The following is a 97,951-nucleotide window of genomic DNA, read 5'->3' as shown; positions in this document are numbered from 1 at the left end:
CGGTCCGATATCCGCTCACTCGCAGGCGCCTTGACCTGCCCCACCCTCGCCACACCACAACCAACGAGACACCGACCACAAAGTCACCGGCATTGCGCCTAGGGCCTGTCCGGCGGATCAGGCGCGAGCGTGGTCCGCCGAATGCCCAGAGCGACTCAGGCCTGCGAGAACTGAGCGACGTACTCAGCGAACGCCGGGATGCCGACTTCTGCACGGCGCTCGTCCATGTGCTCGGGATCCTCGCAGGGCCACGGGATCGGCGAGCCGTCCTTCACGCCGGCGATCTGCGTGCCGTAGATCTGCTTCTGCCCTTCGTTCACAAGCGTGCGATCACGCAGGAAGGCGAGATCGCGCGGGCTGGCAGCACCGCTGGCCACCGCCTGCTCCATCAGCCCCAGCGCGCGCCGCTGAATGTCGAGCTGACGGTCGGCGTGCTGCGCGATCAGCCACGCAGCCCGAGCGGCGTCCTCGCCGACCAGCTCCGCGGTCGGCCACCCGTGCGCGTCCATGATCTCGCCGAGACGATCCGCGTGCTGCGCGGTCAAGCGGCGCCACGCCAACTGCTCCGCCGGGTCATCGCTGTTCGCCTGGCGCGCGGCCTGGTGATCTGCCGCAACCATGGCAGTGAGCTCTGCGGCCACTGCGGCGATGTCGGATGCCATCCCTACTCCACGTCAGATCGAGGTTTTCGCTGGTCATCCGCAACCTTAGGTGCGCAAATCACGACAAAATCTCCTCCCGGAGGACGGTGACAGACGCGTCCGAATGTTGGGATACTTGATCTATCCGCGGATCCGGAGCCGGATCGACGCAACACCGACAGTCCCGTGAAAGACGTAGGCGCGCTTCTCATAGCGCGCCGCGACGGCGCGGAAGTGCTTCAGTCGATCCACTGGCCCGGCGTGATCAGTAGGGCCAGCGGCCGGCAGCCGCCTTCCCCCGCCAGGTGGACTTTGCCCAGGTCGTCTGCGGACCAGCGCCGATGCCGCTCGTAAACGGTCTTCCAGCTCCCGAAACGCTCGGGCAGATCACGCCAGGGCACTCCCGTTCGGACGTGGTCGTGGCGGTTGGATGTGCGGTGACGTCCCTTCGACCGCTGGAGGCACGGTGGCTGGGTCTGTCATCAAACCCAGGCACTGCACCGCTACCTGCGCCGGCGCAACGCCAACGCCCGCCACCCCGACGTACTCGCCGCCCACCGCAAGGAACGCGCCCGCATCCGCGGCGAGAAGGGCATCCGCTGGGGCGGACGCCCCCTCGACGCCGCAGCCTGACCGACCGCGAACTGCGGCCCCGGAGTGCCGAAAGGGACAGGTTCACGAGAAGGACAGCGGCAGAAGGACGGCTCAGGAGGCGGACGGCTCGATCTCCCCCGCGAAGACGATGACCTGGTCGATGAGGCTCCGCCGCAGATGGACGACGTCCGTTCCCGCCAGGCGGGGGCCCCCATCCGGCGTGGTGAAGACCCACTGGTACCGGGCCCACTCGCCAGGCATGTCCACCGCTGAGCAGCGCGCCATCGTGCCGGCCCCCGCCGGGTGGCGCCGGATGTCCAGCACGAACTGCTCGACCGCCGCGATTCCTTCGCTGCGCCCCAACGGCCCCCAGAAGACCACGTCTGAGGTCAGGGCCTGGGAGAGCAGGGCAGTCACATAGCTGTCGTCCGAGGCGTTGAACGCGGAGATGAACGTGTCGATCGCGGAGCGTGCCGTCTCTTCCTGCATGCCCCAGTAATACCAGCCGTTGCGCGTGCGCTCGCCCCGCGAGCCGCCTTCCGATCACGTCGGACCATCCCGGTCACAGCACTGGACACACCACAGCGCAGGAAGTCGGCCAGCCCGACTTCCTGCGCCGAACAACCAACGGAGCCCCAGATGACCGGCACCAACTGGCAAAAGTCCAGCTACAGCGCCGCGAACAACGAGTGCGTGGAGATCCGCACCGCCGACGGTCTGGTCGAACTCCGCGAGTCCGACCAGGGCCACCTCACCCTCCCCACCACCCCCGCCCACTTCGCCGCCTTCCTCCAGGCCGCCAAAGCCGGCGAGTTCGACCACCACGTCTAGATGAATGAGTCCAAGGGATCCGGGTTGGCCGCAACGAGGCTGACTGCGCCTGCTCAGTCCAGGCGCCGCCGGTAGTAGGAGATCGTGACGACCGCGAGCAGCGGCCCCCACAGCAGCAGTGGGGCGTAACAGGCGTCCATCACGACGAGCGCCGCCCCGGTCGGGGCTCCCTGTGCGCCTCCGAAGCCGCCCGCCCGGGGGATCGTCAACAGCATCAGAACGGCCGCGCCGAGCAACGCCGGAATCACCGCCGCCAGCGGCGCGACACGCTTCCCTCCGATCAGCGGGATCCAGCCCGGCACCACCTCGCCCCAGGGCTTGACCAGCCCAAGGGTGAGCAATGTGAGCCCTTCGGTACCCAAGCTCATCGCGATGCACATGGCGCTGAACCAGCCGGGGATGTCCAATCCCGTGGTGTTGAATCCCACCGGCATGCCGACCCCCATCGCGATCCGCCAGATCCCGGACGGCACCGCGGTGAGTGCCGCAATGTGCGCGACTCGGACCACCCAACGGGCAGGAGACTGACTCTCGGAGGCCGCAGCGGCTGTCGGTGTCCCAAACGTGACCATGGCCCCATGCTGTCCCGCGGTCCGCCCCGCCGAATCATGCGCAAGGTCCAACTCAAATCCCCCGCAGGGGGGATGGAGAACCTCGGCTTCGACCGGACAGTCGCCGACACCCGACTGACCGCACGCCAACCGAGTCCAAGGGATCGTCTGCGGAGATGGCGCGAGGGCGTCCAATGTAGGTGTGCGAAGGCAGAATTGGACACCCTCGCAACGGCGCTCCACGTAAGGATCGACGACCAGCTGAAGGCTTCGCCGGACTTCCGCCGCCTGTTCCCGCACCTGCCCCAGCAGTCCGGGTACAACAAGCGGCTCCGCAACGCATCCGAGCTGATCAAGCACATGATCTGGGCGGACTGCCGGTCCTGTTCGCACTCACCCGCGCGAAGTCCGACGAACGCGAGTCCCTGCACGGCATGCTCGATGCCGCACCCGACGTCGTCGCCGCCCATCCGAGGCAGACGATCATCGGCGACAAGAACTACTACGGCCACGACTTCGAGCACGACCTCACCGAGCGTCACCTGGCGTGTGTCCTGGCGCTCACCGCCGCGATCTGGTTCAACGACAAGACCGGCCAACCCGTCAAGCGATCCCTGATCGCCTTCGATCACGCAGGAAGTCGGCCAGCCCGACTTCCTGCGCCGAACAACCAACGGAGCCCCGGATGGCGCGGGCGAGGCGGCCTCACCCCGGCGGGTGAGGCCGCCGTGCGCATCACCAGGGCACTACGCCGGCGTCCTCGAAGAACTGGCCGGTCGGGCCGTCGTCGGGCAGGGTCGCGAGCTTGATCGCGATCGCCGCGCCCTGTTCGGGGGTGCGCACGCCGCGGAAGCCGTTGAGGTCGGTCGCGACGTAGCCGGGGCAGCCGGCGTTGATCAGGATGTTCGTGCCGCTCAACTCCCGGGCGTACTGGAGGGTGACGGCGTTCAGGAACGTCTTCGACGGCGCGTACGCCACGGCCACCGGACCCGCCGTCTGCTCGGCAGCGGCTCCTGACTGGCGGGTGAGGGAGCCGACGCTGCTGGACATGTTCACGATCCGCGGTGAGGCGGAGCGGCGCAGCAGCGGCATCATCGCGTTGGTGACGCGGATGACGCCGATCACGTTGGTCTCCACGACCGTCCGGATGGTGGCGGGGTCGACCCGGGTGGGCTCCTGCGGCATGCCGCCGGTGATGGCGGCGTTGTTGACGAGCACGTCGAGGCGCCCGGCCCGTTCCTCGATCAGCCGGGCGGCGGCGGTCGCGCTCGCGTCGTCGGTCACGTCCAGCGGTACGCCGAACGCGTCGACGCCGGCGGCGCGCAGCCTCTCCACCGCGGCCTCACGGCGCTGGTCGTCGCGGGCGCCGACGCCGACGCTCCAGCCGAGGGCGCCCAGGCCCGCGGCGATCTCGTAGCCGATTCCCTTGTTCGCGCCGGTGACCAGCGCAGTCGTTCGTTCGCTCATGGGGCCATGCTGCCGCCGGCCCCCGGTCGGGGTCCAAGACCGATCGGGTGGGAATCGATACCGTCTGGGTATTGATCCGGAGTACCGTGGCCGGATGGAGACCCGGGAACTGCGCTACTTCGTCGCCGTCGCTGAAGAGCTGCACTTCGGGCGCGCCGCGCAGCGCCTCGGGATCGCGCAACCGCCGCTGTCGCGGGCGATCCAGCAGCTCGAACGACGGCTCGGGGCAGCGCTGCTGGATCGGACCAGCCGCACCGTCACGCTGACGGAGGCCGGCTCGGTCCTGCTGGTCGAGGGCCGGGCTGCCCTGGAGGCGGTCGACGCCGCCGAGCGTCGGACCCGCCGCGCCGCCGCTTCCCCCACCGGCCGCCCCGGCCTGGTCCTGGTCACGAAAGCCAGCGCGTCCAGCGAACTGCTGGCGGAACTCCTCGGCGCGTACGCCGCCGAACCCGGCGCGGTCCCCGTCGACGTCATCCTGTGCGGCCCGGCCGAGCAGGCACGATTTCTGCTCGAAGGCCGGGCCGACGTGGCGCTGCTGCACCGGCCGTTCGACTCGACGGCCAGGCTCCACACCGAAGAACTCGGCACGGAGGGCCAGGTGGTGGTCCTGCCGGCCGGGCATCCGCTCACCGTCCGGGCCCATGTGCACATGGCCGACATCACCGGGCTGCCGGGCCTGCCCCTGCCACGCTGGCCCAACCCCGACGGCACCTACCCACCCGGCCCCGGCCCCCAGGTCCGCGACCACGCGCAGCTGTTGCAGCTCGTCGCGCTCGGCCGGGCTTGCGCGGTCTCACCGGAGTCGTGCCGAGCCCGACTGCACGGTGACCTCGCGGCCGTGCCCGTGCTGGACGCGCCGAAGGTCACCACCGTGATCGCCTGGCCACCTCACAGCCGGTCCAGGGCCGTCGCCGACTTCGTCCGGACGGCGACACGTCTCCGGTAGTTCCGACCTGCCCGGCCGGGTTCCACCTGTCGTGGCCCGGCTCGACCGTCACCGGACATCGCCGTCACGACCAGCGGAAGTCCCAGCCGGTGGAACTCCCGTGCGACCGTGGGCGATCGCCGAGGACCAGGGGTGAAGGCAGCCGCCTCCGCGACGCCTGTCGAAGTTGCGTTTTCCCCGGCCCAAGTGGCCTCTTGCACCGGCCATTGCGGGGGCCCCGAACAGGTGACGGATCGCGAGACGCCCCACGCGCAGGAAGTCGGCCGGCCCGACTTCCTGCGCCGAACAACCAACGGGGAACAACCCACCACCCGCCGCCAAGCAGCCGAAGCCGGCGAGTTCGACCACCGCTCCCCAGTGCCGCTCACGCGCCGCCCGCCGCGGGATCAGGCGCTGCCCGCCTTCTCCTCGACCAGGACGGCGCCGGAAGCCGCTCCGGTCTTGCGCAGCGGAAGTTTGGACCAGCGGAACGGAGCCAGCAGCAGGCCGAGGTAGGAGTCCGGCAGCCGGACCTGGTCGGCCAGGCCGATGTCCTCGGGCGGCATCCGGTCAGCGGGCAGGTAGAAGGTCCCGAACAGCAGATCCCACAGGACGACCTTGCCGCCGAAGTTCTTGTTGGCTTCGCGCAGGTCCCTGGAGTGGTGCCAACGGTGCCCTTCCGGTCCGGGCACCAGGTAGTTCAGCGGGCCCAGACGGACGTCCATGTTGGAGTGCATGGTGACGCCGTGGCAGTTGTAGAAGGTGAGGAGGATGATCAGGCCGGAGAGGCTGTGCAGCGTCCACCCGGTCAGGGCCAGCGGGAAGACGATCGCCACGTCGTCGAGGAAGAAGTCGATGGGGTGGAACCGGGCGGAGTTGAGCCAGTAGAGCCGCTCCGAGCTGTGGTGCACCGCGTGGAAGCGCCAGAAGACCCGCGAACCGTGAATCCAGCGATGCATCCAGTAGTAGAAGAACTCTCCCACCAGGAGCGCCAGCGCGGCCTGGGCGACGGGAGGCCAACTCGTCGGCCACAACGTGCTGTCCAGCTCTTCGGAAAGCAGGACGGATCCGGCGAACAGGACCGAGAGGAACAGCGGCTCGATCAGCCGGGCGACCACCAGCAGGGCCACCAGACTGGAGGTGGCGTCCGAGACGACGTCCTTGCGCGAGCGGTTCCAGCCCTCGTAGAACGGCTGGACCCGCTCCAGGACGGCCACGTACACCGAGGCGAACAGGGTGACCATCGGCACGATGGCCCACTGCGGGAACGAGGTGTCGACCAGGGTGATGGATGCCCCGAGTGTCAGCACCATGAGGATCGGATAGCTGAGATAGCGGATGGTGAAACGCAGGGTTCTCCGCGCGCCGCCGAGTTCTGTTTCCGTCGTTGATTTCATTCCTGATCTCCCCGTGGACTTCTTCGGACTTCTTCTGCACCCCTCCGCGCGGGACGGGCAGGTATCTACTGGCTTCCGGGGATCTGCTGCCATATCCGGACCGGCCCCAACGGCGAGAATCCGTTTGCCTCGGCAGCCGCCAGCTCCGCGTCCCGCTCGTACCCGACCAGGTCGATTCCCGGTGCCTCTTCGTGAGCACAGGAGATGAGACCGGCCCATGTCCGGGAAGATTCCCCCGAGGGTCCGAAGACGTTCGACACCCCCGCCACACCATGGCTCAGGTGGAGCACGGCTCCCGCCACCAGGCCGTCGCCCGAGAATCCCCCGAGGAAGATCACGCCGTCATCGAGCAGAAGGGTTTCGGGGAACGTGTTCACCGACGTGTCGCCGCCCGCCCATGCCCGCTCCCACGTCCGCAGCTCATCGGTGCCGGTGATACGCCGCCACCGCTGGTCGGCGCCGTCCCGTGACGCCACCTGCGCCGGGGCCGCGGCTGCGGCCGGCCGGTGGATCCACTCCGCCTCGATGAGAATGCGATAGTTCCCCGGGAGGAGGTCGGCGTTGGCGAAACTGTCCTTGACGAAAAGCGGCCCCAGCGGCGCCTCCCGCAGTACGTCGAGAACCTCCGAGCCGGACATCGACGGGCTCAGGATCACCAGGTTCGGGTAGTACGTGAGACTCTTCTTCAGATTCACCCACGCGACGTCGGAGATCTCTCCGGAGAACCCGTGCGCCCGACACATCGCCTCGCACCAGGACGAGTTGTTCCGGGCGGCGGCAAGCAGCATCGGCGCCACCGGAGGGGCGGCGGCCGGAGCCCGGCCATGGCCGAACCATCTCACCGGGAAGGCCGCGACCGAGCGAACGGATCGGCACCAACGGACCCACAACCTCGTAACGTCCACCAACTCCCTTTCGTCAAGGCCGACTCCGCAGCCGGCCGGCTTCCGCACCGCCGACCCTTCGAAAGGGATGGGCCCTGTCCGGGAAATCCCCTGACGACCCAGGCCGAGCGCCTTCAACGACCTTCTTGCACATCGGCGTTGCGCGGCGCTCCGCTATGATCACCCCTGCTCATGACCACGTCAAGATCCTTCCCGAGGGCACCTGCGACACCCGCACACGCCCGCCGGCGTCGACGCGTCCGTGGACCGGAAGCGCGGTCGGGCCGACAATTCCCGCGCGCACTCGCGGTTTCGTGCACCAGAATGCCCGCATGGAAACGGACACCGTGGCGGAACTGGTCACGCGGGCACTGTCGGCAATGCGCGCCATCACCGCCTCGGACGATCCGGACGACCACGACGGCTGGAACGAGTACTCACCGCTGCTGTGGCGGGCGGCCGCCGACGAGGCGGCGCTGCCGCTCGGCCTGGAGCTGATCGGTTCGACCGATCCGATCGAGCGCACAGCGGGCTGCGACCTGCTGCGCGACACCAGCTATCACCACGAGGCAACCCGCGCCGGGACGGCCACCGCACTGGTCGCCCTCGCGCAGCGGGAGACCGACGACCACGTGCTGCGGGCCCTGGCGCGCGCGATCGAGCAGACGCACGACCCGCGCGCCGTCCCCGTCCTCGTCGCCCTCGCCGGGCATCCTGACGCCGAGGTCCGCGAGGGGGTGGCCCGCTCGTTCGCGGAGGTCCTCACCGGCCTGCCGGACGGGCCGGACATCCACACCCTCATCAGGCTGACCCAGGACCAGAACCCGCACGTCCGCGACTGGGCGACGTTCACCCTCGGCGTCCAGTCCGCGGCGGACAGCCCCGCGATCCGGGCCGCGCTCTGGGCGCGGACGGCCGACGAGCACGACGAGACCCGCATGGAAGCGATCCACGGACTGGCCAGTCGGCACGACCCCCGCGTCGTCCCGCTCCTCGCCGAACTGATCGGCAGCCCCGAGGGCGCACACGCCCTCACGTTCAGCGCGGAGCCGATCACGGACGACCCCGAACTCCTGCCGCCCCTCCCGGAGTACGAGCCCGGAGACGACTGGACCACCGACGCCGTGAACGCCTGCAACCCGGTCCGGCGGGCCCGCCTCGACGCCTTCGCCTGGGAACTGGTCTGCACGCTCCACCGGCTCCGCCCCGACCTGGACGCCGCCGTCTCGATGGAACGCTGCGGCTGGGGCCGCTCCCTCGACATCCACGCCGCCTCGGAGCCGACGGGCTACGACATCGAGGCGCTGCTCACCCGCGCGGACGGCGACCCCGCGCGCGCTGCCGAACTGGTCTCGACCGACCTGCCGAGAATCCAGCCCGACTGACACCTCGCCCCTTTCGGGAGCCGAGACTTCGGGTCTAGCCCTTGGTGCCCCTGCCGCTCAGGAGGTCCGCGATGCGCGCGTCGACCTGCTCACGGTCGTAGCCCCGCCGCACGATCTCGAACGCCGGCGGGGGTGGCGGCGAACCGGCTTCGGACAGGGCCCTGAGATAGAGGTCGACCTGCTGGCGTTCGTAACCACGCCGCACCAAGTCGAAGCCACGGAACTCTGGCGATGCTGACACTTCGCGGGTCCTCCAACCTTCGGTATCCACGTTCGTCGTCATGACACGGGCTACAGCAACCCCGCTGCGGCCACCGGTGATCACCGGCGTGGCCGCGGCTCCCACCCTAGACTCTGCCCACCGACAGGTGGCGCCCGATGTCCTGATGCCCCGAACTCCACCTCCGCCACCGGAAGCCGGTTGACGGGTCATCCGGCATTCGGGTTCATCCGAAAACCCACCGGCCGGGGTGGCGTAAAAAGGCGTCAAGACTCTCGATCTCGCCATATGGATTCCGTATGGAGTCGCGGGGCGGAGGATTCCGATGTCTACGATCCATCTTTGCCGAGTAGAAAGATGGATCTGACATGAAACCCCTGTCCCGCCTCAAACGCGCTCTGGCCTGCGGAATCGCCGCAGTCGCCGGGGTCGCCGGCCTGACCGTGCAGGCCCAGGCCGCGGAGTCACCCCTCCACGCGGACAAGACCTGCGGAACCCCGGCCTCGGTGGGCGGCGGCAACTGCATGACCGCGCTGATCGGCTCCGCCTTCGACACGATCAGGCTCATGCGCAACGCCGCCAACCTCAACAAGCTGGACAACGCGGAGTTCACCCAGAGCACCGCGTCGAAGTTGAGCGCGAAGTTTCCCGGGTTCAACGTCATGGTGTTCAAGACCGTGGGCACCGACCTGTATGACACCGAGTGGTTCAAGAACGAGTACAAGTCCGACATGAAGGGGGTGTTGATCGACACCACCTACAAGCTCAACCATTTCATGGACAAGGAGAAGAAGGAGCCCTCCGGCTACGACATATTCCGGATCTGGGTCTTCCAGGGGGACTCGACCATCCGCAACCGCGGCGACGGCGGTTACATGAACTGGGCGTTCATCGGCAATGACGGCGACACCGTCAAGAAGGAGCCGTGGACCTGCCGGGCGGGCACCGCACGGCCCTACAAGTGCGACGGCGACGTGCGCACCATCCACTTCCCCGCGCGGTCCGGCTACGGCACCAGGACCGGCAGCCTGACCCCCGACTCCAGCCCCGGCTACCACGCCTGCCTGGACGTCAACGGCAACGGCAACGCGAACGGCACCCCCGTGCAGATGTGGGAGTGCAACGGCAGCGACGCCCAGAAGTGGACCTACAACGGGTACAAGCTCCAGGCCGCCAACGGCAAGTGCCTCGACCTGGAGGCCAACAAGACCGCGAACGGGACCAAGCTCCAGGTCTGGGACTGCCTGGAGATCCCCGGTCAGCGCTGGAACATGTCGGCCAGCGGCGGTTTCCGGCACATGGCGGACATGGACGACCGGTCCAAGGACGTCTGCATCGACGACTTCAACGGCCAGACCGCCAACGGCAGCACCGTGGCGGCCTGGGCCTGCGGCTCCGAGGACAAGCGGGACGCGCCCAACCAGAACTGGGCCTGGGGCGGCACCCCGCCGACCACCAACCCGCCCACGCCCGGCGGAGGCGGCGGCAGCAACGGCGCCGACGTGACCCTGAAGCTCGACAACGGCCTGGGTGCCGTCCCGGTCAACGGCTCCGCCGGCGCGTCGGTCGTCGCCGGGATCCGGGGTGGCAACGAGTCCAAGTGGAAGCTCACCCCGGTCGGCGGCGGTCGCTACCGGATCACCAGCTCGTACGGGCTGGAACTCACCGAGAACAGCAACTACATGGCCGAACTCCAGCCGTGGAGCAACTCCTCGAAGCAGAAGTGGGAGCTCGTCGGAGTCGGCAACGGCAAGTACCAGATCCGGATCTCCGACGACGACTGCCTCGCCCACGACGCCGACTTCAAGCAGCTCGGCGTGTGGACGTGCAAGTCGGGCTGGCAGCAGGCGTGGGTTCTGGAGTCCGCGTCCGGCGGCGTGATCACCCCGACCGATCCGACCAACCCGACGAAGCCGGACCCGAAGCCCAAGCCGGACCCCAAGCCGAAGCCGGACCCGAAGCCGGACACCAAGCCGACCGTCCCGACCGAGCGGCCGCTGTTCCTGAAGCTCTCCAACGGCCTGGGCGCCTCGGCCCCCACCGAGACCTCGACCTGGGGCGCCCCGATCGTGGGCGGGATCCTGGGGTACAAGGGGTCCACCTGGACGATCAAGCCGCTGGGCGGGGACCGCTACCGGATCGTCAACGACCTCGGGTACAACCTCACCGAGAACCCCGAGACCTACGTCGCCGAGCAGCAGGCGTGGGGCAACACCTCCAACCAGAAGTGGGAGTTCGTCGGCCTCGGCAACGGCAAGTACCGGATCCAGATCGGCGACGACGACTGCCTCACCCACGACTCCGACTTCAAGCAGCTCGGGGTGTGGAGCTGTGAGGGCGGCTGGAAGCAGGAGTGGTCCTTCCAACTCCTCTGACCGACCAGGCCAGGCCGGCCCGTATCAGGCCAGGCCGGAGTCACGGCGAAGGGCGCCGGCCGCACGGCCGGCGCCCTTCGCCGTTCTCAGCGGGCGCCCCGCCCGGAGGCGGCGTGGTAGCGCAGGCCGTCCATCAGGAGGTCGAGGAGGCGTTCCATCCGGGTGTGGTGCTCGGGGGTGGTCGCGGCCATGGACAGGCCGCTGAGGCTGAACAGCACGTCCTCCGGTTCGACGTCGGCGCGCAGCGCGCCCGACTCGGCCCCGGCCCGCAGGAGTTGGGTGATCGCGGCGGTCAGCATCGCGCGGCTGTGCGAGAAGGGGTCGCTGCCGGAGGCTATGAGCGCGCGCAGCGCGTCGGACATCCCGCGCTTGGTGGTCATGTAGCGGACGAAGCCGTCCATCCAGGCGCGCAGCGCGGCGTCGGGCCCCCTGCCGTCCAGCAGTTCCGCGGCGGAGTCGCACAGCTTGGCGAGTTCGCTGCGGTAGACCGCCTCGACGAGTTCCTCGCGGGTGGCGAAGTGCCGGTAGAGGGTGCCGATGCCCACGCCGGCCTCCTTGGCGATCGCCCCGAGCGTCGCGTCCGGCCCGTCCTGGGCGAAGGCCCGCGCGGCCACTTCGATCAGTCGGTCGCGGTTGCGGCGCGCGTCGGCGCGCAGCGGCCGGGGGTCGGCGGTGGTCACGGCTGGTCCTCCTCGGGTTGCAAACGGAGGATGCTCCGCTTAGCCTGGAGACATGCGGAGGGCCCTCCGGTTTCCACTCTACCGGCCGCCCCCTCCCGCGCACCCCCAGCTCCGGTCACCCAGCCAGACGGGAAGATCATGAACGCCAACACCCCGCGCCTCACCACCCCCTTCGGCGCCGAGTCCACCGCCGCCGAGGTCGTCTCCGGCACCGACCTGACCGGCCGCCGCGCCGTCGTCACCGGCGGCGCCTCCGGCATCGGCGTCGAGACCGCACGCGCCCTCGCCTCGGCGGGCGCGCAGGTCACCCTCGCGGTCCGCAACCTCGACGCCGGCGCCCGCACCGCCGAGGACATCACCGCGACCACCGGCAACAAGGACGTCCGGGTCGCGCCGCTGGACCTCGCCGACCAGGCCTCCGTCGCCGCGTTCGTCGCCGCCTGGGACGGGCCCCTGCACATCCTGGTCAACAACGCCGGCGTGATGGCCTCGCCCGAGCTCCGCACGCCGGAGGGCTGGGAGCTCCAGTTCGCCACCAACCACCTCGGGCACTTCGCGCTGGCCACCGGCCTGCACGCGGCCCTGGCCCGGGACGGCGGCGCCCGCGTGGTGTCCGTCAGCTCCAGCGCCCACCACCGCTCCCCGGTCGTCTTCGAGGACATCCACTTCCGCGAGCGCGCCTACGAGCCCTGGTCCGCCTACGGCCAGTCCAAGACCGCCAACGTCCTGTTCGCGGTCGAGGCCGCCAAGCGCTGGGCGGCGGACGGCATCACCGTCAACGCCCTGATGCCCGGCGGCATCCGGACCGCCCTCCAGCGCCACGTCTCCGAGGAGGAGCTCGACCGGCTGCGCGCCCAGGCCGCCAACGGCGCGGAGCTGCTGTGGAAGACCACCGAGCAGGGCGCGGCGACCTCCGTCCTGCTCGCGGCCTCACCGCTGCTGGCGGGCGTCAGCGGCCGCTACTTCGAGGACTGCAACGAAGCCGTCCGCGGCGAACTCAGCGCCCGCAGCGGCGTCGCCGACTACGCCCTCGACCCCGAGGCGGCCGCCCTGCTCTGGCAGGTCTCGCACGACACCCTGGGCAGCCGCGACTGACGGTCCGCGGCAGAACGCCCCGCGCTCCGCTCCCCCGACTCGCCGAGGGGAAGCGGAGCGCGGGGCGGGCCCGTTACCTGCGCGGTCCCGCCAGGGCGTAGGCCCCGGCGCCGGTCACCAGCAAGGCCACCGCGGCCCAGGTGGACGCCTCCGTGCCGGCCGGGTAGACCATCCAGCCGAGCGACTTCCCCACGACGTTGGGCGGCATCGGCGGGACGAGGACGGTGATCGCGAGCCAGCCGGTCGGCAGGGTCCAGGCGAGGTGCGCCCCGCACAGCACCACCCCGAGCCCGGCCAGGCCGACCAGGCCCGCGCTGTCCCGGACGACGACCTCGGTGGGGGCGAACTTCGGCCCCGCCGCCTGGACCGCCAGCAGCGCCGCACCGGCGACCGCGCCGATCAGCAGCGCGTGCGCCGCCCGGCGGGGCGCCCACCGGATCGCGGCCGTCCTGTCCAGTGCGGGGTCCTGCCCGCCGAGCCCGACGGAGCCGGCCGCCACGCCCGCGGCGAGCACGAAGTACGCGACCGGGTTGATCGAGTCCGCCGCATCCGCCGCACCCGTACCGCCGCCCCGGTTGAAGGCCCACACCACCAGCGCGATGAACGTGACCGCGGCGGCCGACGTGGGCACCTGCCGTGAACGCGCGTACAGCATCAGCCACCTCACTGCGACGCCTCCCCGGCCAGCTTCTGCATCTGCTTGTACCCCGCGCAGGAGAGGGCGGCGGCGTGCAGCTCGACGATCTGCGAGCGCTGCTCGGCCGGTGGCAGCGCCATCAGCTTCTGCCACGCGGCGTCGGCCTCCGCCCAGAGCTTGATCGCGTACGCGTCGGTGCCCTTCTCCTTCAGCGGTTGGAGCTGGGGGTCGTGGAGGGCCCAGCTCACGGCGAGGCTCTGGCCGAGGACGTCGTAGCTCCCCCCGCCCTCCCGGTCGTTGTCCGGGTAGCAGCTCGGTGCCAGGCCCCTGCCGATCAGCGCGCGGGTCAGCTTCTCACCTGTCGCGTCGGCGAGCATCCGATCGTTGAAGTCGACCAGCAGCACGTCTGCGGAGAGTTCGCGCGCCTCGGCGAGCTCGTGCAGCGCGGTGTCCTCGCGCACCGAGGTCGGCGCCTTGTCGCCCAGGACGTCGTGCAGCACGCGCATCGCGTCCTTGCTGCGCAACGCGAGCTCGGCCAGGCGCGAACGGCTCGCCTGCGTCACGCACACCGGCCCGTCGCACACCAGCGTCGCGGCGGCCTTGTCGACGACGTAGGTGTCGCGCGCAGCGGCCGGGATGACCAGCAGGGCCAGGGCCAGGCCGGCCAGGACGGGAGTCACCGCGAGCAGCCGGGCCCGGCGGGTCACGGCCACCAGCAGCGCGAAGCCGGTGGCGAGCAGGCCGAGCAGCCAGAGCGTCTGGCCGAGGTGGACGGAGCCGGCCAGGGTCAGCAGCATCTGCCGCGGCTCCGCGGTCGCCGGGTTCAGCTGGGCGAAGCGGTTCGACACCCTGCCCGTCGGTACCGCCCCTTCACTGTTCACGCGCAGGAGCAGGCCCGTCGCCACGAGGACGACCACCACCAGCGCCGGCGGGGTGAGGACGGAGGGCAGCGCCCGCGCGACACCCATGCCGAACACGGCGCCCGCGACCAGGGCCAGTACCGCCACCAGTGAGATCGGCAGCCACCCGAGGGGGGTGTAGGTGGTCGGACCGAGCGCCACCTGGATTCCGCCCGCCAGGACGAGCAGGCCGAAGCCCGCCGCCAGCGCGAGCGCGATCGCACCGGTCGGCAGCGCCGCACGGCGCCAGGCCGGCAGCGGCGTGGTCGACAACAGCTCGGTCATCCCCGAGCGGGGTTCGCGCAGCCCGTACACCGCCCCGATGCCGACCACGAACGGCCACCAGAAGGACAGCAGGGACCGGGTCCACATGGCCATGGTGGTCCACTGGGCCGTCCACCCCGCGGTGCCGTGCCACCAGAACGCGTCGAACGGGAAGAAGACCGCCAGGCTGCCGCCCAGGACGACGACTCCGGCCCACGGGGCGGCGGAGCGCTTCAGTTCGGTTCGCAGCACACGTCCGTTCACCAGGCGCTCCCCTGCTGCCCGGAGTTGCGGAGCAGCGCCGAGTAGCCGCGCTCCAGGGGGCTGTCGCCCGGGTGGTCGGGGCTGCCTGCCGCACCCAACTCGTCCGGCGTGCCCTGGAAGACGAGGCGGCCGTCGGCGAACAGCACCACGTCGGAGCAGGCGGCCGCGACGTCCTCGACCAGGTGGGTGGAGACGACCACGCAGGTGTCGCGGCCCAGGTCCTGCAACAGCTCGCGGAAGCGCAGCCGCTGCGCCGGGTCCAGGCCGGCCGTCGGCTCGTCCAGCAGCAGCACCGCGGGGGAGTTGACGATGGCCTGGGCGATGCCGGCCCGCCGCACCATGCCGCCGGACAGGGTCTTCATCCGGTGGTCGGCGCGGTCCGCCAGGCCCACCCGTTCCACGGCCCGTTGCACGGCCCCGGGGATGTCCGCCTTCGGCACCTCCTTCAGCCAGGCCATGTACTCGACGAACTCGCGCACCGTGAAGCGCTTGTAGTAGCCGAAGTCCTGCGGCAGGTAGCCGATCTGGCGGCGCAGGGCCCGGTGGTCGCCCACCCTGCCCCCCAGGGAGGTGCCGAGCATCTCCAGTTCGCCCTCGGTGGGGCGCAGCACGGTGGCCAGCGTCCGGATCAGGGTGGTCTTGCCCGCCCCGTTGGGCCCGAGGAGCCCGTGGGCGCCGATGCCCAGGGACAGGTCGAGCCCGTCGACGGCCATCTTGCTCCGTCCGACGCGCACCCTCAGGCTGCTGGCCCGGATCTCCCAGGCGTAGGTCTTCGGCGCGGTGTCGGCCGCGCTCGCCGTATACGTCATGCGATGGTCCCTTTCCAGGGTGGACATGGGTTTCACAGCGTTGAGTACGCGTCCCTGCGGGTGATCACGGCGCAGATGCCGAGCGCGAGGAGCAGCCCCCACGCGGGCAACTGGTCGCGGTGCAGGGCGAGTTCGAGGACGGCGGGGATGCGGCCGGTGACGAACGCGGGCACCACGACGGCGGCGCCCCACCCGGCCACCAGCCCCACGGCGGCGCGGGTCACGCCGACCACGCTGCCCAGCGCCAGGGCGGTGGAGGTGAAGGCCAGGGAGGGCAGCAGCCACTGCGCGACCGTCGTGTTCCCGGTCAGCCATCCCCCCAGCAGGAGCCCGGGCACGACCACCACGAGGACCGCGGTGGTGCGCCTGAGCAGCAGGGCCAGGCCGGCCCGGGCGGTCGAGGCGGTCAGTTCGTGCGCCGGGTCCAGACCGCGCGACCACGACGCGGCGACACCGCACAGCGGCAGCACGGGCGCGATCAGCGCCACCATCGAGGCGCCGCCGAAGACCTTCGCCGGCGCGGCCACGTCCAGCAGCAGCGCCACCAGGGTGACGACGGCGGTCATCGCCAGCCACGGGGTCATGGCCGGTGTCAGCCAGGCCGACACCCACGTCGGGCGGTGCCGCCGTCGGGGCGCCCCGACGGCCACGCCCAACTGCGCGTCCAGACCGGCCCGGACGGTGTCGACGAGCGCGGCGACGCCGGGCGCCTCGGTGGCCACGGAGGCCGCCAGCAGGCTCCGGCACGGCGCGCACGTCTCCAGGTGGGCCTCCAGCGCCCACACCGTGTCCGCGGCCATCGCCGTGTCACCACGCGCGTAGTCGTCGATCAGCCGCCTCGACGCGTGTTCCGCGTTCATGCCAGCGCCTCCCGCATCGCGATCCGGGCCCGGCGGGCACGGGTCTTGACCGTGCCTTCGGGCAGTCTGAGCAGGACGGCGGTCTCCCGGACGGAGAGCCCGTCGAGCACCGTCGCCTGTAGTACGTCTCGGAGTTCCGGCGCCAGCCGCCGCAGGGCGTCGCCCACGTCGCCGCCGACGGTCCCGGCGAGCGCCTCCTCCTCCGCCGCGGGCACCACGGCCCGCTCGGCGGCGGCGGCCGGCGGTTCGGCGTGGTGGGCACGACGGCGGAAGGCGTCGACGAGGCGGCGCGCCGCGATCGTCCACAGCCACCCGACGGCCGTCCCGCCGACGGCGCTCCCGGCGAACGCGCCGGCCGCGCGCCACACCGCCAGATAGGTCTCCTGCATGACCTCGGCGACGATCTGCTCGTCCGCGCAGCGACGGCGCAACCGCACCGCCAGCCACGGCGACGTGCGCCGGTACAGCTCGTCGAACGCCGCGCGGTCACTTCTGGCGATCAGCCGGACGAGGCGTTCCTCGTCCAGCTCGTCCAGTGCTCTCCTGCGTGATCTCACACCAGCCAGACGCCCGCGACCGCGCGCAGGTTCTGCGTTCGACGTGACCTGCGTCACATGAGAGCAGCGCAGGAAGTCGACCTACCCGACTTCCCGCGCTGCGGCCACCTCGACACCCTTCAGTCGGGCAGGTTCCCGTCGCCCCCCAGGTTGGCGACCATCCGACGCAGGACGTCGATCGTGGTCGCGAACTCGGCCGCGCCGATGCCCTCGTGCGTCTGCCGGTGCACCCGCAGATTGCGCTCCCGCGCCCGGAGGCGGCCGGCCTCCCCCGCCTCGGTCAGCGTCATGGCCCCCGCCTCCTCCGTCAGCCACCCCCGGGCGACGAGGTCGTCGAAGACGCCGCCGAAGTCGATCCCGAGGTCCTCGTACCTCGCCAGCCGCTCGACCAACGCCGCCCGGGTCCACCGGCCCGGATCTCCGGCCACGTGGTTGAGCGTCCACCAGTGCGGCTGCGTGAGGTCCTCCACCGCCAACTGCGCACGGAGGGCCCCGACCACCCGCCGGCACGCCTCACCGCTCCACGCGCCGATGGGCTGGGCGGCCAGCTCCTCCTGCGAGTACTCCCGGACTGCCATGTCCATTCGCCCCCTTCGAGCGATCACCGGAACACGGCCACCGTAGAACCTCAACCGCCCTTGAGATCAAGGCTGGTTCAGAAGGCGGCCGCCCGGATCAGGCACCTGTGGCGGCAGGCACCCCGGCGCCCTACCGGTCCTCGGCCGTCCGCGCCAGCAGCGCGATCTCGGCCGCCACCGCCTCCGGTTCGGCCGCGACGCTGACGTGGGCGACGCCGTCCAGCCCGGAATGCGTGCCGACCCGCACCGCCCGCTCGGCGTTGCGCAACAGGTCGAAGTCGTTGATGTCGTTGCCGAAGGCCGCGTACGCGCCGATGCCCATCGACGTCAGGGCCTCCCACTTCGTCGTGGAACCGGGCGCGAAGTCGATGATCGCCTCGTCGAGGTGGTGGTTCACCATCAGCCCGAGCCCCCGGCCGGCCTCGGCGAGTTCCGCCATGTCCGACGCCTCGACGACCAGGAACTTCACCACCTCGGGCAGCTCGGCCAGCTCCACCCGGCTCGCCAGGCCGCCCTGGTCGACGCGGCCCCGGATCGGGTGGTCCACCGGCCCGGTGTACGCGTAGTCCCAGGGCCCGTCCGCGAGATAGCCCGCCTCGTAGCGCGCGACCGCCGCCATCAGCCCGCCCAGCACCGCCGGTTCGAACACGGCCCGGGCCCGCACCTGCCCGTCGACCGACACCAGGCTCCCGTTCCCGCCGATCAGCATCGCGGCCGGGAAGGCGCCGTCGAGCACCGGCAGCATGTCCCGAACCGGCCTGGCCGACGCGAAGACCACCCGGTACCCGGCCCGCTCGCACTCCCCGATCGCCGTCAGGATCCGACCGTCGATCGTCCGCCCGTCGAAGCAGAGCGTGCCGTCGAGATCGAAAACCACCGTGCGGGTGCGAAGGTTGACCATTCCCGGATGATATCCGTCCGTTCGGAGCCCGCGATGTGATCCCCACGACGCCGCCCCCGACACCCGTTCGACCGCGATCGCCACCGGTGCTCCAACCTCCCGAAAGCCGCTTGCCGGGCGGGCGACGGCCCCCGTACCGTCGCCCGACATGACCCCGACCCTGCGTACCGAGCGCCTGCTGCTCGACCCCTACGTCCTCGCGGACGAAGAGGACTTCGTGGCGCTGTTCCAGAACCGGCAGGTGTCCCGGTGGATGGGCGACGGCCCGCAGTCCGAGGCCGAGGACCGGGCCCTGTTCGGCCGCGTCTTCACCCAGGTCTACGCCTCGAACCGGTTCGACGTCTGGGCCGTGCGGCACGACGGCCGCCTCGTCGGGCACGCCGAGATCAAGCCCACCACCGTGGTCGAGGGCTTCGAGATCGTCTACGCGCTGGCCCCGGAGGCGTGGGGCCGCGGCCTGGGCACCGAATTGGCGGCCGCGATCGTCGACTACGGCTTCACCGCCCTGGGGCTGGCCGAGGTGCACGCGACGGTCGCCGACGCCAACCTCGCTTCGCTGGCGTTGCTGGGCAGGATCGGCTTCCGGCACGTCCGCGACATCACGGAGGACGACGGCAGCACGACCCGCCTGCTCACCCGGGGCCGCGCCGATGCCTCCGGGGCCGCCTCGCCGTAGCTTTCCCGCCGGAGCAGAAACGCCGAGGCCGGAAGGACTGAGGCCGGAAGGACTGAGGCCGGAAAGCCGGAACGAACGCTCCCCCGATCGGGGGAGGCCCCCCATGAGCTGCGCCGCAATACTGGTGATCATGATCAGGGGAATCCGGCCGCTGCTGCGCGGCTCCACGTACTCAGGCGTACTGTTCGCCTTCCTCGGCGCGCTGGCGAGCCTGCCGCTGCTGCCGTTCGCGATGCTGCCGATGATGGCCTGGCCGTCCGGCCCCTACCTCGCACGGGCGGTGCTCACCCTGCTGGCCTGGGCGGCGCTGCTCGCCGTGGTCGGGCTGGCCCGCACCACCCGGCGGGTGCTGATCGGCGGCGCCCGCCGGCTGCTGCGGGTGCCGCTGCCGGATCCGGTGTCCGACACCCGGGCGGCGGACACCCCCGGCACCGACCGCTGGCGCACCCCGCTGTGGCTGCTGCTGCACGTGGCGCTGGGCTGGGTGGGGGGCCTGGTGAGCCTCGTCCTGCTCGGCGCGGCCGTGGCCCTGCCGGGCGGCTGGGTCTCCGGTGATGCCCGGCTGAGCTGGCCCGGCCGGTCGGTGCAGGTGACGGGCGTCTGGAGCTGGGTGGTGGCGGCGGCCTGCCTGCTGCTGGCGCCGGTGGTGTGCGCGGCGGTGGCGAGCGCCCTGCGCGGTCTGGCCCCGCAGCTGCTGGGGCCGTCGGCGGCCGAGCGGCTGGCGATGGCGGCGGAGCGGGAGCGCCGGCTGGCCGAACGCAACCGGCTGGCGCACGAGTTGCACGACTCGATCGGGCACACCCTGACGGCGGCCACGATCCAGGCGGCGGTGGCGGGCGAGGTGCTCTCCGCCGACCCGGTGGCGGCGCGGGCCGCCATGCGCAGCATCGAGGAGTCGACCCGGGCCGCCCTGGAGGACCTGGACTACGTGCTGGGTGCGCTGCGCGAGGAGGAGTCGGGGGCGGCCCCGGCCCGGACCTTGGCCGACCTGCCCGAGCTGCTGGACCGGTTGCGGCACGCCGGCGCGGTGGTGGAGCCGGAGCTGTCCGGCGAGCTGGCGCAGGTGCAGGGGACGCTCTCCCGAGCGGCGTACCGGATCCTCCAGGAGGGGCTGACGAACGCGCTGCGGCACGGAGCCGGCGGCCCGATCGAGGTCCGGGTGGCGGCCGGGCCGGACACCCTGGAGCTCAGCGTGGTCAACCGGACCGGGACGGGTCCGCGCCAGGGCGCCTTCCCGACGTCCGGCCACGGCCTGCCGGGCCTGGCCGAGCGGGTCCGGCTGCTGCACGGCGAGATCGAGGCCGGGCCGGACGGGCCCCAGGCCTGGCGGCTGGCCGTGCAGTTGCCCGTGCGGTTGTCGGCATGACCGGCCCGGACCCCACCGACGCCCCGGGCAACGCCCCCGTCACCCTCCTGATCGCGGACGACGACGAGGTGACCCGCAGCGGCCTGCGCACCCTGCTCGCGGTGCAGCCGGGGATCACGGTGGTCGGGGAGGCGTCCGACGGCGTCGACGCGGTCGACCAGGCGCAGCGGCTGCGGCCGGACGTGGTCCTGATGGACGTACGGATGCCGCGCCGCAACGGGATCGAGGCCACCCGGCAGCTGCTGGCCGAGTCGGCCGCGCCGCCGAAGGTCGTGGTGATCACCACCTTCGAGAACGACGGCTACGTCACCGCCGCGCTCAGCGCGGGGGCGAGCGGGTTCGTGCTGAAGCGGCTTCCGGTACGGCAGATCGCGGAGGCGGTGCGGGTGGCGGCGGCCGGGGAGGCGATCCTCTTCCCGGCGGCGCTGCGCCGGATGGTCTCCGCCCGCCCGCTGGACTCCGCCGAGGCGCTGCCCCGGGCGGCGTTGACGGTGCGGGAGGAGGAGGTGCTGCGGTCGATGGCCACGGGCCAGTCCAACCCGGAGATCGCGGAGTCGCTCAGGGTGAGCCTGGAGACGGTGAAGACGCACGTCGGGAACGTGCTGACCAAGCTCGGCGCGCAGAACCGGACCCACGCCGTGGTGATCGCGTACGAGTCCGGCCTGGTGGTGCCGGGGCTCGCCGGCTGACCGGCCGCCCCGACGACCCCCTCACCTCCCGGTCAGGAATCCAGCTCGCCGAGGAAGTCCAGCGCGATGGCCCAGGCCCGCTCCGCCGCCTCGGCGTCGTAGTCGGCCAGCTCGGTGTCGGTGAACAGGTGCCCGGCGCCCCGGTAGCGGTGAACCTCGACGTCGGCCCCGGCCCGCCGCATCCCCAGGTACCAGGCGTTCAGCCAGTCCTCGGTCTCGAACGGGTCCGGCTCGGCGACGTGCAGTTGCACCGGGATCTCGGTGGCCGCGTCCTCGCGCAGGTCGGAGGTGCCGTGCAGGAGCAGCAGGCCGCGGGCCTTGTCGTCGGCGAGGGCGAGGTTCTGCGCGAGCGAGCCGCCGAGCGAGAAGCCCGCGTAGACCAGGCCGCCGTCCGACAGCGGAGCGGCGGCGGTGACGGCCCGGCGCAGCAGTTCCTCGCTGCCGCCGACCTCCTCCTGGTACGCCAGTCCGGCCTCGATGTCGTCGAAGGTCCGCCCGTCGTACAGGTCCGGGGTGTGCACGGTGTGCCCGGCGGCGCGCAGCCGGTCGGCGGCGGCGTGGACGGCGGGGCGCAGCCCGAGGGCGGAGTGGAAGAGGACGATCTGGGCCACGGTCGGGGTCCTTCGGCAGCTGAGGGCGGGTACTCCCCCATGATCCCGCATGATCCGGCGACCCGACTTCCCCGGCCGGCCCGCCCCGACTTCCCCGGCCCGCCCGCGCCGAACCGCAGCCCCTTTCCCCTCCACGACGGGTCGTCAGGTCACCTGATTTACCTACGCTTTACTAGCGGGTAACCTTCCGGACGTGAACGATCTTGTCCATGACATGACCCCCGCCCACCCGCGCCGCCGCCAGGTCCTGAAGGCCGGCGCGCTGGCCGCCGGCGCGACCGCCGCCCTCCCGATCGCCCTCCCCACCCCCGCCGAAGCCGCCGAGCCGGCCCAGGCCGCCGGAGCCGCCCAGGCCCCCGGAACCCCCGAAGCCGCCCCCCGCTTCCTGCACGGCATAGCCTCCGGCGACCCCCTCCCCGACGGCGTCCTGCTCTGGACCAGGGTGACGCCCCGCCCCGAGGCCGTCCCCGGCTCGGGCCTCGGCCCCGACACCGAGGTCCGCTGGGAGCTGGCCGCCGACCAGGCCTTCACCCGCGTCGTCGCGAGCGGCACGGTGACCGCCACCGCCGTCGCCGACCACACCGTCAAGGCCGACGTCCGCGGCCTGACCCCGGACACCCCCTACTGGTACCGCTTCACCGCCACCGCCACCGCCGGTACCGGCACCGCCGCCTCCCCCACCGGCCGCACCCGCACCACCCCCGCCACCGACGCCGCCCTCTCCCGGCTGCGGTTCGGCGTCGCCTCCTGCGCCAACTGGGAGGGCGGCTACTTCTCCGCCTACCGCCACCTCGCCGCCCGCGGCGACCTGGACGCCTTCCTCTTCCTCGGCGACTACATCTACGAGTACAAGACCGGCGAGTTCTGCGCCCGCGGCACGGTCGTGCGCCCGCACGCCCCCACCCACGAGATCCTCACCCTCGCCGACTACCGCACCAGGCACGGCCAGTACAAGACCGACGACGACCTCCAGGCCCTGCACGCCAAGCTCCCGACCATCGCGATCTGGGACGACCACGAGTTCGCCAACGACGCCTGGTCCGGCGGCGCCGAGAACCACACCCCGGGCACCGAGGGCGCCTGGGCCGACCGGATGGCCGCCGCCAAGCAGGCCTACTTCGAGTGGATGCCGGTCCGGCCCTCGATCGCCGGCACCACCTACCGCCGCCTGCGCTACGGCAAGCTCGCCGACCTGCACCTGATGGACCAGCGCTCGTTCCGCTCCCAGCAGGCGAAGACGGGCAGCGGTGCCGTCGACTCGGCCGACCGCACCCTCACCGGCCGCGCCCAACTGGACTGGCTCAAGGCCGGGTTGTCCGCCTCCGACACCACCTGGCGGCTGATCGGCAACGAGGTGATGATCTCCCCGGTCGCCTTCCTCTCGCTGCCCGACTACCTGCTGCGCCCGCTGGCCAAGCTGCTCGGCCTGCCAGGCGAGGGCGTGGCGGTCAACCCCGACCAGTGGGACGGCTACACCCACGACCGCCGCGAGCTGCTCGGCCACCTCAAGGCGAACGGCATCACCAACACCGTCTTCCTGACCGGCGACATCCACTCCGCCTGGGCCGCCGACGTCCCGAACGAGGCCGCCACCTACCCGCTGTCCGGCAGTGTCGCCACCGAGTTCGTGGTCACCTCGGTGACCTCCGACAACGTCGACGACCTCCTGAAGGTCGCCCCGCAGACCGTCTCACTGGCGGCCGGCACCGCGATCAGGACGGCCAACCCGCACGTCAAGTGGGTCGACCTGGACTCGCACGGCTACGGAGTCCTGGACATCACGCCCGAGCAGACCCAGATGGACTACTACGTCCTCTCCGACCGCACCCGCAAGGACGCGACCAGCAGTTGGACCCGCTCCTACCGCACCCGCACCGGCACCCAGCGGATCGAGCGCGCGAACGCCCCGATCGCCTGACCCCACCCCGGGCCCCCACGCCGGGCCCCACGTCTGTCACCCGGGCCCGCCGCACCCACGCGGCGGGCCCGCAGCACGACGGCCCTACGACACCACGTCCTTGCGCGCGAACCCCCGGAACGCCAGCGCGAGCAGCACCGCCGCGTACGACAGCGACAGCGAGACGCCCTGCACCATGCCGCCCCACTCCAACTGCGGCTGCAGGGCGTCCGCCCAGGCGTACTGCCAGTGCGCGGGCAGCCACTCCCGCAGGCCCCCCAGCGCCGTGACGGCGTCCAGCACCCCGGTGATGATCGACGCGAACACCGCCCCGCCGACGGCGCCCAGCGGCGCGTCCGTCGCCGTGGAGAGCCAGAACGCCAGCGCGGCGATCACGATCTCGGCGAGGAACACGTAGGCCGCCGCGACGGCCAGCCGGGGCAGCGCCTCCCCGGCCGAAAGGCTGGCCCCGGTGGGCAGCTTGAGGTCCCCCCAGCCGTACGCGGCGGTGCCGACGACCAACCCGATCAGCGGCAGCATCACCACCGCCACCGCCGAGAACGCCAGCCCGACCGCGAACTTGCGGGCCAGCAGCCGGGCCCGGGGCACCGGCGCGGCCAGCAGGTAGCGCAGCGAGGACCAGCTCGCCTCGGAGGCGACCGTGTCGCCGCAGAACAGCGCCACCGGGATGACCAGCAGGAAGCCGGTGCCCACGAACAGCATGGTGGCGGCGAAGTTGGGCCCGGACGCGGTGGCCAGGTCGATGAAGGTGGTCCGGTCGGGGCGGCTCGGGGTGCCGCCGATCTGGAACGCGGCCAGCATCACGAACGGCAGGGCGGCCAGCACCGCGCCGATCACCAGGGTGCGGCGGCGCCGCAGTTGGCGCATCGCCTCCACCCGCAGCGGCAGCGTCCGGCCCGCCCGGTACCCCTCGGCGTGGTCCGCCGACACGACGCCGCTCGCGCCACTGCTCACATCGCTGCTCACGTCACCGCTCACGTCACCGCTCGCCCCACCACTCACGCCACTGCTCACGCCGCACCTCCGATCAACGACAGGAACGCGTCCTCCAGCCGCCGCTGCGGCCCGGCGCTCTCCACCGGCACGCCGAGGCGCACCAGTTCGGCCAGCAGTTCGTGCGCCGCCAGCCCGTCCAGGCGCACCAGCAGCCCGCCCTCGACAGCCTCCGCCGAACCGACCCCGGCCAGCGCGCCGACCTTCTCGACGACCGACCCGGGCTCGTACCCGGCGGGCACGCCGAGGAACAGCAGCTCGCCCGCACCGACGATCTCGCCGACGGCTCCGGTGGTGATCAGCCGCCCGCGGTCCATCACCACCAGGTCCGTGCAGCTCTGCTCGACCTCGGCGAGCAGGTGGCTGGAGACGATGACGGTACGGCCGGCGGCGGCGTACCGGATCATCACCTCGCGCATCTCGCGGATCTGCGGCGGGTCGAGCCCGTTGGTCGGCTCGTCGAGGATCAGCAGGTCCGGCATCCCGAGCATGGCCTGGGCGATGGCGAGCCGCTGCCGCATGCCCTGCGAGTAGGTCCGCACCGCGCGGTCGAGCGCCTCGCCGAGACCGGCGATGGCCAGCGCCTCGTCGAAGCGGGCGTCCGCCTCCGGCCGACCGGTGGCCTGCCAGTACAGCCGCAGGTTAGCCCGGCCGGTGAGGTGCGGCAGGAAGCCCGCGCCCTCGACGAAGGCGCCGACCCGGGAGAGCACCGGTGCGCCGGGGCGCACCAGGTGGCCGAAGATCCGGATCTCGCCCGCGTCGGGCCGGATCAGGCCCATCAGCATCCGCAGCGTGGTGGTCTTGCCGGCGCCGTTGGGCCCGAGCAGGCCGAGCACCTGCCCCTGCTCCACCCGGAAGCCCAACTCCCGCACGGCGTAACGATCCTGAGCGCCCTTGTAGCGCTTGCTCAGGCCGGTGATCTGCAACGGCACCCCGGCCAGCGCCGGATCGTACGCCGACCCGTCGCCCGCCCCCCGCCGACGGCGGCGCAGCAGCCGGGGCGACAGCACCAGGCCGAGCGCCACCACGACGGCCGCCAGCGGCAGCAGCCAGGTGCGCGCGGGCAGCGGCGTGGCCTCGGTGACGAGTTCGTCGTCGGTCGGCACGGTGAGCGCCCCGGCCGGCGCGACCCGGTAGGTGGCGGGCTCGACGGGCGAGGCGTACGCGAGGTCGGTGGCGGCCAGGACGAGCCGCAGCCGGTGCCCGGCGGCGAAGGTGTGGTCGACGGCGGGCAGCGCGACGGTGACGGTGCGGCCCGCGTCGGCGCCGGTGACCCGCAGCGGGGCGGCGAGCTGCTGAGGGAGCACGGCCTTGCCGTCCGGGCCCACGTCGTACAGCTTGGCGAAGAGCACCGCGTCCGGCCGGTCGGCGTGCACCTGGACGGGCACGGTGGGCTGCCCGGTCAGGTGCAGCGGCTGGTCCAGCGGCGCGGAGTCGAAGGCGGCGTGCTGGCCGGGGAAGTCGAGCGACAGCCCGGCGCCCAGCGAGGCGGCCTGGCTGAGCGCGCCGATCCCGGGCAGCGTCGAGATCCCGGGCGGAGCCCCGCCGGGCGGGTTGGCGATGGTCTGCTCACCGCCGGCCAGTTCGACACCGTGGGAGCCGGTTCCGCCCAGGCCCGGGTAGCGGTCGGCGGAGGCGCCGCGCAGCACGGCCTGGAAGCCGGTGGAGTCGACGCCCCCGGTGCGGGTGACCCGGAACGCGGGGCCGGTGTCGTCGCCCTGCCCCTTCAGGTAGTGGTCGAACCAGGCGGTCACCCGGTCGTCGACCCGGGCGCTGGTGTCGGTGCCGCCGTCGTGCCCGCCGGCGAACCAGTCCACCGAGACGGGCGCCCCGTTGGCCGCGACGGCCCGGGCGATCCGGTCGCCCTGGTCGAGCGGGAACAGCGAGTCCTGCTGGCCCTGCACGACCAGGGTGGGCGCCTTGAGCTGCGCGGCCACCGAGGACGGGCTGGAGCGGTCCAGCAGCGCGACGGCCTCCGGGTCGGCGTGCCCGGCGGTGGCGACCCGGTCGTACATCTGGCAGAGCGACTCCAGGAACCGCCCGCAGCCGACCGGCCCGCCCGCGGCGTCGCCGCCCTGCCCCGGCCCGCCCTGCCCGGCCCCGCCGCCGCGCGGCGCGCCGCCGGAGGGCCCGAGGTCGCCGGCCGCGCCGGTGGTGAAGAAGATCCCGGCCCAGAGCTTCTTGAACACGCCGTCGACGGCGCCCGAGCCCTGCACGCCCTGCGGGAACAGCGCGTCGGCGAGGTTCCACCAGGTGATCTGGGTGGCCACCGCGTCGATCCGGTGGTCGTACGCGGAGGCCAGCAGCGAGACGGCGCCGCCGTACGAGGCACCGGTGATGCCGACCCGGGGGTCGCCGGGCCCGTCGAGCTGCACCTCGGGCCGCTGGGCCAGCCAGTCCACCAGGTGCTTGACGTCCTCGACCTCGCGGTCGGGCGCGTTGAGGCCGATCTTCCCGCCCGAGTGCCCGAAGCCGCGTGCCGACCAGGTCAGCACCGCGTAGCCCTGCCGGGCCAGCTGCTGGGCGCGTTCGCGCTCGCCGTCCTTGGAGCCACCGAAGCCGTGCGCGAGCAGGACCGCCGGGCGCGGGGTGCTGCCGGTGGTGAAGAAGGAGGTGTCCACCTGGACCTGCTGGTCACTGCCGGGGGTCTCCGGCATGGCGAGGAAACGGTCCTCCTGATGGACCGCCGGCTCACCGCCGGACGCCACCGTCGCCGTACCGACCCCGGCCACCACCACCAGGGCCACCGCACCGGCCACCACCCTGCGCCGCACCGTCGTACCCCGGCTGCGCCACCGGCGCCACGCCCCACCGAACTCCATGGGGGCTGATCGTATCCGCCCCCCGGGTAGGCGTCCGATAAGGCCACCGCCGAAGCCGCCGCTTCCGCCCCGTTCACCCCGTTGCGCCCTGGTACGGCACGGGACGACGGAGATCCCCGCACCCCACCAGGGGTACGGGGATCCACAGGGCGCGCCCTACAGCACCCGCTTCATCGTCCGATGCGGTATCCCCGCGTCCTCGTACACCGGGCCCTCGGCCGCGTACCCCAGCCGCTCGTAGAACCCCAGCGCCCGCACCTGCGCGTGCAGTTCCACCTCGACGGCGCCGCGGTCGAGCCCGGCCGCCTCGATCGCCCGCACCAGCTGGGCCCCGAGCCCGGTCCTCCGGGCCGCCGACACCACCGCGAGGCGTCCGAGCAGCACCCTGCCCTCGACACCCCCGGTGAGCTTCAGCGCCTGCTCCCCGAAGATCAGCCGTCCGGTCCCGAGCGCGGTCCCGTCCGCCGTCACGGCCAGCAGGTGCACCGAGGTCGCGTCGTACTCGTCGTACTCCAGCTCCTCCGGCACGTTCTGCTCGACGATGAACACCTCGCGCCGCACGTCCCGCACCAGCGCCAGGTCCGCGGCGCCCGCCGCGGTCCGGATGGCCGCCGTCATCTCAGCTCTCCGACGAGATGATGTCGAGCGCCTTGCGCAGGTCGGGCGAGTACTCGCTGGAGAACTCGACCCACTGCCCGTCCGCCGGGTGCTCGAAGCCGAGCGACACGGCGTGCAGCCACTGCCGGGTCAGCCCGAGCCGCTTGGCCAGCGTCGGGTCGGCGCCGTAGGTCAGGTCGCCCACGCAGGGGTGGCGCAGCGCGGACATGTGGACCCGGATCTGGTGGGTGCGCCCGGTCTCCAGCTTGATGTCGAGCAGCGAGGCCGAGCGGTAGGCCTCGATCAGGTCGTAGTGGGTGACGGACGGCTTGCCGTCCTTGGTCACGGCCCACTTCCAGTCCGAGCTGGGGTGCCGCCCGATCGGCGCGTCCACGGTGCCGCTCAGCGGGTCCGGGTGCCCCTGCACGAGGGCGTGGTAGCGCTTCTCGGTGATCCGGTCGTGGAACTGCCGCTTGAGGTCGGTGTACGCGCGCTCGGACTTGGCGACGACCATCAGCCCGGAGGTGCCGACGTCCAGCCGGTGCACGACGCCCTGGCGCTCGGCGGCGCCGGAGGTGGAGATCCGGTAGCCGGCCGCGGCGAGCCCGCCGATGACGGTGGTGCCGGTCCAGCCGGGGCTGGGGTGGGCGGCGACGCCGACCGGCTTGTCGACGAGCACGATGTCCTCGTCGTCGTGGATGATCCGCATGCCCTCGACCGGCTCGGCGATGATCCGCACGGGGGCGGCGGGGGCCGGGATCTCGACCTCCAGCCAGGAGCCGGCGGTCACCCGGTCCGACTTTCCGGCCACGGCGCCGTCGAGCGTCACCTTGCCGTCGGCGGCCAACTCGGCGGCCTTCGTCCGGGAGAAGCCGAACATCCGGGCGAGGGCGGCGTCGAGGCGCTCGCCCTCCAGGCCGTCGGGTACGGGGAGGCTGCGGATCTGCGCTGCGGTACTCACCCGTACGAGTATGCCGGAACCGCGGCCCTCCGCCGCCCGCCCGACCGCCCGGGGCCCCTGCTACTCGGTCTTGCCGCCCTGCTGGTGGACGGTGCCGTCCGGGTTGCTGCCCCGGAAGGAGAGCAGCACGACGAGGATTCCGCCGCAGACGATCGCCGAGTCGGCGAGGTTGAAGACCGCGAAGTGCTGGACGGAGATGAAGTCGACGACGTGCCCGCGGAAGACGCCCGGCGAGCGGAACAGCCGGTCGGTGAGGTTGCCCAGGGCCCCGCCGAGCAGCAGCCCGAGCGCGATCGCCCAGGGCAGGCTGTACAGCCGGCGGGCGATCCGCCAGATCACCACGATGACGGCCGAGGCGATCATCGTGAAGACGACGGTCAGCGCCTGCCCCATGCCGAAGGCGGCGCCGGAGTTGCGGATGACCTGGAAGGTGACGACGTCCCCGATCACCTTGATCGCCGCGTGGTTCTCCAGCCGGGCCACGACCAGCAGCTTGCTGCCGAGGTCGATCAGGAAGGCGAGCAGCGCGACGACCATCAGCACGCCGACCCGCCGACGGCCCTTCGGCGCCTCCGCCGCGGCCGGGGCGCTCGCCTCGGTGGGCCCAGCAGGCTCGGCGGGCTCGGTGGACTCGGCCACGGCCACCTCCACGGCTTCGGCGGGGGTCGGGACGGCGTCGTCCCGCGTCTGGGGGGAACCTTGCGTACTGATGATCCGCTCCGCTGCCGGTGGAGCTCCCCCGGTTGGAGGTGGGGGAGGGTGGGCCCATTGGTCGCCGTACCGGACACCTCCGAACCGGACGTGTCCCGAGGATTCAGGCGACGTTACGGGGTCGAGCGTACGGCAAGCCCGACCCCCTGCGCCGCCCCGGTCGGCCGCGTCAGCGGCGTTCCTGCTTGGCCTTGCACTGCACGCAGAGCGTGGCCCGGGGGAAGGCCTGCATCCGGGCCTTCCCGATGGCCTGCCCGCAGGACTCGCAGGTGCCGAAGCCGACGCCCTCCAGTCTGGTCAGGGCCCGCTCGGTCTGGGCGAGGCTGTCCCGGGCGTTGTTGGCGAGCGCGAGTTCGCTCTCCCGCGAGATGTTCTTCGTACCGGCGTCCACCTGGTCGTCACCGGCTCCGTCGTTGGAGTCACGCATCAGGCCGGAGATGGCCGCCTCGGCGGCGTCGATCTCGTTCTGCAGCCGCTCCAGCTCGCTGATGAGCTCGGTGTGCAGCTCGTGGACCTCGTCGGTGGTCCACGGGTCCTCGCCGGGCCGGACCGGCAGCGTGGCCGGGTCCACCGACTCGGCGCCGCGCGGCACGGTGACGGTGTCGGTGCTGCTCTTCTGCCGTGCGGTAGTGGTCACGGTCCCCTCCCCTGGATCGGCCGCCACGGCCTTGCGTGCCCGCTTGGTGGCGGTACCCGCGCCGGTTGCCTTCTCAGCCATGGCTTCGACCCCATCTACGAACGAATCGAGCCGCCGGTTCCCGGCGGCCTCCAGTGCCGGAACGATAATCCCGATCAAAACCGGTCACAACATGACATTCCGACGCCCCATGATGATCCCACCCAGGCAGCCGCCCCAGCCGCCACGCCCCGCGCGCTGACCAGACTTGTGCCCAGATCACCCCCGCCTAACCACCACCGCCGCCGCCCCCGGAGCGCCCCGGCCGTCCACCGCGGGGAAAAACGATTTGGACAAACCGACTCGCCCGGCCGATACACTGGCCCTGCAAGGCGCAGATGGGACGAGTACCGACGTACGCAGCCACCAGCGACCCGGGGACGGTGCGAGCCCGGGGGTGTGCACGGCGGGAAGATCACCCCGGAGCCGCCGGAAGAACGGCCGCCCGCCACCGCGCGGGCCGGCCCACTAGACCCGGCAGCAAGCCCAAACAAGAGGGCCGCAGCAGCACCGCGGCCAAGGAGGGTGGTACCGCGGGGCGGCTCGCCGTCTCGTCCCTCCGTCGGATCCCGTTCACATCCGCCGGAGGTATGACGCCCGCGATGAGCACCTACAACTCCGTCCCCGCACAGGTGGACCTGCCCGCCCTCGAACACCAGATCCTGTCGTTCTGGCAGGACAACAAGATCTTCCAGCGCAGCCTGGAGCAGTCCGAGGGCCGCCCCGAGTGGGTCTTCTACGAGGGCCCGCCGACCGCCAACGGCATGCCCGGCGCCCACCACATCGAGGCCCGCGTCTTCAAGGACGTCTTCCCCCGCTTCCGGACGATGAAGGGCTACCACGTCGCCCGCAAGGCCGGCTGGGACTGCCACGGCCTCCCGGTCGAGCTCGCCGTCGAGAAGGAGCTGGGCTTCTCCGGCAAGCAGGACATCGAGGCGTACGGCATCGCCGAGTTCAACGCCAAGTGCCGCGAGTCGGTGACCCGCCACACCGACGCCTTCACCGAGCTGACCACCCGCATGGGGTACTGGGTCGACCTCGACGAGGCCTACCGGACGATGGACCCGTCGTACGTCCAGTCCGTCTGGTGGTCGCTCAAGCAGATCTTCGACAAGGGCCTGCTGGTCCAGGACCACCGGGTCGCCCCCTGGTGCCCGCGCTGCGGCACCGGCCTGTCCGACCACGAGCTGGCCCAGGGCTACGAGACCGTCGTCGACCCCTCGGTCTTCGTCCGCTTCCCGCTGACCAGCGGCCCGCTGGCCGGCCGGGCCGCGCTGCTGGTCTGGACCACCACCCCGTGGACCCTGGTCTCCAACACCGCCGCCGCCGTCCACCCGGAGGTCACCTACGTGGTGGCCACCGACGGCGAGGAGAAGCTGGTCGTCGCCGAGCCGCTGCTCGCCAAGGCCCTCGGCGAGGGCTGGGAGGCCACCGGCGAGTCCTTCACCGGCGCCGAGATGGAGCGCTGGGCCTACCGCCGCCCGTTCGACCTGGTCGAGATCGAGAACGCGCACTACGTCCTCAACGCCGACTACGTCACCACCGAGGACGGCACCGGCATCGTCCACCAGTCGCCCGCCTTCGGCGCGGACGACCTCGCGACCTGCCGCAGGTACGGCCTGCCGGTGGTCAACCCGGTGCTCGCCGACGGCACCTTCGCCCCCGAGGTCCCGCTGGTCGGCGGCCAGTTCTTCAAGAAGGCCGACGAGGCCCTAGTCGCGGACCTCAAGGAGCGCGGCCTGCTCTTCCGCCACCTCCCGTACGAGCACAGCTACCCGCACTGCTGGCGCTGCCACACCGCGCTGCTCTACTACGCGCAGCCGTCCTGGTACATCCGCACCACCGCGGTCAAGGACGCCCTGATCCGGGAGAACGAGGCCACCAACTGGTACCCGGAGAACGTGAAGCACGGCCGCTTCGGCGACTGGCTGAACAACAACATCGACTGGGCGCTCAGCCGTAACCGCTACTGGGGCACCCCGCTGCCGATCTGGCGCTGCGAGGAGGGCCACCTCACCTGCGTCGGCTCGCTGGCCGAGCTCTCCGAGCTCACCGGCACCGACCAGAGCGAGCTCGACCCGCACCGCCCGTACATCGACGACGTGACCTTCGCCTGCCGCGAGTGCGGCGGCGCCTCGACCCGGGTCCCCGAGGTCATCGACGCCTGGTACGACTCGGGCTCGATGCCCTTCGCCCAGTACGGCTACCCGTACCAGAACAAGGAGCTGTTCGAGAAGCGCTACCCGGCGCAGTTCATCTCCGAGGCGATCGACCAGACCCGTGGCTGGTTCTACACGCTGATGGCGGTCGGCACCCTGGTGTTCGACAAGAACAGCTACGAGAACGTCGTCTGCCTGGGCCACATCCTGGCCGAGGACGGCCGCAAGATGTCCAAGCACCTGGGCAACATCCTGCAGCCGATCCCGCTGATGGACCAGCACGGCGCCGACGCCGTCCGCTGGTTCATGGCCGCCGGCGGTTCGCCCTGGTCGGCCCGCCGGGTCGGCCACGGCACCATCCAGGAGGTGGTCCGCAAGACCCTCCTCACCTACTGGAACACCGTCGCCTTCCAGGCCCTGTACGCCCGCACCGCCGGCTGGTCCCCCTCGGCGGCCGATCCGGCCCCGGCCGACCGCCCGCAGCTGGACCGCTGGGTGCTCTCCGAGCTGAACACCCTGGTCCGCGAGGTCGACGCCGCCTTCGAGGCGTACGACACCCAGCGCGCCGGCAAGCTGCTGTCCGGCTTCGTCGACGACCTGTCCAACTGGTACGTCCGCCGCGGCCGCCGCCGCTTCTGGCAGGGCGACGCGGCCGCGCTCGCCACCCTGCACGAGGCGCTGGAGACGGTCACCCGCCTGATGGCCCCGATGACCCCGTTCATCACCGAGCAGGTCTGGCAGGACCTGGTCGTCCCGGTCGCCGCGGACGCCCCGGCCTCGGTCCACCTGGCCACCTGGCCGCAGGCGGACGAGTCGCTGATCGACACCGACCTCTCCCGGCACATGGCGCTGGTCCGCCGCCTGGTGGAGCTCGGCCGGGCCACCCGCGCCGAGTCCGGCGTGAAGACCCGTCAGCCGCTGTCCCGCGCGCTGATCGCCGCCCAGGGCTGGGACGAGCTGCCCGCCGACCTGCGCGCGCAGATCGCCGAGGAGCTCAACGTCTCCACCCTGGAGTCGCTCGCCGAGGTCGGCGGCTCGCTCGTCGACACCAGCGCCAAGGCCAACTTCCGCGCCCTGGGCAAGCGGTTCGGCAAGGGCGTGCAGGACGTCGCCAAGGCGGTCGCCGCCACCGACGCCGCCCGCCTGGCCGCCGAACTGCGCGCCGACGGCGAGACCTCGGTCGAACTGAACGGCGAGCCGGTCGCCCTCTCCCCGGACGAGGTGATCATCACCGAGACCCCGCGCGAGGGCTGGGCCGTCGCCAATGAGTCCGGCGCCACCGTCGCCCTCGACCTGGCCATCACCCCGGAGCTCAAGCGGCTCGGCGTCGCCCGCGACGCCATCCGCCAGATCCAGGAGGCCCGCAAGAACTCCGGTCTCGACGTCGCCGACCGGATCGTCCTGCGCTGGCGGGCCACCACCGAGGAGACCGCCGAGGCCATCGCCGAGCACGGCCCCCTCGTCGCCGAGGAGGTCCTGGCCACCGACTTCGCCGCCGGCACGGCCGACTGGGACTCCGAGACCTTCGCCGACGAAGCCCTCGGCCTCGCCTTCCAGCTCCGCAAGGCCTGACCGACTCCGAAGCCGCCGTCACCCCGCCCGGGGCGACGGCGGCTTCGCCGTACCCGCGCGCCCCCGAAGCGACGTCACCACCCCGCACGCGCCCATCCCCCGCCCGCGCCCGCACCACAGCAGAGCGCCCCCTGTCCGACCCGTGGGTCGAACAGGGGGCGCTCTCAAAAGGCCGCGCTGCAACCTCAGTTGTCGCCGTCCTCGTCGATCAGGAAGCCCCGCATCGGCGCCGGCGCCTGCTGCATCGGCTGCGGAGGCTGCGGGCGGACGGCCGCCATCGGCTGCGTCATCCCGGCCGGCTGCATCTGCGGCGCGCCGGTGTTGCCACCGGACGCCTGACCGCCGAAGCTCGGCGCCGGCGGGTTGCCACCGAAGGAGCTCTGCCCGCCGAACGACGGCGCGTTGCCGCCGAAGGCCGGCTGGTTGCCACCGAAGGCCGGGGCACCGCTCATCGCACCGGCACCGGCCGGAGCCATCGACGAGGCCGCCGGCGGCAGCGACGCGGTGGCGGGGATCCGCGGCGGGGCGAGCGAGTCGTCGGCCTGCGACTCCAGCTGGCGCAGCTGGGTCTCCAGGTACGACTTGAGGCGCGTCCGGTACTCGCGCTCGAACGCCCGCAGGTCCTCGACCTTGCGCTCCAGCGTGGCGCGCGCGGACTCCAGCGAGCCCATCGCGACGCGGTGCTTCTCCTGCGCGTCCCGCTCCAGGGCGTCGGCCTTGGCACGGGCGTCGCGCTCCAGGCCCTCGGCGCGGCTGCGGGCCTCGCCGACGATCTTGTTGGCCTCGGAACGGGCCTCCGAGATCGCCTGGTCGGCGGTCTGCTGAGCGAGCGCCAGGACGCGGGCGGCACTGTCGCCACCGGGGCCCTGCTGCTGCATGGGGGCACCCATGGGGCCGCCCATCTGCTGCTGCTGCGGGCCGCCCATGGGGCCGCCCATCGGCTGCATCTGCTGCTGCTGGCCCATGCCCTGGCCCATCGGGTTGCCCATCTGCTGCGGGCCACCGGGGCCGCCCATGGGCTGGAGCATCTGACCGCCCATCGGCTGGACCAGCTGCTGCTGGCCGCCCATGGTCTGGTTCATCTGCTGCTGCGGGCCGCCCATCTGCTGGGGGCCGGCGGGGAGCTGCGGGGCGCCGGAGGGCAGGCCGAGCGGCTGGTTGCCCATCTGCTGCTGCTGCGGGCCGCCCATCTGCTGCTGCTGCGGACCACCGGGGCCCATCTGCTGCTGCTGCGGGCCGGGGCCCTGCTGGCCGGGAACCGGCGGGCCGGATATGGCGGCCGGAACGGGGGCGCCCGAACGGGCGTCCTGCGGCGGCTCCTTCCGCATGTTCGCCTGGTTCTGCGCGGCGGCGCGAGTCGCGGCGGCCAGCTTGGCGCGCAGGTCCTCGTTCTCGCGAAGCAGGCGGGTCAGCTCTCCTTCGACCTCGTCGAGGAAGGCATCGACCTCGTCCTCGTCATAGCCTTCGCGCAGGCGGACGGTCGTGAACTGCTTGTTCCGAACGTCCTCGGGGGTCAATGGCATCTCTTCACCTCAACGTGATCGTCGGCACACCGGCATCCTGTCGCATCGCTCACCTACGACTAGGGCCGCACAAGCGAGATCAGGACATACACAATGATCATCAGTACGAAGAAGGACAGGTCGAGCGCCACGCCCCCGAAACGCAACGGCGGAATGAACCGCCGAAGAAGCTTGAGCGGCGGATCCGTGACAGTGTACGTGGCCTCCAGGACCAGGACCATGGCCTTGCCGGGCCGCCACGAACGCGCGAACTGGAAGACCCAGTCCATGACCAGTCGCACGAGCAGGAACACCAGGAAGACGGTCAGGGCGTAGTAGAGCACCGCCCACACGATGTCCATCGCGTTTCCCTCTCCCCGGTTCCGGGCCCTTGGGCCTGCCGCTCGTCACCTGTCGCTAATCCACTGTTGATCAGATCCACACGTAAAGTCGTGGCCGGGTCAGCTCTGGTTGAAGAACCCACCCTCGGCGATCCGAGCCTTGTCCTCCGCCGTGACATCGACGTTAGCAGGCGACAGCAGGAACACCTTCTGTGTCACGCGCTCGATACTGCCGTGCAGACCGAAGACGAGTCCAGCGGCGAAGTCTACGAGTCGCTTCGCGTCGGTGTCGTCCATCTCGGTCAGATTCATGATCACGGGGGTCCCGCCACGGAACTGTTCCCCGATGGTACGGGCCTCGTTGTAGGTCCGCGGGTGCAGCGTGGTGATGCGGTAGGGCTCTCGTTCGTTCACTACCTTGGGCATGATCACCGGGGCGCTCTTCTCCAGGTTGTGGCGGCGTTCGGGTGTGATGGACGACACTGGGGCCATCCTCGGGGTCTCCTGCCGGATCGGCACCGCGGCCGGGACCGGCTGCGGAGTGATCGAGGAGACCGGGGCGGGCGCGGCGGCCGGCCGGGGGATGTCCTCGGTCCGCTGTCCCGTTCGAATCGGCTCGGGGTCCGCGTCGTAGTCGTCGTCAGGGTCGTACCCCTGACCGTCGTACGTCTCGTCCTCCACGAGGCCGAGGTAGACCGCCATCTTGCGCATTGCGCCGGCCATGCTCCTGTCTCCTCCGCTCATAGCCACCTCGCTGGCGCTCGGTGGCGGCTTCGCGAAACGCGCACCTTCCGATGGTCGCTCGCTCTGCTCGCTCCGTGCGGACCGACTCCGTCCCGGCGGCCAGGCCGTGCGGCCCTGCCTGCGGATTCCGCGGTCCACCCACGACGGCCCGTCAGGCCGACGGCCGGTCAGAGTTCGTGGGGTGGGGGCCGCGGAGCTGCGATCCACGGTTCGCTAGCGCTCCGAGGAGCTGCTAGATTCTGTCCTATTTTGTCCTGCAGTCTGATCTACTACCCGGTGACGTTACCTGAGGGGTGACCTCACTCCGAGTACCGCCGTTCCGACGCGCACATGTGTCGCCCCGGCGGCAATCGCCTGCTCAAGGTCACCGCTCATTCCCGCGGAGACCATGGTGGCAGCAGGATGGGTCGTGCGTACTGCGGTTGCGATTTCCGTCAGCCGCTCGAAGGCACGGAGCGGGTCTCCGGCGAGCGGACCGGCCAACGGAGCGACGGTCATCACACCGTCCAGCCGCAGTCCGGGCGTGTCGGCGATCGCGTCCGTGAGTTCCGCGACGTCCTCCGGGGCGACGCCGGCCCGGTGGGCCCCCTCGCCGTGCTCCTTGTCCAGGGCCACCTGCACCAGGCAACCCAGCTCCGGGCGCTCGGACTTGAGCACCGCCGCGGAGAGCGACCCGACCAGCCGCAGCCGGTCCACCGAGTGCACGTGGTTCGCGTACCGGACGACCGAGCGGACCTTGTTGGTCTGCAGCTGTCCGACGAAGTGCCAGTCAAGAGGAAGGTTTCTGCACTGCTCTGCCTTGGGTGCGGCGTCCTGGTCGCGGTTCTCCGCGACATCCGTCACACCCAGTCCGGCCAACAGCGCGGTGTCCTCGGCGGGGTAGGTCTTGGTGACGACGACCAGGGTGACCTCGTCGCGCGGCCGTCCGGCAGCCGCACAGGCGTCGGCGATCCTCCGCTCGACCACGTCGAGGTTGGTCCCCAGCTCCTCGTACCGGGCCCGCTGCCCCTCCGTCAGGGTCTCCAGCCAGCTCTGGTCGGGAAGGCCGCCGCGACTCCCCGGGAACGGTCCGTAGATGTCGTTCGTCATCAATGATCAGAGCCCAACCAGACGTAGCTCGCGAGCCGGCCGGTGCGCTGCTCGCGGCGATAGGAGTAGTGATCCGCGGATTCGAGGGTGCAGACCGGTGACCGCACCAACCCGGTGACCCCGGCGGCGGCCAGCTGGGCCGCGACCCCCTCGGCCACGTCCAGCGCCGGTGTTCCCCAGGAGGTCTCGGCGAACGCGGCGGGCACCACCGCGGCGACCTCCGCCCGCAGGTCGGCCGGCACCTCGTAGCACCGGCCGCAGACCGACGGGCCGGTGGCCGCGGCGATCCGGCCGGGTTCGGCCCCCAGTTCGACCATCGCCCGCAGGACCGCGGGCACCACCCCGGCCGCCAGCCCGGGCCGGCCCGCGTGGGCCGCGCCCACCACACCCGCCACCGGGTCGGCCAGCAGCACCGGAGTGCAGTCGGCGGTCAGGACGGCGAGCGCGAGCGGCCGGTCGGTGACCACCGCGTCCACCGTGGGGACGTCCCCCGGCGACTGGCGCTGCGTCACCACGGCGACCCGCGCGCCGTGCACCTGGTTCATCCAGACCACGTCGGCCGGGTCGAGCCCGAGCTCCCCGGCGGCGATCGCCCGGTTCTCCCGGACGGTCTCCGGGTCGTCCCCCACCGCCCCGCCGAGGTTGAGCTCCCCGTACGGCGAAGTGCTCACCCCGCCCCACCTGTCGGTGAAGGCGAAGTGAGCACCCGCGCGTACGGCGTGATCGATCACTTAAGGAAATCCGGGACGTCGAGCTCCTCCGCCGGGCTCTCGACGAACGGCTGCCGGACCGGCTGCACCTGCGGCGGCACCGGGGCGGTGGTCACGGTCTCGGTGGCGCGCGGCGCGGCGTGGGTCTCCCCCTCCGAACGCGACGTCACCGAGCCGATGCTCCCGTAGGACGGCCGGGTGGCCGGGCGCTCCGGGGCGGCCGGCGGCGTGGCCGACGCGGCGGGGGTGGCCTTGACCACCGGGTCGCGGACGATCGCCGGCGGCTGCCCGCCGTCGAAGCCGGCCGCGATGACGGTGACCCGGACCTCGTCGCCGAGCGCGTCGTCGATGACCGCGCCGAAGATGATGTTGGCCTCGGGGTGCGCGGCCTCGCTGACCAGCTGGGCCGACTCGTTGATCTCGAACAGGCCGAGGTCGGAGCCGCCCGAGATGGAGAGCAGCACGCCGCGGGCGCCGTCGATCGAGGCCTCCAGCAGCGGCGAGGAGATCGCCATCACGGCGGCCGCCTTGGCACGGTCCTCGCCGCGGGCCGAACCGATGCCCATGAGCGCCGAACCGGCCTCCGACATGACGGACTTGACGTCGGCGAAGTCGAGGTTGATCAGGCCGGGGGTGGTGATCAGGTCGGTGATGCCCTGGACACCGGAGAGCAGGACCTGGTCGGCCGAGCGGAACGCGTCGAGCACGCTGACCTGGCGGTCCGAGATGGACAGCAGCCGGTCGTTGGGGATCACGATGAGGGTGTCGACCTCTTCGCGCAGGCTCGCGATGCCGTCCTCGGCCTGGTTGGCGCGGCGGCGGCCCTCGAAGGTGAAGGGGCGGGTGACCACGCCGATGGTCAGGGCGCCGAGCGAACGGGCGATGTTGGCGACCACGGGCGCGCCGCCCGTACCCGTGCCACCACCCTCACCCGCGGTGACGAAGACCATGTCGGCCCCCTTGAGGACCTCCTCGATCTCCTCGCGGTGGTCCTCGGCGGCCTTGCGGCCGACCTCGGGGTTGGCGCCGGCGCCGAGGCCCCGGGTGAGTTCACGGCCCACATCGAGCTTGACGTCGGCGTCGCTCATCAGGAGGGCCTGCGCATCGGTGTTGATCGCGATGAACTCGACGCCCTTGAGACCGACCTCGATCATCCGGTTGATGGCGTTGACACCACCGCCGCCGATTCCGACGACCTTGATGACTGCGAGGTAGTTCTGCGGTGCTGCCACGTCGAAGGCCTCTCGCCTCGAATTTCCGGGTCGGCCCGACCCGACGGGGGATCGTACCGACGGATGTCGATGGGTAGGGAGCCTGGTTTCCGACTGAATGTCCGAAATGCCGACCGCCGACCCCAACCCTAAACTTGACCTTTAGGGTTAGTCCTGTGCCTCCGTCACATCACCAGGGGGCACAGTCTGGTGACACAGGACACTAGGTGGCTCCAGGCACGTGTTTCAACGAACACGCCGAGCTTCCCCTTTTCTTTTGAGCCTATGTGATCATCGGCCGGCACATGAAACCGGGGTGACCACCAAGGGTCGGGCCGACACTTCACAGCGTCAACCCCTCCCTCAGGCACAGAACCTACCGGATCATCCCGACACCGCCGGCGCCTCCGGCGCACTCACGTCGAAGTTCGAGCCCTTCTGAGCCATCAACGCGACCAGCGTCCGGGCCTTGCGGTCGGTCTGCTCCGGGCTCCCCCAACGCACCGTCGCACCCCCGCTGAGCTGCAGCTGAATATCGTCGTACGAGTGCACCAGCACCGCTCCGGCCCGCTTCGCCACCTCGGGCGGCAGTCCGGCGGCCACCGACACCGCGCCCTGAACCAGCTGCGAACGGGAGATCACCCCGTCCGCGTCCTTGGCCTGCTGACTGAGCCGCAGTTCCACCACCGGCACCCCCTCCGGCGGGGCCGCCTCGGTGGCGAAGCTCACGCCGGCGGCGTCCACCTGGGTGAACTGACCGTCCTCCCCCTTGACGGCGGCCACCGCCGTGCGCTGGACGACCTTCACCCGCAGGGTGTGCGGCCAGCCCCGCCACACCTCGGCCTTCGCCACCCGGGGGATCGCCTCCACCCGGCGCTGGACGGCGTCCAGGTCCACTCTGGCCAGCGGGCCGTCACCGATCCCGCCGATCGCCTCGCGGACCTGGTCCGCCGTCAGCTTCTCGTCCTTCGGCCCCTGGACCGCGACCTCGCGCACGTCCAGCACCGAGGAGAAGAACACCACCCAGGCCAGCACGCCCAGCACCGCGGCGCCGAGCACGCTCAGCACCACGATGCCCCGCCGGGAGAGCCGGAGCCGAGGAGCGGACTCCTCGGCCTCCAGCTCTTCCTCCAGCGGGTCGGCGAGCCGGCCGTCAGCCACGGCGGCGACCGCCGCGGGAGGCCTGGATCGCCTCGTAGACCATGCCGACCAGCAGGTCGTCGGCGTCCCGGCGGCCGAACTCGGCGGCGGCCCGGCTCATGTCCCACAGCCGCTGCGGGTCGGTGAGCACCGGCAGCACGTTCTGCAGCACCCACTCCGGGGTCAGCTCGGCGTCGTCCACCAGCAGGCCGCCGCCGGCCTTGACCATCGGCTGGGCGTTCAGCCGCTGCTCGCCGTTGCCGATCGGCAGCGGGACGAACGCGGCGGGCAGCCCGACGGCGGCCAGCTCGGCGACGGTCATGGCGCCGGCCCGGCAGAGCATCAGGTCCGCCGCCGCGTAGGCGAGGTCCATCCGGTCGACGTACGGCACCGCGCGGTACGGCGGCATCCCGGGGATGTCCTCGACCTGCGGCAGCTCGTTCTTCGGGCCGACGGCGTGCAGGATCTGCACGCCGTACTGCTGGAGCCGCGGGGCGATCGCGGTGACCACCTCGTTGAGCCGGCGCGCGCCCTGGGACCCGCCGGAGACCAGCAGGGTGGGCAGCCGCTGGTCGAGGCCGAAGTAGTGCCGGGCCTCCGGCCTGGCGGCGCCCCGGTCCAGGGTGGCGATGGTCCGGCGCAGCGGGATGCCGATGTACCGGGAGTCGCGCAGCTTGCTGTCCGGCGTGGAGACCGCGACGAAGTCCGTGTAGCGGGCGCCGATCTTGTTGGCCAGGCCCGGACGGGCGTTCGCCTCGTGCACCACGATCGGCACGCCGGCCCGCTTGGCGGCCAGGTAGGCGGGCATCGCGACGTAGCCGCCGAAGCCGACCACGGCGTCCGCGTTGACCCGCTCGATGATCTCCTGGGCGGCCCGGACGGTGCCGCGCAGCCGGCCGGGGACGGTGATCAGCTCGGGGGTGGGCTTGCGGGGCAGCGGGACGGCCGGAATCAGCTCCAGCTGGTAGCCGCGTTCCGGCACCAGCCGGGTCTCCAGTCCGCGCTCGGTTCCCAGGGCGGTGATCCCGATGGACGGGTCGTGCCTGCGGAGGGCGTCCGCGAGGGCCAGCGCCGGCTCGATGTGACCGGCGGTCCCCCCGCCGGCGAGTACGACATGCACCGAAATTCACCGCTCCCTGCGTGCCGGCCCCGGGGCCGGGCGCGCTGTGGTTCGTCGTCGTGGCAGCACCCGGGCCAGTCGTCTCCTGATCCGGGAGTTCTTGCTCCGGGCGGCCAGCGCCGCCTTCGCGCCCGAGGTGCTGCGCGCCAGGCACAGCAGCACACCGATCGCGGACATGGCCGACAGCATGGCGGAACCGCCGTAGGAGAACAGCGGGAGCGGGACGCCCGCGATAGGCAGCAGTCCCAGCGCCGACCCCAGGTTGATCATGGCCTGCGCCATGATCCAGGTGGTGGCGGCTCCCGCGGCGTACCTGACGAAGGGGTCCTTCGTACCGATGGCCACACGGATACCCGCGTAGCCTAGTGCCGCGAAGAGACCGATCACCGACAGCGTCCCCACCAGGCCCAGTTCCTCGCCGGTCGCGGCGAAGATGAAGTCGGTGTGCGCCTCGGGCAGCTGGCCCCATTTCTCCACGCCGGCACCGAGACCGGTGCCGAAGCCTCCGCCGAGCGCGAACGAGTACACGCCGTGCAGCGCCTGGAAGCAGGCCCCGTCCGGGTCGGGCTTGGTGACGCCGATGCAGCCCAGGCGCTCCGCCCGGTGCGGGACGGTGATCACCAGCGCGGTGCAGACGACCACGGCCACCCCGACGGTGGCCACGAACAGCCGCAGCGGCGCGCCGACCATCCAGAGCAGCGCGAACAGCATCGCCACCAGGATCATCGAGGTGCCCATGTCGCCGCCGAGCATGATCAGCGCGAGCAGCAGCAGGGCGCCCGGCACCAGCGGGACGAGCAGGTGCTTCCAGGTGGTGAGGGTGCCGGCCTTCTGCTTGCGGGCGAGCAGGTCGGCGCCCCAGAGCACCAGCGCGAGCTTGGCGAACTCCGAGGGCTGGAACTGGAAGAAGCCGAAGTCCAGCCAGTTCTGGTTGCCGTTGATCCGCACCCCGATGCCGGGTACGGCGACCAGCGCGAGCGCGCCGATCACCCCGAACATCACCGGGTAGACGATCACCCGCAGCACCGCCAGCGGCACGGAGGCGAAGCCGATCAGCAGGACCAGGCCGAGGATGGCCGCGATCAGCTGCTTGAGGAAGTAGTACTGCGCCGAGTGGTGCTGGCCCAGGGCGAGGATCTGCGAGGCCGAGAAGACCATCATCAGGCCGAGCACCACCAGCAGCAGCGTCGTGCCGATGACGAGCAGGTAGGGCGTGAGCGGCCGGTCCAGCCAGTACCGCACCCGGTACCGGAAGGCCCGTACCCGGGCCAGCGGTCCGGCCGACTTGTACTTGGTCGTGGTGGCCGAGATCACGCGCCACGGCTCGGCGGCCTCCCGCTCCGGTGCTCCGGAACCCGCCCTGCCCTGCCCAGCCACTCCCCGCTCACTCTCTCTTCACGGCTCACCCGCCGCCGGGCCGCTCCGGCCCGGTACGGCCCTTCGGCTCACTCCCCGCGGTCCGCCAGCTGCCGGACCGCGGCGGCGAAGAGGTCGCCGCGCTCGCCGTAGTTGGTGAACATGTCCATCGAGGCGCAGGCCGGTGCCAGCAGCACCGTGTCACCCGGCCGGGCGAGCGAGGCGGCCGTCCGGACGACCTCCGCCATCGCCACCGCGCCAGTCTGGCCCTCGGCCGCCTCGATCACCGGGACATCCGGAGCGTGTCGCTCCAGCGCCTCCCGGATCAGCGCGCGGTCCTCGCCGATCAGCACGGCGGCGCGCAGCCGCCCGGCCGCGCCCTGGACCAGGTCGTCGAAGGTCGCGCCCTTGGCCAGGCCGCCGGCGATCCAGACGACCGGCCGGAAGGCGGCCAGCGAGGCGGCGGCGGCGTGGGTGTTGGTGGCCTTGGAGTCGTCGACGTAGGTGACCTCGCCGACCACGCCGACCTCGGCGATCCGGTGGGCGTCCGGGCGGAAGGCCCGCAGGCCCTCGCGGACGGCCTTCGGCTCGACGCCGTACGCCCGGGCCAGCGCCGCCGCGGCGAGCGCGTTGGCGATGTTGTGCGGGGCAGCGGGGCGGCGCGCAGCGCCTTCCTCGGAAGGGTGGTGGTGGGCGACGGGTGGGCTGACGTCCTCGACGGTGCCCAGCTCGGCCGCGTTCTTGGCCCGGTCGGCCACGAACGCGCGGTCCACCAGCAGCCCGTCCACCACGCCGAGGTTCGACAGGGCGGGCGCGCCGAGGCCGAAGCCGATCGCCCGGCAGCCCTCCTCGACGTCGGCCTCGCGGACCAGCGCCTCGGTGGCCGGGTCGGCCAGGTTGTACACGCAGGCGACGGTGTTGCCCTGGTAGATCCGGCCCTTGTCGGCGGCGTACGCCTCCATCGAGCCGTGCCAGTCGAGGTGGTCGGGGGCCAGGTTGAGCACGACCGCCGAGTGCGGGCGCAGCGAGGGCGCCCAGTGCAGCTGGTAGCTGGAGAGCTCGACGGCGAGCACGTCGTACGGCTCCTCGGCGAGGACCGCGTCCAGGACCGACACCCCGACGTTGCCGACGGCGGCGGTGCGCTTCCCGGCGGCGGTGAGGATCGAGGCGAGCATCTGGACGGTGGTGGTCTTGCCGTTGGTGCCGGTGACGGCCAGCCAGGGGGCGGGCTCGCCGGTGGCGGGCAGCGGCCGGCGCAGGCGCCAGGCGAGTTCGACGTCGCCCCAGACCTCGATGCCGGCCGCCGCGGCGGCGGCGAACAGCGGACGGTCGGGCGCCCAGCCGGGCGAGGTGACGACCAGCCGGGTGCCCTCGGGCAGGCTGTCGCCGTCGCCGAGGCGGACGGTGACGCCGAGCGCCTCCAGCTCGGCGGCCCGGGCGGTCAGGCCCGCGCCGCTGCCGCCGTCCACCACGGTGACGTGGGCGCCGAGGCCGTGCAGGACGCGCGCGGCGCTGATGCCGGAGACGCCGAGCCCGGCGACGACGACGGGCAGGTTCGCAAAGTCAGGGTTCGTCATCCGGTCCGGTATCCCGCGTAGAAGAGGCCGAGGCCGACGGCCACGCAGAGTCCCTGGATGATCCAGAACCGGACCACGACCAGGACTTCGCTCCAGCCCTTGAGTTCGAAGTGGTGCTGCAGTGGCGCCATCTTGAAGACGCGCTTGCCGGTCATCCGGAACGAGCCGACCTGGATGATCACCGACAGGGTGATGATCATGAAGAGGCCGCCGAGCAGGATCAGCAGCAGCTCGGTGCGCGAGCAGATCGCCAGACCGGCCAGGGCGCCGCCGAGGGCGAGCGAGCCGGTGTCGCCCATGAAGATCTTGGCGGGCGAGGTGTTCCACCAGAGGAAGCCGAAGCAGGAGCCCATCAGGGCGGCGGCGACCACCGCGAGGTCCAGCGGGTCGCGGACGTCGTAGCAGCTGACGGTCGCGGTGACGGAGTAGGCGCAGCTCTGCCCGTACTCCCAGACGCCGATGAAGGTGTAGGCGCCGAAGGCCATCACCGAGGCACCGGTGGCAAGGCCGTCCAGACCGTCCGTCAGGTTCACGCCGTTGGAGGTCGCGGCGATCATGAAGTAGGCGAAGATGACGAACAGCACGGGGCCGATCGACCAGCCGTAGTCCCGGACGAAGGACAGGTGCTGGGACGCCGGGGTGAGCCCGCGGTCGTCCTGGAACTGCAGCGCCAGCACGGCGAAGGCCAGGCCGACGATGGACTGGCCGGCCAGCTTCGCCTTGGCCCGCAGACCGAGCGAGCGGCGCTTGACCACCTTGATGTAGTCGTCCAGGAAGCCGACCAGGCCCAGACCGGTCGTCAGGAAGAGCACCAGCAGGCCGGAGGCCGTCGGGCTCTCGCCCGTTATCGCCTTGGTCCCGAAGTAGGCGATCAGGGTCGCCAGGATGAAGGCGATGCCGCCCATGGTGGGCGTGCCCTTCTTGCTGTGGTGCGCCTTCGGCCCGTCGTCGCGGATGTACTGGCCGTAGCCCTGCCGGGCGAGCAGCTTGATCAGGGCGGGGGTACCGACCAGCGACAGGATCAGGCCGATCATGCCGGAGAAGAGGATCTGCTTCATTACGCGGCCACACCGTCCGAGAGGAGGGCCTCGGCCACCTTCTCCAGCCCCACCGAACGGGACGCCTTCACCAGGACCACATCCCCCGGCCGAAGTTGACTGCGCAGCAGCTCGACCGCCGCGTCCGCGTCGGACACCAGCACCGACTCCTCACCCCACGAACCTTCGTTCCTCGCGCCGAGTTCCATGCAGGCCGCCTCGCGTCCACCGACCGCCACCAGCTTGGTGACGTCCAGTCGGACGGCGAGCCGCCCGATGGCGTCGTGCTCGGCCAGGCTCTCCTCGCCGAGCTCCCGCATCTCGCCGAGCACCGCCCAGGTGCGGCGGCGCTCCGGGCCGCGTCCCCCCATCGAGACCAGCGCCCGCAGCGCGGCCCGCATCGAGTCGGGGTTCGCGTTGTAGGCGTCGTTGACGACGGTGACACCATCGGCCCGGTCGACGACCTCCATGCGCCAGCGGGACAGCGCACCCGCTTCGCCCAGGGCGGTCGCGGTGTCGTCGACGGACATCCCGAGCTCCACCGCCACCGCAGCGGCGGCGAGGGCGTTCGAGACGTGGTGCTCACCGTACAGGCGCAGCTGCACGGGCGCGGAACCGGCCGGGGTGGTGAGCGTGAAGGATGGCCGTCCGGCGGCGTCCAGCCGAACGTTCGTCGCCCGGACGTGGGCATCCGGGGATTCCCCGAACAGGACCACCTTCGCCCTGGTACGGCCGGCCATCGCGCGCACCAGCCGGTCGTCCGCGTTGAGGATCGCGGCGCCGTCGGCGGGCAGCGCCTCGACGAGTTCGCCCTTGGCCTCGGCGATCGCCTCCTGCGAGCCGAACTCGCCGACGTGCGCGGTGCCGACGTTCAGCACCACTCCGATCCGGGGCGGGGTGATCGAGGTGAGGTACTCGATGTCGCCCTTGTGCCGGGCGCCCATCTCCATGACCAGGTGCCGGGTGCCGGGCTCGACCCGCAGCGCGGTCATCGGGTGGCCGATCTCGTTGTTGAGCGAGCCGGGCGGGTAGACCGTGTCGCCGAGGCGCTGCAGCAGCTGGGCGATCAGGTCCTTGGTGCTGGTCTTGCCGGCCGAGCCGGTCAGCGCGACGACGGCGGTGCCCTCGGCGCGGGCGACCACGGCCCGGGCCAGCTTGCCGAGCGCGTCCACCACACTGTCGACCAGGACGGCGGGCACGCCGACCGGGCGGTCGGCCAGCACCGCGACGGCGCCGGCCCCGACCGCGACGTCCGCGTAGTCGTGGCCGTCCACGCGCTCGCCGACGAAGGCCGCGAACAGGCCGCCGGGGCGCACCTTCCGCGAGTCGACCTCGACCGGGCCGGTCACCAGGGCGCCGGGGTCGGCGCCGTCCAGGGTGCCCCCGACTGCGGCGGCCACCTCGGCGAGGGTCAGTGCGATCACTGCTGCTCTACTCCTCGGTCGCCCCGGGCGGCCGTGGTCTGCGTGATGGATTCGCGCAGCACCTCCCGGTCGTCGAAGGGGCGGATCTCGTCTCGTACGTACTGGCCAAGTTCGTGGCCCTTGCCGGCCACCAGCACGGTGTCCCCGGCGTGGGCGCGGGCGACGGCGATCCGGATCGCCTCGGCCCGGTCGGGGACGACCAGGACGGTCCCGCGCTCGGCCTCGGGCACCGCGGCGGCGCCGGTCAGCATGCTGGCGAGGATCGCCAGCGGGTCTTCGCTGCGCGGGTTGTCGCTGGTCAGCAGGGCGGTGTCGGCGAGCCGGGCGGCGATGGCGCCCATCGGGCCGCGCTTGTGCGGGTCCCGGTCTCCGCCGCAGCCGACGACGACGTGCAGCCGGCCCTTGGTGACCTCGCGCAGCGAGCCGAGGACGGCCTGGAGGGCGTCCGGCTTGTGCGCGTAGTCGACCACGGCGACGAACGCCTGCCCGGCGTCCACCCGCTCCAGCCGGCCCGGCACGCCGGGCACCGCGGCGACGCCGGCCACGGCCCGCTCCAGCGGCAGGCCGGCGGCGACCAGCAGGGTGATCGCGGCGAGCGCGTTGGCCACGTTGAACGGGCCGGGCAGCGGCACGGCCGCGTCGGCCTCGGCGCCGTCCGGGCCGAGCACCCGGAAGGTGGAGCCGACCGGGCCGAGCTGGACGTCCACGGCCCGCCAGTCGGCCTCGACGGCGCCGGTGGCGGAGAAGGTGGTCACCGGGATCTTGGCCTCGGCGGCCAGCCGGCGGCCGTACTCGTCGTCCACGTTGACCACGCCGTGGCGGGACTTGCCGGGCTGGAAGAGCCGGGCCTTCGCCTGGAAGTAGTCCTCCATGTCCGGGTGGAAGTCGAGGTGCTCGGGGGTGAGGTTGTTGAACAGGGAGACGTCGTACGTCACCCCGTCGGTGCGGCCGTAGACCAGCGCGTGGCTGGAGACCTCCATGGTCACCGCGTCCGCGCCGCGCTCGGCCATCACGCCGAGGATCGCGTGCAGGTCGGTGGCCTCGGGGGTGGTGCGCTCGCTCTTGATCCGCTCGTCGCCGACCCGCATCTCGACGGTGCCGATCACCCCGGGGGCGCGCCCGGCGCCGAGCAGGCCGCCCTCGACCAGGTAGGACGTGGTGGTCTTGCCGTTGGTGCCGGTCAGCCCGATCATCAGCAGCCGCTCGGAGGGGCGGCCGTAGACGGCTGCCGCGAGCTCGCCCATCCGGGCCCGCGGCCGGTCGACGACCAGCAGCGGCAGGCCGGTGCCGGCCGCCAGCTCGGCGCCGGCCGGGTCGGTGAGCAGCGCCGCCGCGCCCGCCGCCGCGGCCTGGGCCGCGAAGGCCGCGCCGTGGTGGTTGGCGCCGGGGAAGGCCACGTACACGTCGCCGGGGCGCACCGCCCGGGAGTCGTGGGTGACGCCGCTGACGAGGCCCCCCTCGACGGGATCGAGGCCCAGCTGGCGGGCCAGTTCGGCGAGCGGCAGGGCGGCGGTCCCGGCCGGGCGGGGCGGACTCACGGTGATTTGATCGGGTTTCGGCACGGCGGGAAGGCTATCCGCCGAAGGGTGTCCAGGGCCAAACCGGCCCTTCGCCGCGCCGCCGTCCGGCCCGACCCGCTCGTTGCTCATACTCGCTCACGGCTTCCACTCGACGGGCAGGTTGGGCGCCTGGCTGCCGCTGGGCGGGACCTGCATGGTCTTCAGGGTGAACTCCATCACCTGCTTGAACACCGGTCCGCACAGCTGGCCGCCGAAGTGGCCGTTGACCGGCCCCTGGAGGGTGCAGGAGACGGTGTACCGGGGGGCGTCGGCGGGGGCGAAGCCGATGAAGGAGGCGGTGTAGCCGTCGTAGCCCTTGCCGTTGGCGGCCCCCCGGTTGGCGGTGCCGGTCTTGCCGGCGACCCGGTAGCCGGGGATGGCGGCCTTGCCGCCGGTGCCCTGCTCGTCGTCGACGACCGACTCCAGCATCGAGGTGAGGGTCTTGGCGGTCTGTTCGCTGACCACCTGGGTCTGCTCGCCCGGCGGGGTCGCGGTGTACTTGCCGTCCGGGCTGGTGGTGCCCTGGACGATGCTGGGCGCGACCCGGACGCCGCCGTTGGCGATGGTCGAGTACACCGAGGTGGCCTGCAGCGCGTTCATCTGCAGCGGGCCCTGGCCGAAGGCGATGTTGTACTTCTCCGAGGCGACCAGGTCCCCCGGCTTCTTGAGCATCCCAGGGGTCTCGCCGGGGAAGTTCAGACCGGTCGGCTGGCCCACGCCGAACTTGCGCATGTAGCCGTCCAGCGTCTTGTTGACCTCCGACTGGTCGGCGCCGAGGGTCTCGACCGCCTCGATGGTGCCGATGTTGGAGGACTTGGCCAGCACCCCGGCCAGGGTCAGGTACCAGTCGCCGTGCTCGACGTCGTCCTTGAACTGCTGGCCGGCCCGGACCAGCCGGTTGGGCACGGTGACCTTGGTGTCCCAGTTGGCCTTGCCGGTGTCCAGGACGGCGGCCAGGCTCATCAGCTTGGCGGTGCTGCCCGGCTCGTACGCGTCGACCAGCGCGGCGTTGCCCATCTGGGACTGCTTGGCGGTGCTCAGGTCGTTCGGGTTGAAGCCGGGCGCGGTGGCCATCGCCAGGACCTGACCGGTCTTCACGTCCTGGACGACGACGTAGCCCTTCTCCGCCCCGGAGTTGGCGACCTGGTCGGTGAGCGCCCGCTGGGCGGCCCACTGGATGTCCCGGTTGATGGTCAGCTTCACGTCGGTGCCGGGCACGGCCGGGTCCATCGAGCCCCCGGCGGTGGGCACCAGCCGGCCGCCCGCCTGGGCGTAGCTGCTGTGCCCGTCCTTGCCGGCCAGCTGCTTCTGGTACTGGAGCTCCAGGCCGCCGGCGCCCTCGCCCTCACCGTTGACGAAGCCGACCAGGTTGGCGGCCAGGCCGTCGGCGGGGTAGATCCGCTTCTGGGTCTCCCGGTTGAACACCCCGGCCAGCGGGTTGGCGCACTCGTTGTCGACCCGGGTGCGTCCGCCCTGGTCGGCGGCCTTGGTCAGCAGCCGCTTCTGGGCCTGGCAGGTCCGCGAGCCGGCCTGCTTCTCCAGGCCCGCCTTGAGGTCGCTGATCTGGCTCTTGGTGGCCGGGGTCTGCTGGGCGGCGAGCCGCTTGTAGCGGGTCTTGGGGGTGTGCAGGTCGGCGGCGATCTTGTCCTTGGGCACGCCGAGGATCGGCGCCAGCAGGGCGGCCGCCTGCTCCGGGGCGTCCGGGATGCCGGTCGCCGCCGGGGTGAACATCGCCGGGTCGGCGGTGATGTCGTACGCGTCGACGGTGGCGGCCAGCGCCACCCCGTCGGAGGACGTTATCGAGCCGCGCTCGGCGGTGATCGGGATGTTCAGGTAGCGGTTGGTGTTGGCGTCGGCGGCCAGCGCGTCGGAGTCCAGCAGCTGGAGCTGCACCAGGCGGCCGGCGAACACCGAGAACACCAGCGACATCACCACGGTGATCACCCGCAGGCGGCGCTTGGGCTCGGCCAGCCGGAGCGCCTTGGGGCGCAGCGGGCGGCGCGGCCGGACGGCGGCCTGGCTCCGGGCCGGCGGGCGGCCCTCGGGGCGGCGCTGCTGCGGTGCCCGGGGTGTACGGGCGGCGGCGGCCTTGGCGGGCTGGCCCTTGGCCGGCTGCCCCTTCGCGGACTGTCCCTTGACGGGTTGTCCCTTCGCGGGCTGCCCCTTCGCGGGCTGGGCCTTGCCGGCGGACTGGCCGCGCGGCGCGGCCGCGCGGGGCGCGGCGCCCTTGGGCGGCTGGCGGCGGCCGTTGCCGGAGCCTCCGGACGGCTGACGTGGCGTGCTCATCGGCCCGCACCTCCGGTCGACGGCGCGGCCGGGGGGGCCGGGTTGATCTGGACCACGGAGTCACCGGCCGTCGCCGCCGGGCTCGGCGCGCCCGGGGGGGCGCTCGCCGGGGGCGCACCCGCCGGGGCGCTCGGCGCCGGCTGCTTCATCGGCCACGGGTCGACCGTCGAGCGCTTGACCGGCGGGCTGTCCTGCGCCGGTCCGGGCGTGCCGATCACCTTGCCGCCGTTCGGGACGTCCAGGAAGGCCATCCCGCCGGCCGGGACCATGCCCAGCTCGGCGGCCCGCCGCGCCAACGCGTCCGGCGCCGAGCTCTGGTCGATCTGGTGCTGGAGGCCCTGCTTCTCGTCGGTCGCCACGGTGGTCTGCTTCTGCAGCCGGGACAGTTCGAAGGAGCCCTCGTTGAGCGCCGTGTTCAGCGCCAGCAGCCCGAGCAGCCCCGCCGCGAGCAGCACCACCACGAGCACCGCGAACGGCGTGCGGCCCCGCACCGGACGCCGCCCCGGCCGGACCGTGATCCGCGCCCTGCCCTGTCCGGGGAACGATCCCCGCCCCGCCCGGACCCCACCGGCCACCGGCCCCACTGCTCTCCTCCGCCCTTCGGACCCCGCCGGGGCCAACGTTTCAGCCCCGCTTGCTACGGTCCCTGATCCTCTCCGCCACCCGCAGCCGTACGGGCGCGGCGCGCCGGTTCTCCTCGATCTCCTCCTCCGTGGCCAGCTCGGCACCACGGGTGATCAGCTTGAGCCAGGGCTGGTGCTCCTCCGGGATGAACGGCAGCCCCGGCGGCGCGGTGTTGGTCGACCCGGCGGCGAAGTACTGCTTCACCAGCCGGTCTTCCAGCGACTGGTAGGACATCACGACCATCCGACCGCCGATCGCCAAGGCCTCCAGCGCACCGGGAATCGCCCGGTCCAGGACCTCCAACTCGCCGTTGACCTCGATCCGCAGCGCCTGGAACGTCCGCTTGGCCGGGTTCCCGCCGGTCCGGCGGGTCGCCGCCGGAATGGCGTTCCGCACCAACTCGACCAGACGCGCGCTGTTGGTGAACGGTTCCTTCTCCCGCTCCCGGAGGATCACCGAGGCGATCTTCCCGGCGAACCGCTCCTCGCCGTAGACCTTGAGGATCCGGGCCAGGGCACCGTGGCTGTAGGTGTTCAACACCTCCGCCGCGCTGATCCCCCGGGTCTGGTCCATCCGCATGTCCAGCGGCGCGTCCTGCGCGTACGCGAAACCGCGATCGGCCTCGTCCAGCTGCATCGAGGAGACGCCGAGGTCGAACAGGACGCCGTCCACCCGGTCGATGTCCAGGCGCTCCAGCACCTCGGGGATCTCGTCGTAGACGGCGTGCACCAGGGTGGCCCGGTCTCCGAAGGGCGCCAGCCGCTCGCCGGAGAGCTTCAGCGCCTGCGGGTCGCGGTCCACCGCGACCAGCCGCACCTCGGGGAACTGGGTGAGCAGCGCCTCGCTGTGCCCGCCGAGGCCGAGGGTGGCGTCCACCACCACCGCCCCGGGGCGCGAGATCGCCGGAGCCAGGGCGTCCATGCACCGCTGCAGCATGACCGGAACGTGCTTGGGGCCCGGATCGTTGGTGGTCATGCGCGGTGGCGCCCTTCCTCAGGTGCGGAGCAGCCCGACGACCGGGAGCTCCGACCATTCTCGCCCACCACTGCACGACGCGACGACGCGGCCCGTGGTCCCCGCCCGCTCCAGGGGGAAGATCGTGACCGCCCGGCGCCGGGGAAGGTGCGCCAGGTGGGCACGGAGCGGGTGGAGGCCACGGGCCGCATCAACCGGGCCACCCAGGCCGGAAAAGCCCGGTTGACGGGATCCGGCGGGTGTGCTCCACTGCGCCGCAAACTCTATCGCGCGGGCCCCGCCAGTCAATGGTCCGCTCCGGCGCACCACCCGGGCGGCGGTACGGATCACCGCAGGTCGCAGCCATGGGAGTGGCCCCGCGGAGGTGCCGGCCGGGGGCCCGCGGGAGCGGCCGCGCGCCCCACCCGCGCACCCGCCCCGCGGGCGCTCCGGGACCAGCCCGGACAAACCCTCCCGAACGCGTGGAACGGTCCGCCTGTTGTGGCTATGCGCTCGATCACAGCGGCCCGATCTGTAGCTCTCCTCCCCACCGCGGACGCCCGAATCGCACTAACGTCGCCACCATGACAGTGACCCCCGACCGGCCGACGCCGACCGACGCTGCCGACTCCCCGCGACCCGCCATCATCGACCGCTTCGTCACGGACAACCGCGAGTACGCCGTGACCTTCCGGGACGGCGGCATGGACGCCCGCCCGGTCCAGAAGATCGCCGTGGTGGCGTGCATGGACGCCCGCCTCGACCTGTTCGCGGCGCTCGGCCTCGAACTGGGCGACGCCCACGTCATCCGCAACGCGGGCGGCGTCGTCACCGACGACACCATCCGCTCCCTCACCATCAGTCAGCGCGCCCTCGGCACCCGCTCGGTCGCGCTGATCCACCACACCGGCTGCGGCCTGCTCGGGCTGACCGAGGACTTCCGCCGCGAGCTGGAGCTGGAGGTCGGCCAGCGCCCGCAGTGGGCGGTGGAGGCCTTCGTCGACCTCGACGGCGACGTCCGCCAGTCCATGCAGCGGGTCCGCACCTCGCCCTTCCTGCTGCACACCGACGACGTCCGCGGCTTCGTCTTCGACGTCCACACCGGGCTCCTGCGCGAAATCCACTGAACCCCGTACCCGCACCACCGCCCCGCACCGCGCACCGCCCGGCCAACGGCGTCCGGGCATCCGGGGCCGTCCCGAGGGTGACTTCTGGTCACCGGTCAGGGGAGAATGCGCCTGCCGGTCAGACCCCGAACCACCTGGGGCGGCCAGGCCGCAGGCCGCTACCCCGGCACCGGATTCCCGACGGAACCGCCCCCGGGAAGGCCGCGTCAAGCATGGGGTGGGGTCCGGCCTCGGGGTGAGGCGGGCACAGGGTGCCAGGGAGCGTATACGGGTGACGAGCTACAGCGATCAGGCCGGTCTCGGCAGTCCTGCGGGGGGCGGCCAGGGGACGGACGGGTACCACCGGGCCGGACTTCCCGAGCTCGCCGCGGTCGTGGACCGGATCCGCGCCAACATCGAGAGCGTGATCGAGGGCAAGCCGGAGGCCGTCCGGGTCGCACTGACCGTCCTGCTCGCCGAGGGCCACCTGCTGCTGGAGGACGTGCCCGGCGTCGGCAAGACCATGCTGGCCAAGGCGCTCGCCCGCTCGGTCGACTGCACCGTCCGCCGCATCCAGTTCACGCCCGACCTGCTGCCCTCGGACGTCACCGGCACCAACATCTACGACCAGCACCAGCGCGACTTCGAGTTCCGCCCGGGCGCGATCTTCGCGCAGATCGTGGTCGGCGACGAGATCAACCGCGCCTCGCCCAAGACCCAGTCCGCGCTGCTGGAGTCGATGGAGGAACGCCAGGTCACCATCGACGGCACCAGCTACGAGCTGCCCTCGCCGTTCATGGTCGTGGCCACCCAGAACCCGGTCGAGATGGAGGGCACCTACCCCCTGCCGGAGGCCCAGCGGGACCGTTTCATGGCCCGGATCTCGATCGGCTACCCCAGCCCCGAGGCCGAGTTCGCGATGCTCGACGTGCACTCCGGCGCCAGCCCCCTGGAGGACCTCCAGCCGGTGGCGCACGCCGCCGACATCCTCAAGCTGGTCGACCTGGTGCGCAGCGTGCACATCGCCGACCCGGTCCGCCGCTACGCCGTCGACCTGGTCGGCGCCACCCGAACCAGCCACGAGCTGCGTCTGGGTGCCTCGCCGCGCGCCACCCTGCACCTGGTCCGGGCCGCCCGCGCCGCCGCCGCGCTCGACGGGCGCGACTACGTCACCCCGGACGACATCCAGCGCCTGGCCGTGCCCGTCCTCGCGCACCGCCTGATGCCGACCGCCGAGACCCAGCTCAGCCGCCGCACCGCCGAGCAGATCGTGACCGACCTGGTCGCCCGGCTGCCGCTGCCGCGCCCGCAGGGCGGCCCGGCCGTCCGGAGGGGCTGAGGTGGCCCCGTCCGACCCGACGTCAGGACTGCGGACCGGGCTGCGCGGCCTCACCACCCGGGGGCGCTCCTTCCTCGCCGCCGGCGTCACCGCGGTCGGCTGCGCCTACCTGCTCGACCAGGACGCGCTGCTGCGCGTCGGCGTGCTGCTCGCCGCGCTGCCGCTGGCCGCCGCGCTGGTGGTCGCCAACACCCGCTACCGGGTGGCCAGCGGCCGCCGGCTGAGCCCGCGTCGCGCGGTGGCCGGCCAGGAGGCCCGGGTCCACCTGCGGGTCGACAACGTCTCCCGGGTGCCCACCGGGCTGCTGCTCCTGGAGGACAAGGTCCCGTACGTGCTCGGGCCGCGCCCGCGCTTCGTGCTGGACCGGGTCGAGCCGCGCGGCCACCGCGAGGTCTCCTACCGGGTCCGCTCCGACCTGCGCGGCCGCTACCCGCTCGGGCCGCTCCAGCTGCGGCTGTCCGACCCGTTCGGGATGTGCGAGGTGAACCGTTCCTTCTCCGCCTCCGACGTCCTCACCGTCGTCCCCCAGGTCCAGGCCCTGCCGCACGTGCGGCTGAGCGGCGAGTGGGGCGGCCAGGGCGAGAGCCGTGCCCGCACCCTGGCGCTGGCCGGCGACGACGACGTGATCCTGCGCGAGTACCGGCCCGGCGACGACCTGCGCCGGGTGCACTGGAAGTCCACCGCCCGGTACGGCGAACTGATGGTGCGCCGCGAGGAGCAGCCGCAGCGGGCCCGCGCGACCGTCCTGCTGGACACCCGGGAGATCGGCCACCGCGGCATCGGCCCCGCCTCCTCCTTCGAGTGGGCCGTGAGCTGCGCCGCCTCGGTCGCCGTGCACCTGCTGGAGCGCGGCTACCAGACCCAGCTGCTCACCGATACCGGCCAGTGGGTGCCCGGCACCGGCGCCGGCGGCGGCAACACCGCGGCCGACGCCTCCGGGCTGATCCTGGACGCGCTCGCGGTGGCCGACCTGTCCGACGGCGCCGGCCTCTCCCGCGCAGAGGAGCCGCTGCGCGCCGGCGGCGAGGGACTGCTGGTCGCCGTGCTCGGCGAACTCGACGAGGCGCAGACCGCCCGGCTGGCCCGGCTGCGCAGCCGCACCGGCGGGGCCGTCGCGTTCCTCCTCGACACCGGCACCTGGGCGGGCCTGCGGATGCTCGCCCCCGACACCGGCGGCGACGAGTTCCGCAACCGGGTCCGGCAGCTGCGCGAGGCCGGCTGGACCGTCCTGCCGGTCAGCTCCGGGGACTCCGTCCCGGACCTCTGGCAGGCCGCCGACGGCGCCAAGACGACCTCCCCCTACCGAGAAGAGGCCGGCGCGTGACCACCCGGGCCAAACTGACCGTCTACTCGGCGCTGGCCACCGCCCTCGCGTCGCTCTGCCTGACCCCGCTGCTCACCACCAGGAGCTGGATCACCCACGCCTTCCTGGTGATCGCGGTGATCGCGGCGGTCGGCGCGGGCCTGCGGCGGGCCCCGCTGTACCGCTGGACGGTGCCCGTCGGCCAACTGCTGGTGCTGTTCCTGCTGATCCTGATCGGCTTCGCCGGCTCCGGCTCGCTGCTGGGCGGCGTGGTGCCCGGGCCGTCCTCGCTGCGCGCCCTCGACCACGTCATCAACTCCGGCCTGGACGACATCCAGGTGTACGCCATCCCGGCGCCGCCCAACCCCGGCCTGCGGCTGATCCTGGTCGCCTCGGTCGGCCTGGTCGCCGTCGTGGTGGACACCGTCGCGGTGACGTACCGGCGCTCGGCGCTGGCCGGGCTGCCGCTGCTGGCGCTGTACTCGGTCGGCAACGGGCTCTCCGGGGACCACGGCAGCTGGCTCTGGTTCGCCCTGGCGTCGGCCGGCTACCTGGTGCTGCTGTTCGCCGAGGGGCAGGACCGGGTCTCCCGCTGGGGCCGGGTCTTCCACGGCGGCTCGCGCGACGGGACGAGCTCCGGCCGGGTCAGCCCGGGCGGCCAGCAGGTCGGCGTCCTCGCGCTGGTCGCGGCGCTGCTGCTGCCGGTCGTCCTGCCGCACTGGGACTCCGGCCTGCTGAGCCCCGACTCCGGCGGGTCCTCGGGCAAGAGCTCCATCGGGTCGGCCACCAGCCTCGACCCGCTGGTCAGCCTGGAGTCGGCGGTCACCAAGCCCACCAACAACGAACTGCTCAGCTACACCCTGGACAGCGAGATCGCCGACCAGATCTACCTGCGCACCGGGGCGCTGGACCAGTTCGACGGCACCAACTGGCGGCTCGGCAGCACCACGGTCAACGACCTCCCGTCCTCCTTCCCCGCCCCCGAGGGCCTGCGGGACGCCAACCTCCCCCGGATCGAGGGCGACTTCCAGATCAGCGACCGGCTGGAGAAGAGCTGGCTGCCGATGCCCTACCCGGCCGCCTCCGTCCAGGTCCCCAACCGGTCCGACTGGAAGCTCGACCCGCTCACCCGCACCGTCCTGCCGACCAACGACCGGGCGATCCGCAGCCTGCGCTACCACGTCAGCGCGCTGGACGTGCGGCCCACCGCGAACGAGCTGCGCACCGCGTCGACCGCGCCGCAGGACATCCGGGACCACTACACCGGCCTCCCCCAGGACCTCCCGCCGGTCGTCGCGCAGCAGGCCCACGAGGTCACCGCCAAGGCGACGAACGACTACGACCGGGCGATGGCGCTGGTGAGCTGGTTCACCGGCCCGCAGTTCCAGTACGACACCGCGGTCAACGGCGGCACCGGCAGCAACGCGATCGCGGTCTTCCTGCGCGACCGCAAGGGCTTCTGCGTCCACTTCGCCTCCACCATGGCGGCGATGGCCCGCACCCTGAAGATCCCGTCCCGGGTGGCCGTCGGCTTCACCCCCGGCGACGCCAAGGGCGGCAACGTCTACTCGGTGACCGGCCGGATGTACCACGCCTGGCCCGAGCTGTACTTCTCGGGCTACGGCTGGCTGCGCTTCGAGCCCACCCCGAGCCGCGGCGTCCAGCCCCGCTACACCGAGCAGTCCACCACCCCGACCACCGCGCCGACCCAGCAGCCGACCGCCTCCGCGCAGAGCTCGGCGCCGGTCGCGGCGCCGACCGACAGCAAGGACTGCGACGCGAAGCAGCGCCAGCTGGGTGAGTGCGGCGGCAGGAGCAAGGCCGTCAGCAGCGCCGCCGAGGACTCCTGGCTGCTGTCCGGGCAGGTCCTGGGCAGCGCCGCCGTGGTGGTGCTGGTGATCGCGCTGCTGCTGGTGCCGATGCTCTGGCGGTCGGCGCTGCGCCGGCGCCGGCTCGGCCCCGGCGGCCGGCGCGGCCCCGGCGGCGGCCCGGCCGAGCTCACCGACGCCCAGGTGCTGGCCGCCTGGGACGAACTGATCGACTCCGCCTGGGACCTCGGAATTCCCCCGGACGAGTCACGCACCCCGCGCTCGGCCGCCCGGCGGATCACCGAGAAGGCCGAGCTGGACGCGGACTCGGCGGCGGCCGCCGGGCGGCTGGCGCTGGCCACCGAACGGGTGCTCTACGCCCCGGCCGGCCAGGTCACCACCGCCCCGCTGTCGGCGGACGTCCGGACCGCCCGGCAGGGCCTGCGGGCCACCGCCGGCCGGGCCGGGCGGACCAGGGCGGTGCTGCTGCCGCCGTCCTCGGCCCAGCTGTGGTGGCGGATCTCGGACGCCCTGCGGGCGGCCCGGGAGGCGGTCGGCACCAGCGTCGGCCGGGTGTCCGCCGCGGTCACCGGCCCGGTGCGGCGGGTGGTCTCCCGGCGCAAGCGCAAGCCGGAGTCCGAGCAGGCCTCCAGGGAGTCCTGAGCGGGGCCCGGGCGAACGGGCCGTCGCGCGGACGCGGGAACGCCGGGGCGGGCAGTCGATCGACTGCCCGCCCCGGCGTTCGTCCAGCGTGTGCGCGCCCCGGCGGGCGTGCCGTGCGCGGCTCAGAAGCCGCCGGCCTGCTCGTCCCGACGACGCTGCCAGCGCTGTTCCACCCGGTCCATCATCCCGGCCTTGCGGCGGGGCGCGGCGGCCGGCCGGGGGCCGGAGCCCTGGCCGGCGGGGCCGCGGCGCCAGCCGGTCACGGCGAACACCGCGCACCCGAGCATCACCAGGAAGCCCACGACGCTGACCCAGATCTGGTCGGGGACGACCATGCCGCCCATCAGCAGGCCGATGCCCACCACGAAGCCGGCAACGGCCAGGTACACCCGCCGGCGGGTGTAGGTGCGCAGCCCGGTTCCCTCAAGCGCCGTCGCGAATTTGGGATCTTCGGCATACAGCGCTCGCTCCATCTGGTCGAGCAGTCGCTGCTCGTGCTCCGAGAGCGGCACGGAGTCCTCCTACTCGTCGGTCGCGGGTGCGACCGGTCCGCCACCCCGGTCGGGGAGGCAAAGTCCAATCAGCCTTCGGGGCACACGGTCGGACGCCTGTGCGGGGGGACCCGGCCCGTGTCGTCCATATGCCCCACGCATCCGGCTGTCATGCTTTCCGGCTTTACCCAGATCATACGGTCCGTGGGCCCGTTACGGAGTGGTCTGCGCCGCGTGGGACGGGCCACTTCGACCGGGCACGGCCGCACCCGGCTCAACGCCACGGGACGCGGACAAGTGCCCGAACGGGTGGAATCGGTCCGGACCTGGGCAGGTTCGGGACCACCCGGACGAGGCCGGGGGGCGTCCGGAAGGCGAACTGCCGCCGCACGGTGTGCGAACCGTACGGCGGCGGGCGGTCCCGCGGCCGCTCAGGCCAGGGTGGCCAGCAGGTGCAGCTGGGTCGCCACGGCGTGGAACGCGGGCTGCTCGGCGGCGGCCTCCTCCAGCTTCAGCAGCGCCTCCATCGCGCCCGGCTCGGCGTCCACCAGCACCCCGGGGACCAGGTCGGCGAAGACCCGGACGCCGTGCACCGACTCCACCCGCAGACCCGCGCCCTCGGCCAGCCGGCCCAGCTCCTCGCCGGTGAAGCGGCGCGGCATCGGGTCCTGCTCGCCCCAGCGGCCGTCGGTCGCGGACAGCACCGTACGGGCCTCGGTGAAGTGGCCGGCCAGCGCGCGGGCCAGCACGGCGCCGTTGCGGTTGGCGGCCAGCAGGCTGACCAGGCCGCCCCGGCGCAGGGTGCCGGCCAGGCTGCCGAGCGCCTCCGCCGGGTCGTCCACGACCTCCAGCACGCCGTGGCAGAGCACCGCGTCCACGGTGCCGGGGGCGACCAGCTCGGGCAGCGTCTGGGTGTCGCCCTGGACGGCCCGGACCAGCTCCGTCACCCCGGCCTCGGCGGCCCGGCGCTCCAGCGCGAACAGCGCGTCCGGGCTGGGGTCGACCACGGTGACCCGGTGGCCGAGCTTGGCCACCGGCACGGCGAAGTTGCCGGTGCCGCCACCGGTGTCGACCACGTCGAGCACCGGCTGGTCCAGCTCGGCCGCCCGCTTCTCCAGGGCGGCCCGCACCACCTCCCACACCACGGCGGTACGCAGGGCACTGCGGGGACGCGTCGGGTACAAGGCGGGGCTCCTCGGCACATGCAGATCGATCAGGATGCCTCCACCTTAGACCGGGCGGGTGGCGGGGCCCGTCACCCCCGGCGGGTCGTCGCCGTCCAGCGGCAGCCGCGGGGCCGGCGGGGTCGGGCGCAGGCCGAGCAGGCGCTCGACCAGGCGCAGGAACAGGGCGGAGTTGCGGACCAGGTCGTCGGCGTCACGGGCCGAGGCGGCACCCCTGATCCCGGCCTCGGCGGCCGCCCGGCGGCGGGCGCCGGCGCCGTAGTAGAGCGCCCACTCGGCCAGCTCGGGGGCCACCTCGGGCAGCACCTCCCAGGCACTGCGGATGGCCTTGCGCCGGCGCGGGCTCTTCTCCGGCCGCCCCCGCACCGCGAGCACGGCCGCCACCGTGCGCAGCGCGGCCAGGTGGGCGGTGGCGTACCGCTCCAGCGGGTCCTCCAACACGCGGGCCCGGGCGAGCGTGCGGTGGGCGTCGGCGAGCAGGTCGAGGGCGGCCGGCGGCGCGGCGGTCCGGCGCAGCACGGGGTGGACGTCCCCGCCACCCGGGCGCCCGCCCGGGGAGGACGGCGGGGCGGCGGAGTGGAGGCGGGCGGTGACGGGCTCAGGACGGCTGATGGTCATGGTCTCCCCCGTTCCGAGGCAGCGCGCGGACCGGGCGGTCCGTGCCCCTCCATCGTGAACGGGACCACTGACAACGCGGCCCGAAACGGGTGAGCGGCGGCGGGCACCGGCCTGTCCCCCCAGGTCCTGTGCCGCCGCCGTACGCCGCCGCTCCGCCGTTCCCCACAGGCGGCGGTGGCCAGCTCCCCCTTCCGGTGGCCGGTCTCCCCCCGGCCCGCTCCGCCGCCCCGTGTCGGCGGTGCGAGGCCCGTGACCGGCTCCCGCGGCGGACCTCCGCCGCCGCCCCGCCGACCCCTCATCTGCCGGCTGGGCGGACGGATCCGCCACCCGGGGCGGGGCGCCCGACGCGCCGCCGTCCCGGTGCCACCACTCTCCCGTCCCGGCAGGTCGGCGGGCCATCCGCTGACGTACTCAACCCCGGATCTGAGTACGCGTACTCAGATCCGTCGGCCCCGGACCCGGCCGTGGCCGGAACCGGCGGGCCGACCCGGCACGTCCGGGTACGGTACGGCCGTGGCCGGGGCGGACCGGCCACGGCCACGAGAAGGAGGGGGAAAGCGATGAGGAGGGGGAAGCCATGACGATCGTGCCGCTGATCTTCACCAGCGGACTCGCCAGCGGCATCAACGCCTACGCGGTGGTGCTGCTGCTCGGACTGCTGGGCCGCTTCGGCGGCGCGGACTCGGTACCGCCCGCACTGGAGCGCACCGACGTGCTGGTCGCGGCCGCCGTACTGTTCCTGCTGGAGGCGGTGGCCGACAAGATCCCGTTCGTCGACAGCCTCTGGGACTCCGTGCACACCGTGATCCGGCCGATCGCGGGCGCCACCGTCGGCGCGCTGATCGCGAGCACCGACCCGGGCTCGCTCGGCGAGGTCGCGGCGGGCGCGATGGGCGGCACCACGGCGCTGGTCAGCCACCTGGTCAAGGCCTCGCTGCGGATGGCGGTCAACACCTCGCCCGAACCGGCCAGCAACATCGCGGTCAGCATGGCGGAGGACCTGTCGGTGGCCGGGCTGGTATCCCTGGCGATCTTCCACCCCTGGCTGGCCGCCTCGATCGCCGCCGTCCTGCTCGCCGTCGGCCTGCTGCTGGTCTGGTTCGCGGTCAACCGGATCCGCGCCTTCCGGGCCCGCCGCCGCGAACGCCGCGCCGCCCGCGACGCCGGGTCCGCCGCCCGCGGGCAGGAGGCGGACCGGCCGTACGTCCCGCGGCGCTGAGGACGGCGCCCGCCCGGTCCGGCCCGGCCCAGGTCACGGCCTAGGATCAGGTGCCATGGCACGGATCGTCATCATCGGCGCAGGAATGAGCGGGCTCGCGGCGGCCTCCAGGCTGGCCACCCTCGGACACCGGGTGACGGTCTGCGAGGCCGGCGGCACGTACGGGGGCATGGTCGGCCGGTACGAGCGCGACGGATTCGCCTTCGACACCGGCCCCGGCCTGCTGACCCTCCCGGCCGTCTACCGCGACCTCGCGCTGAAGACCGGCAAGGAGCCGCTGGAGCAGCTCGTCGACCTCGCCCCGGTGGACCCGGAGAGCCGGCACCTGTTCCCGGACGGCACCGCCGTCAGCCTGCCCAACGCCTCCCGCGGCGGCGTCAGCCAGGCCCTGGACGCCGCCTTCGGCGCCGGCTCGGGCGCCCGCTGGAGCGCGGTCATGAACCACGGCCGGACGGTCTGGGAGGCCACCCGCCGCCCGCTCCTGGAGGAGCCGCTCCCGGCCGACCGGTCGCCGCTGCACACCGACCCCTACCCCGTCCCGCCCCGGCGCGGCCTGCTCGCCCGGCTCGGCCGGCCCCGCCCGTGGACCCTCGCCGACGTCGCCGCCCGCGAACTCGGCGGCCACCCCGGCCTCACCGCCCTGCTGGCGGAGCACGCCCTGCGTTTCGGCCTGCCCCCCGGGTCCGCCCCCGCCGGGGCCACCGTGCTGCCGTACATGGAGCAGTCCTTCGGCGTCTGGTACGTCCGGGGCGGCCTGCGGGCCCTGGCGGACGCGGTGCACCGGCGCTGCGAGCTGCGCAAGGTGGAGTTCCGCTTCGACACCCCGGTCACCGGGGTACTGGTCGAGGACGGCCGGGCCCGTGGCGTCGACACCCCGGGCGGGCGGATCGACGCGGACCTGGTGGTCTCCTCGATGGACACCAGGGCGCTGTTCCGTGACGGTCTCGCCCGGTGGCCGGAGCTCGGGCCCGACCACGGGGAGCCGTCCGAGGTGCCCGGCCGGTTCAGCGTGCTGCTCGCGCTGCGCGGCGCCCGGCCGGCCGGCACCCCGCACCGGACGGTGGTGCACGCCGCCGACCCTGCGGCCGAGCAGAACGCCCTGACCCTCCCGGCCCCGCCCTGCGAGCGCCCCACCCTCCAGGTGCTGCGCCCGGACGATCCCTCGCTGCGCCCCGACGACGCGCACGAGAGCGTGGTGCTGACCGCGACCGTCCCCGCCCAGGGCGACGTCGACTGGACGGCGCCCGGGGTCGCCGAGCGCCACGCGGACCGGCTGCTGGCGCACGCCGACGCCGCCGGCCTGGGCCTGCGCGAACGGGTGCTGTGGCGGGTCGTGCGCACCCCGGACGACACCCGCCGGGAGACCGGCGCCCTCGGCGGGTCGGTCCCCCGCCCCGCGCTCGCCGGAGACGGCGGCGGATGGCTCCAGCCCGCCAACGAGTCGCCCGTCCCCGGCCTCTACCTGATCGGCGGAGCGGCCCACCCCGGCGGCGGACTGGCCCGGGCCGGCATGTCCGCCTGCATCGCCGCCAACCTGATCGGCCCGGCGTAGGGGCCCTGGCGCCGGACCTCAGCCCTGGGGCCAGGTGTTCTGCTGCTGGTAGCCGTAGGTGTGGTCGTAGGACTGCTGCTGCGGGATGCCCTGGGGGTGCTGGCCCGGCTGCTGGCCGGGGTGCTGCTCCAGGTGTTGCTCGGGGTGCTGCTGCGGGGTCTGCCACTGCTGCTGGGGGTGCTGCTCCCAGCCGGGCTGCTGCTGCGGGTAGGACTGGTACTGGTCCTGCTGCGGGTAGCCGTTGTACGGGTCGGACTGCTGGGGGTAGGCCCCGTAGCCCTGGTCGTAGGCGAAGGCCGGCTGCTGCTGGCTCTGCCACTGCTGCTGCTCGTAGGCCGGCTGCGGCTGGGCGGCGTTGTCGTAGCCGGACTGGTAGGCCTCGGCGTAGGGGTCGTGCGGCGCCTGCGCCTGCTGCTGCTCGTAGTAGGCGGGCGCGTAGACGCCGTCCTGGGCGAGTTCCCGCATCTCGAAGGCGGCGGTCTGCTCGACCTCGGGGACGTCCTCGGCAACCGGGGCGGGGGCGGCGACCGGGGCCTCCTCGACGGCGCTGACCTCACCGATCCGCTTGTCGGTGGCCTCGACCGCGGCCACGGCGGCCGCGCCGCCGGTGAGGGCGCCGAGCAGGGGCACCTTGGCGAGCGGGCCGGGCAGCGAGCCGTCGGCCTTGCGCAGCGACCAGCCGGCCCGGTAGCCGCGCTTGACGGAGAGGGTGACGAAGGTCTGGCCGGCCGCGAAGAGGGCGGCGCCGGCGCCGATCACCGGGACGGAGCCGAGCACCATGCCGGCGGCCACTGCCAGGAAGCCGACCAGGGCGAGGGCCCGCCAGTGCAGCGGGGCCCGGTTCTGCAGCAGGACCTCGGCGACCAGCCAGAGCGCCACCACCGCCAACGCGACGTACAGCAGCAGGTATCCGATGCCCATCCGCCCGCTACCTCCAGTCGCGTGCCCGCGCTCGCCGCGCGTGTGCGGCGACTGTACCGGTTCAACGGCCGGGGTACCGCATCGCGTTCCCGCCGGTCGCGGCCGGGGCCCACACGACCGAGCCCGTCACCGTCGGGGCGGTGACGGGCCGGTGAACGTCCGGGCCCGCGGGCCCGATCGGCCCGGCGCAGGACCCCCGACGGGGCGCCGGACGGGGCCTACGCGTGGCGCTGGTGCAGGCCGAGGTTCTGGTAGATCTCCAGCGTCGCCGTGGAGTGGTTGAGCGTGATGAAGTGCAGGCCGGGCGCACCCTCGGCGAGGAGGCGTTCGGCCATCGCGGTGGCGTGTTCCATGCCGATCGCGCGCAGCGCCGCCGGGTCGTCGACGGCGGCCCGCAGCCGGGCCTCCAGGTCGGCGGGGAAGGCGGAGCCGCTCAGCTGGGGGAAGCGTTCCAGCTGCTTGGCGTTGGTGACCGGCATGATCTCCGGGATGATCGGCGTCTCACAGCCGGCGGCGGTGACCCGGTCGCGCAGCCGCAGGTAGTCGTCGACCTCGAAGAACATCTGGGTGATCGCGTAGTCGGCGCCCGCCCGGACCTTGCCGACGAAGTGCCGGATGTCCTCGTCCCAGTCGGTGGAGCGCGGGTGCATGTTCGGCGAGGCGGCGACGCCGACGCAGAAGTCGCCGATGCCCTTGATCAGCTCGACCAGCTCGTACGCGTACGTGACGCCGTCGGGGTGCCTGACCCATTCGCCCATCGGGTCGCCGGGCGGGTCCCCCCGGACCGCGAGGACGTTGCGCACGCCCTGGTCGGCGTACTGGCCGATGATGTTGCGCAGTTCGGCGATCGAGTGGTCGACGGCGGTCAGGTGGGCGACCGGGGTCAGCGTGGTCTCGGTGGCGATCCGGCCGACCATGTTGACGGTGCGCTCGCGCGAGGAGCCGCCGGCGCCGTACGTCATGCAGACGAAGTTGGGGTCCAGCGGTTCGAGCCGACGGATGGCGTCCCAGAGTCTCTGCTCGCCGACCTCGGTGCGCGGGGGCATGAACTCGAAGGAGAAGGACCGCTTTCCGGCTGCCAGGAGTTCGCGGACCGTCAGTGCGCGGTCCGGTCTGGTGGAAGCGATGCCGAGTGCCATGCTGGCAGGTTATCCGGCGTTCGAAGGGGCCGGACAACTCGGTACCACGGATTGAGACAAGCGGTGGACGATACTCCGTCCGGTGGTCCGTCGAATTCCGACCGGCGTTCGGGGCCCGCGCCGGGTGTGCCCGCACGCCCGCGCGCACGCCCGCTCGCACATTCGTTCCCGGCTACCCCGCTACGCTTGCTGCACCCCAGCGAACCAGCGGAGCCTCATCGTGACCTCGTCCAGCAACCGGCCGGCCAACCCCATAGACGTGGAGGACGTCCGCGCGTGCGTCAACGCCGCCCTCGCCGCGTTCATGGACGGCCAGTCCGCCCTGTTGGACAAGATCTCCCCGCAGCTCGTGCCCGCCGCCGACGCCCTGCGCGACTTCCTGCTGGACGGCGGCAAGCGGCTGCGCCCGGCCTTCTGCTACTGGGGCTGGCGCAGTGCCGGCGGCCCGGCCGGCGGCGAGGGCATCGCGAACGCGGCGGCCGCGCTGGAACTGCTCCAGGCGAGCGCTCTGGTGCACGACGACCTGATGGACCGCAGCGACACCCGCCGCGGCCTGCCCTCGATCCACCGCCGCTTCGAGGCGCTGCACCGGGCGAACGGCTGGCGCGGCGACCGCGAGCAGTACGGCGCCTCGGCGGCGGTGCTGCTCGGCGACCTGCTGCTGATCTGGTGCGACGAGCTGTTCCTGCGCTCGGGCCTGGAGCCGGCCGCCGTGCTGGCCGCCAAGCCGGTGTTCGACCTGATGCGCACCGAGGTCATGGTCGGCCAGTACCTGGACGTCCTGGAGCCGGTGGCCGGCGACTCCGCCGACGAGGGCGCGCTCGACCGGGCGCAGACGGTGCTGCACTACAAGTCGGCGAAGTACACGATCGAGCGGCCCCTCCAGGTCGGCGCGCTGCTGGCCGGGGCCGGCCCGGAGCTGGTGGCGGCGCTGGGGGCGTTCGGGCTGCCGCTGGGCGAGGCCTTCCAGCTGCGGGACGACCTGCTCGGCGTCTTCGGTGATCCGGCGGTCACCGGCAAGCCGGCCGGGGACGACCTGCGCGAGGGCAAGCGCACCCTGCTGGTGGCGCACGCGATGCGGGGCCTGCCGGCCGCCGACGCCCGGCACCTGGACGAGCGGCTCGGCGCGCCGGACCTGGTGCCCGAGGAGGTCGCCGGGCTGCGCGACCTGGTGGCCCGCAGCGGCGCGCCCGAGCGGGTGGAGCGCCGGATCGACGAGCTGATGCGGCAGTCCCTGGCCGCGCTGGAGGCGGCGCCGCTGGCCGACGAGCAGGCCCGCACGGTGCTGCTGGCCCTGGCCGAGGCCGCCACCGTCCGCAAGTACTGAGATCCGCACGCAGGGGGATCCGCAGGTACGGGGAACGGTGACGGCCCCCGGGGCCGTCAGGCCGAGCGCACCCGCCGGGCGAGCTCGGCGGCGGCGGCCTGCGGGTCGTCGGCGGCCGTGATGGCACGGACCACGACGATCCGGCGGGCGCCGGCGGCCAGCACCTCGTCGAGGTTTCCGAGGTCGATGCCGCCGATGGCGAACCACGGCCGGTCGGTGCTCTGCTTCGCCGCGTACGAGACCAGGCCGAGGCCCGGCGCCGGGCGGCCCGGCTTGGTCGGGGTCGGCCAGACCGGGCCCGTGCAGAAGTAGTCCACGCCGGGCTCGGCGAGCGCCGCGTCCACCTCGGACTCGGCGTGGCAGGACCGGCCGATCAGCACCTCGTCGCCGAGGATCGCCCGGGCGGCCGGCACCGGCAGGTCGTCCTGCCCGAGGTGCAGCACGTCCGGCCGGGCCGCGTGCGCGACGTCGGCGCGGTCGTTGACGGCCAGCAGCTTGCCGTGGCGGCGGCAGGCGTCCGCGAAGACCTCCAGGGCCGCCAGCTCCTGCTTGGCCTCCAAGCCCTTGTCTCGGAGCTGGACGATGTCCACCCCGCCCGCCAGCGCCGCGTCCAGGAACTGGGCGAGGTCGCCCTGCTCCCGGCGGGCGTCGGTGCACAGGTACAGCCGGGCGTCGGCCAGCCGCCGGCGCGGTGCGTCCGCCGCCATCAGATCAGCATCGCCTGGGCGCGCCGCTTGACCTCGGTGCCGCGGTTCTCCTGCAGCGCCTGGATCGGGCTGCCGGGCAGCGACGGGTCCTCGGTGAAGAGCCACTCCAGGATCTCCACGTCGTTGTACCCGCAGTCGCGCAGCACGGTCAGGGTGCCGGACAGGTGCTTGACCAGCCCCTGGCCGTCGATGAACGCCGCAGGGACCTGCAGCGACTTGTTGGGGCCCCGCCGGACGGCGATCAGCCCGCCGCTGCGGACCAGGTCGCGCACCTCGGTGACGCGCACCCCCCACTGCTCCGAGATGTCGGGCAGGTACATCCACTCGGAAACCAGGGCTTCGATCTTGCTTTCAATCTCACTCACGCCACCAGACTGCCACCTCCACAGCCCCCCGCGCACCAGCCGCTACCCCGCGACCGCCGACTTCAGCGGCACCGAGGGGTCCGCCGCGCGGGCCCGGTCCAGCGCGGTGCCGCGCTCGATCAGCCGGCGGCCCTGGGTGAGGTCGCGCGGCCGGTCGACGGCCAGCAGCGCGCTCGGCACCCCGTCGCGCAGCCAGAGCGCCGTCCAGGAGGCGTCCTGCGGGCCGCCGCGCCACAGCAGTTCGTCGCCCTCGGCGTGCCGCCCGGCGTACTGGACCATCCGCCCGAACTGCTCCGACCAGAAGTACGGCACCGGGTCGTACGGCGGCGCGTCCGCGCCGAGGACGGCGGCCGCCACGGCCTCGCCGGACTGCAACGCGTGGTCCCAGTGCTGGACGGCCAGCCGGGCGCCGGAGCGGGCGGACGGGTAGCTGACGCAGTCCCCGGCCGCGAAGACGCCGGGCAGGCCGGTGCGCAGCCGCCCGTCCACCAGGACGGCGCCGGTGCCGTCCAGCTCGACGCCGGAACCGGCCAGCCAGCCCGTCGCGGGCCGGGCGCCGACGCCGACCACGACCTCGTCGGCGGGCAGGTGCGAGCCGTCCGCCAGCAGCACCGCGCCCTCCTCGACGGCGGCCACGCCGACCCCGCAGCGCAGGTCGACACCGGCCTCGGCGTACCAGGCGGCCATCGCCGAACCGACCTCGGCCGGCAGCGCGCCGGGGACGGGCGCCGGGCCCGCCTCGACCACCGTCACCTCGCAGCCGGCCGCGCGGGCGGCGGTGGACACCTCGGCGCCGATCCAGCCCGCGCCGACCAGCACCAGCCGCAGGCCGGGCCGCAGCAGGGCACGCAGCGCCAGCGCGTCGTCCAGGGTGTGCAGCAGGTGCGCGCGCTCGGCGCCGGGCAGGGCGCGCGGGGTGGCGCCGGTGGCGATCACCAGGGCGTCGTACGGGAGGTCGCCGGCGTCGGTGTGCAGCACTCCGGGGGCGAGGCCGGTCGCGCGGCGGCCGGTGAGCAGTTCGATGCCCAGGTGCGGGTAGTCGATGTCCAGGGTGGTGGCGTCGGCCTTGCCGAGCAGCACGTCCTTGGAGAGCGGCGGCCGGTCGTACGGCGCGTGCGGCTCCTCCCCGACCAGCGTGATCCGCCCCCGCCAGCCGCCCTGCCGCAGCTTCAGGGCGCACTGCGCCCCGGCCAGCCCGGCCCCGACGACGACCACCTGATCCGTTCCGTTCAGCTCTGCCACGCCCGTCACTGTACTCAGCGCCCTGCCGGGGCCACCGGCCCGTCCACCCCGCGTACGGGCCTTCGGCCGGGCCCGCCCCCGGCGTTATGGTGGGGGCACCATCACGGGAGCCCGGCGTACCGGGCTGAGAGGCGGGCTGGCACGGCCCGCGACCGTCCGAACCTGATCCGGGTCATTCCGGCGAAGGGAGAAGAGCAGCCTTGTCACGCTTGCCCGAGGAAACCCACGCCGACGTGTTGGTGATCGGCGGGGGCGTCATCGGCCTCGCCGTCGCCTGGCGCGCCGCGCAGCGCGGGCTGGGGAACATCGTCGTGGTCGACCCCTCCCCCGGCGGCGGGGCGGCCGGGGTCGCGGCCGGGATGCTCGCCCCGGTCACCGAGCTGCAGTACGGCGAGGAGCCGCTGCTGCGCCTCGGCATGGCCTCCAACCAGCGGTACGGGGACTTCGCCGCCGAGCTCACCGAGGCGAGCGGCGGCCTGGACACCGGGTACCGCCGGTGCGGCACGATCGCCGTCGCGCTGGACTCCGACGACCGCGAGGAACTGCGCGAGCTGCACGCCTTCCACCAGCGGCTCGGCCTGGACTCGGCCTGGCTGACCGGCCGGGAGGCCCGCAGGCTGGAGCCGATGCTCGCCCCCGGCGTGCGCGGCGGCCTGCACGTCGCGGACGACCACCAGGTGGATCCCCGCCGGCTGCTGACCGCCCTGGTGGCCGCCTGCGAGCTCGCCGGGGTCGTGCTCCACCGGGCCGAGGCCGTCGGGCTGCTGGTCGAGGACGGCCGCGCGGTCGGCGCCCGGCTCGGCACCGGCGAGACACCGAGGGCCGACCAGGTGGTGCTCGCGGCCGGCCCGCACAGCCACCGGCTGCCCGGGCTGCCGGAGGGCGTGCTGCCGGCCGTCCGCCCGGTGAAGGGGCAGATCCTGCGGCTGCGGATCCCCGAGGCGTACCGGCCGTTCCTGTCCCGCAACGTCCGCGCGGTGGTGCGCGGACAGCACCTGTACCTGGTGCCCCGGGAGAACGGCGAGCTGGTGATCGGCGCGACCACCGAGGAGCAGGGCTACGACACCACGGTCACCGCCGGCGGGGTGTACGAACTGCTGCGCGACGCCCACGAGTTGGTGCCGGGCATCACCGAACTCCCGCTGCTGGAGACCTCGGCCGGGCTGCGTCCCGGTTCGCCGGACAACGCCCCGCTGCTGGGCCCGACCGCGCTGCCCGGGCTGGTCGCCGCCACCGGCCACTACCGCAACGGCGTGCTGCTCACCCCGGTGACCGCCGACCTGCTCGCCGAGTACCTGGCGACCGGCGAACTCCCCGAGCTTGCAAAGCCGTTCACGCCCACCCGGTTCTCCCCCGACCGCTCCACCACGAAGGCCTCCGCATGACCGAGATCGCACCACCCCAGACCACACCACCCCAGACCACACCGGCCGAGATCGGGCTGACCGTCAACGGCGAGCCCCGCCGGGTGTCCGCCACGACCACCCTCGCGGAGGTGGTGGCCACCCTCAGCGCCGCCCACAGCGGCGTCGCCGCCGCCCTCAACGAGGCCGTGGTGCCGCGCAGTTCGTGGCCGGCCACGGAACTGTCGGCGGGCGACCGGATCGAGATCCTCACCGCCGTCCAGGGAGGCTGACATGGCTGACGACCTGCTGACCATCGCCGGGGAGTCCTTCGGCTCCCGGCTGATCATGGGCACCGGCGGCGCACCCAGCCTGGAGATCCTGGAACGGGCGCTGCTGGCCTCCGGCACCGAGCTGACCACCGTGGCGATGCGCCGGGTCGACGCCGGCACCCAGGGCTCCGTCCTGGACGTGCTGACCCGCAACGGCATCCGGGTGCTGCCCAACACGGCGGGCTGCTTCACCGCCGGGGAGGCCGTGCTGACCGCCCGGCTGGCCCGCGAGGCGCTCGGCACCGACTGGGTGAAGCTGGAGGTGATCGCCGACGAGCGGACCCTCCTGCCGGACCCGATCGAGCTGCTGGACGCCGCCGAGACCCTGGTCGACGACGGCTTCACGGTGCTGCCGTACACCAACGACGACCCGGTGCTGGCACGCAAGCTGGAGGACGTCGGCTGCGCGGCGATCATGCCGCTGGGCTCGCCGATCGGCTCCGGCCTGGGCATCCGCAACCCGCACAACTTCCAGCTGATCGTGGAGGACGCGGGCGTCCCGGTGATCCTGGACGCGGGCGCCGGCACCGCCTCGGACGTCGCGCTGGCGATGGAGCTGGGCTGCGCGGCGGTGATGCTCGCCTCCGCGGTGACCAGGGCGCAGGACCCGGTGCTGATGGCCGAGGCGATGCGGCACGCCGCCGAGGCGGGCCGGTTCGCCCACCGGGCCGGCCGCATCCCGCGCCGGTTCCACGCCGAGGCCTCCTCGGCGATGGCCGGCCGGGCGGAGCTGGACACCCGCGAGCACCCGGCGTTCTGACGCCCTGGCGCACGGCACCCGCCCGCGTGTGCCGTGTCACAAACCGGGCACAGCCGGGCCCGGAGGCGATGTCCTCCGGGTCCGGCTGCCGCCTGCGGCCCTAGACTCTCCGGGTGGACATGGCACTGCACGACCCCCTGATCGGTACCCTGCTCGACGGCCGGTACCGGGTCGAGCAGCGCATCGCGACCGGCGGGATGTCCACCGTCTACAAGGGCACCGACACCCGGCTGGACCGGGTCGTCGCCCTCAAGGTGATGCACCCCGCGCTGGCCGGGGACGACGGCTTCACCGCCCGGTTCATCCGCGAGGCCAAGGCCGTCGCCCGGCTCTCCCACCCGAACGTGGTGAACGTCTTCGACCAGGGCGCGGACGGCGCCAACGTCTTCCTCGCCATGGAGTACGTGCCCGGCCGCACCCTGCGGGACCTGCTGCGCGACCGCGGCGCGCTGTCCGTGCGGGCCGCGCTGGACGTGCTGGAGCCGGTGCTGGCCGCCCTCGGCGCCGCCCACCGGGCCGGGCTGGTGCACCGGGACGTCAAGCCGGAGAACGTGCTGATCACCGAGGACGGGCTGGTCAAGGTCGCCGACTTCGGCCTGGTCCGGGTCCTCGGCACCGCCGACGGCGCGCCCACCTCGACCAGCACCTCGACCAGCACCGCGACCGGCGGCACGGTCCTCGGCACCGTCTCCTACCTGGCCCCCGAGCAGATCCTCCCGGACGCCCCCACCGACCAGCGGGTCGACGTCTACGCGGCCGGCATCCTGCTCTACGAGATGCTCACCGGCCGCCGCCCGCACACCGGCGACAACCCCGTCCAGGTGATGTACAAGCACCTGCACGAGGACGTCCCCGCCCCCTCGCTGATCGCCCCGGCCGTCGGCCCCGGGCTGGACGCCATAGTGGCCGGCGCCTGCGCCCGGACGGCCGAGGCCCGCCCGTACGACGCGGTCGAACTGCTCGCCGCCCTCCAGCGGATCCGCCGCACGCTCACCCCGGCCGAGCTGGACGCGGAGCCGCCGGCCTCCACCCGGCCCAGCCCGCGCTACCCGACCAGCGAGCCGACCTCGGTGATCCAGCAGCCGGCGGGGCCCGCAGCCGGGGCGCCGGAGCCCACCAGCGTGCTGGACGTGCCGGCGGAGCTGCTGGACCAGCTGCTGGTCGAGCCGCGCCCGTACGACGAGCCGACCCCGGTGCGCGGGCGCCGGCCCGGCCTGCTGCGCCGCCTCCCCCGCAAGCCGCTGATCTGGGTCGCCGCGCTGACCGCCCTGGTGCTGGCGGTCGGCGGTGCGACGTACGGGCTGTCCGAAGGGCTGTACGGGCCGGTGCCCGGCGTGCTCGGCAAGGACCGGGCCGAGGCGCAGCGGATCCTGGACAAGGACGGCATGCACGGCCGCTTCGTCGAGGCGTTCAGCGAGAGCGTCCCGGCCGGGCAGGTGATCGCCACCGACCCCGGGGTGGGCGCGCGGACCCGCAAGAGCGACACCGTGACGGTGACCGTCTCCAGGGGCCCCAAGCGGATCGCGGTGCCGGACCTGGCCGGGAAGACCGCCGACCAGGCCGCCGACGCGCTGACCGCGGCCCAGCTGACCAGGGGCGGCGTGACCGGGACGTACGACGACACCGTGCCGGAGGGCGTGGTGATCAGCAGTTCGCCGGCGGCCGGGCAGCTGCTCCAGGAGAACACCGCGGTCTCGCTGGTGGTCAGCAAGGGCATGGTGCCCGTCCCGGACGTCACCGGGATGAGCAAGGACGACGCGGCGAAGGCGCTCCAGGCGGCCGGCTTCACGATGCAGACCAGCGGGGTCAATCTGTTCGGCACCGGCAAGGTGTCCGGTCAGTCCCCGGCGGCCGGCGAGCGGCGCCCGCAGCACACCGCGGTGACGGTCAACTTCCCCTTCTTCTAAGGGGATTCCTCCGAACGTCGGCCCGCCCTCAGCGCAGCGGGCCGTCGCCCGGCTCCTCCTGGTGGGAGTAACGCTGCTCGCGCCACGGGTCGGCGAGGTTGTGGTAGCCGCGCTCCTCCCAGAAGCCCCGGCGGTCGGCCCGCATGTACTCCACCGCGCGGACCCACTTGGGGCCCTTCCAGGCGTACAGCCCGGGGACGATCAGCCGGACGGGGAAACCGTGCTCGGCGGTCAGCGGCTCGCCGTTGCGGTGGGTGGCGAAGATCGTCCGCGGGTCGGCGAAGTCGGCCAGCCGCAGGTTGGCGCTGTAGCCGTACTCGGCCCAGACCATCACGTGGGTGACGCCGGGCGCGGGGGGCTCCAGGTCGAGGAGGGCGGCGGCCGGCACGCCCGACCACTCGTTGCCGAGCAGCGTGAACTTGGTGACGCAGTGCAGGTCGGCGACGACGGTGGTGCGCGGCAGGGCGTGGAAGGCCTCGAAGTCCCAGCTGTGCTTCTCCGCCGAGGCGGTGGCGCCGAACACCTGGAGGTCCCAGGTCAGCGGCTTGAAGCGGGGTACGGGCCCGTAGTGCAGGGCGGGCCAGCCGCGCTGCACGCGCTGCCCCGGGGGGAGCCTCGGGTCAGACGGCGGAAGCGGTTCTTGTTCGGACTGACCCATGACTCCATGGTGACAGACGGCGGCCGACGCGCCGTGCGCGCCCCTTCGCGCGACCACACGCCCCGCCCCCAAGAACCGGTGATCGGGCCCGTATCGGCTCAAATCGGATATTCCAAAACATGTCCTAGTGAGTGTGAACTTACTGGAATTTTCTCCCATTTCGATGCCAGGATGCGCAGCGCAGGAGTCACAACAGGCCGTAGCGCAGGGAGGCACCAGCCATGCAGGGCGACCCAGAGGTCATCGAGTTCCTCAACGAACAGCTCACCGCGGAGCTCACCGCGATCAACCAGTACTTCCTGCACGCCAAGATGCAGGAGAACTTCGGCTGGACGAAGCTCGCCAAGTACACCCGGCACGAGTCCTTCGACGAGATGAAGCACGCCGAGACTCTCACCGACCGGATCCTCTTCCTGGACGGGCTGCCGAACTACCAGCGGCTGTTCCACGTCCGGATCGGCCAGACGGTCAAGGAGATGTTCGAGGCGGACCGCCAGATCGAGGTCGAGGCGATCGACCGGCTGAAGCGCGGGATCGTGGTGATGCGCGCCAAGAACGACGTCACCTCGGCGAACATCTTCGAGGACATCCTGGCCGACGAGGAGCACCACATCGACTACCTCGACACCCAGCTGGAGCTCCTGGAGAAGCTCGGCGAAGCCCTCTACCTCGCCCAGGTGATCGAGCAGCCGGACTCCTGAGCCCTCAGGCCGCGCGCAGCGGGGCGACCGGGGTCGGGGCGGCCTGAGTCACGGTGGCCGCCGGCGCGGACGCGGCCTGGTCCTGCGGGTCGGCCAGGCCGAGCTTCGCGGCGAGGCGGGCGGTCGGGCAGGGCCGGGCGCCGTGCTCGCCGAGCAGGGCCTGGATCCGGCGGACGCAGGATCCGCAGTCGGTGCCGGCCTTGCAGCCCCGGGCGATCTGGCGCGGGGTGCCGGCCCCGGCGTCGATCGCCTTCTTCACCTGGTCCTCGGTGACCGCATGGCACATGCACACGTACATCGCGGACTCTCCAGGGTGGTGCGGCGCCGACCGGCGGAACGATCTTGACTAAGGCTTGCCTTACTTCACTAAGCCTCACCTTACCCGGCGATCCGGGCACGAAAAAGCCCCTCCGGGCTCGGGGACCCCGAATCCGGAGGGGCTTTCGTCACATTCGTTCACCGGTGACCCGCCGGCGGCGGCTCACCCGTGGCAGCTCCCGTGGCAGCTCACTGGCCGCGGTACATCTCCGCCACCAGGAACGCCAGGTCCAGCGACTGGCTGCGGTTGAGCCGCGGGTCGCAGGCCGTCTCGTAGCGCTGGTGCAGGTCGTCGACCAGCACCTCGTCGCCACCGCCAACGCACTCGGTCACGTCGTCGCCGGTCAGCTCCACGTGGATGCCACCCGGGTGGGTGCCCAGCGCGCGGTGCACCTCGAAGAAGCCCTTGACCTCGTCGAGCACGTCGTCGAAGCTGCGGGTCTTGTGGCCGCTGGAGGCCTCGAAGGTGTTGCCGTGCATCGGGTCGCAGATCCACACCGGCTGGGCGCCGGACGCGGTGACCTTCTCCACCAGGGTGGGCAGGTGGTCGCGGACCTTGCCCGCACCCATCCGGGTGATGAAGGTGAGGCGGCCGGGCTCGCGCTCCGGGTCCAGCTTCTCGATCAGGGTCAGTGCCTCGTCGACCGAGGTGGTCGGGCCGAGCTTGACGCCGATCGGGTTGCGGACCTTCGAGGCGAACTCGATGTGCGCGTGGTCCAGCTGGCGGGTGCGCTCGCCGATCCACACCATGTGGCCGGAGACGTCGTACAGCTCGCCGGTGCGCGAGTCCACGCGGGTCAGCGCGGTCTCGTAGTCGAGGATCAGCGCCTCGTGCGAGGAGAAGAACTCGACGGTCTTGAACTCCTCCGGCGCCACACCGCAGGCGTTCATGAACGCCAGGGCGTTGTCGATCTCCCGGGCGAGCTGCTCGTAGCGCTGGCCGGCCGGCGAGTTGCGCACGAAGTCCTGGTTCCAGGCGTGCACCTGGCGCAGGTCCGCGTAGCCACCGGTGGTGAACGCGCGCACCAGGTTCAGCGTCGCGGCGGACGCGTTGTACATCCGCTTGAGGCGCTCCGGGTCCGGGATGCGGGACTCGGGGGTGAAGTCGAAGCCGTTCACCGAGTCGCCGCGGTAGACCGGCAGCGTCACGCCGTCGCGGGTCTCGGTCGACTTGGAGCGCGGCTTGGAGTACTGGCCGGCGATCCGGCCCACCTTCACGACCGGCACCGAGGCCGCGTACGTCAGCACGGCGGCCATCTGCAGCAGGGTCTTCAGCTTGTTGCGGATGTGCTCCGCCGAGACGCCGTCGAAGGCCTCGGCACAGTCACCGCCCTGCAGCAGGAAGGCCTCCCCGCGCGCCACGGCGCCGAGCCGGGCGCGCAGCTGGTCGCACTCGCCGGCGAACACGAGCGGCGGATAGGAGGCGAGCTCGGCAAGGGTCTTGCGCAGAGCCTCTTGGTCCGGCCATTCAGGCTGCTGCGCCGCGGGCAGGGACTGCCAGGAGTGGCCAGTCCTCGATGTCTCAGTCGTCACGGTCACACCACCAAGGCTACGGGGTGACCCGAGCGATTCGTGACCATTGCCCGAGGGGTGAGACATAACTCGGACAAACACGTGACCGGGCTCACCCTCCCCGCACGATCCGCTACGCTCGAACCATGCACGCGCCCCACACCCACTCCTGGTGGTGGGCCTCCCCCAAGGGTGGCCCACCGATCGCGCGTTCCTAGACGAACACGACGGCCGCCCCTCGGGGCGGCCGTCGGCGTATGCGCAGACGGCCCTCCGGGAGCGGATCCCAGCACCGCACCTCACCAGTCCCCCGGAAGGAAGCCGCTCCGTGACCGCCACCGCCGACCTGCTCGCCCGCCTCACCGCTCCCGACGCGCCCGCGTTCGCCCTGCTGCACCGCCGCACCCCCCGGCTCGCCCCGGACACCGTCGAGGTGCTGATGGGCACCGTCGACAGCTACCGGAACCTCGCCGACCTGCCGGTCCGCACCGGCGTCCCGGCCGACGGCCCCGTGCACGACCTGCTCGCGCTCGTCCCGTACCGGCAGATCCGCGAGCGCGGCTTCGAGGCGCACGACGACGGGACCCCGCTGCAGGCCCTCTCGGTGGCCGAACAGCACACCCTGCCGCTGGCCGAACTCACCGCCGCCCTGCCGCAGTCGCCGGTCTCGCTCACCGGCGGCTCGTTCGACATCGACGACGAGGCGTACGCCGCGATCGTCCGCCGGGTGATCGAGGAGGAGATCGGCAACGGCGAGGGCGCCAACTTCGTGATCCGGCGCGACTTCGGCGCCACCCTGGAGAACTTCTCGCCCGCACTCGCGCTCACCCTGTTCCGGCGGCTGCTGGAGCAGGAGCGCGGCGCCTACTGGACCTTCCTGGTGCACACCGGAGAACGCGTCCTGGTCGGCGCCTCCCCCGAGGTGCACGTCCGCCAGAGCGGCGGCACCGTCGTGATGAACCCGATCTCCGGCACCTACCGCTATCCGACCGGCGGCTCGGACATCGACTCGCTGCTCCGGTTCCTCCACGACCCCAAGGAACTGGAGGAACTGACGATGGTCGTCGACGAAGAGCTCAAGATGATGTGCACGGTCGGCGACCTCGGCGGCCAGGTGCTCGGGCCCCGGCTCAAGGAGATGTCCCATCTCGCCCACACCGAGTACGAGCTGCGCGGACGCACCTCGCTGGACGTCCGCGAGGTGCTCCGCGAGACGATGTTCGCCGCCACCGTCACCGGCAGCCCGGTCCAGAACGCCACCCGGGTCATCAAGCGGTACGAGCCCGGCGGGCGCGGCTACTACTCCGGCGCGCTCGCCCTGATCGGCCGCTCCGCCAGCGGCGGGCAGCTGCTGGACTCGCCCATCTGCATCCGCACCGCCGACATCGACCCGGCCACCGGCCGCCTGGTCGTCCGGGTCGGCGCCACGCTGGTCCGCCACTCCGTCCCCGAGTCCGAGGTCGCCGAGACCCACGCCAAGGCCGCCGGGGTGCTCACCGCGATCGGCGCCCGGCCCGCGCCCGCCCGGCTGCCCGGCCCCACCGGCCCCCGGCTGGCCGACGACCACCGCGTCCAGGCCGCCCTGGACGCCCGGCGGGCCGACCTCGCCCCGTTCTGGCTGCGGATGCAGACACCGACCGTGGTCACCGAGCCCGCGCCGACCCTGGTGGTCGACGGCGAGGACACCTTCACCTCGATGCTCGCCCACCTGCTCACCTCGATCGGCCACCAGGTCAGCGTCGTCCGCTACGACGCGCCCGGGCTGCCCGCCCTGCTGGCGGCGCACCGCGGGCCGCTGGTGCTGGGCCCCGGGCCCGGCGACCCGGCGCTCACCGACGACCCCAAGATGGCCCTGCTGCGGCCGGTCGTCGCGGACGCCCTGGCAGCCGTCCGGTCCGGAGCCCGCACCGCGCCGCTGCTCGCGGTCTGCCTCAGCCACCAACTGCTCTGCGGCGAGCTCGGGCTGGCGCTGGGCCGCAAGGACGTCCCGTACCAGGGCGCGCAGGAGAGCATCGATCTGTTCGGCACCAAGCACACCGTCGGCTTCTACAACACGTTCACCGCGCGCTGCTCGGACGCCGACGCGGCCCGGCTCGCCGCGCGGGGCGTCGAGGTCGCCCGGGACGCCGCCACCGGGGACGTCCACGCGCTGCGCGGGCCCGGCTTCGCCGGCCTCCAGTTCCACCCCGAGTCGGTGCTGACCCGCGACGGCGTCGGCATCGTGGCGGGCCTGCTGCGCGAGGCGGCGGCCGTCCGCGGCTGAGCAGCCGGTGGGGGGCCGGTCCCGGGAGACCGGCCCCCCACCGCACGCGGGATCGCCGAGGCGGCCGGATCCCACCGGAGCCGTCAGATGTCGTCGTCCAGCCCCTGCTCGATCGCGTACCGCACCAGTTCCACCCGGTTGTGCAGTTGCAGCTTGCCGAGCGTGTTCTGGACGTGGTTCTGCACCGTCCGGTGCGACAGCACCAGCCGGTCGGCGATCTGCCGGTACGACAGGCCCTTGGCCACCAGGCGCAGGACCTCGGTCTCCCGGGCGGTCAGCTGTGGGACGGCCGGCGCGGAGGCCGGGGCCGGTTCGGCGGCCAGCCGGCGGAACTCGCCCAGCACCAGGCCGGCCAGGCCCGGGGTGAACACGGCGTCGCCCACGGCCGTGCGCCGCACCGCGTCCAGCAGTTCCTCCCGCCCGGCCGACTTGACCAGGTACCCGGTCGCGCCGGACTTCACCGCCTCCAGCACGTCCTGGTGCTCGCCGCTGGCCGAGAGCACCAGCACCCGCACCGCCGGGTCCTGCGCGACCACCTGGCGGCACACCTCGGCGCCGGGCAGACCGGGCAGGTTGAGGTCCAGCACGACGACCTGCGGCGAGCAGGCGCGGGCCCGGCGCACGGCCTCCTCGCCGTCGCCCGCGGTGGCCACCACGTCCAGCCCGGCCTCGGCGAGGTCCCGCGAGACGGCGTCGCGCCACATCGGGTGGTCGTCCACGACCATCACCCGTATCGGCCGGTCAGTCGTCGGCTGATCGGTCATCAGAGCCCTTCCTCGGGACGCGGAGTTCGACCTCGACGCCCTCCCCGGGCGCCGAGTACAGCTCGGCCGTGCCGCCGAGGTCCAGCAGCCGGCCGCGGATGGACTGGGAGACGCCCAGCCGCCCGGCCCGCTCCGCCTCGCCGAGGCGGCCGGGGGCGAAGCCGGGGCCGTCGTCGCGGATGCTGACCGTGACGGCCTGCGGCTCGTCCTCCACCAGGATCCAGGCCCGGGCCCGCTCCCCGGCGTGCCGGCGGACGTTGTCGACGGCGGCGCCGACCGCCGCGGCCAGTTCGCCGGCCGCCCCGGCGGACAGCAGCACCGGCCCGCCGGGGGCGGACAGCGTGATCCGCTCGTCGGCGTACGGGCGCAGCAGCGCGGTGAGGTCCTGCGGCTCCCCGGCCCCGCACTCCGGCGGGCGCTGCCCCGGGATCGGGCCGCCGGTCATCAGCGCCCGCAGGGCGCGCTCCTGCTCGCCGGCCAGCCGGCCGAGTTCGGCGAAGTCGGCGTCGCCGCCCGGGCGTCCACCGGCCGCGGCCGCAGCGCCCTCGGCCGGCCGCGCGGTGAGTTCCGCGCCGTGGCGCTGGACGAGGGCGAGCACCTGGAGCACGCCGTCGTGGATGTCGCGGGAGAGCCGCTCGCGCTCCCGGGTGGCCGCCTCGACCTGGAGTGCCCGGGTGAGCGTCGCCTCGCTGGCGCGGGCCAGTTCGATGACGTAGCCGATGGCGCAGCCAGCCACCATCAGCAGCATGATGTTGTGGACGTTGTCGCCGGTCGCGCCGCCGTGGCCGAGGATGTTGGCGACGCCGATCACCGTGCCCGCGGCGGCCGCCCAGCGCCAGCCACCCTTGCCGGCGAAGCCGAGCACCGTACCGGCGGCCCAGATGGTCGGCAGGGTGGGCGCGCCGTGGCTGATCCGCACCGGGTCGTCGGTCAGGCCGCTCATCACGATGCCGGTGACGGCGAGGGTGAGGTCGGTGCCGAGCACGTACCAGGTGCAGCGCTGCGGGCCGGCGAAGGCCCGGGTGCTGGCGAGCGTCCAGAGGGTGAGCGTACCGAGGAAGATCCAGCCGGCGACGGGGTGCAGGAAGTCCAGGTAGGAATTGAGGTAGCGCAGCAGGGCGTAGCAGAGGGCTAGCAGCCGGAAGTAGGAGATGGCCTTCCACAACGGCAGTTCGACGGACATGCCCCCGGCCGCGACCGCGCCGCCGACTGCCCCGGTTCTCTCGCCGTCCGTCATCCTTCCGCCCCTCCCCCGGGCCGCGCCCGCGGTCGTCAGGCCGACCCGGTCTCCTTCGGCTCCTGCCCGGACTGCTCGGCCTTCTCCGTCGCGGCGGCCTTGTCGGCGGCGGCCTTCTCGGCCTCCGCCTCCGCCTTCTCCGCCTTGGCGGCGGCCTTGCGCTCGGCGTCGGCCTTCTTCTTGTCGTCGGCGATCTGCCGCTTGGCCGCGGTCGCGTAGATGTCCACGTACTCCTGGCCGGAGAGCCGCATGATCTCGTACATCACCTCGTCCGTCACCGAACGGAGGATGAAGCGGTCGTTCTCCATGCCGTGGTAGCGGGAGAAGTCCAGCGGGCGGCCGATCCGGATGCCGGGGCGGGTACCGAAGTTGGGGATCACCTGACCGGGCGGCTGGACCTTCTCGGTGTCGATCATGGCGACCGGGATGACCGGCGCGCCGGTGGCCAGCGCGACGCGCGCCAGGCCGCCGACCTTGCCGCGGTACAGCTTGCCGTCGGGCGAGCGGGTGCCCTCGGGGTAGACGCCGAACAGCTCGCCGCCGTCCAGCACCGCGATGGCGCTGCGGATCGCGGCCTCGCCCGCGCCGCGCACGCCCGAGCGGTCCACCGGCAGCTGGCCGACGCCCTTGAAGAACGCGGCGGTCAGCCGGCCCTTGATGCCCGGGGTGTTGAAGTACTCGGCCTTCGCGATGAAGGTCACCCGGCGTTTGATCAGCGCGGGGAAGAAGAAGGAGTCCGAGAAGGACAGGTGGTTGCTCGCGATGATGGCCGCGCCCTCGGTGGGGATGTTCTCCTCACCCTCGATCCACGGCCGGAAGAAGATCCGAAGCAGTGGCGCGACGATCATCTTCATCAGTCGGTAGAACAACCCGGGCCTCCTGTTATGCGGACCGGTCGATCCTAATGCCCCGTGGGCTCGGCCCGCGCCCCGCCCCGCCCCGGCGGGCCGCCGCCGGACTCCCGCAAGCACTCGCGCGGGGGCCGCCGCGAGGGGTGTGCGGCCCGCGCGGGAGCCGCCATGAGGGGTGTACGTCCCGGGCGGGGCCGTGGGACGATGCGGATTCCCGCAGCCTCCCCCTCCAGCGTCCCTCCCCCAGCGCCACCCGCCCGCGAAGGAGTCCGCCATGCCGTTGCTGCCCGGTGCCGAACCGTACCGCCACCGCGGCGGACCGGTGGGGGTGCTGCTGTGCCACGGCTTCACCGGGTCGCCGCAGTCGCTGCGGCCCTGGGCGGAGGAACTGGCCGCGGCCGGGTTCAGCGTGTCGCTGCCGCTGCTGCCCGGGCACGGCACCCGGTGGCGGGACATGCAGGTCACCCGCTGGGAGGACTGGTACGCCGAGGTCGAGCACGAACTGCTGACGCTGTCCGCCGAGTGCGAGCAGGTCTTCGTCTGCGCGCTGTCGATGGGCGGCGCGCTGGCGCTGCGGCTGGCCGCGCTGCACGGTCCGGCGGTGTCCGGGCTGGTGCTGGTCAACCCGTCGGTGCGCTCGGACAACCCCGCGAGTGTGCTGCTGCCGGTGCTGCGGCACCTCGTGCCGAGCGTGCCCGGGATCGCCGACGACATCGCCAAGCCCGGCGCGGTCGAGCTGGGCTACGACCGGACGCCGCTGAACGCCGCCTGGTCGCTGGGCCGGCTGTGGCGGGACGTCCGACGGCGGCTGCCGCAGGTGACCCAGCCGGTGCTGCTCTTCCGCAGTCCGCAGGACCACGTCGTCTCGCCGGCCAACTCGGAACTGGTGCTGGCCCGGATATCCTCGACCGACGTGACGGAGCGGCTGTGCCAGCGCAGCTTCCACGTCGCGACGCTGGACCACGACGCGGCGGAAATATTCGCGGCCAGCCAGGACTTCATCCGACGGCTGGCCCCCGCGCACGCGGTGGGCGTCACCGGGGTCGAATCCGACGATCACCATGGCTGAAGGGCCGGAAGTGCACGAGAGCAGCACGGCGGGCGGCGGGGACGAGGCACCCCGCGAGGACGGCACGGCGAAGGACGGCACCGCGCAGAGCGGCGCCCCGGCGGACCGTCCGGGGGCGGACGGCGTCACCGCCCCGGCCGCGGAGGCCCCCGAAGCGACGGCCGCCGACCGGCGCCCGGCCGAACCGGACGCCACCGCGCCCGCGGATCCCCGCACCCGGCGCGCCCCCGAGCGCAGCCAGGCCGAGCAGGACGAGATCTTCGCCGCCCTGGTCGCCCAGTTCGACGACCCCGTGGACCTCACCAATCCCAACTGGCCGGAGGTCGAGAACCTCCGGGCCCAGAGCGAGCTGAAGGGCGGCCTCAAGGACGCCCCCGACTCCCGGACCGACCCGGACGACCTCGCCGACCTCGCCCCGCAGCCCCGCCCCCGCTCCGGTCGGCCGGTGATGCCGGCGGCGGGCTCGGGCCCGCGCGACTTCGAGCTGGCCGAGGAGACCGACGAGGACCACTACGTCCCGCCGGAGCCCCCGCCGCTGCCGACCGCCGACGTCACCGCGAAGTTCGCCTGGCTCGCGGTGCTCGGCGGCCCCGCCCTGCTGCTGTTCGACGCGGTGGTGTGGCGGGAGATCGCCGGCTGGCCGGCCTGGGTCGGGATCACCGCCTTCCTCGGCGGCTTCGTCACCCTGGTGACCCGGATGAAGGACCGCGACGAGGACGAGCCCGAGGACCCGGACAACGGCGCGGTCGTCTAGGTTGCCGGAGCCTCCGGCAGCTCCAGCACCGCGAGCACCGGCAGGTGGTCGGTTGCGGCGCGCAGGTCGGCCTCGGTGACGCCGGGCAGCCCGTACGGCACCCCGCAGCCGAGGACGGTGATCCCGGGCGTGGCGAACACGGCGTCGATCCGCTGGTAGGGGCGCTCGGGGACGGACGTGAACTCGCCGCCCCAGGGCGCGGTCGGGTACCCGTCCTGGAGCCGCGCGGCCAGCAGCTGCCAGCCCCTGCCGTCCGGGTGCTCGTTGAAGTCCCCTGCCACGATGCCGTGTTCGGCGATCCCGAGCTGGTCGAGCAGCAGCTCGAACTGGCCGTACCGCTCGTCGGCGTCCAGGCTGAGGTGGCAGCTGGTGAGGGTGAACGGCGCCGCTCCGGGCAGTCGCAGCAGCGCGGTGGCGAAGCCCCGGGCGTGCAGGCCGCGGGTCTTGGGCAGCAGCCGGTCGTGCACGCCCAGCAGTTGCGCCGCGCCGGGCCGGCCGAGCAGCAGCGGCCCGGCGGCGGTCCGGCCGCCGCCGGCCAGGACGGCCGTCCCGGTGCTCCGGGCCAGCCAGGCGGCCTGGCCCTCGGGCCGCCAGTAGCGCGGCGACTCCTGGATGCAGACCAGGTCGGGCGCGCAGGCCCGGATCACCCGGGCCAGCGCCCGCCGGTCGTCCCGCAGCGAGCGGATGTTGTAACTGAGCAGGCGCAGCCGGCGCGGGCCGGGCGGCGGCGGTTCGGCGGGTGCCGTGGTCATGGTCCTGGTCCTCCCCGTACGTACGTGGTGCGTGGGACGACCGTACGGCAGGGCCGGGGGCGTGCGTCGGCGGCGGCGCGTCCGGGGTTGGTCGGGGTCCGGTCGCACCGCCGCCGGCGGGTTCGGGGGGTGGCTACGCAGTGCGGGCCAGGTCGGCGGCGCCGACGATGCCGGCGGCGGAGCCCATCGAGGCCAGCACGACCTCGGCGCGCGGGCGGTGGATACCGCCGGTGAGGTAGTGCTCGAAGGCCTTGGCGACCGGGTCGAGCAGCAGGCGGCCGGAATCGGAGACGCCGCCGCCGAGGACGAAGACGCCCGGGTCGAAGAGCGCGGCGAGGTCGGCCATGCCGCGGCCGAGCCAGTCGGCCAGTTCGGCGTAGCATTCCAGGGCGAGCGGGTCGCCCTCCTCGGCCGCCTCGGTGATGTGGATGCCGCGGATGGTCTCGGCGACGCCGTCGTTGAGCTCCAGCATCCGCCGGCCGCGCACCTGGTCGGCGGCGGCCTTCTCCCGGCCGTAGCGGCGCAGCGCCCGCCCGGAGCCGTACTGCTCCCAGCAGCCCTTGCCGCCGCAGCCGCAGGCCAGGCCGTCGGGGACCATGTTGAGGTGGCCGATCTCGCCGGCCACGCCGAACCGGCCGCGGTGCAGCCGGCCGTCGAGGACGATGCCGCCGCCGATGCCGGTGCCGACGGTGATCAGCACCATGTCCCGGTGGTCGGCGGCGGCGCCGAAGCGGAACTCGGCCCAGGCGGCGCAGTTGGCGTCGTTCTCGACGACGGTGTCCAGGCCGGCGAGCTCCTCGATGCGGCCGCGCAGCGGCTCGTTCTCCCAGTCGATGTTGGGAGCGAAGATCACCGTGGAACGGTTGCTGTCCACGAAGCCGGGGGCGCCGACGCCGACGGCGGTGACGTCGGGGTGCTGCTCCTTGAGCTCGCGCACGGCCTGCGCGATGGCATCGACCGCCCACTGCGGGTCGGCCGGGGTGGGCACCCTGGTCCGGGCCAGGATCGCGCCCGCCTCGTCGACCACGCCTGCCGCGATCTTGGTCCCGCCGACATCGACGCCGATGGTCAGAGCCATGTGTCCCTCAGCTATTCACTCGTTCCCGCTGGGCGGAACGGTACCGCCCAACCCTGCCCCCCGTACGGAACGGTACCGCCCAACCCTGCCCCCCGTACACAGCCTCGCATACATTAACCGAAGACAATCATGGACCAACCGGGCCGCCAAGCTTCAAAAGTCGTATCTAATCGCCCGCTTCGTCACGCACCAGAGCAACGCGATCACGGTTCGAAGGTTACGGATTCACTGCTTGGCGGACGCCTCGTCAGGCGTGTCGAGGTCGATCCGCTCGGTGGGGGAGCCCTCGCCGGCCGTCCAGCGGTGCTCGTGGCCGGCCACCGCGGCCCGGTAGGCGGCCAGCAGTTCGGTGCCCGCGGCGGCCAGTCCGGAGCCGGCGGCGGCGAGGTGGGAGTAGACCTCGGGCTGCTGGGTGCGCAGCCGGTCGGCCAGCCCGGAGAGGGTGATCAGGGTGTCGGCGCTCGCCTCCTGCGCCTTCTGGCCGACGGCGGAGGCGAGCTTGCGCACCTCGTCCACCAGCGGGCCCAGCTCCGGCCCGAACGGGTGGGCCTGCGGGCCGCCCGGCTCGGCGGTGGGCTCGGTCCGGTCGTCGGTGCTGGTCATCGCGGGCGCCTCCTCAGCCGTGGCCGCACCCCGCGGCCCTCGGGCCCGACGCTACCGGACAGCCGGTAGGGGCCCCGAAAGGGCTTCAGCCCCGGGGCCAGAGCGCCGGGTCGGGCGCGAACCGTACCGAGAGCGCCCCATCGTGCAGGCTCGCGCCGGCCACCGTGCAGCGGCGCAGCGCGGACGGCAGGGTGAGCACCCGGCGGTGGGCGCCGAGGCCGACGACCAGTTCGTCGCCGCGCCGGACGAGGTCCAGCTCGGCCCGGTCGGCGCCGGGCAGCACGAGGTGCCAGACCAGCAGGCCTTCCTCGGCGAGGCGGTCCTCGACCGGCCAGGGCTCGGGGGCCAGCCGCTCCGGGCCGGGCCCGCCCCCGTACAGGCGGTCGGCGACGGCCTCCAGGGTGGCCTCGGCCAGTCCGGTGGCCAGTACCGGGGCGTCGGTCTCGGCGGCGAGCTCGGCCAGTTCCTCCCGGCGGCGGCGGGCCAGCGCGGCCAGCCACGGGTCCGGCGAGTCGGCCGCGCCCTCGGGCAGCACTCCGTGCACCACGACGGCGTCCGGCCGGTGGCCGTGCAGGGCCAACCCGGCCCGGATCCGGCCCAGTTCCCGGTACGGGTGGCCGTCGGCGGGCACGACCAGGCGCACGCTGGTGCCGGGCGCGGCGATCGCGGCGCGGGACTCGGCGAGCACCGCGGCGGCCTTGGTCCGCCCCTCGTACAGCCACTCGGCGGGCATCGGCACGCCGGCCAGGCCGGCCAGCAGCGGGCGCAGCGCCCGGGCGGCCTGCCGCTGCTCGGGGACGAGCCGGTCCAGGTAGCGCTCCAGCTGCTCGGGCAGGGCGAGGGTGGCGATCAGCTCGGCGGGCGGCGGGGCGAGCACGACCAGGACGTCCTGGTCGGCGGCGGGCAGGGCGCGCAGCAGGGCGATCCTGGCGATGCCGGGGAGGGCGGTCAGCTCCTCGGGGTCGAGCTGCTCGGCGCCGAGCAGGTCGAGGGCGGGCTTGAGCCGGCTGGTGAGCTCGCCGGCGGCGTACCGGAAGGCGGCCTGCTCGTCGATCCGGGAGACTGTCAGGCCGGGTGCGTAGCGGGCCGGTTCGGGCTCCAGGCGGGTGCCGAGGACGCCGTCCAGGGCGCGGTGCGGGTCGTCGGCGGCCAGCAGCCAGGTGCGGTGGCCGCGCCGGGCGGCGTGCAGGGCGGTGGCGGCGGCCACCACGGGCGCGCCCGCGTCGCCGCTGACCAGGATGGTGCGTGTCGCCGTCATGCCGTCGGCCCCCGTTCCGCCGCGTCAGCCCTGGACGGGCTTCTTGCCGTCGGCGTCCTCGACGCGCTTCTTCAGACCGGCCAGGGCGCGGTCGATGATGACCTTCTCGGCCTTGCGCTTGATCATGCCGAGCATCGGGATCTTGACGTCCACGGCGAGCTGGTACGTCACCTCGGTGCGGCTGCCGGAGAGCGGGGCGAGGGAGTAGGAGCCGTCCAGCGAGCGGAGCATCTGGCTGCGCACGAGGGTCCAGCCGACCTCGCGGTCGCCGTCCCAGGTGTAGGCGAGGACGTGCTCGTCGCGGATGGCGCCGGCGTCGAGCAGCAGGCGGACCTGGGCGGCGCGGCCGTCCTCGCCGGCTTCCAGGACCTCGACCTCCTTGACCTCTCCGGTCCAGGCCGGGTAGGCGGCGAAGTCGGCGATCACGGCCATGACCGTGGCCGGGGTCGCGTCGATGGTGATGCTCGACCTGGTGTGCTCCGCCATGGAATGGCCCTCCGCGTCGTCCCTCTGCCTGCCGGTCCGGTCGAGCGTGCTCGGCCTTGTCCGCCCGGAGCAGGCTACCGCGACCAGCGATCGGCTCGGCCGCGCGGGCCGCGGCTCGGCGGGGGCCCGGCGCCGGTCGGCGGGGCATGCTACCGGCCGGTCACCTCGGGGCTGTCGTAGGGTGCCATTCGAACGACCCGGTCACGGCCTGGTCGGACCCGGCCGGGTGTGACACTTCGAACACCGGAGCCGACCCCCCTGGTCGAAGCTGCCTACCGGGCAGTAACGTCCTGCCGTCCCGCAGCGTCGCGAACGAGGAGCAGTCTTGCTCGACTTCAGCCTTCCGGCTCTCTATCAGGTACCCGGCGGCGGTAATCTCTCCGACCCTGTGCACCGGAACGCGGCGGAGCACCCGGACGTCGCGGTGCTCAGCCGGAAGGTGGACGGCCGCTGGCAGGAGTTGACCGCGGTGCAGTTCCTGGCCGAGGTGCACGCCGCCGCCAAGGGCCTGATCGCCGCGGGCATCGAGCCGGGCGACCGGGTGGGCGTCATGTCCCGCACCCGGTACGAGTGGACGCTGCTGGACTTCGCGATCTGGACGGCCGGCGCGATCACCGTCCCGGTGTACGAGACCTCCTCCGCCGAGCAGGTCGAGTGGATCCTCGGCGACTCCGGCGCGGTCGCCGTCGTCACCGAGACCGACCAGCACGTCAAGGTGGTCGACGAGGTCCGCGGCCGGCTCACCGGGCTGAAGCACACCTGGCAGATCGAGGGCGGCGCGATCGCCGCGCTGGCCGAGGCCGGGAAGGACGTCCCGGACGAGACGGTGCAGGAGCGCCGCTCGACCGCGACCGCCGACTCGATCGCCACCATCGTCTACACCTCGGGCACCACCGGCCGCCCGAAGGGCTGTCAGCTGACGCACGCCAACTTCCTCGCCGAGTGCGGCAACGTGGTGGAGCGCCTGGCCCCGCTGTTCCGCACCGGCGACAGCTCCGTCCTGCTGTTCCTGCCGCTGGCCCACGTGCTCGGTCGGATCGCCGAGATCGCCACCGCGATGGCGCCGATCAAGCTGGGCCACGTCTCCGACGTCAGGGACGTCACCACCGAGCTGGCCGCCTTCAAGCCGAGCCTGATCCTGGGCGTGCCGAGAGTCTTCGAGAAGGTCTACAACACCGCCCGTGCCAAGGCCCAGGCCGACGGCAAGGGCAAGATCTTCGACAAGGCCGCCGACACCGCGATCGCCTACAGCCGGGCGCTGGACGCCGGCGGCGCGGGCCTGGGCCTGCGGATCAAGCACGCGGTCTTCGACAAGCTGGTCTACAGCAAGCTGCGCGCGGCCCTCGGCGGCCGGGCCACCCACGCCATCTCCGGCGGCGCCCCGCTCGGCGAGCGGCTGGGCCACTTCTACCGGGGCATCGGCTTCACCGTCCTGGAGGGCTACGGCCTGACCGAAACCTGCGCGGCCACCGCCTTCAACCCGTGGGACAAGCCGAAGATCGGCACGGTCGGCCAGCCGGTGCCCGGTGCCTCGGTGCGGATCGCCGAGGACGGCGAGGTCTTCTTCAAGGGCCCGCACGTCTTCACCGGCTACTGGAACAACCCGCAGGCCACCGCCGACACCCTCAAGGACGGCTGGATCGCCACCGGCGACCTCGGCTCGCTCGACTCCGAGGGCTACCTGACCATCACCGGCCGCAAGAAGGAGATCATCGTCACCGCGGGCGGCAAGAACGTCGCCCCGGCCGTGATCGAGGACCGCATCCGGGCGCACGCGCTGGTCGGCGAGGTCATGGTGGTCGGCGACCGCAAGCCCTTCGTGGCCTGCCTGGTCACCGTCGACCCGGACTTCTTCCCCAAGTGGAAGGAGCTCAACGGCAAGCCCGCCACCGCCACGGTGGCCGAGCTGAGCCAGGACCCGGACCTGCTGGCCGCCCTCCAGGCCGCGGTGGACGACGGCAACGCGGCCGTCTCGCACGCCGAGGCGGTCAAGAAGTTCCGCCTGCTGGACACCGAGTTCTCCGAGGAGAGCGGCCACCTGACGCCCTCCCTCAAGCTCAAGCGCAACCTCGTGCTGAAGGACTTCGCCGCCGACATCGAGGCGATCTACCAGAAGTAGCCGGGTACGGGCCCCGCCTCCGGCGAAGGAGACGGGGCCCGCTCACGGGTCCGAGCCCGGTCTAGGCCGCCAACAGCGAGGTCAGCCGCCCGGCCAGCAGGTCCCAGCGCCAGGAGCGCTCCACCCAGCGCCGCCCGGCCTCGCCCATCCGCCGCCGCAGCTCCTCGTCGCCCAGCAGCCGGACGATCCGCTCGGCGGCCGCGGCGGCCGAGCCGCCCGGCACCACGTACCCGGTCTCGCCCTCCAGCACCGCGTCCGGCGCGCCGCCGGAGTCGCCGGCGACCACCGGCAGACCGGTCGCCGAGGCCTCCAGGTAGACGATGCCCAGGCCCTCGACGTCCAGCCCCCCGCGCCTGGTCCGGCAGGGCATCGCGAAGACGTCCCCGGCCCCGTAGTGGGCGGGCAGCTCCTCCCACGGCACCGAGCCGGTGAAGCGCACCGAGGCCCGGACCCCCTTGGCGTCGGCCAGCTTCTCCAGGTCCGCCCGGTACGGGCCGCCGCCGACGATCAGCAGCACGGCGTCCGGCACGTCGGCGAGGATCTGCGGCATCGCCTCGATCAGCGTGTCCTGGCCCTTGCGCGGCACCAGCCGGGAGACGCAGACCACCACCGGCCGGTCCGCCAGCCCGAGCCGGCGACGCACCTCGGCGCCCCCCGAGCCCGGGTGGAAGGTCGTCTCGTCCACGCCCGGCGGCAGCTGCACCATCCGGGCCGCGGCCTGCGGCCCGACCGCGCCCGCGATCCGGGACCGGGTGTACTCCCCCAGGTAGGTCAGCACGTCGGTGCCCGCGCCGATCCGCCGCAGCAGCTGCCGGGCGGCCGGCAGCTGGGCCCAGGCGGCCTCGTGCCCGTGGGTCATGCCGAGCAGCCGCGCCGCACCGGCCCGGCGCAGCGCGGGCGCCATCAGCCCGAGCGGGGCGGCGGCGCCGAACCAGACCGAGTCGCACTTCTCCGCCCGCAGGATCTCGGCGGCCCGCCGGGTGACCCGCGGTGTGGGAACCATCACCTTCGTCCGGTCCCGGATCACCGGGAACGGCTGCTCGGCGTCGAAGCGGGCCACCTCGCTGCCGTCCCGCCAGGTGGAGGCGTACACCACGATGCTCCCGGCGGGCTGACGCACAGCCATGTTGTGCACGAAGGCCTGGATGCCGCCGGGGCGGGGCGGGAAGTCGTTGGTGACGATCAAGGTTCGGTGCATTCAGGCCACGGCTCGCTTGTCGGGGGGTGCTCGGTGTACCGCTGGGTGATCCGTACGATAGGTCAACACCATGACCCGCCGGGAACGGATCCGCGCACGGCAACCGTTTCACCCCCGGGTCAGTCCTAGAACCTAGGCGGCCGGTGGCGGCCCGGCCCAGCGTGCCGTGCCCGCCCCTCCGACCGCCCGGGCGTCCGTCGCGCGGCGCCTCCGGTGGGACGTCCGAGACGAACGAGGGAGCGCAGTGGAGTTGGCCCCGGCCACCGAGTCCGGTACACCCAGCGGCGCGGCCGGCCCCGGCCCGACGCCGGCCGCCCGGCAGGAGCCGGCCCGTGCCCCCGGCCGGCCGTTCGGGGCGCTCGCCGCACTCGGCGCCACCTGGGTGGCCACCCGGACGGTGCTGGTGCTGCTGATGACCGGCGTGGTCAAGGGGCTCGGCGGGGACATCACCGCCGACGTCTGGATGATCTACCACGCCTGGTACGGCGTCCTGCAGACCGGCACCTTCCCGTTCGACGACGTGACCTGGCAGTACCCGCCCGGCGCGGCCCTGGTGATCCTGCTGCCCGGCCTGCTGCCCTGGTCGTACCTGGTCTCCTTCTGGGTGATCTGCGGGATCGCCGACGTCGCCGCCACCGCCCTGCTGGTCCGCACCGGACTGCGCCGGGGCCGGGCACTGACCGGCGCCTGGATGTGGGTGGTGGCCGTGCCGCTGCTCGGCCCGATGGTCTACAACCGGCTGGACATCATCGTCACCGCGATCGCCCTGGCCGGCCTGCTGGCGCTGATCCGCCGCCCGGCGATCGGCGGGATGCTGCTCGGCCTCGGCGGGATCATCAAGATCTGGCCGCTGCTCGCCCTGATCGGCACCCCCTCCGGCCGCCGCACCCGCCGCGCCTGGACGCTGGCCGCGGCCACCGCCGTCTCGGTGGGCTTCCTGCTCGCGGCCGGGATGAACGGCGCCTTCGGCTTCCTCGCCTTCCAGAAGGAACGCGGCATCGAGGTGGAGTCGCTCGGCGCGCTGCCGCTGCACTTCGCCCGGCTCGCGGACGCCTGGGACGGCAGGGTCACCATGAACTACGGCTCCCCGGAGATGCTCGGGCCGTGGGTCCCCGTGATCAGCAAGGTGATGATGGCCGGCACCGTGCTGGGCTTCGCCTGGCTGCTGCTCTGGCGCTTCACCGCCAAGCGCCGCAACGCGGCCACCATGTACGACGCGGCGCTCAGCGCGCTGCTCATCTTCACCGTCACCAGCCGGGTGATCAGCCCGCAGTACCTGGTCTGGCTGATCGGCGTCGCCGCCGTCTGCCTGACCGTGCGCAACAGCAGCCAGCGGCCGGTGGCCCTGCTGATCCTGTTCGCCTGCCCGCTGACGCTGGCCGAGTTCCCGCTGATGTTCAGCCGGATCCTCGCCAGCGAGCCCTGGGGCGTCACCGTGCTCAGCCTGCGCAACCTGCTGCTGCTGGCCGCCACCGTGCTCTCCTGCGTCCGGCTCTGGCGCGCCACCCGCGGCCCGGCACAGCTCCCGGCGACGGTGGTGCTGGCCAAGCCCGAGCCGGTGCCCGCCGGCGCCTACCCGGTGCGCCCCGGCATCGCCTACGAGCAGGACCTGCTGGACGGCATCGACCGGCCCGGCACCCCGGCCAGGCAGCGGCCCGGCACCCCGGCCAGGCAGCGGCGCTGAACGACGCGCGCCTTCAATCGCGCAGCGCGGCCACCTCGTCCAGCCAGAGCCGGGTGAACTCGGCCAGGCCGACGCCCGGTCCGGCCCGGAGCAGCCGGTCCAGCCGGCGGTCCCGGTCCTCCCCCTGCCCGTCGGCCGCGCCGACCGCCCGGTAGAACGCCACGAGCCGCTCGGGCCCGTAGCGCCGGGCGATCAGCTCGCAGGCGAGCCAGGCCTGCTCGTACGCCTGGGCGATGCCGTCGGCCCCCGCGGTGAAGTCCCGGTCGGCGGGCAGCGCGGTGGGCAGCCGGCCGGCGGCGACGTCCCGGGCCAGCTCGGGGGCGATCTGCTGCGGGCGCCGGCCGGAGCCCCGGTAGGCGGTCCAGTCGGCGACGCCCTCGGAGAGCCAGAGCGGTGTCCAGGCCCGGGTGTCGGCCCTGGTCGCGACGTGGGTGGCCTCGTGGGTGACGACCACCTGCCGGCCGAAGTCGCTGAGCCGCCCAAACGTGCCGGGGTTGACCAGCACCCGGTCGGCGGGGGTGTGCCAGGGCGCGCCGGGGGCGGCCGAGGTGACCGCTGCCATGCCCGCCCAGCCCGCCGGGTCGACCTCCAGCAGCCGGGCGAACTGCTCCGCGGTGGCGGGTACTTCGAGCAGCAGGCGGCCCGCCCAGCCGGTGCCCCAGACCTCGCTCACGGCGGGTGCGGCCCGGTCGGCCACCGCGACCAGACCGGCCGGGTCGGGCCCGTCGGCCAGTCCGAGCACCAGGCAGTGCGCGCCCGCCGCGGACCGGGCGGAGCCGAGGTCCCAGAGCGCCGGGGGCCCGCTCGCGCTCTCCTCCCGGTCGACCCGCCAGCCGCCGCCGGCCAGGACCAGGTCGATCCGGCGCGGGTACACCACCGGGTAGTCGTCGTACCCGGTGATCCGGACCGCCAGGTCGGCGGCGGCCGTGAGCCGCTCCGGTCCGGCGTCCGCGCCGAGCACCAGGTTGCGGTAGCCGGCCTCGATCGCCGCCGGTCCGGACCAGGAGGGCAGCGCCCGGGCCCGCGCGTCCAGCAGCGCGGCCACCTCGGCCCGCCGGTCCGACGCCCACCGGTCCGACGCCCGCCCGGCCGCGGAGGGGGCCGCCGGGGCCGCCGGCGGCAGCGACAGCTGGGCCAGCCCGCCGGCCGCGAGCAGCAGCGCACCGCGCCGGGACAGCGTCCGGCGGGCGCCGTCTATCGGGTGGGGGGCGTCGGGGTCGGACGGTGCCGGGCTCAGAGCCGGACCACCCCCGCGACCGGCATCGCGTTGACGCTCTCGTAGCGGACCTTGGCGCCCGGGTAGGGGGCGTGCACGATCACCCCGCCGCCGGCGTACATCCCGACGTGGTGCATGTCCCGGTAGAAGATCACCAGGTCTCCCGGCCGCGCTTCGGAGAGGCTGACCCGCTGCCCGGCGTACGCCTGGGCCTGCGAGGTGCGCGGCAGGGTCACTCCGGCCTGCCGCCAGCTGTAGTACATCAGACCGGAGCAGTCGAAGGCGCGGGGCCCGGTGGATCCGTAGAGGTAGGGCGAGCCGATCATCCGCACCGCGGCCGCCAGCGCGGCCGCCCCGCGCTCGGAGGCGGGCGGGGCCGTGCCGAGGTCCAGCCGGTCGGTGCCCCGGGTGGCGCGCTGCTCGGCCTCCCGGGCGTCCTGGGCGGCCATCCGGGCCCGCTCGGCGACGCCCAGGCTGTTGAGGAGCCGCTGGGCCTCGGTGAGCCGCTGCTGGATCTGCTGCTTGCTGTCGGCGAGCGAGCGGCGGGCCTGGTCGAGTTCGGCGAGCTTGCCGGCGGTCTCGGTGCGGCGCTGGTCGAGCCGGCGCTGGCGGGTGGCCAGTTCGTGCAGGGTCTCCTGCTGCCGCTCGGCGGCCTGGTCGAGGGTGCGGGCCCGGGACAGGTAGCCCTCCGGGTCGGTGGAGAGCATCAGCTGGACGGTCTGGGCCATGCCGCCGCCGCGGTACTCGGCGCCGGCCACGGTGGCGAGGTCGCCGCGCAACTGGTTGAGCTGGTCCTGGGCGACGGCGATCTCGCCCTGGAGGACGGTCGTCTCGCCCTGGAGCCGCTGCTGCGCCTCCTGGGCGGCGTTGTACTTCTCGGACGCCTGCTCGGCCTCGCCGTAGAGCTGCTCCACCTGCGCCTTGACGTCCTTGCGGGTGGGCGTGTCCGGCGCGGCGGGGGCGGCCTGGGCGCTGCCGCCCGTCGTCACACCCAGGGCGGTGGCGGCGGCCGCGGTCAGCACCAGCGCACGGGCGAGCAGTTGGGAACGACGGTGCACGGGCATGGCGGCAGCGGCTCCGATCCGGCGGTGGGGCCCCGCCGCCGCCCCAACGCGGGCGGCCCTGGAAGCGGAGTCCGGTGGCAGACGTTAGCGAGTCCGGGCAACCGAGTCCAAACCCCTGCCAACCCGAATATTTGACCCGCAATCGGACATCAGTCCGAGACGCCGGAAAAGCCGCAGGCCCGGCCTTCCGTGGTGGAAGGCCGGGCCTGGGAGGGCCTGAGCGGGGATCAGACCCGCACGATGGAGGTCAGCGGCATGTTGCCGACGGCCTCGTAGCGGACCGACGCGCCCGGCTTGGGCGCGTGCAGCACCTGGCCGTTGCCCGCGTAGATGCCGACGTGGTGGGCGTCCCCGTAGAAGATCAGCAGGTCGCCGGGCTGGGCCTGGGAGAGGTCGGTGCCGATCCGGGTACCGGCGTGGGCCTGCTCCTGCGAGGTGCGCGGCAGCGAGACGTCGACCTGGTTGAACGCCCAGACCATCAGGCCCGAGCAGTCGAAGGAGCCGGGGCCGGAGGCGCCGTAGACGTACGGGCTGCCGATCTTGGAGGCGGCGATGGACAGCGCCGCGGCGCCGCGCGAGCTGCCGGCGCTCGGCTTGGTGACCGGCGCGGCGGGGGCCTGCGACGCGCTCAGGTCGGTGCGGCTGTTGTCGCGGGAGGAGCGGTCGGCGGCCTGCTGGGCCGCCGCCTGCTGCTGGGCGGCCTTCGCCGCGGCGTCGGCCTTCGCCTTGGCGTCGGCGGCGGCCTTCTCCTCGGCCGCGCGGATCGCCTGGCGCTCCTGCTCGGACAGGGTGTTGAAGAGGTCCTGCGCGGCCTTGAGCTTGCCCTGGACCTCGTCCTTGGCGCTCTTCAGCTGCTGGGTGGTGGTCTCCATCTCGGCGAGCTTGCCCTGGGCCTCGGAGCGCACCTGGTCGAGCTTGCGCTGCTCGTCCTGGAGCTGCTTGAGCTGGCCCTTCTGGGTGCCGCCGGCCTGGTTCAGCGTGTCGGCCTGGCTCAGGAAGGTGTCCGGGCTGGCGGAGAACATCAGCTGGACGGTCTGGGATATGCCGCCGTTGCGGTACTGCTCGCCGGCGATCTCGGCCAGGCCGCCCTGGAGGTCGGTCACCTGTCCCTGCTGCCGCGCCACCTGGTCCTGCAGGTCGGTGACCTGCTTCTGCAGCTGCTGCTGCTTCTCCTGGGCGGCGTTGAGCTTCTCGGTCGCGACCTCGGCCTGGTCGTTGAGCTGGTCGACCTGCTCCTTGACCTGGTCCTTGGTCGGCTGCGGGTCGGCGTGGGCGCCGGACTGCGCGGACAGCGCGACGGCCGCCGCGGCGAAGCCGGTCAGGATCGAGACCCGGGTGCGACTGGCGGGCTTGGGACGACGATGGGACGCCACGAAGGCGGACTCCTTCTTCCTACGCCGTCTACCGGGTGAGCTGACGGGTTCGGGCCGGAAGCGTGCCCTACGACGCCTCACGGCCGTTCCACCGGCCGACCTGGCGCCGATTCACCCCGGAGGAACGTGGTTCCCCGGCTCCGTTCGACAGCACCCCCGACTGCTGGGCTCCCCGTCGGGCAGGCACTGGGCCCGCCCCGCTGCGTCACGAACTCGACGGAAACCACCGCCGCCACCCTGGCTGGGCGATCGGGAGTGCGGTGGTTCGGGGCACGACCCTAGTAACTGAACCGTGATCCGTTCAAATCCTTGTCAGAAAAAAGACGGAAGAAGACCAAAGTTCTTTTGTGAATATGACACATAGTGATCACCGCCGTACGTAAAGCTGATCACTCTTCATCGGGGAGTCACGCTGCGGACAAAACCCG

Annotated in this window: 88 protein-coding genes, 2 pseudogenes and 2 riboswitches; of the genes and pseudogenes, 28 read left to right on the top strand and 62 right to left on the bottom strand. The window is 73.0% G+C overall.

Annotation, left to right across the window (positions count from 1 at the left end):
• Positions 1 to 155: 155 nt before the first annotated feature.
• Together ACIP37_RS09250 and ACIP37_RS09245 are read right to left on the bottom strand one after the other, a co-directional pair.
• Positions 156 to 662, bottom strand: a complete 507-nt coding sequence (locus ACIP37_RS09250; protein ID WP_363582861.1) for a DUF6624 domain-containing protein — start codon at positions 660 to 662, stop codon at positions 156 to 158.
• A 296-nt stretch (positions 663 to 958) separates the two neighbouring features.
• A pseudogene (locus ACIP37_RS09245) lies at positions 959 to 1,048 on the bottom strand (transposase); the annotation flags it as partial.
• Between the two features lie 76 nt (positions 1,049 to 1,124).
• Between ACIP37_RS09245 and ACIP37_RS09240 the strand changes: the two are divergent.
• Positions 1,125 to 1,274: pseudogene (locus ACIP37_RS09240) on the top strand (IS630 family transposase); the annotation flags it as partial.
• A gap of 72 nt (positions 1,275 to 1,346) precedes the next feature.
• Here the strand turns inward: ACIP37_RS09240 and ACIP37_RS09235 are convergent.
• A complete protein-coding gene (locus tag ACIP37_RS09235; RefSeq protein ID WP_363582862.1) occupies positions 1,347 to 1,724 on the bottom strand; it encodes a nuclear transport factor 2 family protein in 378 nt (125 codons plus the stop codon).
• Between the two features lie 150 nt (positions 1,725 to 1,874).
• On the opposite strand from ACIP37_RS09235, the gene ACIP37_RS09230 reads away from it, so the two are divergent.
• Positions 1,875 to 2,066, top strand: coding sequence for a DUF397 domain-containing protein (locus tag ACIP37_RS09230; protein ID WP_363628755.1), 192 nt, complete (start codon positions 1,875 to 1,877; stop codon positions 2,064 to 2,066).
• Positions 2,067 to 2,119: 53 nt separating this feature from the next.
• Here ACIP37_RS09230 and ACIP37_RS09225 read toward each other — a convergent pair whose 3' ends face one another.
• Complete coding sequence (locus ACIP37_RS09225; RefSeq protein WP_400805688.1) at positions 2,120 to 2,575, bottom strand: hypothetical protein; 456 nt, start codon at positions 2,573 to 2,575, stop codon at positions 2,120 to 2,122.
• A gap of 777 nt (positions 2,576 to 3,352) precedes the next feature.
• Complete coding sequence (locus tag ACIP37_RS09220; RefSeq protein WP_363582868.1) at positions 3,353 to 4,084, bottom strand: SDR family NAD(P)-dependent oxidoreductase; 732 nt, start codon at positions 4,082 to 4,084, stop codon at positions 3,353 to 3,355.
• A gap of 94 nt (positions 4,085 to 4,178) precedes the next feature.
• Between ACIP37_RS09220 and ACIP37_RS09215 the strand changes: the two genes are divergently transcribed.
• Positions 4,179 to 5,030 (top strand): LysR family transcriptional regulator, encoded by an 852-nt coding sequence (locus ACIP37_RS09215; protein WP_400805686.1) that lies wholly within the window; start codon positions 4,179 to 4,181, stop codon positions 5,028 to 5,030.
• A 386-nt stretch (positions 5,031 to 5,416) separates the two neighbouring features.
• On the opposite strand, the gene ACIP37_RS09210 is transcribed toward ACIP37_RS09215, so the two are convergent.
• Positions 5,417 to 6,406, bottom strand: coding sequence for a sterol desaturase family protein (locus tag ACIP37_RS09210; protein ID WP_400805685.1), 990 nt, complete (start codon positions 6,404 to 6,406; stop codon positions 5,417 to 5,419).
• A 65-nt stretch (positions 6,407 to 6,471) separates the two neighbouring features.
• Positions 6,472 to 7,194, bottom strand: a complete 723-nt coding sequence (locus ACIP37_RS09205) for a hypothetical protein (protein WP_400805684.1) — start codon at positions 7,192 to 7,194, stop codon at positions 6,472 to 6,474.
• Positions 7,195 to 7,622: 428 nt separating this feature from the next.
• On the opposite strand from ACIP37_RS09205, the gene ACIP37_RS09200 reads away from it, so the two are divergent.
• Positions 7,623 to 8,675 carry a HEAT repeat domain-containing protein gene (locus ACIP37_RS09200; RefSeq protein WP_363582876.1) on the top strand — a complete coding sequence of 351 codons (1,053 nt, stop codon included), beginning with the start codon at positions 7,623 to 7,625 and terminating at the stop codon, positions 8,673 to 8,675.
• A gap of 34 nt (positions 8,676 to 8,709) precedes the next feature.
• Here the strand turns inward: ACIP37_RS09200 and ACIP37_RS09195 are convergent, their stop codons facing one another.
• The gene (locus tag ACIP37_RS09195; RefSeq protein ID WP_363582878.1) at positions 8,710 to 8,958 is read right to left on the bottom strand and encodes a hypothetical protein; all 249 of its coding nucleotides are present in this window, start codon (positions 8,956 to 8,958) and stop codon (positions 8,710 to 8,712) included.
• Positions 8,959 to 9,263: 305 nt separating this feature from the next.
• Between ACIP37_RS09195 and ACIP37_RS09190 the strand changes: the two genes are divergently transcribed.
• Positions 9,264 to 11,270, top strand: a complete 2,007-nt coding sequence (locus ACIP37_RS09190) for a ricin-type beta-trefoil lectin domain protein (RefSeq protein ID WP_363628761.1) — start codon at positions 9,264 to 9,266, stop codon at positions 11,268 to 11,270.
• Positions 11,271 to 11,356: 86 nt separating this feature from the next.
• On the opposite strand, the gene ACIP37_RS09185 is transcribed toward ACIP37_RS09190, so the two are convergent.
• Positions 11,357 to 11,950 carry a TetR family transcriptional regulator gene (locus tag ACIP37_RS09185; protein ID WP_363628763.1) on the bottom strand — a complete coding sequence of 198 codons (594 nt, stop codon included), beginning with the start codon at positions 11,948 to 11,950 and terminating at the stop codon, positions 11,357 to 11,359.
• 138 nt (positions 11,951 to 12,088) lie between these two features.
• Here ACIP37_RS09185 and ACIP37_RS09180 point away from each other — a divergent pair, with 138 nt between their 5' ends.
• Positions 12,089 to 13,045, top strand: a complete 957-nt coding sequence (locus tag ACIP37_RS09180; RefSeq protein ID WP_363582884.1) for an SDR family NAD(P)-dependent oxidoreductase — start codon at positions 12,089 to 12,091, stop codon at positions 13,043 to 13,045.
• Positions 13,046 to 13,118: 73 nt separating this feature from the next.
• On the opposite strand, the gene ACIP37_RS09175 is transcribed toward ACIP37_RS09180, so the two are convergent.
• The 7 genes from ACIP37_RS09175 to ACIP37_RS09145 all read right to left on the bottom strand — a co-directional run bounded on the left by ACIP37_RS09175 (position 13,119) and on the right by ACIP37_RS09145 (position 18,814).
• Positions 13,119 to 13,712 carry a hypothetical protein gene (locus ACIP37_RS09175; RefSeq protein WP_363582886.1) on the bottom strand — a complete coding sequence of 198 codons (594 nt, stop codon included), beginning with the start codon at positions 13,710 to 13,712 and terminating at the stop codon, positions 13,119 to 13,121.
• Complete coding sequence (locus ACIP37_RS09170) at positions 13,709 to 15,109, bottom strand: hypothetical protein (RefSeq protein WP_363582888.1); 1,401 nt, start codon at positions 15,107 to 15,109, stop codon at positions 13,709 to 13,711. The genes ACIP37_RS09175 and ACIP37_RS09170 overlap by 4 nt, the downstream gene beginning before the upstream one ends.
• The gene (locus ACIP37_RS09165; protein ID WP_400805680.1) at positions 15,106 to 15,918 is read right to left on the bottom strand and encodes an ABC transporter ATP-binding protein; all 813 of its coding nucleotides are present in this window, start codon (positions 15,916 to 15,918) and stop codon (positions 15,106 to 15,108) included. Before ACIP37_RS09165 ends, ACIP37_RS09170 begins: the two co-directional genes overlap by 4 nt.
• 32 nt (positions 15,919 to 15,950) lie before the next feature.
• Positions 15,951 to 16,778, bottom strand: a complete 828-nt coding sequence (locus tag ACIP37_RS09160) for a zf-HC2 domain-containing protein (RefSeq protein WP_400805678.1) — start codon at positions 16,776 to 16,778, stop codon at positions 15,951 to 15,953.
• Positions 16,775 to 17,335, bottom strand: coding sequence for an RNA polymerase sigma factor (locus ACIP37_RS09155; RefSeq protein WP_350884320.1), 561 nt, complete (start codon positions 17,333 to 17,335; stop codon positions 16,775 to 16,777). Before ACIP37_RS09155 ends, ACIP37_RS09160 begins: the two co-directional genes overlap by 4 nt.
• Before the next feature lie 119 nt (positions 17,336 to 17,454).
• Entirely contained in the window at positions 17,455 to 17,919 is a 465-nt protein-coding gene (locus ACIP37_RS09150) for a MarR family transcriptional regulator (protein WP_363582892.1), read from the bottom strand.
• Between the two features lie 124 nt (positions 17,920 to 18,043).
• A complete protein-coding gene (locus tag ACIP37_RS09145) occupies positions 18,044 to 18,814 on the bottom strand; it encodes an HAD family hydrolase (protein ID WP_363582894.1) in 771 nt (256 codons plus the stop codon).
• 148 nt (positions 18,815 to 18,962) lie between these two features.
• Between ACIP37_RS09145 and ACIP37_RS09140 the strand changes: the two genes are divergently transcribed.
• The 3 genes from ACIP37_RS09140 to ACIP37_RS09130 all read left to right on the top strand — a co-directional run bounded on the left by ACIP37_RS09140 (position 18,963) and on the right by ACIP37_RS09130 (position 21,545).
• Positions 18,963 to 19,490, top strand: a complete 528-nt coding sequence (locus tag ACIP37_RS09140) for a GNAT family N-acetyltransferase (protein WP_363582896.1) — start codon at positions 18,963 to 18,965, stop codon at positions 19,488 to 19,490.
• Positions 19,491 to 19,620: 130 nt separating this feature from the next.
• Entirely contained in the window at positions 19,621 to 20,856 is a 1,236-nt protein-coding gene (locus ACIP37_RS09135; protein ID WP_363628766.1) for a histidine kinase, read from the top strand.
• Positions 20,853 to 21,545, top strand: a complete 693-nt coding sequence (locus ACIP37_RS09130) for a response regulator transcription factor (RefSeq protein ID WP_363582900.1) — start codon at positions 20,853 to 20,855, stop codon at positions 21,543 to 21,545. Before ACIP37_RS09135 ends, ACIP37_RS09130 begins: the two co-directional genes overlap by 4 nt.
• 32 nt (positions 21,546 to 21,577) lie before the next feature.
• On the opposite strand, the gene ACIP37_RS09125 is transcribed toward ACIP37_RS09130, so the two are convergent.
• Complete coding sequence (locus ACIP37_RS09125) at positions 21,578 to 22,207, bottom strand: dienelactone hydrolase family protein (RefSeq protein ID WP_363618886.1); 630 nt, start codon at positions 22,205 to 22,207, stop codon at positions 21,578 to 21,580.
• Between the two features lie 163 nt (positions 22,208 to 22,370).
• On the opposite strand from ACIP37_RS09125, the gene ACIP37_RS09120 reads away from it, so the two are divergent.
• Positions 22,371 to 24,074 (top strand): alkaline phosphatase D family protein, encoded by a 1,704-nt coding sequence (locus ACIP37_RS09120; RefSeq protein WP_400805706.1) that lies wholly within the window; start codon positions 22,371 to 22,373, stop codon positions 24,072 to 24,074.
• An 84-nt stretch (positions 24,075 to 24,158) separates the two neighbouring features.
• On the opposite strand, the gene ACIP37_RS09115 is transcribed toward ACIP37_RS09120, so the two are convergent.
• The 6 genes from ACIP37_RS09115 to ACIP37_RS09090 all read right to left on the bottom strand — a co-directional run bounded on the left by ACIP37_RS09115 (position 24,159) and on the right by ACIP37_RS09090 (position 30,795).
• Positions 24,159 to 25,040 carry an ABC transporter permease subunit gene (locus ACIP37_RS09115; RefSeq protein WP_363582904.1) on the bottom strand — a complete coding sequence of 294 codons (882 nt, stop codon included), beginning with the start codon at positions 25,038 to 25,040 and terminating at the stop codon, positions 24,159 to 24,161.
• Between the two features lie 44 nt (positions 25,041 to 25,084).
• The gene (locus ACIP37_RS09110; RefSeq protein ID WP_400805668.1) at positions 25,085 to 27,889 is read right to left on the bottom strand and encodes an alpha/beta fold hydrolase; all 2,805 of its coding nucleotides are present in this window, start codon (positions 27,887 to 27,889) and stop codon (positions 25,085 to 25,087) included.
• A 156-nt stretch (positions 27,890 to 28,045) separates the two neighbouring features.
• On the bottom strand, positions 28,046 to 28,507 hold the full coding sequence (locus ACIP37_RS09105; protein ID WP_400805666.1) for a GNAT family N-acetyltransferase: 462 nt from the start codon (positions 28,505 to 28,507) through the stop codon (positions 28,046 to 28,048).
• Position 28,508: 1 nt separating this feature from the next.
• Positions 28,509 to 29,447: an RluA family pseudouridine synthase gene (locus tag ACIP37_RS09100; RefSeq protein WP_363582910.1), complete on the bottom strand. Its 939-nt coding sequence runs from the start codon at positions 29,445 to 29,447 to the stop codon at positions 28,509 to 28,511.
• 60 nt (positions 29,448 to 29,507) lie between these two features.
• Complete coding sequence (gene lspA / locus ACIP37_RS09095) at positions 29,508 to 30,161, bottom strand: signal peptidase II (protein ID WP_400805704.1); 654 nt, start codon at positions 30,159 to 30,161, stop codon at positions 29,508 to 29,510.
• Between the two features lie 166 nt (positions 30,162 to 30,327).
• Positions 30,328 to 30,795 (bottom strand): TraR/DksA family transcriptional regulator, encoded by a 468-nt coding sequence (locus ACIP37_RS09090; protein WP_244293330.1) that lies wholly within the window; start codon positions 30,793 to 30,795, stop codon positions 30,328 to 30,330.
• A 641-nt stretch (positions 30,796 to 31,436) separates the two neighbouring features.
• Here ACIP37_RS09090 and ileS point away from each other — a divergent pair.
• Positions 31,437 to 34,565 carry an isoleucine--tRNA ligase gene (gene ileS / locus ACIP37_RS09085; protein ID WP_363582914.1) on the top strand — a complete coding sequence of 1,043 codons (3,129 nt, stop codon included), beginning with the start codon at positions 31,437 to 31,439 and terminating at the stop codon, positions 34,563 to 34,565.
• Positions 34,566 to 34,750: 185 nt separating this feature from the next.
• Here the strand turns inward: ileS and ACIP37_RS09080 are convergent, their stop codons facing one another.
• The 16 genes from ACIP37_RS09080 to rsmH form a co-directional block, all read right to left on the bottom strand.
• Positions 34,751 to 36,088: a DivIVA domain-containing protein gene (locus ACIP37_RS09080; protein WP_400805663.1), complete on the bottom strand. Its 1,338-nt coding sequence runs from the start codon at positions 36,086 to 36,088 to the stop codon at positions 34,751 to 34,753.
• A gap of 59 nt (positions 36,089 to 36,147) precedes the next feature.
• Positions 36,148 to 36,429, bottom strand: coding sequence for a YggT family protein (locus tag ACIP37_RS09075; RefSeq protein ID WP_063347232.1), 282 nt, complete (start codon positions 36,427 to 36,429; stop codon positions 36,148 to 36,150).
• A gap of 99 nt (positions 36,430 to 36,528) precedes the next feature.
• On the bottom strand, positions 36,529 to 37,131 hold the full coding sequence (locus ACIP37_RS09070; protein WP_031071810.1) for a cell division protein SepF: 603 nt from the start codon (positions 37,129 to 37,131) through the stop codon (positions 36,529 to 36,531).
• 303 nt (positions 37,132 to 37,434) lie between these two features.
• Entirely contained in the window at positions 37,435 to 38,241 is an 807-nt protein-coding gene (locus tag ACIP37_RS09065; RefSeq protein ID WP_079135532.1) for a YggS family pyridoxal phosphate-dependent enzyme, read from the bottom strand.
• Positions 38,241 to 38,972 carry a peptidoglycan editing factor PgeF gene (gene pgeF, locus ACIP37_RS09060; protein WP_363582918.1) on the bottom strand — a complete coding sequence of 244 codons (732 nt, stop codon included), beginning with the start codon at positions 38,970 to 38,972 and terminating at the stop codon, positions 38,241 to 38,243. The genes ACIP37_RS09065 and pgeF overlap by 1 nt, the downstream gene beginning before the upstream one ends.
• Positions 38,969 to 40,183 (bottom strand): cell division protein FtsZ, encoded by a 1,215-nt coding sequence (gene ftsZ / locus ACIP37_RS09055; RefSeq protein WP_363582920.1) that lies wholly within the window; start codon positions 40,181 to 40,183, stop codon positions 38,969 to 38,971. The genes pgeF and ftsZ overlap by 4 nt, the downstream gene beginning before the upstream one ends.
• A gap of 363 nt (positions 40,184 to 40,546) precedes the next feature.
• A complete protein-coding gene (locus ACIP37_RS09050) occupies positions 40,547 to 41,323 on the bottom strand; it encodes an FtsQ-type POTRA domain-containing protein (RefSeq protein ID WP_363582922.1) in 777 nt (258 codons plus the stop codon).
• Entirely contained in the window at positions 41,316 to 42,422 is a 1,107-nt protein-coding gene (murG, locus tag ACIP37_RS09045; RefSeq protein WP_063347235.1) for an undecaprenyldiphospho-muramoylpentapeptide beta-N-acetylglucosaminyltransferase, read from the bottom strand. The genes ACIP37_RS09050 and murG overlap by 8 nt, the downstream gene beginning before the upstream one ends.
• 6 nt (positions 42,423 to 42,428) lie before the next feature.
• Positions 42,429 to 43,736 carry a putative lipid II flippase FtsW gene (ftsW, locus tag ACIP37_RS09040; protein ID WP_371516659.1) on the bottom strand — a complete coding sequence of 436 codons (1,308 nt, stop codon included), beginning with the start codon at positions 43,734 to 43,736 and terminating at the stop codon, positions 42,429 to 42,431.
• 131 nt (positions 43,737 to 43,867) lie between these two features.
• Positions 43,868 to 45,355: a UDP-N-acetylmuramoyl-L-alanine--D-glutamate ligase gene (murD, locus tag ACIP37_RS09035; RefSeq protein WP_363628777.1), complete on the bottom strand. Its 1,488-nt coding sequence runs from the start codon at positions 45,353 to 45,355 to the stop codon at positions 43,868 to 43,870.
• A complete protein-coding gene (gene mraY / locus ACIP37_RS09030) occupies positions 45,352 to 46,413 on the bottom strand; it encodes a phospho-N-acetylmuramoyl-pentapeptide-transferase (RefSeq protein WP_350884360.1) in 1,062 nt (353 codons plus the stop codon). The genes murD and mraY overlap by 4 nt, the downstream gene beginning before the upstream one ends.
• Complete coding sequence (murF, locus tag ACIP37_RS09025; protein WP_363582926.1) at positions 46,413 to 47,816, bottom strand: UDP-N-acetylmuramoyl-tripeptide--D-alanyl-D-alanine ligase; 1,404 nt, start codon at positions 47,814 to 47,816, stop codon at positions 46,413 to 46,415. The genes mraY and murF overlap by 1 nt, the downstream gene beginning before the upstream one ends.
• Positions 47,813 to 49,465 carry a UDP-N-acetylmuramoyl-L-alanyl-D-glutamate--2,6-diaminopimelate ligase gene (locus ACIP37_RS09020; RefSeq protein ID WP_079135533.1) on the bottom strand — a complete coding sequence of 551 codons (1,653 nt, stop codon included), beginning with the start codon at positions 49,463 to 49,465 and terminating at the stop codon, positions 47,813 to 47,815. Before ACIP37_RS09020 ends, murF begins: the two co-directional genes overlap by 4 nt.
• A 6-nt stretch (positions 49,466 to 49,471) precedes the next feature.
• Positions 49,472 to 51,661: a peptidoglycan D,D-transpeptidase FtsI family protein gene (locus tag ACIP37_RS09015; RefSeq protein WP_400805657.1), complete on the bottom strand. Its 2,190-nt coding sequence runs from the start codon at positions 51,659 to 51,661 to the stop codon at positions 49,472 to 49,474.
• A complete protein-coding gene (locus tag ACIP37_RS09010) occupies positions 51,658 to 52,152 on the bottom strand; it encodes a hypothetical protein (protein WP_400805655.1) in 495 nt (164 codons plus the stop codon). Before ACIP37_RS09010 ends, ACIP37_RS09015 begins: the two co-directional genes overlap by 4 nt.
• Before the next feature lie 133 nt (positions 52,153 to 52,285).
• Positions 52,286 to 53,260 carry a 16S rRNA (cytosine(1402)-N(4))-methyltransferase RsmH gene (gene rsmH, locus ACIP37_RS09005; RefSeq protein WP_363582932.1) on the bottom strand — a complete coding sequence of 325 codons (975 nt, stop codon included), beginning with the start codon at positions 53,258 to 53,260 and terminating at the stop codon, positions 52,286 to 52,288.
• 563 nt (positions 53,261 to 53,823) lie between these two features.
• Here rsmH and ACIP37_RS09000 point away from each other — a divergent pair.
• The 4 genes from ACIP37_RS09000 to ACIP37_RS08985 all read left to right on the top strand — a co-directional run bounded on the left by ACIP37_RS09000 (position 53,824) and on the right by ACIP37_RS08985 (position 59,458).
• Complete coding sequence (locus tag ACIP37_RS09000) at positions 53,824 to 54,366, top strand: carbonic anhydrase (RefSeq protein WP_063347243.1); 543 nt, start codon at positions 53,824 to 53,826, stop codon at positions 54,364 to 54,366.
• A 373-nt stretch (positions 54,367 to 54,739) separates the two neighbouring features.
• Positions 54,740 to 55,684 (top strand): MoxR family ATPase, encoded by a 945-nt coding sequence (locus ACIP37_RS08995; protein ID WP_363583028.1) that lies wholly within the window; start codon positions 54,740 to 54,742, stop codon positions 55,682 to 55,684.
• A gap of 1 nt (position 55,685) precedes the next feature.
• Positions 55,686 to 57,008 carry a DUF58 domain-containing protein gene (locus tag ACIP37_RS08990; protein ID WP_400805652.1) on the top strand — a complete coding sequence of 441 codons (1,323 nt, stop codon included), beginning with the start codon at positions 55,686 to 55,688 and terminating at the stop codon, positions 57,006 to 57,008.
• Complete coding sequence (locus tag ACIP37_RS08985) at positions 57,005 to 59,458, top strand: transglutaminaseTgpA domain-containing protein (RefSeq protein WP_400805650.1); 2,454 nt, start codon at positions 57,005 to 57,007, stop codon at positions 59,456 to 59,458. Before ACIP37_RS08990 ends, ACIP37_RS08985 begins: the two co-directional genes overlap by 4 nt.
• 122 nt (positions 59,459 to 59,580) lie before the next feature.
• Here the strand turns inward: ACIP37_RS08985 and ACIP37_RS08980 are convergent, their stop codons facing one another.
• From ACIP37_RS08980 to ACIP37_RS08970, 3 genes are all read right to left on the bottom strand, one after another.
• Complete coding sequence (locus ACIP37_RS08980) at positions 59,581 to 59,970, bottom strand: DUF3040 domain-containing protein (protein ID WP_350884379.1); 390 nt, start codon at positions 59,968 to 59,970, stop codon at positions 59,581 to 59,583.
• A 410-nt stretch (positions 59,971 to 60,380) separates the two neighbouring features.
• Entirely contained in the window at positions 60,381 to 61,133 is a 753-nt protein-coding gene (locus tag ACIP37_RS08975; RefSeq protein WP_363378597.1) for a methyltransferase domain-containing protein, read from the bottom strand.
• A 45-nt stretch (positions 61,134 to 61,178) separates the two neighbouring features.
• Positions 61,179 to 61,745, bottom strand: a complete 567-nt coding sequence (locus ACIP37_RS08970) for an SAV_6107 family HEPN domain-containing protein (protein ID WP_400805702.1) — start codon at positions 61,743 to 61,745, stop codon at positions 61,179 to 61,181.
• Between the two features lie 583 nt (positions 61,746 to 62,328).
• Between ACIP37_RS08970 and ACIP37_RS08965 the strand changes: the two genes are divergently transcribed.
• Complete coding sequence (locus tag ACIP37_RS08965; RefSeq protein ID WP_400805647.1) at positions 62,329 to 62,970, top strand: DUF4126 domain-containing protein; 642 nt, start codon at positions 62,329 to 62,331, stop codon at positions 62,968 to 62,970.
• A 55-nt stretch (positions 62,971 to 63,025) separates the two neighbouring features.
• Positions 63,026 to 64,522, top strand: a complete 1,497-nt coding sequence (locus ACIP37_RS08960) for an NAD(P)/FAD-dependent oxidoreductase (protein ID WP_363618871.1) — start codon at positions 63,026 to 63,028, stop codon at positions 64,520 to 64,522.
• Positions 64,523 to 64,540: 18 nt separating this feature from the next.
• Here ACIP37_RS08960 and ACIP37_RS08955 read toward each other — a convergent pair whose 3' ends face one another.
• Together ACIP37_RS08955 and metF are read right to left on the bottom strand one after the other, a co-directional pair.
• The gene (locus tag ACIP37_RS08955; RefSeq protein ID WP_400805645.1) at positions 64,541 to 65,443 is read right to left on the bottom strand and encodes a hypothetical protein; all 903 of its coding nucleotides are present in this window, start codon (positions 65,441 to 65,443) and stop codon (positions 64,541 to 64,543) included.
• Positions 65,444 to 65,661: 218 nt separating this feature from the next.
• Entirely contained in the window at positions 65,662 to 66,582 is a 921-nt protein-coding gene (metF, locus tag ACIP37_RS08950; RefSeq protein ID WP_363582946.1) for a methylenetetrahydrofolate reductase [NAD(P)H], read from the bottom strand.
• A gap of 220 nt (positions 66,583 to 66,802) precedes the next feature.
• On the opposite strand from metF, the gene ACIP37_RS08945 reads away from it, so the two are divergent.
• Positions 66,803 to 67,909 (top strand): polyprenyl synthetase family protein, encoded by a 1,107-nt coding sequence (locus ACIP37_RS08945; protein WP_400805642.1) that lies wholly within the window; start codon positions 66,803 to 66,805, stop codon positions 67,907 to 67,909.
• Positions 67,910 to 67,965: 56 nt separating this feature from the next.
• Here ACIP37_RS08945 and thiE read toward each other — a convergent pair whose 3' ends face one another.
• From thiE to ACIP37_RS08930, 3 genes are read right to left on the bottom strand one after another with little or no spacing between them, the layout of a single operon-like run.
• The gene (gene thiE / locus ACIP37_RS08940) at positions 67,966 to 68,616 is read right to left on the bottom strand and encodes a thiamine phosphate synthase (protein ID WP_363628785.1); all 651 of its coding nucleotides are present in this window, start codon (positions 68,614 to 68,616) and stop codon (positions 67,966 to 67,968) included.
• Positions 68,616 to 68,981 (bottom strand): Rv2175c family DNA-binding protein, encoded by a 366-nt coding sequence (locus ACIP37_RS08935; protein ID WP_350884398.1) that lies wholly within the window; start codon positions 68,979 to 68,981, stop codon positions 68,616 to 68,618. Before ACIP37_RS08935 ends, thiE begins: the two co-directional genes overlap by 1 nt.
• Positions 68,982 to 69,023: 42 nt before the next feature.
• Positions 69,024 to 70,232: an FAD-dependent oxidoreductase gene (locus tag ACIP37_RS08930; protein ID WP_363582952.1), complete on the bottom strand. Its 1,209-nt coding sequence runs from the start codon at positions 70,230 to 70,232 to the stop codon at positions 69,024 to 69,026.
• A gap of 84 nt (positions 70,233 to 70,316) precedes the next feature.
• Positions 70,317 to 70,429: riboswitch (TPP riboswitch) on the top strand.
• Between the two features lie 3 nt (positions 70,430 to 70,432).
• Between ACIP37_RS08930 and thiO the strand changes: the two genes are divergently transcribed.
• The 4 genes from thiO to pknB all read left to right on the top strand — a co-directional run bounded on the left by thiO (position 70,433) and on the right by pknB (position 74,565).
• Positions 70,433 to 71,608: a glycine oxidase ThiO gene (gene thiO / locus ACIP37_RS08925; protein ID WP_400805639.1), complete on the top strand. Its 1,176-nt coding sequence runs from the start codon at positions 70,433 to 70,435 to the stop codon at positions 71,606 to 71,608.
• Positions 71,605 to 71,859, top strand: coding sequence for a sulfur carrier protein ThiS (gene thiS / locus ACIP37_RS08920; RefSeq protein WP_400805637.1), 255 nt, complete (start codon positions 71,605 to 71,607; stop codon positions 71,857 to 71,859). The genes thiO and thiS overlap by 4 nt, the downstream gene beginning before the upstream one ends.
• A gap of 1 nt (position 71,860) precedes the next feature.
• On the top strand, positions 71,861 to 72,658 hold the full coding sequence (locus ACIP37_RS08915) for a thiazole synthase (RefSeq protein ID WP_363582958.1): 798 nt from the start codon (positions 71,861 to 71,863) through the stop codon (positions 72,656 to 72,658).
• Positions 72,659 to 72,777: 119 nt separating this feature from the next.
• Positions 72,778 to 74,565: a Stk1 family PASTA domain-containing Ser/Thr kinase gene (pknB, locus tag ACIP37_RS08910; protein WP_400805700.1), complete on the top strand. Its 1,788-nt coding sequence runs from the start codon at positions 72,778 to 72,780 to the stop codon at positions 74,563 to 74,565.
• 28 nt (positions 74,566 to 74,593) lie between these two features.
• On the opposite strand, the gene ACIP37_RS08905 is transcribed toward pknB, so the two are convergent.
• Positions 74,594 to 75,223, bottom strand: coding sequence for a molybdopterin-dependent oxidoreductase (locus ACIP37_RS08905; protein ID WP_063347259.1), 630 nt, complete (start codon positions 75,221 to 75,223; stop codon positions 74,594 to 74,596).
• A gap of 221 nt (positions 75,224 to 75,444) precedes the next feature.
• Here ACIP37_RS08905 and bfr point away from each other — a divergent pair, with 221 nt between their 5' ends.
• Entirely contained in the window at positions 75,445 to 75,924 is a 480-nt protein-coding gene (bfr, locus tag ACIP37_RS08900; protein ID WP_363582962.1) for a bacterioferritin, read from the top strand.
• A 4-nt stretch (positions 75,925 to 75,928) separates the two neighbouring features.
• Here the strand turns inward: bfr and ACIP37_RS08895 are convergent, their stop codons facing one another.
• Both ACIP37_RS08895 and ACIP37_RS08890 read right to left on the bottom strand, forming a co-directional pair.
• Positions 75,929 to 76,222: a (2Fe-2S)-binding protein gene (locus ACIP37_RS08895; protein WP_363582964.1), complete on the bottom strand. Its 294-nt coding sequence runs from the start codon at positions 76,220 to 76,222 to the stop codon at positions 75,929 to 75,931.
• Positions 76,223 to 76,431: 209 nt separating this feature from the next.
• Entirely contained in the window at positions 76,432 to 77,841 is a 1,410-nt protein-coding gene (locus ACIP37_RS08890; RefSeq protein WP_380336515.1) for a class II 3-deoxy-7-phosphoheptulonate synthase, read from the bottom strand.
• A 241-nt stretch (positions 77,842 to 78,082) separates the two neighbouring features.
• Here ACIP37_RS08890 and ACIP37_RS08885 point away from each other — a divergent pair, with 241 nt between their 5' ends.
• On the top strand, positions 78,083 to 80,017 hold the full coding sequence (locus tag ACIP37_RS08885) for an anthranilate synthase family protein (RefSeq protein ID WP_400805634.1): 1,935 nt from the start codon (positions 78,083 to 78,085) through the stop codon (positions 80,015 to 80,017).
• Between the two features lie 83 nt (positions 80,018 to 80,100).
• Here ACIP37_RS08885 and ACIP37_RS08880 read toward each other — a convergent pair whose 3' ends face one another.
• Genes ACIP37_RS08880 through ACIP37_RS08870 form a run of 3 tightly spaced genes read right to left on the bottom strand, consistent with a single transcriptional unit; the run spans position 80,101 to position 82,887 of the window.
• Positions 80,101 to 80,781, bottom strand: a complete 681-nt coding sequence (locus ACIP37_RS08880; protein ID WP_063347264.1) for a response regulator transcription factor — start codon at positions 80,779 to 80,781, stop codon at positions 80,101 to 80,103.
• Positions 80,759 to 82,018: a MacS family sensor histidine kinase gene (macS, locus tag ACIP37_RS08875; RefSeq protein ID WP_400805632.1), complete on the bottom strand. Its 1,260-nt coding sequence runs from the start codon at positions 82,016 to 82,018 to the stop codon at positions 80,759 to 80,761. Before macS ends, ACIP37_RS08880 begins: the two co-directional genes overlap by 23 nt.
• 35 nt (positions 82,019 to 82,053) lie before the next feature.
• On the bottom strand, positions 82,054 to 82,887 hold the full coding sequence (locus ACIP37_RS08870) for a lysophospholipid acyltransferase family protein (RefSeq protein WP_363582970.1): 834 nt from the start codon (positions 82,885 to 82,887) through the stop codon (positions 82,054 to 82,056).
• A gap of 256 nt (positions 82,888 to 83,143) precedes the next feature.
• Here ACIP37_RS08870 and ACIP37_RS08865 point away from each other — a divergent pair, with 256 nt between their 5' ends.
• Both ACIP37_RS08865 and ACIP37_RS08860 read left to right on the top strand, forming a co-directional pair.
• Positions 83,144 to 83,938 carry an alpha/beta fold hydrolase gene (locus ACIP37_RS08865; RefSeq protein WP_363582972.1) on the top strand — a complete coding sequence of 265 codons (795 nt, stop codon included), beginning with the start codon at positions 83,144 to 83,146 and terminating at the stop codon, positions 83,936 to 83,938.
• Positions 83,931 to 84,692 carry a hypothetical protein gene (locus tag ACIP37_RS08860; protein ID WP_400843540.1) on the top strand — a complete coding sequence of 254 codons (762 nt, stop codon included), beginning with the start codon at positions 83,931 to 83,933 and terminating at the stop codon, positions 84,690 to 84,692. Before ACIP37_RS08865 ends, ACIP37_RS08860 begins: the two co-directional genes overlap by 8 nt.
• On the opposite strand, the gene ACIP37_RS08855 is transcribed toward ACIP37_RS08860, so the two are convergent.
• The 5 genes from ACIP37_RS08855 to ACIP37_RS08835 form a co-directional block, all read right to left on the bottom strand.
• Positions 84,689 to 85,444: an endonuclease/exonuclease/phosphatase family protein gene (locus ACIP37_RS08855; RefSeq protein WP_400805627.1), complete on the bottom strand. Its 756-nt coding sequence runs from the start codon at positions 85,442 to 85,444 to the stop codon at positions 84,689 to 84,691. The genes ACIP37_RS08860 and ACIP37_RS08855 overlap by 4 nt on opposite strands.
• A 133-nt stretch (positions 85,445 to 85,577) precedes the next feature.
• Positions 85,578 to 86,522 (bottom strand): ROK family glucokinase, encoded by a 945-nt coding sequence (locus ACIP37_RS08850; RefSeq protein ID WP_363582978.1) that lies wholly within the window; start codon positions 86,520 to 86,522, stop codon positions 85,578 to 85,580.
• Positions 86,523 to 86,747: 225 nt separating this feature from the next.
• A complete protein-coding gene (locus tag ACIP37_RS08845; RefSeq protein WP_363582980.1) occupies positions 86,748 to 87,125 on the bottom strand; it encodes a DUF5304 family protein in 378 nt (125 codons plus the stop codon).
• An 85-nt stretch (positions 87,126 to 87,210) separates the two neighbouring features.
• Positions 87,211 to 88,383, bottom strand: coding sequence for an ArsA-related P-loop ATPase (locus ACIP37_RS08840; RefSeq protein WP_363618857.1), 1,173 nt, complete (start codon positions 88,381 to 88,383; stop codon positions 87,211 to 87,213).
• 24 nt (positions 88,384 to 88,407) lie between these two features.
• The gene (locus tag ACIP37_RS08835; protein WP_350884431.1) at positions 88,408 to 88,869 is read right to left on the bottom strand and encodes an SRPBCC family protein; all 462 of its coding nucleotides are present in this window, start codon (positions 88,867 to 88,869) and stop codon (positions 88,408 to 88,410) included.
• A gap of 325 nt (positions 88,870 to 89,194) precedes the next feature.
• Here ACIP37_RS08835 and ACIP37_RS08830 point away from each other — a divergent pair, with 325 nt between their 5' ends.
• Positions 89,195 to 90,988, top strand: coding sequence for a long-chain fatty acid--CoA ligase (locus ACIP37_RS08830; protein WP_363582984.1), 1,794 nt, complete (start codon positions 89,195 to 89,197; stop codon positions 90,986 to 90,988).
• Positions 90,989 to 91,049: 61 nt separating this feature from the next.
• Here ACIP37_RS08830 and ACIP37_RS08825 read toward each other — a convergent pair whose 3' ends face one another.
• The gene (locus ACIP37_RS08825) at positions 91,050 to 92,186 is read right to left on the bottom strand and encodes a glycosyltransferase family 4 protein (RefSeq protein ID WP_363582986.1); all 1,137 of its coding nucleotides are present in this window, start codon (positions 92,184 to 92,186) and stop codon (positions 91,050 to 91,052) included.
• Positions 92,187 to 92,430: 244 nt separating this feature from the next.
• Here ACIP37_RS08825 and ACIP37_RS08820 point away from each other — a divergent pair, with 244 nt between their 5' ends.
• Complete coding sequence (locus ACIP37_RS08820) at positions 92,431 to 93,870, top strand: glycosyltransferase 87 family protein (RefSeq protein ID WP_400805624.1); 1,440 nt, start codon at positions 92,431 to 92,433, stop codon at positions 93,868 to 93,870.
• A gap of 13 nt (positions 93,871 to 93,883) precedes the next feature.
• Here the strand turns inward: ACIP37_RS08820 and ACIP37_RS08815 are convergent, their stop codons facing one another.
• The 3 genes from ACIP37_RS08815 to ACIP37_RS08805 form a co-directional block, all read right to left on the bottom strand.
• Positions 93,884 to 94,915: a hypothetical protein gene (locus tag ACIP37_RS08815; RefSeq protein ID WP_400805622.1), complete on the bottom strand. Its 1,032-nt coding sequence runs from the start codon at positions 94,913 to 94,915 to the stop codon at positions 93,884 to 93,886.
• Between the two features lie 188 nt (positions 94,916 to 95,103).
• Positions 95,104 to 96,150 carry an NlpC/P60 family protein gene (locus ACIP37_RS08810; protein WP_363582992.1) on the bottom strand — a complete coding sequence of 349 codons (1,047 nt, stop codon included), beginning with the start codon at positions 96,148 to 96,150 and terminating at the stop codon, positions 95,104 to 95,106.
• Positions 96,151 to 96,377: 227 nt separating this feature from the next.
• A complete protein-coding gene (locus ACIP37_RS08805; protein WP_400805620.1) occupies positions 96,378 to 97,523 on the bottom strand; it encodes an NlpC/P60 family protein in 1,146 nt (381 codons plus the stop codon).
• A gap of 10 nt (positions 97,524 to 97,533) precedes the next feature.
• A riboswitch (cyclic di-AMP (ydaO/yuaA leader) is annotated at positions 97,534 to 97,683 on the bottom strand.
• Positions 97,684 to 97,951: the final 268 nt, after the last annotated feature.

It is taken from the genome of Kitasatospora sp. NPDC088861 (assembly GCF_044750105.1).
GTDB lineage: Bacteria > Actinomycetota > Actinomycetes > Streptomycetales > Streptomycetaceae > Kitasatospora.
Note: the sequence above shows the minus strand (reverse complement) of the source record. Positions and strands in the feature narration are given on the sequence as shown.

Excerpts from the sequence above, each read along its gene's own strand:
- ACIP37_RS09250 (WP_363582861.1), bottom strand. The coding sequence starts at position 662 with ATGGCATCCGACATCGCCGCAGTGGCCGCAGAGCTCACTGCCATGGTT.
- ACIP37_RS09235 (WP_363582862.1), bottom strand. The coding sequence starts at position 1,724 with ATGCAGGAAGAGACGGCACGCTCCGCGATCGACACGTTCATCTCCGCG.
- ACIP37_RS09230 (WP_363628755.1), top strand. The coding sequence starts at position 1,875 with ATGACCGGCACCAACTGGCAAAAGTCCAGCTACAGCGCCGCGAACAAC.
- ACIP37_RS09220 (WP_363582868.1), bottom strand. The coding sequence starts at position 4,084 with ATGAGCGAACGAACGACTGCGCTGGTCACCGGCGCGAACAAGGGAATC.
- ACIP37_RS09215 (WP_400805686.1), top strand. The coding sequence starts at position 4,179 with ATGGAGACCCGGGAACTGCGCTACTTCGTCGCCGTCGCTGAAGAGCTG.
- ACIP37_RS09210 (WP_400805685.1), bottom strand. The coding sequence starts at position 6,406 with ATGAAATCAACGACGGAAACAGAACTCGGCGGCGCGCGGAGAACCCTG.
- ACIP37_RS09205 (WP_400805684.1), bottom strand. The coding sequence starts at position 7,194 with ATGCTGCTTGCCGCCGCCCGGAACAACTCGTCCTGGTGCGAGGCGATG.
- ACIP37_RS09200 (WP_363582876.1), top strand. The coding sequence starts at position 7,623 with ATGGAAACGGACACCGTGGCGGAACTGGTCACGCGGGCACTGTCGGCA.
- ACIP37_RS09195 (WP_363582878.1), bottom strand. The coding sequence starts at position 8,958 with ATGACGACGAACGTGGATACCGAAGGTTGGAGGACCCGCGAAGTGTCA.
- ACIP37_RS09190 (WP_363628761.1), top strand. The coding sequence starts at position 9,264 with ATGAAACCCCTGTCCCGCCTCAAACGCGCTCTGGCCTGCGGAATCGCC.
- ACIP37_RS09180 (WP_363582884.1), top strand. The coding sequence starts at position 12,089 with ATGAACGCCAACACCCCGCGCCTCACCACCCCCTTCGGCGCCGAGTCC.
- ACIP37_RS09165 (WP_400805680.1), bottom strand. The coding sequence starts at position 15,918 with ATGACGTATACGGCGAGCGCGGCCGACACCGCGCCGAAGACCTACGCC.
- ACIP37_RS09160 (WP_400805678.1), bottom strand. The coding sequence starts at position 16,778 with ATGAACGCGGAACACGCGTCGAGGCGGCTGATCGACGACTACGCGCGT.
- ACIP37_RS09150 (WP_363582892.1), bottom strand. The coding sequence starts at position 17,919 with ATGGACATGGCAGTCCGGGAGTACTCGCAGGAGGAGCTGGCCGCCCAG.
- ACIP37_RS09145 (WP_363582894.1), bottom strand. The coding sequence starts at position 18,814 with ATGGTCAACCTTCGCACCCGCACGGTGGTTTTCGATCTCGACGGCACG.
- ACIP37_RS09140 (WP_363582896.1), top strand. The coding sequence starts at position 18,963 with ATGACCCCGACCCTGCGTACCGAGCGCCTGCTGCTCGACCCCTACGTC.
- ACIP37_RS09135 (WP_363628766.1), top strand. The coding sequence starts at position 19,621 with ATGATCAGGGGAATCCGGCCGCTGCTGCGCGGCTCCACGTACTCAGGC.
- ACIP37_RS09130 (WP_363582900.1), top strand. The coding sequence starts at position 20,853 with ATGACCGGCCCGGACCCCACCGACGCCCCGGGCAACGCCCCCGTCACC.
- ACIP37_RS09125 (WP_363618886.1), bottom strand. The coding sequence starts at position 22,207 with ATGCGGGATCATGGGGGAGTACCCGCCCTCAGCTGCCGAAGGACCCCG.
- ACIP37_RS09120 (WP_400805706.1), top strand. The coding sequence starts at position 22,371 with ATGACCCCCGCCCACCCGCGCCGCCGCCAGGTCCTGAAGGCCGGCGCG.
- ACIP37_RS09110 (WP_400805668.1), bottom strand. The coding sequence starts at position 27,889 with ATGGAGTTCGGTGGGGCGTGGCGCCGGTGGCGCAGCCGGGGTACGACG.
- ACIP37_RS09105 (WP_400805666.1), bottom strand. The coding sequence starts at position 28,507 with ATGACGGCGGCCATCCGGACCGCGGCGGGCGCCGCGGACCTGGCGCTG.
- ileS (WP_363582914.1), top strand. The coding sequence starts at position 31,437 with ATGAGCACCTACAACTCCGTCCCCGCACAGGTGGACCTGCCCGCCCTC.
- ACIP37_RS09080 (WP_400805663.1), bottom strand. The coding sequence starts at position 36,088 with ATGCCATTGACCCCCGAGGACGTTCGGAACAAGCAGTTCACGACCGTC.
- ACIP37_RS09075 (WP_063347232.1), bottom strand. The coding sequence starts at position 36,429 with ATGGACATCGTGTGGGCGGTGCTCTACTACGCCCTGACCGTCTTCCTG.
- ACIP37_RS09070 (WP_031071810.1), bottom strand. The coding sequence starts at position 37,131 with ATGGCCGGCGCAATGCGCAAGATGGCGGTCTACCTCGGCCTCGTGGAG.
- ACIP37_RS09065 (WP_079135532.1), bottom strand. The coding sequence starts at position 38,241 with ATGACGAACGACATCTACGGACCGTTCCCGGGGAGTCGCGGCGGCCTT.
- murD (WP_363628777.1), bottom strand. The coding sequence starts at position 45,355 with ATGACGAACCCTGACTTTGCGAACCTGCCCGTCGTCGTCGCCGGGCTC.
- mraY (WP_350884360.1), bottom strand. The coding sequence starts at position 46,413 with ATGAAGCAGATCCTCTTCTCCGGCATGATCGGCCTGATCCTGTCGCTG.
- ACIP37_RS09020 (WP_079135533.1), bottom strand. The coding sequence starts at position 49,465 with ATGAGCAACGAGCGGGTCGGGCCGGACGGCGGCGCGGCGAAGGGCCGG.
- ACIP37_RS09015 (WP_400805657.1), bottom strand. The coding sequence starts at position 51,661 with ATGAGCACGCCACGTCAGCCGTCCGGAGGCTCCGGCAACGGCCGCCGC.
- rsmH (WP_363582932.1), bottom strand. The coding sequence starts at position 53,260 with ATGACCACCAACGATCCGGGCCCCAAGCACGTTCCGGTCATGCTGCAG.
- ACIP37_RS09000 (WP_063347243.1), top strand. The coding sequence starts at position 53,824 with ATGACAGTGACCCCCGACCGGCCGACGCCGACCGACGCTGCCGACTCC.
- ACIP37_RS08965 (WP_400805647.1), top strand. The coding sequence starts at position 62,329 with ATGACGATCGTGCCGCTGATCTTCACCAGCGGACTCGCCAGCGGCATC.
- ACIP37_RS08960 (WP_363618871.1), top strand. The coding sequence starts at position 63,026 with ATGGCACGGATCGTCATCATCGGCGCAGGAATGAGCGGGCTCGCGGCG.
- ACIP37_RS08955 (WP_400805645.1), bottom strand. The coding sequence starts at position 65,443 with ATGGGCATCGGATACCTGCTGCTGTACGTCGCGTTGGCGGTGGTGGCG.
- metF (WP_363582946.1), bottom strand. The coding sequence starts at position 66,582 with ATGGCACTCGGCATCGCTTCCACCAGACCGGACCGCGCACTGACGGTC.
- thiE (WP_363628785.1), bottom strand. The coding sequence starts at position 68,616 with ATGGCGGCGGACGCACCGCGCCGGCGGCTGGCCGACGCCCGGCTGTAC.
- thiS (WP_400805637.1), top strand. The coding sequence starts at position 71,605 with ATGACCGAGATCGCACCACCCCAGACCACACCACCCCAGACCACACCG.
- ACIP37_RS08915 (WP_363582958.1), top strand. The coding sequence starts at position 71,861 with ATGGCTGACGACCTGCTGACCATCGCCGGGGAGTCCTTCGGCTCCCGG.
- pknB (WP_400805700.1), top strand. The coding sequence starts at position 72,778 with ATGGCACTGCACGACCCCCTGATCGGTACCCTGCTCGACGGCCGGTAC.
- ACIP37_RS08905 (WP_063347259.1), bottom strand. The coding sequence starts at position 75,223 with ATGGGTCAGTCCGAACAAGAACCGCTTCCGCCGTCTGACCCGAGGCTC.
- bfr (WP_363582962.1), top strand. The coding sequence starts at position 75,445 with ATGCAGGGCGACCCAGAGGTCATCGAGTTCCTCAACGAACAGCTCACC.
- ACIP37_RS08895 (WP_363582964.1), bottom strand. The coding sequence starts at position 76,222 with ATGTACGTGTGCATGTGCCATGCGGTCACCGAGGACCAGGTGAAGAAG.
- ACIP37_RS08890 (WP_380336515.1), bottom strand. The coding sequence starts at position 77,841 with ATGTCTCACCCCTCGGGCAATGGTCACGAATCGCTCGGGTCACCCCGT.
- ACIP37_RS08880 (WP_063347264.1), bottom strand. The coding sequence starts at position 80,781 with ATGACCGATCAGCCGACGACTGACCGGCCGATACGGGTGATGGTCGTG.
- macS (WP_400805632.1), bottom strand. The coding sequence starts at position 82,018 with ATGACGGACGGCGAGAGAACCGGGGCAGTCGGCGGCGCGGTCGCGGCC.
- ACIP37_RS08865 (WP_363582972.1), top strand. The coding sequence starts at position 83,144 with ATGCCGTTGCTGCCCGGTGCCGAACCGTACCGCCACCGCGGCGGACCG.
- ACIP37_RS08860 (WP_400843540.1), top strand. The coding sequence starts at position 83,931 with ATGGCTGAAGGGCCGGAAGTGCACGAGAGCAGCACGGCGGGCGGCGGG.
- ACIP37_RS08855 (WP_400805627.1), bottom strand. The coding sequence starts at position 85,444 with ATGACCACGGCACCCGCCGAACCGCCGCCGCCCGGCCCGCGCCGGCTG.
- ACIP37_RS08850 (WP_363582978.1), bottom strand. The coding sequence starts at position 86,522 with ATGGCTCTGACCATCGGCGTCGATGTCGGCGGGACCAAGATCGCGGCA.
- ACIP37_RS08845 (WP_363582980.1), bottom strand. The coding sequence starts at position 87,125 with ATGACCAGCACCGACGACCGGACCGAGCCCACCGCCGAGCCGGGCGGC.
- ACIP37_RS08840 (WP_363618857.1), bottom strand. The coding sequence starts at position 88,383 with ATGACGGCGACACGCACCATCCTGGTCAGCGGCGACGCGGGCGCGCCC.
- ACIP37_RS08835 (WP_350884431.1), bottom strand. The coding sequence starts at position 88,869 with ATGGCGGAGCACACCAGGTCGAGCATCACCATCGACGCGACCCCGGCC.
- ACIP37_RS08825 (WP_363582986.1), bottom strand. The coding sequence starts at position 92,186 with ATGCACCGAACCTTGATCGTCACCAACGACTTCCCGCCCCGCCCCGGC.
- ACIP37_RS08810 (WP_363582992.1), bottom strand. The coding sequence starts at position 96,150 with ATGCCCGTGCACCGTCGTTCCCAACTGCTCGCCCGTGCGCTGGTGCTG.